The 85,346-nt window shown below is 62.3% G+C and carries 67 protein-coding genes and 1 pseudogene; 29 read left to right on the plus strand and 39 right to left on the minus strand.

Going from position 1 to position 85,346, the window contains the following annotated elements:
- From VE092_RS13480 to VE092_RS13500, 5 genes are all read right to left on the minus strand, one after another.
- Window positions 1-548, minus strand: a 548-nt coding sequence (locus tag VE092_RS13480; protein ID WP_324877626.1) for an amino acid ABC transporter ATP-binding protein, incomplete at its 3' end; no start/stop codon positions are given.
- A gap of 8 nt (window positions 549-556) precedes the next feature.
- The gene (locus VE092_RS13485) at window positions 557-1,309 is read right to left on the minus strand and encodes an amino acid ABC transporter permease (protein WP_006465352.1); all 753 of its coding nucleotides are present in this window, start codon (window positions 1,307-1,309) and stop codon (window positions 557-559) included.
- Window positions 1,310-1,438: 129 nt separating this feature from the next.
- A complete protein-coding gene (locus VE092_RS13490; protein ID WP_102664372.1) occupies window positions 1,439-2,218 on the minus strand; it encodes a basic amino acid ABC transporter substrate-binding protein in 780 nt (259 codons plus the stop codon).
- A gap of 257 nt (window positions 2,219-2,475) precedes the next feature.
- Complete coding sequence (rocF, locus tag VE092_RS13495) at window positions 2,476-3,402, minus strand: arginase (protein ID WP_324877515.1); 927 nt, start codon at window positions 3,400-3,402, stop codon at window positions 2,476-2,478.
- Window positions 3,403-3,592: 190 nt separating this feature from the next.
- Window positions 3,593-5,494, minus strand: a complete 1,902-nt coding sequence (locus tag VE092_RS13500; protein ID WP_324877517.1) for a potassium transporter Kup — start codon at window positions 5,492-5,494, stop codon at window positions 3,593-3,595.
- Window positions 5,495-5,946: 452 nt separating this feature from the next.
- Here VE092_RS13500 and VE092_RS13505 point away from each other — a divergent pair, with 452 nt between their 5' ends.
- From VE092_RS13505 to VE092_RS13520, 4 genes are read left to right on the plus strand one after another with little or no spacing between them, the layout of a single operon-like run.
- Window positions 5,947-6,987 (plus strand): ABC transporter substrate-binding protein, encoded by a 1,041-nt coding sequence (locus VE092_RS13505; RefSeq protein WP_324877519.1) that lies wholly within the window; start codon window positions 5,947-5,949, stop codon window positions 6,985-6,987.
- 1 nt (window position 6,988) lies between these two features.
- The gene (locus VE092_RS13510; protein WP_414653489.1) at window positions 6,989-8,014 is read left to right on the plus strand and encodes an ABC transporter substrate-binding protein; all 1,026 of its coding nucleotides are present in this window, start codon (window positions 6,989-6,991) and stop codon (window positions 8,012-8,014) included.
- Window positions 7,995-8,858, plus strand: coding sequence for an ABC transporter ATP-binding protein (locus tag VE092_RS13515; RefSeq protein WP_324877521.1), 864 nt, complete (start codon window positions 7,995-7,997; stop codon window positions 8,856-8,858). Before VE092_RS13510 ends, VE092_RS13515 begins: the two co-directional genes overlap by 20 nt.
- 8 nt (window positions 8,859-8,866) lie before the next feature.
- Window positions 8,867-9,733: an ABC transporter permease gene (locus tag VE092_RS13520; RefSeq protein ID WP_324877523.1), complete on the plus strand. Its 867-nt coding sequence runs from the start codon at window positions 8,867-8,869 to the stop codon at window positions 9,731-9,733.
- Between the two features lie 32 nt (window positions 9,734-9,765).
- Here the strand turns inward: VE092_RS13520 and VE092_RS13525 are convergent, their stop codons facing one another.
- On the minus strand, window positions 9,766-10,338 hold the full coding sequence (locus tag VE092_RS13525) for a methylated-DNA--[protein]-cysteine S-methyltransferase (protein WP_006465344.1): 573 nt from the start codon (window positions 10,336-10,338) through the stop codon (window positions 9,766-9,768).
- Between the two features lie 127 nt (window positions 10,339-10,465).
- On the minus strand, window positions 10,466-10,816 hold the full coding sequence (locus VE092_RS13530) for a hypothetical protein (RefSeq protein WP_324877525.1): 351 nt from the start codon (window positions 10,814-10,816) through the stop codon (window positions 10,466-10,468).
- Between the two features lie 347 nt (window positions 10,817-11,163).
- Here VE092_RS13530 and VE092_RS13535 point away from each other — a divergent pair, with 347 nt between their 5' ends.
- Window positions 11,164-12,369, plus strand: coding sequence for a threonine ammonia-lyase (locus VE092_RS13535; protein ID WP_324877526.1), 1,206 nt, complete (start codon window positions 11,164-11,166; stop codon window positions 12,367-12,369).
- Window positions 12,370-12,392: 23 nt separating this feature from the next.
- Here the strand turns inward: VE092_RS13535 and VE092_RS13540 are convergent, their stop codons facing one another.
- The 3 genes from VE092_RS13540 to VE092_RS13550 are packed head-to-tail and all read right to left on the minus strand — an operon-like array spanning window position 12,393 to window position 14,748.
- Window positions 12,393-12,677: a DUF6587 family protein gene (locus tag VE092_RS13540; RefSeq protein ID WP_324877527.1), complete on the minus strand. Its 285-nt coding sequence runs from the start codon at window positions 12,675-12,677 to the stop codon at window positions 12,393-12,395.
- Window positions 12,674-14,500: a ferrous iron transporter B gene (gene feoB / locus VE092_RS13545; RefSeq protein WP_324877529.1), complete on the minus strand. Its 1,827-nt coding sequence runs from the start codon at window positions 14,498-14,500 to the stop codon at window positions 12,674-12,676. The genes VE092_RS13540 and feoB overlap by 4 nt, the downstream gene beginning before the upstream one ends.
- Complete coding sequence (locus VE092_RS13550) at window positions 14,497-14,748, minus strand: FeoA family protein (protein WP_324877531.1); 252 nt, start codon at window positions 14,746-14,748, stop codon at window positions 14,497-14,499. The genes feoB and VE092_RS13550 overlap by 4 nt, the downstream gene beginning before the upstream one ends.
- Before the next feature lie 535 nt (window positions 14,749-15,283).
- On the opposite strand from VE092_RS13550, the gene VE092_RS13555 reads away from it, so the two are divergent.
- Window positions 15,284-15,775, plus strand: coding sequence for a hypothetical protein (locus tag VE092_RS13555; protein WP_324877533.1), 492 nt, complete (start codon window positions 15,284-15,286; stop codon window positions 15,773-15,775).
- Between the two features lie 39 nt (window positions 15,776-15,814).
- Here the strand turns inward: VE092_RS13555 and VE092_RS13560 are convergent, their stop codons facing one another.
- Entirely contained in the window at window positions 15,815-16,717 is a 903-nt protein-coding gene (locus VE092_RS13560; RefSeq protein ID WP_324877535.1) for a LysR family transcriptional regulator, read from the minus strand.
- Between the two features lie 138 nt (window positions 16,718-16,855).
- On the opposite strand from VE092_RS13560, the gene VE092_RS13565 reads away from it, so the two are divergent.
- A complete protein-coding gene (locus VE092_RS13565; protein WP_324877536.1) occupies window positions 16,856-18,112 on the plus strand; it encodes an MFS transporter in 1,257 nt (418 codons plus the stop codon).
- Between the two features lie 160 nt (window positions 18,113-18,272).
- On the opposite strand, the gene VE092_RS13570 is transcribed toward VE092_RS13565, so the two are convergent.
- Window positions 18,273-19,022, minus strand: a complete 750-nt coding sequence (locus VE092_RS13570; protein ID WP_324877538.1) for an SDR family NAD(P)-dependent oxidoreductase — start codon at window positions 19,020-19,022, stop codon at window positions 18,273-18,275.
- A 266-nt stretch (window positions 19,023-19,288) separates the two neighbouring features.
- Here VE092_RS13570 and VE092_RS13575 point away from each other — a divergent pair, with 266 nt between their 5' ends.
- Window positions 19,289-20,257 carry a LysR family transcriptional regulator gene (locus VE092_RS13575; protein WP_324877540.1) on the plus strand — a complete coding sequence of 323 codons (969 nt, stop codon included), beginning with the start codon at window positions 19,289-19,291 and terminating at the stop codon, window positions 20,255-20,257.
- Window positions 20,258-20,336: 79 nt separating this feature from the next.
- Here the strand turns inward: VE092_RS13575 and VE092_RS13580 are convergent, their stop codons facing one another.
- Together VE092_RS13580 and VE092_RS13585 are read right to left on the minus strand one after the other, a co-directional pair.
- Window positions 20,337-20,693 (minus strand): hypothetical protein, encoded by a 357-nt coding sequence (locus VE092_RS13580; RefSeq protein ID WP_324877542.1) that lies wholly within the window; start codon window positions 20,691-20,693, stop codon window positions 20,337-20,339.
- 348 nt (window positions 20,694-21,041) lie between these two features.
- Window positions 21,042-21,791: a glutamine amidotransferase gene (locus tag VE092_RS13585; protein ID WP_324877544.1), complete on the minus strand. Its 750-nt coding sequence runs from the start codon at window positions 21,789-21,791 to the stop codon at window positions 21,042-21,044.
- A gap of 458 nt (window positions 21,792-22,249) precedes the next feature.
- Between VE092_RS13585 and VE092_RS13590 the strand changes: the two genes are divergently transcribed.
- Both VE092_RS13590 and VE092_RS13595 read left to right on the plus strand, forming a co-directional pair.
- The gene (locus VE092_RS13590) at window positions 22,250-22,651 is read left to right on the plus strand and encodes a DUF4148 domain-containing protein (RefSeq protein WP_324877546.1); all 402 of its coding nucleotides are present in this window, start codon (window positions 22,250-22,252) and stop codon (window positions 22,649-22,651) included.
- 634 nt (window positions 22,652-23,285) lie between these two features.
- A complete protein-coding gene (locus tag VE092_RS13595; RefSeq protein ID WP_324877548.1) occupies window positions 23,286-23,576 on the plus strand; it encodes a DUF4148 domain-containing protein in 291 nt (96 codons plus the stop codon).
- A 284-nt stretch (window positions 23,577-23,860) separates the two neighbouring features.
- On the opposite strand, the gene VE092_RS13600 is transcribed toward VE092_RS13595, so the two are convergent.
- The 3 genes from VE092_RS13600 to VE092_RS13610 form a co-directional block, all read right to left on the minus strand.
- Window positions 23,861-24,988 (minus strand): mechanosensitive ion channel family protein, encoded by a 1,128-nt coding sequence (locus VE092_RS13600; RefSeq protein WP_324877550.1) that lies wholly within the window; start codon window positions 24,986-24,988, stop codon window positions 23,861-23,863.
- A gap of 86 nt (window positions 24,989-25,074) precedes the next feature.
- Entirely contained in the window at window positions 25,075-27,294 is a 2,220-nt protein-coding gene (locus VE092_RS13605; RefSeq protein ID WP_324877552.1) for an FUSC family protein, read from the minus strand.
- A 209-nt stretch (window positions 27,295-27,503) separates the two neighbouring features.
- A complete protein-coding gene (locus VE092_RS13610; RefSeq protein WP_324877554.1) occupies window positions 27,504-28,400 on the minus strand; it encodes a LysR substrate-binding domain-containing protein in 897 nt (298 codons plus the stop codon).
- Between the two features lie 186 nt (window positions 28,401-28,586).
- Between VE092_RS13610 and VE092_RS13615 the strand changes: the two genes are divergently transcribed.
- Window positions 28,587-30,077, plus strand: a complete 1,491-nt coding sequence (locus tag VE092_RS13615) for an acetyl-CoA hydrolase/transferase family protein (protein WP_324877556.1) — start codon at window positions 28,587-28,589, stop codon at window positions 30,075-30,077.
- Window positions 30,078-30,105: 28 nt separating this feature from the next.
- Here the strand turns inward: VE092_RS13615 and VE092_RS13620 are convergent, their stop codons facing one another.
- Window positions 30,106-31,134 (minus strand): LysR family transcriptional regulator, encoded by a 1,029-nt coding sequence (locus tag VE092_RS13620; RefSeq protein WP_324877559.1) that lies wholly within the window; start codon window positions 31,132-31,134, stop codon window positions 30,106-30,108.
- 132 nt (window positions 31,135-31,266) lie between these two features.
- On the opposite strand from VE092_RS13620, the gene VE092_RS13625 reads away from it, so the two are divergent.
- From VE092_RS13625 to VE092_RS13640, 4 genes are all read left to right on the plus strand, one after another.
- Window positions 31,267-32,508 (plus strand): MFS transporter, encoded by a 1,242-nt coding sequence (locus VE092_RS13625; RefSeq protein WP_324877561.1) that lies wholly within the window; start codon window positions 31,267-31,269, stop codon window positions 32,506-32,508.
- A gap of 273 nt (window positions 32,509-32,781) precedes the next feature.
- Window positions 32,782-33,033, plus strand: a complete 252-nt coding sequence (locus VE092_RS13630) for a hypothetical protein (RefSeq protein WP_006463474.1) — start codon at window positions 32,782-32,784, stop codon at window positions 33,031-33,033.
- 23 nt (window positions 33,034-33,056) lie between these two features.
- Window positions 33,057-33,695 carry an ABC transporter ATP-binding protein gene (locus VE092_RS13635; RefSeq protein ID WP_324877563.1) on the plus strand — a complete coding sequence of 213 codons (639 nt, stop codon included), beginning with the start codon at window positions 33,057-33,059 and terminating at the stop codon, window positions 33,693-33,695.
- A gap of 243 nt (window positions 33,696-33,938) precedes the next feature.
- Complete coding sequence (locus VE092_RS13640) at window positions 33,939-35,543, plus strand: methyl-accepting chemotaxis protein (RefSeq protein ID WP_324877565.1); 1,605 nt, start codon at window positions 33,939-33,941, stop codon at window positions 35,541-35,543.
- An 8-nt stretch (window positions 35,544-35,551) separates the two neighbouring features.
- Here the strand turns inward: VE092_RS13640 and VE092_RS13645 are convergent, their stop codons facing one another.
- From VE092_RS13645 to VE092_RS13665, 5 genes and pseudogenes are all read right to left on the minus strand, one after another.
- Window positions 35,552-35,818, minus strand: coding sequence for a PAAR domain-containing protein (locus tag VE092_RS13645; protein WP_006463471.1), 267 nt, complete (start codon window positions 35,816-35,818; stop codon window positions 35,552-35,554).
- Between the two features lie 36 nt (window positions 35,819-35,854).
- A pseudogene (locus VE092_RS13650) lies at window positions 35,855-36,988 on the minus strand (T6SS immunity protein Tli4 family protein).
- A complete protein-coding gene (locus tag VE092_RS13655) occupies window positions 36,988-38,382 on the minus strand; it encodes a T6SS immunity protein Tli4 family protein (protein ID WP_324877567.1) in 1,395 nt (464 codons plus the stop codon). The pseudogene VE092_RS13650 and the gene VE092_RS13655 overlap by 1 nt, the downstream one beginning before the upstream one ends.
- Window positions 38,379-40,124 (minus strand): alpha/beta hydrolase, encoded by a 1,746-nt coding sequence (locus tag VE092_RS13660; RefSeq protein WP_324877569.1) that lies wholly within the window; start codon window positions 40,122-40,124, stop codon window positions 38,379-38,381. Before VE092_RS13660 ends, VE092_RS13655 begins: the two co-directional genes overlap by 4 nt.
- A 3-nt stretch (window positions 40,125-40,127) precedes the next feature.
- Window positions 40,128-42,905 carry a type VI secretion system Vgr family protein gene (locus VE092_RS13665; protein WP_324877571.1) on the minus strand — a complete coding sequence of 926 codons (2,778 nt, stop codon included), beginning with the start codon at window positions 42,903-42,905 and terminating at the stop codon, window positions 40,128-40,130.
- A 376-nt stretch (window positions 42,906-43,281) separates the two neighbouring features.
- Here VE092_RS13665 and VE092_RS13670 point away from each other — a divergent pair, with 376 nt between their 5' ends.
- A complete protein-coding gene (locus VE092_RS13670; RefSeq protein WP_414653491.1) occupies window positions 43,282-44,901 on the plus strand; it encodes an acyl-CoA synthetase in 1,620 nt (539 codons plus the stop codon).
- Window positions 44,902-44,924: 23 nt separating this feature from the next.
- Here the strand turns inward: VE092_RS13670 and VE092_RS13675 are convergent, their stop codons facing one another.
- On the minus strand, window positions 44,925-46,202 hold the full coding sequence (locus tag VE092_RS13675; protein ID WP_324877575.1) for a DUF445 domain-containing protein: 1,278 nt from the start codon (window positions 46,200-46,202) through the stop codon (window positions 44,925-44,927).
- 262 nt (window positions 46,203-46,464) lie between these two features.
- Between VE092_RS13675 and VE092_RS13680 the strand changes: the two genes are divergently transcribed.
- Window positions 46,465-46,725 carry a helix-turn-helix transcriptional regulator gene (locus VE092_RS13680; protein WP_324877577.1) on the plus strand — a complete coding sequence of 87 codons (261 nt, stop codon included), beginning with the start codon at window positions 46,465-46,467 and terminating at the stop codon, window positions 46,723-46,725.
- Window positions 46,726-46,752: 27 nt separating this feature from the next.
- Here the strand turns inward: VE092_RS13680 and VE092_RS13685 are convergent, their stop codons facing one another.
- Window positions 46,753-48,171, minus strand: a complete 1,419-nt coding sequence (locus VE092_RS13685) for a heavy metal sensor histidine kinase (protein WP_324877579.1) — start codon at window positions 48,169-48,171, stop codon at window positions 46,753-46,755.
- Window positions 48,168-48,839: a heavy metal response regulator transcription factor gene (locus tag VE092_RS13690; RefSeq protein ID WP_006463462.1), complete on the minus strand. Its 672-nt coding sequence runs from the start codon at window positions 48,837-48,839 to the stop codon at window positions 48,168-48,170. Before VE092_RS13690 ends, VE092_RS13685 begins: the two co-directional genes overlap by 4 nt.
- 229 nt (window positions 48,840-49,068) lie before the next feature.
- Between VE092_RS13690 and VE092_RS13695 the strand changes: the two genes are divergently transcribed.
- From VE092_RS13695 to VE092_RS13715, 5 genes are all read left to right on the plus strand, one after another.
- Window positions 49,069-49,359, plus strand: a complete 291-nt coding sequence (locus VE092_RS13695) for a DUF4148 domain-containing protein (RefSeq protein WP_324877582.1) — start codon at window positions 49,069-49,071, stop codon at window positions 49,357-49,359.
- 48 nt (window positions 49,360-49,407) lie between these two features.
- Window positions 49,408-49,833 (plus strand): cobalt transporter, encoded by a 426-nt coding sequence (locus tag VE092_RS13700; RefSeq protein WP_324877583.1) that lies wholly within the window; start codon window positions 49,408-49,410, stop codon window positions 49,831-49,833.
- A gap of 66 nt (window positions 49,834-49,899) precedes the next feature.
- Entirely contained in the window at window positions 49,900-51,171 is a 1,272-nt protein-coding gene (locus tag VE092_RS13705) for a TolC family protein (protein WP_324877585.1), read from the plus strand.
- 8 nt (window positions 51,172-51,179) lie between these two features.
- Entirely contained in the window at window positions 51,180-52,448 is a 1,269-nt protein-coding gene (locus VE092_RS13710; protein WP_324877587.1) for an efflux RND transporter periplasmic adaptor subunit, read from the plus strand.
- Window positions 52,449-52,503: 55 nt separating this feature from the next.
- On the plus strand, window positions 52,504-55,716 hold the full coding sequence (locus tag VE092_RS13715; RefSeq protein WP_324877589.1) for a CusA/CzcA family heavy metal efflux RND transporter: 3,213 nt from the start codon (window positions 52,504-52,506) through the stop codon (window positions 55,714-55,716).
- Window positions 55,717-55,743: 27 nt separating this feature from the next.
- Here VE092_RS13715 and VE092_RS13720 read toward each other — a convergent pair whose 3' ends face one another.
- Window positions 55,744-58,080, minus strand: a complete 2,337-nt coding sequence (locus VE092_RS13720) for a putative bifunctional diguanylate cyclase/phosphodiesterase (protein WP_324877591.1) — start codon at window positions 58,078-58,080, stop codon at window positions 55,744-55,746.
- Window positions 58,081-58,115: 35 nt separating this feature from the next.
- A complete protein-coding gene (locus tag VE092_RS13725) occupies window positions 58,116-58,988 on the minus strand; it encodes a hypothetical protein (protein ID WP_324877593.1) in 873 nt (290 codons plus the stop codon).
- Between the two features lie 357 nt (window positions 58,989-59,345).
- Between VE092_RS13725 and VE092_RS13730 the strand changes: the two genes are divergently transcribed.
- Window positions 59,346-61,193, plus strand: coding sequence for a class I SAM-dependent DNA methyltransferase (locus tag VE092_RS13730; RefSeq protein WP_324877595.1), 1,848 nt, complete (start codon window positions 59,346-59,348; stop codon window positions 61,191-61,193).
- Window positions 61,190-63,898 (plus strand): restriction endonuclease subunit S, encoded by a 2,709-nt coding sequence (locus VE092_RS13735; protein ID WP_324877598.1) that lies wholly within the window; start codon window positions 61,190-61,192, stop codon window positions 63,896-63,898. The genes VE092_RS13730 and VE092_RS13735 overlap by 4 nt, the downstream gene beginning before the upstream one ends.
- Before the next feature lie 157 nt (window positions 63,899-64,055).
- Here the strand turns inward: VE092_RS13735 and VE092_RS13740 are convergent, their stop codons facing one another.
- The 9 genes from VE092_RS13740 to VE092_RS13780 form a co-directional block, all read right to left on the minus strand.
- Complete coding sequence (locus VE092_RS13740) at window positions 64,056-64,871, minus strand: hypothetical protein (protein WP_324877600.1); 816 nt, start codon at window positions 64,869-64,871, stop codon at window positions 64,056-64,058.
- Between the two features lie 55 nt (window positions 64,872-64,926).
- Window positions 64,927-65,874, minus strand: a complete 948-nt coding sequence (locus VE092_RS13745) for an aminoglycoside phosphotransferase family protein (RefSeq protein WP_324877603.1) — start codon at window positions 65,872-65,874, stop codon at window positions 64,927-64,929.
- Between the two features lie 36 nt (window positions 65,875-65,910).
- Window positions 65,911-66,708 (minus strand): hypothetical protein, encoded by a 798-nt coding sequence (locus VE092_RS13750; RefSeq protein ID WP_324877605.1) that lies wholly within the window; start codon window positions 66,706-66,708, stop codon window positions 65,911-65,913.
- Between the two features lie 510 nt (window positions 66,709-67,218).
- Window positions 67,219-69,717, minus strand: a complete 2,499-nt coding sequence (gyrB, locus tag VE092_RS13755) for a DNA topoisomerase (ATP-hydrolyzing) subunit B (RefSeq protein WP_006463449.1) — start codon at window positions 69,715-69,717, stop codon at window positions 67,219-67,221.
- A 135-nt stretch (window positions 69,718-69,852) separates the two neighbouring features.
- Window positions 69,853-70,959: a DNA polymerase III subunit beta gene (dnaN, locus tag VE092_RS13760; protein WP_077236725.1), complete on the minus strand. Its 1,107-nt coding sequence runs from the start codon at window positions 70,957-70,959 to the stop codon at window positions 69,853-69,855.
- Between the two features lie 638 nt (window positions 70,960-71,597).
- Window positions 71,598-72,998 carry a chromosomal replication initiator protein DnaA gene (gene dnaA / locus VE092_RS13765; RefSeq protein ID WP_324877608.1) on the minus strand — a complete coding sequence of 467 codons (1,401 nt, stop codon included), beginning with the start codon at window positions 72,996-72,998 and terminating at the stop codon, window positions 71,598-71,600.
- A 362-nt stretch (window positions 72,999-73,360) separates the two neighbouring features.
- On the minus strand, window positions 73,361-74,128 hold the full coding sequence (locus VE092_RS13770; protein ID WP_324877610.1) for a class II glutamine amidotransferase: 768 nt from the start codon (window positions 74,126-74,128) through the stop codon (window positions 73,361-73,363).
- A 215-nt stretch (window positions 74,129-74,343) separates the two neighbouring features.
- On the minus strand, window positions 74,344-74,661 hold the full coding sequence (locus tag VE092_RS13775) for a hypothetical protein (protein ID WP_324877612.1): 318 nt from the start codon (window positions 74,659-74,661) through the stop codon (window positions 74,344-74,346).
- A gap of 570 nt (window positions 74,662-75,231) precedes the next feature.
- Window positions 75,232-75,465, minus strand: coding sequence for a hypothetical protein (locus tag VE092_RS13780; protein WP_006463444.1), 234 nt, complete (start codon window positions 75,463-75,465; stop codon window positions 75,232-75,234).
- A gap of 177 nt (window positions 75,466-75,642) precedes the next feature.
- Between VE092_RS13780 and VE092_RS13785 the strand changes: the two genes are divergently transcribed.
- Window positions 75,643-76,602, plus strand: a complete 960-nt coding sequence (locus VE092_RS13785; RefSeq protein ID WP_006463443.1) for a LysR family transcriptional regulator — start codon at window positions 75,643-75,645, stop codon at window positions 76,600-76,602.
- A gap of 131 nt (window positions 76,603-76,733) precedes the next feature.
- On the plus strand, window positions 76,734-78,770 hold the full coding sequence (locus tag VE092_RS13790; protein WP_324877615.1) for an AsmA family protein: 2,037 nt from the start codon (window positions 76,734-76,736) through the stop codon (window positions 78,768-78,770).
- Window positions 78,771-79,559: 789 nt separating this feature from the next.
- Here VE092_RS13790 and VE092_RS13795 read toward each other — a convergent pair.
- Together VE092_RS13795 and VE092_RS13800 are read right to left on the minus strand one after the other, a co-directional pair.
- Window positions 79,560-79,865 (minus strand): 2Fe-2S iron-sulfur cluster-binding protein, encoded by a 306-nt coding sequence (locus VE092_RS13795; RefSeq protein ID WP_324877617.1) that lies wholly within the window; start codon window positions 79,863-79,865, stop codon window positions 79,560-79,562.
- A gap of 435 nt (window positions 79,866-80,300) precedes the next feature.
- On the minus strand, window positions 80,301-81,185 hold the full coding sequence (locus VE092_RS13800; RefSeq protein WP_324877619.1) for a LysR family transcriptional regulator: 885 nt from the start codon (window positions 81,183-81,185) through the stop codon (window positions 80,301-80,303).
- A 282-nt stretch (window positions 81,186-81,467) separates the two neighbouring features.
- Between VE092_RS13800 and VE092_RS13805 the strand changes: the two genes are divergently transcribed.
- From VE092_RS13805 to VE092_RS13815, 3 genes are all read left to right on the plus strand, one after another.
- On the plus strand, window positions 81,468-82,979 hold the full coding sequence (locus VE092_RS13805) for a CoA-acylating methylmalonate-semialdehyde dehydrogenase (protein ID WP_324877622.1): 1,512 nt from the start codon (window positions 81,468-81,470) through the stop codon (window positions 82,977-82,979).
- Between the two features lie 156 nt (window positions 82,980-83,135).
- Window positions 83,136-84,755, plus strand: coding sequence for a GMC family oxidoreductase (locus tag VE092_RS13810; protein WP_324877624.1), 1,620 nt, complete (start codon window positions 83,136-83,138; stop codon window positions 84,753-84,755).
- Between the two features lie 213 nt (window positions 84,756-84,968).
- Window positions 84,969-85,346: ATP-binding cassette domain-containing protein (locus VE092_RS13815; protein ID WP_324877628.1), on the plus strand; the 378-nt coding region annotated here is incomplete at its 3' end.

An 85,346-nucleotide genomic window follows, 5' to 3' on the forward strand; every position in this document is an offset into this window, starting at 1 on the left:
GCCAGTTGCTTCATCACGCTCAATACCTCGCCCACCAGTTCCGGGTCCAGCGCCGAGGTCGGCTCGTCGAACAGCATCACCTTGGGTTCCATCGCCAGCGCACGGGCAATCGCCACGCGCTGTTGCTGGCCACCCGAGAGCTGGTTGGGGAAGGCATCGATCTTGTCCAGCAAACCCACCTTCTGCAACAGCTTCTCGGCCACCAGCACCGCCTCGCGGCGCGACAGGCTCTTCACCTGCATGGGCGCCATGATCAGGTTTTCCAGCACCGTCATGTGCGGGAACAGGTTGAAGCGCTGGAACACCATGCCCAGGCGGGCGCGCAATGCATTGAGATCGACCCGGGCATCGTTGAGCTTGATGCCTTCGATGAAGATATCGCCATCGCTGACCTCCTCCAGACCATTGAGGCAGCGCAGGAAGGTACTCTTGCCCGAGCCCGAAGGCCCGATCACGCAGACCACTTCGCCGGCCCTGATCTCGCAGTCGATACCGCGCAGGATATGCGCCTGGCCGAAGCGCTTCTGGAGTTGATCGACCTTGATCATCGTCGTGCTCATCGTGCATCCCCCTTGCCGTAACGGGCTTCCAGGTGGCGCACCAGCGCCGACAGGGCCAGCGTGATGACCCAATAGATCACCGAGATGGTGAGGTAAGGCTCCCAGTAGCGGGCATAGGCACCGGACACCGTGCGCGCCGCATAGGCCAGTTCAGCCAGGCCGATGGCCGAGGCCAGCGAGGAATCCTTGACGATGGCAATCGCATTGTTGCCCAGCGGCGGCAGCATGCGGCGGAAGGCCTGGGGCAGCACGACCTTGCGCAGCGTAGCCATGTAGGTCATGCCCAGCGAACGCGAGGCCTCGCTCTGGCCACGGTCGATGGACTGGATGCCGGCGCGGAAGATCTCCGACACATACGCCCCCGAGTTGAGCGTGATGGCCAGCACCGCCGAAGCGAAGGCGCCGTAGTGCGAACGGATCTCGCGGGCCAGGTCACCGGAGAGGATCAGCCCGCCGCTGGGGTTGATCAGCACCGGCATGAGCGCGAAATGGATCAGCAGGATCTGCACGAACAGCGGCGTGCCGCGCAGGAAGCTGACGTAGAAGCGGATCGGCCACTGTACGCAGTAGCACAGGAAATATTTCCAGAAACCATGGCGAGCCTCGGCCAGGCGGCCGACGCCCAGCACCAGGCCCCAGCAGGTACCGGCGATGACGCAGATGATCGCGGCCTTGAGGGTCATCCAGGTGCCTTCGACGAACAGGGGCAGGTATTCGCCGATGATTTCCCATTGGAAGAAGGAATTCATGATGAGGTCCGTTCAAACGGAGGAGTTGAGAGCAGAGGGAGCGGGCCACCGCTGCATGGGCGCAGGAGGGTGGCCGTGATCTGGCAGGCAGGCGCAGCACCGGCAAGGTCGCCGGCACTGCGGAGGTGCTTACTTCAGCGGCAGGGTCGGTACTTCGCCATCGAACCAGGTCTTGTAGATCTTGGCGTAGGTGCCATCGGCCACGATCTTGGTCAGGCCGGCGTTGATCTTGTCCAGCAGTTCCTTGTTGCCCTTCTTGACGGCGATACCGAAGTATTGGCGCACGAACTTGGTGTCGCCCACCACCTTGAACTTCTTCTCGGGATGGCTCTTGATGTAGAACTTGATGACGCCGACGTCACCCACGGCGGCGTCCACGCCACCGCGATACAGTTCTTCCAGCATCAGCACGGTGTTGTCGAAGCGGTGGATGGCGGTGCTGGACTTGCCCAGTTCCTCGGAGACCACGATGTCACCGGCGGTGGAATTGACCACGGCGACCTGGGTCTTCTTCAGGTCGGCCAGCGAAGCGATCTTGGCATCGGCATTGGTGATGATGACCTGCTCGGCGGGGAAATACGGCAGCGAGAAGTCCACCATCTGGGCGCGCTTGTCGGTGATGGTGATGCCGGAGATGATGATGTCGCGGTCACCCTGGCCGAGGGTGGCGAAGATGCCTTCCCAGGGCGTACTCACCAGCTGGATCTTGAAGTTGGAGGCTTGCGAAATGGCCTTGATCAGGTCGATGTCGAAGCCGACCAGTTCCTTCTTCGGGGTTTCGAATTCGAAGGGGCGATAGGTACCGCCGGCACCGACCACGTAGGTCTGGTCGGCGGCCAGGGTGCTGCCGGCAGCACAGGACAGGGCCAGCGCGCTGGCGGCGACGGTGAAGAATTTCTTGAACGACATGGGGACCTTCTTTCTGACGGAAAAATGCGCCGCGCCACCAACACGCAGAGGCAAGTTGGGTCAGGCGCGGCAGACGGGCGTTTCCTGGCGGGCGGGAATACACGGGCAAAACCCGCACTGGCCCGCCGGAAGCGGAAAAACCCTGAATAATCCGGCATTCGCCGCAATCCTTCAACCTCAAATTGCAAGCCTGTCGCAATCCCTCAGCAAAACCCAAATTCCATCACCGCATGCAACGATGGCCATGTCATCAGGCGTCAGTAGGGCCCTTCAGGCCGACTGATCAGGGTGGACTTGCCGAACAGGCTTTCCACCAGGTCCACCACCAGCTCCGCGGTCTGGTTGCGTACGTCACAGGCCGGGTTCAGTTCCATCACGTCCAGCGAGGCCAGGCGGCCAGTGTCGGCGATCATTTCCATGCACAGCTGCGCTTCCCGGTAGGTGGGACCGCCGGGCACCGCAGTCCCCACCCCGGGCGCCAGCGCGCTATCCAGGAAATCCACATCGAAACTCACGTGCAGATGGGTATCGGGGCCGATGCCGGCGAGCGCCTGCTCCATGGTCACGCGCATGCCGTGCTCGTCGATATGGCGCATGTCGTAGACGCGCACGCCCAGTTCGCGCAGATGGCGCTTTTCTTCGCGATCCACGCTGCGGATGCCGACCTGGCAGATCTGTTGCGGCTGCAAGGCCGGCACCTGGCCGCCGATGCCGGTCAACTCTGCCGGCCCCACGCCCAGCAGGCAGGCCACGGGCATGCCGTGGATATTGCCGGTCGGGGTGGAATGGCTGGTATTGGCATCGGCATGGGCATCCAGCCACAGCACGCGCAGGTCCTTGCCCTGCTCGCGGCAATGGAGCGCCACGGCGGCAATGGAGCCCACCGCCAGCGCATGGTCGCCGCCCATCAGCAGCGGCACTTCACCCGCGCGCAGGCTGTGCTCCACCGCCGCGTAGACGGTCTGGTTCCATTGCACCACCTGGTCCAGGTGACGCAAACCCTGCACCGGCGGCTGCTGCGGATTGGCCGGACCGGCCAGGTCACCGCCATCGACCACCTCCAGCCCATGCTGCTGCAGGCCGCGCTGCAATTCGGCCACGCGCAAGGCCGCCGGCCCCATCGAGGCACCGCGCCGGCTTGCACCCACATCGGTGGGGGCGCCCATCATTCTGATCTTGTTCATGGCTGTACCGCTCCTTACAGTGAAAACAGTGAATGACCGCTGCCTCGGGCGGCAGGGATCCTTGCAATTGTCCTACGACGGCCCTTCGACGTGCACAGGCCGCATGAATTCCGCCAGCCTCCCTGAGCACAAAGAAAAATGCCGTTCAGCGGTCGGCTGAACGGCATCCTTGCAGCAGCATCGCGGACGGTCAGATCTCGACCTTGGTTCCCAGCTCCACCACCCGGTTGGCGGGGATGTGGAAGAAGTCCGAAGGCTTGGCGCCGTTCTGGTACATCCAGGCGAACAGGCGCTCGCGCCAGAGCGACATGCCCAGCAGCTTGCTCGGCACCACCGTGTCGCGCGCCAGGAAGAAGGAGGTATCCATCAGGTCGAAGTGATGACCGAACTGCTGCTCGGTCAGGGTCATGACCTTTTGCACTTCCGGCGCTTCCTTGAAGCCGAAGGCGGCGCGCAGCAGGTAGACGTCGCCGCCCAGATCCTTCATGGTCAGGCGCTCGCTGTCGGCCACATAGGGCACGTCCCAGATGCTGATCTTGAGGAAGAACACACGCTCATGCAGGATGCGGTTGTGCTTCAGGTTGTGCAACAGCGCGACCGGCACGGTGGCGATGTTACCGGTCATGAACACGGCCGTGCCACCGACCCGGTGCGGCGGGTGCGCCAGCAGGCCCTCGATGAAGGGCTCGATGGGAATGCCGTCATCCTTGATGCGCATGCGCAGCAGCATGCGGCCCGAGTACCAGGTCATCAGCAGGAAGAAGGCGGCGCCGCCGATGACCAGCGGGAACCAGCCGCCCTCGGTGAGCTTGAGCAGGTTGGCAGCGAAGAAGGCGATGTCCACCGTCAGCAGGCAGGCAATGGTCAGCACCACCGCCGAATTGCGCCACTTCCAGATATGCCGCATCACCACCCCCAGCAGCATGGTGGTGATGACCATGGTGGTGGTCACGGCCACGCCATAGGCGGCCGCCAGGTTGTCGGATTTCTTGAAGGCCAGCACCACGGCCACCACCACCACCAGCAACATCCAGTTGATCAGGGGGATGTAGATCTGGCCCTGCTCGTCCTCCGAGGTATGCAGGATGCGCATGCGCGGCACGAAGCCCAGCAGGATGGCCTGGCTGGTCAGCGAGAACGCACCCGAGATCACCGCCTGCGAGGCGATCACGGTGGCACAGGTCGCCAGCACCACCATGGGCAGCACCAGCGGATCGGGGATCATCAGGTAGAAGGGATTCTTGATCGCCTCCGGATTGGCGATCAGGTTGGCACCCTGGCCGAAGTAGTTGATCAGCAGCGAGGGCATGACCGTAAACAGCCATGCGTAGCGGATCGGCTTGATACCGAAGTGCCCCATGTCGGCATACAGCGCCTCGGCCCCGGTCAGCACCAGCACCACCGAACCCAGCACGATGAAGGCCTGCAGCGAGTGCTCGGCCATGAAGTGCACGGCATAGTAAGGATTGATGGCCACCAGCACCTGCGGCGCCTTGGTGATGTTGTACAGGCCCAGCACGGCCAGCGACAGGAACCACAGGAACATCACCGGCCCGAAGAACCGGCCCACCACGCTGGTGCCATGACGCTGGATCAGGAACAGGACCACCACGATCACCAGCGTGAGCGGGATCACCACGTGCGCGGTCTGAGGCGCGGCGATTTCCAGCCCCTCCACCGCCGACAGCACCGAAATGGCCGGCGTGATCACCACGTCGCCATAGAACATGCAGGCGCCGAACACGCCCAGCATCATCAGCAGCTTGGCCCGCGGCGAGCCGGAGACGGCCGAGCGCAAGGACAGCGCCATCAATGCCAGCACCCCGCCTTCGCCGTTGTTGTCGGCGCGCAGCACGAACATCACGTACTTGATGGTCACCACGATGGTGATGGCCCAGAACAGCATGGAGATGATGCCCAGCACCGCGCCCGGGGAAAAGGCGATGCCATGGTCGGGGCTGAAACATTCCTTGAGTGCGTACAGCGGGCTGGTACCGATATCGCCGAACACCACGCCCAGCGCTGCCAGGGTAATCAAGTGGAATTTGGACGACCGGAGGGAAAGACTCGGATTGGTGTGAGATGAACTCATCTTGCTCCCTTGCTTCTTCAAATGAGTGCCAGCGGACAGGGTTCTGGCGTAGGCCGGGCTCACCCCGGGGGCAAGCGACCGTCGGTCCGGGCAGGACGCGTACTTTATCGCACTCTAAGCGCGGTCGGCTCAAAATGCCGCCACCGGCGGCGCCGGCGTTGCGCTCCAGCCTCTTGCTGACGCCGTGGAACTTGACAGGCTGGCCATGTCGCGGTTCCTGAATCGGCCGCCGGAAAAATCTGCATTTCCCGCGCAATCCCTTGGTGGGCAAGGGATTGCGACCTATACGGCGGGCGCATATGAATATGCGGTAATCGAGTTTTTCTTTCTCCCCTGCCCTTTATATACTCCGAACGAATAAAGAACCGCGCTTTTCCATCGTGACGGTTCTAAGCCATGACTTGTCAGCTCCTCCCGGATTCTCCGGCCCGCCATCCACGATACAGGACACCATGACCACTACCCTCTCCCCCCGAGGACGCCTGCGGCGTCTCTTGACCTCCACCCTGGCCGGCGGCCTGGCGCTGACCCTGGCGGCCGCGCCCTTGTTGGCCCGCGCCGAAGGCCAGTTGCGCATCGCCGAGCAGTTCGGCATCGTCTATCTGTTGCTCAACGTGGCGCAGGACCAGCAACTGATCGAAAAGCACGGCAAGGCAGCCGGTGTGGATATCAAGGTGGAATGGCTCAAGCTCTCCGGCGGCTCGGCCGTCAACGACGCCCTGCTGTCGGGTTCGGTGGACATCGCCGGCGCCGGCGTGGGACCGCTGCTGACCATCTGGGACCGCACCCATGGCCGCCAGAACGTACGTGGCGTCGCCTCGCTGGGCAACTTCCCCTACTACCTGGTGAGCAACAACCCCAAGGTCAAGACCATTGCCGACTTCGGCGACAAGGATCGCATCGCCGTGCCGGCCGTCGGCGTCTCGGTGCAGTCGCGTGTGCTGCAGCTGGCCTCGGCCAAGCTGTGGGGTGACGCCCAGTACAACCGGCTGGACAAGCTCAGTATCGCCGTACCGCATCCCGATGCCACCGCCGCCATCATCAGCGGCGGCACCGAGATCACCGGCCACTTCGGCAATCCGCCCTTCCAGGAACAGGAACTGGCGGGCAATCCGAATGCCCACATCGTGCTGAAGTCCTACGACGTGCTGGGTGGCCCGTCTTCGGCCACGGTGCTGTACGCCACCGAGAAATTCCGCAAGGACAATCCCAAGACCTATGGCGCCTTCCTCGGCGCGCTGGAGGAGGCCGCCAGGTTCATCGCCGCCAATCCCGAGAAGGCGGCCGATATCTACCTCAAGGTCAACAAGGGCAATACTGATCGCAAGCTGCTGCTGCAGATCATCACCAACCCCGACGTGCAATTCAAGATCGCTCCGCAGAATACCTACGGCCTGGCCGAGTTCATGCACCGCGTGGGCGCCATCAAGAACAAGCCGGCCTCGGTGAAGGATTACTTTTTCGACGACGCCCACATCCAGGGAGGTAGCTGAGATGCGCCGTCCCTCCTTATCCTCCATCTCGCCCAGATGGCTGGCGGTGCTGGCCGCTGGCGTACTGGCCGCTGGGATATCGACCCAGGCCATGGCCGAAGGCAGCATCCGCATCGCCCAGCAATTCGGCATCGGCTACCTGATCCTGGACGTAGTACAGGACCAGAAACTCATCGAGAAATACGGCAAGCAGGCCGGCCTGGACATCAAGGTCGAATGGACCAGCCTGTCCGGCGCCACCGGCATGAACGAGGCGCTGCTGGCCGGCGCCCTGGACGTGGTCTCGGCCGGCGCGCCACCGGCGCTGGTGCTGTGGGACCGCACACGCGGCCGCCAGAACGTCAAGGCCATCGCTTCCCTGGGCTCCATGCCCAACTACCTGCTGTCGAACAATCCCAACGTCAAGAGCATCAAGGACTTCAGCGACAAGGACCGTATCGCCGTGCCGGCCGCCGGGGTCGGCTTCCAGTCGCGTACGCTGCAGATCGAAACCGCCAAGGTCTTCGGAAAAGAAGACTTCAAGCGCTTCGACAACATCAGCGTGAGCCTGTCGCACCCGGATGCCACGGCCGCCCTGATCGCCGGCGGCTCGGAGATCAACGCCCACTTCTCCAGCCCGCCCTTCCAGTACCAGGCGCTGGAGAACAAGAACGTGCACAAGGTGATCAGCTCCTACGACATCATGGGCGGCCCGGCGACCTTCAACGTGCTCTACACCACCCAGAAATTCCACGACGACAATCCCAAGACCTATCGCGCCTTCTACCAGGCACTGGTGGAGGCCGCCGAATTCGTGCGCAACAACAAGGCCAAGGCGGCCGATACCTTCATCCGCGTGCAGAAGTCCAAGCTGGCACCGGAGTTCGTGCGCAAGATCGTTGAAGACCCGGAAATCCGTTTCACCGTCTCACCCGAGCGCACCTTCGTCTATGCCGAAAAGCTGCATGAACTGGGCGTCCTGAAGAACCGCGCCAGCTCCTGGAAAGACTACTTCTTCGAGGAAGCGTATGCACAACCCGGCAGCTGAGACCGCCAGCGTGAGCGCCACGGCAAGCCTGCAACCCCTGCTTCAGGTGGACCGCGTGAGCCTGCAGTATCGCAGCGCCACGGCGGTGGTGCAGGCGACGCACGAAGTCAGCTTCGATGTGCATCCGGCTGACCGCTTCGTGCTGCTGGGGCCGTCTGGCTGCGGCAAGTCCAGCCTGCTGAAATCGGTGGCGGGCTTCCTGCCGCCGGCCGCCGGCGAGATCCGCCTGGAGGGCCGCACCGTGCGCCAGCCTGGGCCGGACCGCATCGTGGTGTTCCAGGAATTCGACCAGCTGCCACCCTGGAAGACGGTGCTGCACAACGTGATGTTTCCGTTGCTGGCCTCGCGCACCCTGGGCAAGCGGGAAGCCGCCGAACGCGCCCGCCACTACCTCGACAAGGTCGGCCTGACACGCTTTGCGGATGCCTATCCGCATACGCTGTCCGGCGGCATGAAGGCGCGCGTGGCCATCGCCCGCGCCCTGGCGATGCAGCCCAAGATGCTGCTGATGGATGAACCCTTCGCCGCCCTCGACGCCCTGACCCGCCGCAAGATGCAGGATGAACTGCTGGCGCTGTGGGACGAAGTGCGTTTCACGCTGCTGTTCGTGACCCACTCCATCGAGGAAGCGCTGGTGGTCGGCAACCGCATCCTGTTGCTCTCGCCACACCCGGGCCGCGTACGCGCCGAGATCAACAGCCACCAGTACGACCTCTCCAGTTTGGGTGGGGTCGGCTTCCAGCAGACTGCGCAACGCATCCACCGCCTGCTGTTCGACGAAGGTGGCGCCGCTGCCGCGCCCGAGCGCAGCATCAACTTCAGCGACGTCCGTTTCTCCTACTGAATAGCACCATGCCCCAGACTCCCCCCATCCGCGACGAATACGAAGTTCCGCTGACGCCCCTGCCCGGCCTGGTACTGGAGCGCCATTTCACGCTGCCGCAACGCATCTGGCGGCAAGGCTGGGTGCGCAAGGGCGCCATCCTGCTGCTGTTGGCGCTGGTCTGGGAAGCCGTTGCCCGCTGGCAGAACAACGACCTGCTGCTGCCGACCTTCCTGCAGACGGCGCAGGCCTTCGCCGAGGGCATCCGCAGCGGTGAGCTGTTCGGCAAGACCTGGCTGTCGCTGCAGGTATTGCTCAAGGCCTATGTGCTGGGCATCGTCGCCGCCTTCGTGCTGACCACGCTGGCCGTGTCCACCCAGTTCGGACGCGATCTGCTGGGCACCCTGACCTCGATGTTCAATCCGCTCCCGGCCATTGCCCTGCTGCCCATTGCCCTGCTGTGGTTCGGCCTGGGCGAAGGTAGCCTGATCTTCGTGCTGGTGCATTCGGTGCTGTGGGCGCTGGCGGTCAATACCTATGCCGGCTTCCTGGGGGTATCGGACACCCTGCGCATGGCCGGCCGCAACTACGGCCTGCGCGGACTGGGCTTCGTGCTGCAGGTACTGGTGCCGGCGGCCCTGCCCTCCATCCTGGCAGGCCTGCGCATCGGCTGGGCCTTCGCCTGGCGCACGCTGATCGCGGCCGAACTGGTGTTCGGCGCCACCAGCGGCAAGGGCGGCCTGGGCTGGTACATCTTCCAGAACCGTAACGAGCTCTACACCGACAAGGTCTTCGCCGGGCTGGCCATGGTGATCCTGATCGGCCTGCTGGTGGAAAACCTGGTCTTCAATACCCTGGAGCGGGCGACCGTGAAGAAATGGGGCATGCAGCGCTGAAGCGCCACATTCCCCGTAATCATTTATATCGTTTACAGCAGGGAAAGCTGGTTGGGGTCTTCGCGACGACGTGACTGCGCCTTGCGACGCGGATCGATCACCTGGCCGGCATCCTGTCCTTCGGTGGCGATGCCTTCGATGGCCAGCAACAGCTTCTTGACATGCAGGCCGCCGGCAAAGCCAGTCAGCGCGCCGCCCACACCGATGACGCGATGGCAGGGCGCGATGATGGAAATGGGATTGCGGCCATTGGCCGCGCCCACGGCGCGCACCGCCTTTTCATTGCCGAGCTGGCGCGCGATGTCCAGGTAGGTGCGGGTCTGGCCGTAGGGGATGTCCAGCAGCGCCGACCAGACCTGGCGCTGGAATTCGGTCCCCTCGAAGTGCAAGGGCAGCTCGAAGCTGTCACGCTCGCCGGCAAAATATTCGCGCAGCTGCTGTTCGGTCTCCAGCAAGACCGGGCGATCCTCGTCCTCCACCATCTCGCCCAGACGCACGCGCAGGGCGTCATCGTCCTCCCACAGGATAGCCGCCAGGTGATCGCCCCTGGCCACCAGCTTGAGCAATCCGGCCGGAGAGGCCATCAGCTTGTAGGCATATTCCATTCGCATCTCTTCTGTTGCATCGAGGGGGTGATTCTACTGTGCGAAGATGTGGATGGGTGATCCGCTTTTGAAAAGAAACAGGGCGCCGCTTCTGGAGTGGCGCCCTGCATATCAGGCTTGCCTATGATTACACCGTCAGCACCGAATACCCGCTTTCATTGAGGGCGTCATAGACCCGGGTGCAGCTCCTGCAGAACAGGTGGCTGCGCTTGACATGCCGGTGCCGCAGCACCAGTTGCAGGGCCACTCCATCGCAGTGCGGGCAGGCCTCGCGCATGGGTCCCACCGGGACCACGTCGGCGGTGACGAAGCCGGCCGGCGTCATCACGCCCTCGATGACCTCGCGCGGGTCCAGTTCGACCAGTTTCAACAATAGTGGGGAGGTGCGCTGTACGTGGCGCGGGCGGTCGGGCAGGGCGGTGCCGAAGGGCGGCAACGAGGGGGGCCGGACATCCGGATGCCGGGTGGCGATGCTCATGGTGTCTCCTTGGTGAGAACGGCTGAGTCTGATCGGACCTGCAGGAGGAGGAAGGCCTGGCGGCGCTTCCGGGTGTCGCTTCCACTGGGGCGAGAGATCCAGGCGGTGGCGCGACGAATCTTCACTCTAGTCGCCCGATCCACCGACTTCAATGGTATCGGCAAAAGAAATTCGAGGTTGACGAAGCGACAATGCATGGCATCCGGGCCAATCGGAAAATCGACATGTGCAGGCCGTGAATTTTGGAATCGCCAAGTTAAGATTTCGCCTGCTTGGATTTATCGTCATCTTCTGTCCGCCAGCGCGCGGGATGCTACAAACCGGCGCATTGGCCCTACAATCGCAGCATGACGACGCTCAACGATATCGAAGCCGCCGCCCGGCGGCTGCACGGCCAGATCCTGGACACTCCCTGCGTGGAATCACGCACGCTGTCCCAGATCGTCGGCGCCCAGGTCTTCCTCAAGTTCGAGAACCTGCAATTCACCGCTTCCTTCAAGGAGCGCGGTGCCTGCAACAAAATGGTCGACGTTGCCGCCAGCCAGGATGGCGCACGCGGCGTGGTGGCCATGTCGGCCGGCAACCATGCGCAGGGCGTGGCCTATCACGCGCAGCGGCTGGGCCTGCCTGCCACCATCGTCATGCCGCGCTTTACGCCCGGCGTGAAGATCGAGCGCACCCGCGGCTTCGGCGCCAACGTGGTACTGCATGGCGACACCCTGGAAGCGGCACGCGCCCATGCCTACGAGCTGGCCGAGAAGGAGGGCCTGACCTTCGTCCACCCCTATGACGACGAAGCCATCATCGCCGGCCAGGGCACGGTAGCGCTGGAAATGCTCAGGGCGGTGCCGGAGCTGGATTGCCTGGTGGTGGCCATCGGCGGCGGCGGTCTGCTGGCCGGCATGGCCGTCGCGGCGCGCGCCATCAAACCCGAGATCGAGATCGTCGGCGTGCAGACACGGCGCTTCCCGACCATGGTCAATGCGGTCAAGGGCACCGAGCATCCGGTGGGTACCAGCACCATCGCCGAAGGCATCGCGGTCGGCACGCCGGGCACGCTGACCCGCGCCATCATCGCGCGCGAAGCCGATGAGCTGCTGCTGGTGGACGAGGGCGATATCGAACAGGCCGTGCTGATGCTGCTGGAAATCGAGAAGACCCTGGTGGAGGGCGCCGGTGCGGCCGGACTGGCGGCGCTGGTGCGCTATCCGGACCGCTTCCGCGGCAAGCGCGTGGGACTGGTGCTGTCGGGCGGCAACATCGATCCGCTGCTGTTGACCGCCATCATCGAGCGCGGCATGGTGCGCGCCGGTCGCCTGGCACGGGTCAAGGTCAGCTCACGTGACGTCCCCGGCACCCTGGCGCGCATCACCGGCATCGTCGCCGAAGCCGGCGCCAACATCGACGAGGTCCACCACCAGCGCGCCTTTACGCTGCTGGCGGCGCAGAACGTGGATATCGAACTGGTGCTGCAGACCCGTGGCCGGCCGCATCTGGCGCAGGTACTGCAGGCGCTGCGCGCGGCCGGCTTCGAGGCCGAAGAATTACACTGACGGCCAGTCCCGGTCGTGGTTGCCTAGCGGCGGCGATGGAAGCTGATCTTCTGTTCCAGCGGCAGTTGCGTGTCGCCGCCGTCGCCACATCCATCACAGGTACCCCCGCCACAGCCCCCGGTACGGGCCGGGGGCAGGATGCGCCGGCCCAGCGCCTGCCAATGCGCGCCACCTCGCCGCAGCAGCCAGCTGCCGAGCCGTGCCTGCCAGCGCCAGCAGAGCGCAGGCGCCAGCTTGCGCGCCATGTAGATCAGGCTGGCAGCCACCAGCAGGCCAATGATCAGGTATTGCCACCACAAGCTGCTCATGCCAGCCACCCCGCGATCCGGTAGGTAAGGAACGACGCCACATACGCCAGCACGAACATATAGCCGAAGGATAGCGCCACCATGCGCCAGGACTGCGTCTCGCGGCGGATGATGGCCAATGTGGACATGCATTGCGGTGCAAAGGCGAACCACACCATCAGCGACAGTGCACTGGCCAGCGAGATATGCGTGGCCAGGGCGCTCTGCAAGGCCGCGCCTTCGTCGCCGCCAACCGCATAGACGGTCGCCAGCGTGGCCACGGCCGTCTCGCGCGCGGCGAAGGCCGGGATCAGCGACAGACTGATCTGCCAGTTGAAGCCCAGCGGTGCGAACAGGTACTGCAGGCTGTGGCCGATATGGCCGGCGATGGAATAATCGATGGCGGCCTCGGTGGCGCCGGCCGGTGGGGCAGGGAAGGTGCAGATGGCCCACATCAATACCGTCAGCGCCAGCATCACCCCGGTCAGGCGCTTGAGGAAGATGGCACCGCGCTCCCACAAACCCAGCGCGATGTCGCGCCAGTGCGGCAGGCGGTAGGAGGGTAGCTCCATGAGCAGCGCCCGTTCCTGGCGCGCGTGGCCGATGCGCTTGGCTACCCAGGCCACCAGCATGGCGGCGGCGATGCCGGCCACGTACAGGCAGAACAGCGCCAGCCCCTGCAGGTTGAAGATGCCCAGCACCGGACGATGCGGAATGAAAGCGCCGATCAGCAGCGCATAGACCGGCAGACGCGCCGAGCAGGTCATCAGCGGAGCCACCAGGATGGTGGCCAGCCGGTCGCGCGGATCGGTGATGCTGCGGGTCCCCATGATGCCGGGAATGGCGCAGGCGAAGCTGGACAGCAGCGGAATGAAGGATCGCCCGGACAGGCCCACCGAGACCATCAGCTTGTCCAGCACGAAGGCCGCGCGCGGCAGATAACCGGACTCCTCCAGCAGCAGGATGAAGAAGAACAGCACCAGGATCTGCGGCAGGAAACCCAGCACCGTACCCAGCCCGGCCACCAGCCCATCGGTCACCAGGCCGCGCAGCGGCCCCTCGGGCAACCATTCGCCGACCACGCCGCCGAGTGTGCCAAAGCCATCGGCGATGGCATCGGTCATCGGCTTGCCGATGGCATACACCGCCTGGAACACCAGGAACATGGTCAGCGCCAGCAACAGCACCCCCAGCACCGGATGCAGGGCGACACGATCGATCGCGTCATCGCGTCGGTCGGTGGGCGCCGGCATGTCCACGGTGTCGGCCAGCAGGGCGCGTACCTCCACGTGCAAGTCGGCCACCGGCGGTGCGGCTGGCGCAGCAATGGGGGCGCTGCCGTCGATGGCCGCCACCAGGGCCTGGGTGCCGCCGCGCCGTACCGCGATGGTCTCGATAACCGGCATGCCCAGCCGCTGCGACAGCGCCGCCACGTCGATGTGCATGCCGCGCCGGGCGGCGGCGTCCATCATGTTCAGGGCCAGCACCATGGGCCGGCCCAGGCGCCGCACCTCCAGCACGAAACGCAGGTGCAGGCGCAAATTGGTGGCATCGGCCACGCACACGATCAGGTCCGGCACCGCTTCCCCGGGATAGCGTCCCTGCAGCACCGCCTGCGTCACCCGTTCGTCGGGACTGACCGACTGCAGGCTGTAGGCGCCCGGCAGGTCCACCACGCGCACCAGGCGACCGGAGGGCGCGGTGAAGCTGCCGGACTTGCGCTCCACCGTCACTCCGGCATAGTTGGCCACCTTCTGGCGCGCACCGGTCATCTGGTTGAACAACGCGGTCTTGCCGCAATTGGGATTGCCGACCAGGGCGATATTGAGGGCGGGCACGCTCATGCCGCCGCTCCCGCTGCCGACTGCAGGGAAACCCGTTGCGCTTCGGCGCGGCGCAAGGCAAAGCGTGTCGAACCGATCTGTACCACGATGGGATCGCCGCCGAAGGGCGCGGTGGCGACCACCCGCACCGGCTCGCCCGGCACGAAGCCGAGGTCGCGCAGCCGCGCAGCGACCGCATCGGCGGCATGCAGGTCGGCAACATGATCGACGATGGCGGCAACGCCCTTGGCAAGTTCTGTGAGACGCATGATGTTGTTGTTCAGTCGCTGGAATCAGGAACGATTCTCATTATATTGATAGATCCTGATGACTGCCTGACAGCTTCTTCCCCGCCGGCCCCCTCCGATGCCGCTGGGCGCATGCTGCCTCCCCCCTTGATCACATCCGCTTTGGCGCCGTTCTGTCGTCATCTCGCCGGTATTTTGGGCGAGGCGGGTCTCTTCATTGCGCGCTGGGCTGCGACGATATGCCGCAGCTACCGATGCAATCCACACGAAAGTGTTGGAATACAGACAATGAAAAAACGCAACTCTGTGATTTTCTTTTATTATCTCGACAATAAAGTCGCGGAAAGTGTGGCTTCTTCGCGGTATTGACAGAATTTTCCATGCGTAAATTTTTGCAGCGCACTATACTTGTTTCCTTGGGGAAATTCACGCCAGGCCGTGCTGGTCCGGCGTACGGGCACCGGCGATACAACCGCGTGGGGGCGGCATTGCCGGCACGATCGATTCAAGCAGCTTGCTCGGCGCTTGCCAGGGCGGGCTGGGCAACAAGAACAACATGAATCCACATCCAGCAGGTCCAGCCGAGTCAGACATGCCGCAGCAGATGCCGCTGCGCTCGCTGCTGGCCGAAATCAGTGCCTTGACGCTGCACGTGCAGCAACTGAGTCGCATGGCGGGGGAGGCCAGCGCACTCATCGAGAACAGCCAGATGCCGGCACCGCTCGATCCCGAACCGCTGCGTCGAGATGCGCGCCGCCAGCAGGATGACGGACGGGCCGCGCTGGAAGAGGCCATCATGGGCATCTTCGAGGACGTCTTCGGCCCGCGCACCGACACCCTGGAACGCCAGATGAGCATGAGCCTGATCGCCGAGATCGGGCCAGCGGCCTTCGTGCAGAAAGTGCTGTGGGGCGAGGAAATCAGTGACATCGCCCTGACCATTGCCCTGGAACGCATGCTGCCGGCGCTGGAACAGCTGGTCGAAGCCCATCCGCAGGCCTTCCTGCAACAGGCCAATGCGGTGCTGGGGCGCTTCAAGGGCAGCTAACCCTGCCGGCCATCGCAGCTCGCGTGCAATGGCACCGGCCTAGTCGCGTTCGCTGCCGACCCGCCTGAGCGAACGCTGCAGGTGCGCGGCAAAACGCGACGCCGCAATCGACTGCCGGTGGTAGGCCAGCGACAATTGCGCGCGCGGCGCCGGTTCGCGGATATCGATGTAACGCACCTGCGCCAGCTGCACCTGTTCGATGGCTTCCGGCACGATGGAAATGCCCAGACCGGCCGCCACCAGATTGATGGCCGAGGTCAATTGCGGCGCCAGCTGGATCACCTGCGGATCGAAGCCGGCCGCCTGGCAGGCGCTGAAGATATTGTCGTAGAGCGCCGATCCCTTGCCGCGTGGCACCATGATGAAATTCTCCCCGGCCAGATCCTGCAGTCGCAGCGACTTGCGTCGCGCCAGCGGATGCGAACGCGGCAGCGCCACCTTCAGCTTCTCGGCGGGCAGTTCGACCACGCCCAGTTCCGCCGACGGGGTGGTGACGATGCGCACGAAGGCGGCATCCAGTTGCGAGGCCGCGATGTCGGCCAGCAGCTGTTCGGTGATGCCTTCGCTGAGCGAGATCTCCAGCTTGCGGTGCCGCTCGCGGAATTGCTGGAGCGCATGCGAGACCAGTGGATGGAACACCGCCGAGGAAGTAAAGCCCATGCGCAGCAGACCCACCTCGCCGCTGGCCGCCTGCCGTGCCGCGCGCAGCGCCTGTTCGGCATAGTCCACCGCCGTCTGCGCATGCGGCAGCAGGACCCGCCCGACTTCCGACAATTCCACGCCGTGCGAGGTGCGCAGGAACAGCGCGCCACCGATCTCGCGTTCCAGATCCTTGATCTGCATCGACAAGGGCGGCTGGCCAATGCCGACCTTGTCGGCGGCGCGGGTGAAGCTGCGCTGTTCGGCCACGGCCAGGAAGTAACGGAGGTGTCGCAGTTCCATATCGGTTACCTGATATCTGTTTGATAGATGGCGGGGGTAGCTTCCATATATTGGACAATATAGCGCATTTGTCCCAGACTGCTCCTCTCCACAACCCAGGCGGCAGCCCATCCGCGGCGCCACCGCCACCCTCTGGCCATGCAGTCGCTTTCCGATTCCTCTTCCTCCCCGGTCCCGCGCCGGGATCCGTCGGCCACCGTCCCGGCCGCGCGCGGCGCCGTACGCGGCTCGGCCGCCTACCGTCACATCGTACTGGCGCTGTTCTGCTCGGGCTTTGCCACCTTTTCCCTGCTGTACTGCGTACAGCCGCTGCTGCCCGCGTTCGCGCGGGAATTCGATATCGGTGCGGCCAGCGCCTCGCTGGCCTTGTCGCTCTCCACCGGTTTCCTGGCGGTGTCCATCCTGCTGGCGGGCATGGTGTCGGAACGCTTCGGCCGCAAGGAACTGATGTTCGCCTCGCTGGCAACGGCCGCATGCTGCAACCTGCTGGCCGGGGTGGCACCGGACTGGCACCTGATCCTGGTGGCGCGTGCCCTCGAGGGCTTCGCCCTGGGCGGCGTTCCGGCGGTGGCGATGGCCTACCTGGCCGAAGAGATCGATGCCGGCGGCCTGGGTTTCGCCATGGGGCTGTATGTGGGCGGCAATGCCTTCGGCGGCATGGTGGGGCGGGTCGCCATGAGTACCCTGGCCGAATCCTTCGGCTGGCGCCATGCGATGCTGGCCATCGGTGCGCTTGATCTGGTGCTGGCGGTGGTGTTCGTGATGATGCTGCCGGCCTCGCGCAATTTCGTACGCAACGGCACGCTGCGTCTGCGCGATCACCTCGGCCTGTGGCGTCGCCACCTGGGCCATGCCCGCCTGCCGCTGACCTTCGGCATCGCGGCGCTGAACATGGGCATCTTCGCCACCTCGTACAACTATGCGGGCTTTCGCCTGATGAGCCCGCCGTTCTCGCTCTCGGCCACCCTCACCGGGCTCATCTTCAGTGCCTACATCTTCGGCATCGTCTCCTCGTCCTGGGCCGGCGCGCTGGCCGACCGCTATGGCCGTGCACCCCTGGTGGCGGCCGGTATCGGCCTTTCCTGCCTGGGCCTGTTCCTGACCTGCACACCCTGGCTGGCGGTGGTGATCGGCGGCATCGTGCTGCTGACCATCGGATTCTTCACCACCCATTCCGCCGCCAGCAGCTGGGTCGGGCGCATGGCCGGCCAGGGCAAGGGCCACGCCGCTTCGCTCTATCTGCTGGCGTATTACCTCGGTGGCAGCGTGCTGGGTTCGGCCGGCGGCTGGTTCTGGGAACATGCCGGCTGGAACGCAGTGGCCGCCTTCATGCTGCTACAGGTTTTGGGGGCAGCCTGGCTGGCGCGCTGCCTGTGGCGGCAGGGCCGTAACTGAACCAGCTGCGCAGGCAGAAACGACCAGGCCGGCGCAATGCCGGCCTGGTCGTTTTCAGCTTTGACGCGAGAGGCCCTTGTCGCGGACCAGGACCGACCGAGGCTGGAAGAACAGCCCGGATGCGGGTCCCGGCCCCGCTGCAGCAACTGGTGCCGCAACATCAAACCTGTGCCATGCCACCATCGACGAACAATTCGATGCCATTGACGAAGCTGGCGGCATCGGAAGCCAGGAAGGCCACGGCCTTGCCGATTTCCTGCGGCTCGCCCAGGCGACCCAGCGGCACTTGTGCGGCCAGGAAGTCGAACAGGCCCTGACGCGCTTCATCGGGAACCAGGCCACCCAGGCCAGGGGTGCGGATCGGACCGGGGCTGACCACGTTGACGCGGATGCCGCGATCCTTCAGATCCAGCGCCCAGGAGCGGGCGAAGTTGCGTACCGCGGCCTTGCTGGCGCTGTAGACGCTGAAGTTGGCAGTGCCCTGAATCGAGACGGTGGAAGCGGTGAGTACCACCGAGGCACCGTCGACCAGCAGCGGCAAGGCCTTTTGCACGGTGAACAGCACACCGCGCACATTGGTGCCGAAGATGCGGTCGAAGTGTTCTTCGGTGATGGCGCCCAGCGGCATCATGTCGCCGCCGCCGGCATTGGCGAACAGGATGTCGAGCTTGCCGGCGCTCTTGGCGATCTGGGCGTAGACCTGGTCCAGGTCGGACAGGACGGCGGCGTCGGCACGGATGCCGGTGGCGGCGGCGCCGATGCTGGCCACGGCAGCGTCCAGTTCGGCCTGACGGCGGCCGGTGATGAAGACGCGGGCGCCCTGGGCAGCCAGTTCCTGGGCGGTGGCCAGGCCGATGCCGGTGCTGCCGCCGGTCACGAGTGCGATCTTGCCGTCGAGTTGCTTGTTCATGCTAATGCTCCTTGGGTCGGATACTGCGATGGAATGAAGGGTGTCTGCAATGCCCGTGGTGCGCCGTCCTGCTGTGTGTTGCGCCCCGTGTCGTTCAGGCATGGCTGCACTTTAGCGGTAGGGGATTGCCAGATAAATGGCGTAAAATCGAAATGACTATCCATACTGGTGGATAATTAGGAACCCTCCCGCCAGGCCGGCGGATCCGGTACGTCCGATACTTCCACTGCAAGTCACGACCTTCACCGAGGAAAAAGGAACAGCACATGGATCAACTGATGGCCATCCGCGGCTTCGCGCGCGTGGTGGAGGCCGGCAGCTTCACGCGCGCGGCCGATTCGCTGGACCTTCCCAACGCCACGCTCAGCAAGCAGGTACAGGAACTGGAGGCGCACCTGGGTGTGCGCCTGCTGCAGCGGACCACGCGGCGGGTGACGGTCACCGCCGAGGGACGCGATTACTATGAAAAGACCATCCGCATCCTGCGCGACCTGGAGGATATCGACACTTCCTTCGATGTTGCGCGCGCCAAGCCCAAGGGCCAGCTGCGGGTGGATGTGGGCGGCTCGACCGCGCGCGACGTGCTGGTGCCGGCGCTGCCCGATTTCATGACACGCTATCCCGACATCCGCATCGACCTTGGGGTCTCGGACCGTTCCGCCGACCTGATCAGCGACAACATTGATTGCGTCATCCGCGGCGGGGCGCTGGACAGTTCGTCGCTGGTCGCCCGCCACATCGGCAATGCGACGCTGATCACCTGCGCCGCGCCGTCCTATCTCAAACAGTTCGGCACACCGGCCTATCCTGAAGAGTTGAAGAACGGCCACCGGCTGGTGAGCTACCTGTCGCCACAGAACGGCCGCGCCTTTCCCTTCCGCTTCGAGCGGCGCGGCGAACGTCAGGAGATCAAGCTTGATCACCGCATCGGCGTCAACGAAAGCAACGCCCACCTGGCCGCCGCCGTGGCCGGGCTGGGCATCGTGCAGACCTTCACCTACGCGGCGCGCAGCGCGCTGGCCCACGGGGAACTGGTGGAGATCCTGCGGCCATGGCGGCCGCAGGCCTATCCCTTCCATGTGGTCTATCCCCAGAACCGCCACGTCAGCCAGCGCCTGCGTGTCTTCATCGACTGGCTGCTGGCGTGCCTGCCGCCACGCATCGCCGCCGCGCCGGCAGAACCGGACTTGCCGCAGGTGCAGGAGGCGGCACCGCGTGGCCGGCGCAGGCGCTGAAGCTGCACAAAAAAATCCCCGGCCGCAGCCGGGGATGGTCATCACGTGATCAGCGTCGCCGATCGGTCGCGCTCCGCACTCAGTGGGTCTTGTCGGACTTGTCGGGGGAAGCGGCCAGGGCTTCGTTGCGCTGGGCGGTGGAAGCCTTCTTTTCCTGCTTCAGCTGCGCCTTGGCGGCCTTCTTGTCGGCCTTGTATTCCTGCTTGGCGGCCTTCTTCTGCGCCTTGTATTCGGCCTTGGCGTCGGCATCTGCCTGGCGCTTCTGGACGAACGGATCATTCGACGGCACGGCCGACGGCGTGGTGCCCGACGACATCGTCGCCGGTGCGGTCGGCGCAGCGCCCATGGCGGTACCGTTGGTCGGTGCGTTCTGCGCGATGGCACCACCGGCCAGCGCCATGAACAGGGAAGAAATCAGGATGTGACGAGTCTTCATGTGTACCTCCTTGCTTTATGTTTATCGAAGAGCACAAGGCTCGGATACTCGGATGTTCAAGAGAACCAGGGAGTCGGAAGCGGGACCGATGATCCACACCATCCGCCGATCCGTTTCATCATCATAGGCAAGCTCGCTGCCGCGCTATGTCGGACAAGGACTGATTCTCGGCTTCCCGGATTACGCAAAATGCAGAGCCTGTACAAGACGCGCATTTCACGCAATACGTGAGGCTCAGAAGCCGTCCGGCAGCCGATGGTTCAGGTTGAAGTGCAAGTGTTGGTGAGCGCTGCAAGCAAAGGTAACAAATGGGAACCCGGCCGCGTCAGACAATTGGCCAGGCTCACCTCAGGCGCGACGCTGCCCTGCCCGCGGGACCACGGTCCGGGTTCGCAGAGAATCCAGCCAGGCCTGCCAGAAGCGGCGCGAGGCCGACTCGAACTGCCGCCGGTGACGTTGCGCATCGGCACGCAGCCGCGCCGGGCAGAGGTTGCGGGTGTGCGCGATCTCATGGGCATGGCCGACCAGCCACTGCTCGACGGTGCGCACATCGACCTCCAGATGAAATTGCAGCGCCAGCCCGTGACGGCCCCAGGCAAATGCCTGCTGCGGATACTGCGTCGACGCCGCGAGGTGACAGGCACCCTGTGGCAGATCGAAGGTATCGCCATGCCAGTGCAACACCGGCGTCTGCTGCTGCACCAGTTCGCGCAGGCAGGGCAGCACGTCCAGCTGCGGGCCGGGCTGCAGGCTGGCCCAGCCGATCTCCTTGCCATCGCTGCCGGGATAGACGCGCGCATGCAGGGCTGCCGCCATGAGCTGCGCGCCCAGGCCGATACCCAGCGTGGGCAGGTCTTCCAGCAGGCGCGCCCGCAACCAGGCGGTTTCCGTGCGCAACCAGGGGTAGGCATCCACATCGTAGGCCGCCACCGGCCCGCCCAGCACGATGACCAGGTCGGCATCCAGTGGGGAAAGATCGATGAAGGCGTCCACGCCGACTTCGAAATAGCGGATGCGGTAGCCGCTGGCGTTCAGCAGGGGCGCCAGCTGGCCAAGGTCTTCACTGGCAAGGTGGCGCAAGGCCAGGGCAGTTTTCATGATCGTGATCCTGGACGGGATGGTTTTCGCTATATCTTATCGTATATATCGAATGACTGAAAAACTCGATCAAATCTATTGAACAAGTTATTGGTATTTTGTATCGGGTCGATAGGTTTATCTTTGCGGCACCGCAAAATAATTTGCGGACAAAATGCGCAAACCCCGCGGCGAAAATAGAATAAATCCTTATTTATCAATGGATTGCAATAATTATTTGCATGTATTGATGCCAACATCGGTTGCCATTTTCATGTGCAGTTGCAGATAAAAAAGGCAAGTACAGGCTCGAAAAAACTGATTGTTCGCGTTTCTGGAATGATGTATTCCGGTTTGTCTTCTTTTTCCGGGCGGCGTGGATCTCTAAACTTGGTTCCACGATGACAGCACACAACGACTGAACCACAAGTGTCGGCCCAGGTTGCAGTGCTCATCTCCTCACTCACAAAGGAACGATCATGAACACCAAGAATATTGCCAAGAATCTGTTTGCCGGCCTGCTGTTGACCACCGCTGTCGGTGCTGCCATGGCTGAAGCCCAATACCCCGCCGAGACCCCGATCGTCTCGACCAAGAGCCGCGCCGAAGTGATCGCCGAACTCAAGCAGGCCCGCGCCAATGGCGAACTGCTGGTGACCGACCAGTATCCGGTCGACAAGCCCTTCGTCTCGACCAAGACCCGCGCTGATGTGCGCGCCGAACTGATCCAGGCCCGCGCCAACGGCGACCTGCTGGTGACCGAGCAATATCCTGTGGAAAAGCCCTTCCACTCGACCCTGACCCGTCAGCAAGTGCAAGAAGAACTGCAACAAGCCCGCAACCAGGGCACTGCTGTCAGCAACAGCAACGCACCGCTGTAATCCGTATGCCCTGATGCCAGGCCGGCGCCACCCGCGCCCCTGGGCGTGCATCACCCGCACCGGCGATCCCGGTGCGCCAGTCTCTCCCTCAGGCGGGCCCACGAAAGCGACGTTCTCTCCCCTCGGTCGCCGGTAGTGTGGTCCGCCTGACCTGTCTGCTCCGCCTCCATTGCCTCTCCCACGTCGCCCTCCCGTCCACCCGGCGGTGGTTTTCACATGCCTTTTCCCGTCATCTTTCTAAGTTTTTCCGACGCTTCCGCGATGTCGGCCTGCGTACGATTTTTTCGCAATTTTCACTCTGGCCGATGTGGTTTTCTACGGTGCGGAACAGCCACTGATTTCATCTATATTTTCTAAGTTTTTGAAAATACGATCTATAAGTTTTCATTGATACGATTTCTAAGTCCCGACACTCCACATCATCCATGATCACTTTCGCACACCGGGACCCATGACGTCCTGTCAACGGCTGTGCTTGTTCTGAAATTCGGAACGATGAATTCCGATTCGGCTACTTTTTCCCGCCGGCGATGATCTCTAAACTTGGTTTCACGATGACAGCACACAACGACTGAACCACCAACGTTGGCCCGGGTTGAAGTGCTCATCCCTTCTCTCACACAAAGGAACCATCATGAACACCAAGAACATTGCCAAGAACCTGTTTGCCGGCCTGCTGCTGACTTCCGCCCTCGGTACCGCCCTGGCCGAGGCACCGTATCCTGCAGAAACCCGCTTCGTCTCGACCAAGAGCCGCGCCGAGGTGATCGCCGAACTGCAACAGGCCCGCGCCAACGGCGAACTGCTGGTCAGCGACCGCGATCACGACAACAAGCCGCTGGCTTCCACCACCACCCGCGAACAAGTCCGCGCCGAGCTGGCCCAGGCACGTGCCAGCGGCAACATGCCCGTCACCGATCAATAAGCCTTGATGCAGCATCTGCCGGCACCACCGGCCTCCCGGTCTCTCCCCTCCAGGCGGGCCCACGACAGCGACTCACTCTCCCCCGGTCGCCAGTTGTGTGGTCCGCCTGACTTCTTTTGTGCGCCCGCCAGAGGCGGGACTTCGCTCCGCATCCAGGTCCTCTTACGGGAACACATTTTCTAAGTTTTCGTCACGGCGATTTCTTAGTTTCGCTCCATCTTCTTTCTAAGTTTTTCCAGTCCCATCATGTTGCAGAAATGAAGCTGTTGGCATCGCTGCGGCGCTCACTTCAAGGGCTCTGCAGGAGCACCGTCGATGACCGTATCGAGCGCATCCGGCTGGTTACGCGAAGACAGTTCGGCCCGCATGCGGGGCAGGGCGTCGGGATATTGGGTCGCGATGAAGTTGATCATGTGCTCGCGAATCTGGCAGCGCAGGTCGAAGGCACTGCCGGAATCCTTGGCCGAAACCAGCAGGCGAACCTGCATGGTGCGTTCGCTGGCGTCGGTGACGTGCATGACGCACACCCGCTTATCCCACAGGGGCAGGGTCTGGCAGATGCGCTCGAATTCGGCCCGGATGGCCTGGGTCGGCACCGAGAAGTCCAGCCACAGGAAGACCGTGCCCAGGATGGTGGAGGAGGTGTGGGTCCAGTTCTCGAAGGGGTTTTCGATGAACCACTGCAGCGGCACGATCATGCGTCGTTCATCCCAGATCCTGACCACGACGAAGGTCCCGGTGATTTCCTCCACGCGCCCCCATTCCCCCTTGACGATGAGTACATCGTCGATGCGGATCGGTTGCGAGAAGGCGATCTGCAGGCCGGCAAAGAAGTTGCCCAGCACCGGCTTGGCGGCAATACCGGCGACGATACCGGCCACCCCGGCCGAGGCCAGCAGGCTGGCGCCGAACTGGCGCGCTCCGGGCAGGGTCAGCAGCACGAAGGCCAGGCCCAGCAGGGCGATGATGAAATAGGCGCTGCGCGAAAGCACCCGGGTCTGGGTCAGGATGCGACGGGCCTTGAGGTTGTCGACCACATCATAGGGATTGAGGCTGATGACGGTCAGGCTCACCGATTTCACGCAGCGCATCAGGAACCAGGTCAGCGCCAGGATGAAAGCGATCGAGGTGAGATAGGAAATGCGGGTCAGGCCGGGAGTGTTGTCAGGCGCACCAGCCAGCACCACCCGCAGCATGAACAGGATCACGCAGGTGCGGCTGGCATTGAAGGTGACCTGCGTGGCAGTGGTGGTGAACGGGCGACCACGTGCCAGGCGCCTGACCAGCGCCACACCCAGCCGATGCAGAAATATTGCCACCAGCACCGCCACCAGGGCCACGCCCAGCACGATCAGGCCCGAGCGCAGCGGGCCTTCGTTCATGTTGTACAGAAAATCGAGATCCAGGCTCATCCGTTCCCTTCCATGTGTTGTGTTGTCGAATCGGTACGCCAGGGGCGTTTTTCCGGTTCGAACAGGGAAGGGGGATTTTGTTTCCGCTAATTTGCCTCGGCCTCCAGTGTGCCCACCAGCAGGCAGGCGGTCTCGACCGCCGCCGCCTGGGCCAGTTGCACCGGGGCCGGGCGCTGGCGGGTCAGGGTCTGCAGGGCGGCCGCATCGCGCGCGTGCAGGGCCTGAGCCAGTGCATGCAGCCACGCCAGCAGTTCCGGCGCGGCGGGCTGGGGATGCGCCCAGAGGTGGCTGGCGGCAGCCGCCAGGCGACGCGACAGGGCCACTGCCGTGCGGCCGCGCCCATGGTCGCGCTCGCGCCAGCCGCGCTCGCGCGCCACCCGTTGCAGCAGCAGCCCGGCCTCCACATTGGCCACGCACGCATGGCGTCGATAGGCGTGCAACTGCGCCATGGCGGCCTTGTCGTGACCACCGGCCGGATCGGCCATCGCCGCCGCCAGGTAGTCGAGGTTGAGCTGGGCCATGCGGCGCAGCTGCGCCTGCGGATCCTCCTGCTGGCGACGCGGCCAGAACAGGTAGCTCGCCAGGACCGCTACCACGGCGCCGATGACGTTGTTGCCGGCACGCAGCGCAGCGTTGGTCAGCTCATGGGCCGGGTCACCGCCGACATCGGCCACCAGTACGAACACCGGCGTGAGGAAGGTGGCGTACAGGCCATAGCTGACCGGGCGCAGCGCCATGGTCAGCACGGTCAGCGGGAACACCAGCAGCGCCAGTCCCAGCGGTGAATGCACCAGCAGGCAGACCACCACCGCGAGGACACCGCCGACCACACTGCCGACGGCGCGCTCCATGCTGCGCGACCAGCTGTCGGAGATGCTGGGTTGCATCACCAGCATGGTGGCCATGGTGGCCCAGTAGCCGAAGGGCAGTTCCAGCAGATGCACGATCAGGTAGGTGGCCCCGGCGGCGGCGGCACAGCGCCAGGCGTGATGCCATTCGGCCGAACCGGCGCGCACGTGCAGGGCGGCCTTGCGGGCGGCCGCGCTCAGCAGATGAAACCAGGCCGATACCCCCACCCGCTGTGCGCGCTCGGCACGGGCGGCCTGCTTCAGACGGGCCGGATCGTCACCGCCATTGGCCAGCGGCGTATCGACCCGCTGCAACAGCCGGCCGGTGCCGCTTGGCAGTCGTGCCACCAGTTGCCGCAGGCGCAACATGATGCGGGCATCGTCATCGGCGGCAATGGCATCACCGCGCTGCATGTCGCGCTGCATGGCCTGCAACTGGCGGGCGATGGCGGCCAGCACGCGGCCGGTGCGATGGCGCGCGCGAGGCGCCTGATAATGCGTCAGCTGCAGGTCAGCCAGCACGGTGATGCCATCGAGCAGCACCTCGGCACGGGCCAGGCGGACCAGCAGGTTTTCATACAGACGGCGGGATTCGGTACGCTCCACGGCCACCGCCTCCAGGGCGCGGTGCGCACTGGCCAGGTCGAAGCGGGCGTGCCGGCGGGTGTGGGCGGCCAGTTCGGCGGCATGCACCGTATAGGCCGGGTCGTCCAGGTCATTGGCAGCGGCAATCGCGGCCAGTTCGGCCAGGGTGCCATAGGCGCGCGCGACCGCCTGGCGTGCCGGAGCGAAGGGATGGATGCGCCAGACCGTCAGGCCCAGCAGCAGCGCCCACAGGCAGCCGGAAAAGTAGATCAGGACATGGCTTTGCGAGAGCGGCCACAATACCACCGGCGCATCGGCCATGATGGCAGAGACCCCGGCCGCCAGCATCAGCACCAGCCCGGCGGCGGCGCCATAGATGCGCGAGAAGCCGGCCGCGCCGGCGCAGGCCATGATGGTGAGCAGACCCGCTTCCACGCTCAGGCCGGCGGCGGTCGCGGCGACCATGCCGCCGATGGTCGAGGCCAGGGCGAAACCACCCATCGAGGCCAGCCGTGCCCGGTTCGAGCCGGCGCTGTCGGCCAGCGAGGTGAGAAAGGCGCCGATGGCGGCCCAGGAAAACAGCGGATTGCCCAGCCATTCGCCCAGCAACAGCATGGCCGCCGCACCGCAGGCGGCACGCAGGCCCTCGGAAAGATTGGCGTGTCGCAGCGGGAACTGCATGCGCCAGCGTTCGATGCGGGTGCGGCAACGACGGCAATGACCCAGCCACAGCAGGCGGTACAGTGACAAGCGGGACAGCAGCGAAAGAAACGACGACGAGAGCGACGGCAGGAGCGGCGGCATGATCACGTAGGACCTAGAGAGGGCAGGTGCGCGGGACGGCCGTGGAGTGGCCAGGAGGATTGCCGACACCTGCGCACTCACGTCCGCAACGACGTCATTCCGGTTCCGCCGCCGCGGGTGAGGAGGGGCGGCAGGTATCGGCAGTCATCAGTATAGGAAGCCGTCACCATGCATGGCATGACTTAAATTCCCGATTTGCATTCCATTTCAGAATGCATCGGACGCTGCCATGCCGCGCCCTGACAGTTGCTGCCACATTGTCCTGCACGCCCCATATGCTACTTACGGGCCTTGCCTCCGGCGAACAGTTCGCCGCTCAGGTCCATCCATGCCCTGGCCGCATGCGAGAGATAGCCGCCCCGGGTGACGTAGGCGACCTGCCACTGCACCTCCGGCTCGACCAGGCGCACCGCCTGCAACTGATCAGTGGCCAGGCGGTGGATGAAAGGTTCCGGCAGCAGCGCGGCACCCATGCCGGCCAGGGCCATGGCCACCAGCCAGTCCCATTGAGCGCTCTGGGCCACGATCTCGGGCGCGATGCCCTGTTCGCGGAACACACCGCGCAGGCTGCGGGTAAGTCCAAATTCATTGTTCAGCAAGACCAGCGGCATGCCATCGAGCTGGGCGCAGCGCAGGGTAGAGCGGTTCTTCTGGAAGCTGCCGGCCTGGGCCACCGCCCACATCGGATAGCGCGCCACCGGCATGGTCTGCAACTCCAGCGCCGGGTCGGCCGGCAAGACCGTCATGCCGATCTCCAGCTCACCGCTGGCGACGCGCTGCTCGATCTGCGGGCCGGTATCTTCCTGGAGCACGATGGCGATCTCGGGATGGCGCTCGCGGAAGGCCTTCAGGACCGGGGTGCAGAGGATGTTGATCATGGGCGGTATGCCGATCTCCAGCCGGCCGCTGCGCAAGGCCTTGGTATCGCGTACCTCGGCATCCAGACGCTGCATCGAGGCCAGGATCTGCTGCCCCTGCTCATAGACCACGCGGCCGGTGTCGGTCAGCTGCAGGCGGCGGCCATCGCGAATGAGCAGGGGGGCTTCCATCTCGTCCTCCAGCTGCCGCACCATCTTGCTGACGGTGGACTGGGTCACGTGCAAGGCGTCGGCGGCACGGCTGAAGCTGTTCAGACGCACCGTTTCGGTGAAGTAGCGCAGGGCGCGGATGTCCATGGCGAGGGCTTTCGGCTGGCGTAGAGGGAAGCGGGCAGAAGTATGCGGTTTATGACTGGAATGCCGGAATTTTAATCATACAGGGCATACTGTCGCGCTCCTATACTTGGGCAAACAAGAATGCAAGAAGTCCGTCAAGGATGCACTGCACACCCCCTAAAGAACCCGAGCAGGAGCACACCATCCATGGATAGCCAGCGCATCCGCCAGCCCGCATTGGCCGGCAAAGTAATGTCGGCCGCAGAGGCGGCGACATTTTTCCACAACGGCATGACCATCGGCCTGAGCGGGTTCACCCGTGCCGGCGACGCCAAGGCCATGCCCCGTGCGCTGGCCGACCGGGCCGCGCATGAAGAACTGCATTTCACCGTCATCACCGGCGCCTCGCTGGGCAATGGCAGTGACGGCCTCATGGCCGAAGCGGGCCTGCTGGCGCGGCGCCTGCCGTTCCAGGTCGATCCCACGCTGCGCAAGAAGATCAATGCCGGCGAGGTGATGTTCATCGACCAGCACCTCTCTGAAACGGCCGAGCAGCTGCGCAGCGGTACGCCTTCGCGCATCGACATCGCGGTCATCGAAGCGGCAGCCATCACCGAGGAGGGCATCGTACCGACCATGTCGGTAGGCAATTCGGCCAGCTTCGTGGAGCAGGCCGCGCAGATCGTCATCGAACTCAATACCAGCATGCCGCTGGCACTGGAAGGCCTGCACGACATCTATCTGCCGGCCGCGCGACCGGAACGCAAGCCGATCCCGCTGACTGCCGCCGGCGACCGCATCGGCCACCCCACGATTCCCTTCGATCCGGCCAAGGTGGTGGCCATCGTGCTCACCGAGACGCCCGACAGTCCGTCTTCGGTGCTGCCGCCGGATGACGAGACCCGGGCCATCGCCGGCCATGTGATCCACTTCCTGGAATGCGAAGTCGAGGCCGGTCGCCTGCCGCATACGCTGGCGCCGTTGCAGGCCGGCATCGGCACCATTGCCAATGCGGTGCTGCACGGACTGGTCGATTCGCCATTCCGCGATCTGGTGATGTATTCGGAGGTCTTGCAGGACAGCGCCATCGACCTGCTCGATTCGGGCCAGCTGGCCTTTGCCTCGGCTTCCTCTATCACGCTGTCGCAGGCCAAGTATGCGCACTTCCTGGCCAATATCGAGCGTTACCGCGACAAGCTGGTACTGCGCCCGCAGGAGATCAGCAATCATCCGGAGCTGGTCCGCCGCTTGGGCATCATCGGGCTGAACACGGCGCTGGAATTCGACCTCTACGGTAACGTCAATTCCACCCACGTAGGCGGCACGCACATGATGAACGGCATCGGCGGCTCGGGCGACTTTGCGCGCAACGGGCAGATTTCGATCTTCGTCTCCAAATCGGTGGCCAAGGACGGTGCAATTTCCAGCGTGGTGCCGATGGTCTCGCATGTGGACCACAGCGAGCATGACGTCGATGTGCTGGTCACCGAATGGGGCCTGGCCGACCTGCGTGGCCTGGCGCCGCGCGAACGCGCCGTGAAGGTGATCGAGCAGTGCTGCCATCCGGATTACCGCCCGCAACTGCGCGACTATTTCGAGCGCGCCTGCCGCGCCGGTGGGCATACACCGCATCTGCTAGGCGAGGCGTTCTCTTGGCACCAGCACTTTGCCACGCACCAGACCATGCGTCTGGACTGACATCGGCGGACCGCCGGGCAACTACCGGTCAAGTCCGTCCGACGGCCTTGTGGACCACACCGGGCATGGCTTCCTTCATGGTATCGATGAAGTGGCGCAGGCGCGCCGGGTAGAAGCGGGCGTAGGGGTACAACAGCGAGACCGGCAGGGGTGCCGGCTCCCATTCCGGCAGCAATTGCACCAGCCGACCGGCGGCCACATCCTCGGACAGTACCCAGGATGAACCTACGGCCGCACCCATGCCGGCGATGGCCGCATTGCGCAGGGCGTAGAGGCTATCGGTGACCAGCTGCGGCCGGAACGCCACCTGGCTGCGCTCGCCACTGTGGGCGTGGGTCAGCGTCACCTCGCGACGATAGAAGGCGGGAATGGCGATCCATGGCAGGTCCGCCAGCTCGGCCGGTGACTGCGGCAATGCGCGGCCCTGCAGAAGGGCGGGGGCAACCACCGTCATGCGCGGCACCTCGGCCAGATGGATCGCCACCACCGAGGGATCGGCCACCTCACCCACCTGGATCGCGCAATCTATCCCCTGGCTGATGAAATCGGCGGCGCGGTCATGCAGCAGCCATTCCACCGTGATGCGCGGATGGTTGCGCATGAACTGCGCCAGCGGACCGATCAGCTGCTCCTGGCCGAAGGCGTGCGGCACGGCCACCCGCAGGGTCCCCTCGGCGTGCTGGCGGGCCCCGCGCAACTCGTTCTCGAACTCATCCCAGCCGGCCAGCAATTCCTTGGCCCGTTCATAACAGCGCTCGCCATCCTCGGTCATCTTCATCGCATGGGTGGATCGCTGCAGCAGGCGTACGCCCAGCGAGCGCTCCAGGGTCTGCAGGCGGCGGCTGATGGTGGGCTGGGTAGTGGCCAGCTGGGCCGCCGCCGCCGACAGGCTGCCGGCATCGACGATGCGTACGAAGGTCTGGATCAGCTCGATGCGGTCGGTCAGCCCGGCCGCGGAAAAGCTGGCCGCTGCCACCGTGCTGGCCTTAAGGGGCTGATCGGGCTGATCGGGCTGATCGCGCGCGCCAGGGGAGGAGGGGAGGATAGGCTTGCTCATACGGCTAACGTATAACAATTCTGCCGCGTGCGCTACTACCGGATGCGAGCCAGGAGGCGGAGAATCCGTTCCAACGCTGGCAAAGAGGGGTTTCCCGGGCCGGCCGCAAGACAAACCCTACGGAGTTCCATCATGAACAGCATTCAAAAGACGCATACCGCTGCCCCGGTTTCCGGCCAGCCAGCCGCGCATGCCAATGGCCTGTCGCCGGCCCTGATTGGCCTGCTGGCTACCGGCGCCGGCCTGGCCGTGGCTTCCCTCTACTATTCGCAGCCCATGCTGGGCGTGCTGGCCGATGACATCGGCGCCTCCGAGCGCGCGGTGGGCATGGTGCCGATGTCGACCCAGCTCGGCTATGCCCTGGGCATCCTGCTGCTGGCCCCGCTGGGCGACCGCTACGACCGCCGCCGCATCATCCTGATCAAGGCCGCCATCCTGACGGTGGCGCTGCTGCTGGCCGGCGCCGCCTCGGGCGTAGCCACGCTGCTGGCGGCCAGTCTGGCCATCGGCCTGACCGCCACCCTGGCCCAGGACATCGTCCCGGCTGCCGCCACCCTGGCACCGGAACAGCATCGCGGCCGCATCGTCGGCACCGTCATGACCGGCTTGCTGCTGGGCATCCTGCTCTCGCGGGTGGTCAGCGGCTTCGTGGCTGAACATTTCGGCTGGCGCGCCATGTTCGTGGGCGCCTCGGCCAGCATCGCCCTGATCGGCCTGGCCGCATGGCGTGGTTTGCCGCGCTTCCACCCGACTTCGCGTCTGTCGTATGGCGCGCTGCTGGGCTCGCTGGGTACGCTGGTCAGCAAGCATGGCGCCCTGCGTCGTGCCGCCCTGGCCCAGGGCCTGCTGTCGGTCGGTTTCTCGGCCTTCTGGTCGACCCTGGCGGTGATGCTGCATGGCGCACCCTTCCACCTGGGTAGCGCCGCTGCCGGTGCCTTCGGCCTGGCCGGTGCGGCCGGTGCGCTGGCCGCACCCCTGGCTGGCCGCATTTCCGACAAGAAAGGTCCGGAACTGGTGACCCGTCTGGGCGTGACACTGGCGGCCCTGGCCTTTGCCTCGATGGCGCTGGCACCGTGGTTCTCGACCCAGGGTCAACTGGTCTTGCTGGCGCTGGCCGCCATCGGCTTCGACCTCGGCGTGCAGGCTACCCTGGTGGCCCACCAGACCATCGTCTACAGCATCGAACCGGGTGCCCGCAGCCGTCTCAATGCCGTGCTGTTCGTAGGCATGTTCATCGGTATGGCCGCGGGTGCCGCCCTGGGCAGCCTGGCGCTGGCACAGTGGGGCTGGATCGCGGTGGTGGCCCTGGCAACCCTGGCGGCCCTGCTGGCCCTGGTGGTGCGGATGTGGCCGGGGGCGGCCAAGGCACACTGAGCCGGGAGCGCCCAGCGCGTCCGGATTGCAGGACGGTCCCGGCTTTGCCGGGGCCGTTTTTTTTCGTCCGCAGTGAGGCGGGAAGGGCAACTGCGCCCTCGGCGCCCCGATTTGCACGGCAGGAACATCGCCGGCTCTATCCCCCGCCTCGGCCACATCTTCTATAATCCAGCCCAGGAGACAACCCATCGCCAGCATGATCCCGGCCAGTGATAGCGCCCATCCGGCGCGGCGTGGCCGCCACGCGGCGAACAACATGGCACGGTGAACGGCATGGCCCTGTATTTCAAGAACAAGCGACAGAAGACCTTCCTTGGTGCGCCCGTGGGCTGGCCACTGATGTTGCTGATGGCCGTCGACCTCTGCATTGCGGCGCTGATGTTTCTGTCCGATCACGACTGGAGCGGTCTGATCCTCCTGTATCCGCCACTGGCGCTGGCACTGGCGATGCTGGCCGATGCCCGCAAGGAGAAACGCGCCGCCCAGGAAGCAGAACGACAAGCCGCCCGTCGCCAACGCCGTTGAAACGGCCTCACCCAATCCATCCGATGACCCAAGCTGCTGATCGTGCTGCCCTGCTGCTGGCTTCCCGCCTCAATTTTTCCTATCCCGGTCTGGATCTGTTCCAGGATTTCTCGGCTCGCATCACCTCCGGCGTGACGTTGGTGCGCGGCGGCGATGGGCGCGGCAAGACCACGCTGCTGAACCTGCTGGGCGGCTTCATGCCGGCCCGCGATGGGGTGCTGGAACTGGACGGCATGCGCCTGGACAGCGACGGCGAAGCCTATCGACGTCAGGTCTTCTTCATCGACCCGCGTACCGAGGCCTACGACCAGATGTTGCCGGCGGAGGTATTCGCGGCGATGGCCGAGCGGTTTCCGCACTTCGACCACAGCCTGCTGCCGGCCCTGACCGAGGGCCTGTCGCTGACGCCCCATCTGGAAAAGAAGCTCTTCATGCTCTCCACCGGCAGCAAGCGCAAGGTCTACCTGGCGGCCGCCTTTGCCGCCCATGCCACGCTCACGCTGCTGGACGACCCCTACGCCAGCCTCGACCGGGCCTCGATCAACTTCGTCGCCGCCACGCTCGATGCGCATGCCGATGATGCCCAGCAGGCCTGGGTGGTGGCGATGTACGAAACCCCGACGGCCATCCGCCTGGCCGGGACCATCGACCTGGGGGACTGAGCGATCTCTCGCCCGGTCCCCCGTTCCATCTTCACATTCTCTCCCCGCTGACTTAGATCTGGAGGCCTGAGTCTTCGGCCTGTCGGCGCTCGCCCGCAACAAGGCCGTGCTTGGTTTCAACTGCATCGTCTTCTATGCTGGAAGAGGCAGGGCAGAACCGGACTGCTGACTGTGCCTTGCTTTCCGGTTACGTCGCCCGGCCTGCTTGCCTACCGACAATGAAACGATAACAGGGGGAATTCCATGCAACTTTCCAACGTCACCATCCGTGTGCGTCTGTGGTTGGGCTTCGGCCTGCTGATGGTACTGATGCTGGCCATGGCTGCCAGCGGCATCGCGCGCCTGGCGCAGCTGAATGGCCAGATGAAGGATGTGATCCACGACAAGTATCCCAAGACCGTGGTGGCCGGCGACATTGTCGACCAGCTCAATTTGGTGGCACGCTCGGTGCGCAACATCGTACTGCTCAAGAAGGAAGCGCAGATCAAGAGCGAGTACGAGCGCATCAGCGGGGCCGACAAGGCCGTGCGCGAGGACCTGGCGCAACTCGACCGCCTGCTGACCGACCCCGACAGCCGCGCCGCCCTGGGCAAGCTGCTCAGCGCCCAGAACGCCTACATGGAAAAACGCGACAAGGTCCTGACCATGGTGCAGCAGGGTGGCAAGGAGGGCGCCATCGATGTGCTCATCGACGAAGTGCGTCCGGTACAGAGCGCCACCATGAACGCCGCCGACGCCCTCATCAAGCTGCAGCAAGACATGATGAAAAGCGCGGGCGAGGAGGTCGAGGAAAACTACCAGCAAGCGCGCGCGCTGCTGCTGGCGCTGGCCGTCGTCGGTCTGGCGGCCGCCATCGCCATCGCCTGGATGATCACGCGCAGCATCACCCGGCCCCTGGACCGCGCTGTGCGCGTGGCCGAGACGGTGGCGGCTGGCGACCTGACCTCGGCCATCGATGCCCATGGGCGCGATGAGACCAGCATGCTCCTGCGTGCCTTGAAGAAGATGAATGACCGGCTGCTGGAGATCGTGAGCCAGGTGCGCGTCTCCACCGACACCATCGCCACGGCCAGCAGCGAGATTGCGCGTGGCAACCTGGACTTGTCTTCCCGCACCGAGGAGCAGGCAGCTTCGCTGGAGGAGACCGCCTCCTCGATGGAGCAGCTCACCGCCACCGTCCGGCAAAACGCCAGCCACGCCGGCCAGGCCGACCAGCTTGCGGGCTCGGCATCGGACATCGCGCGCCAGGGAGGGGAAGTGGTCAGCCAGGTGGTAAAGACCATGGGTGCCATCGACGATTCTTCCAGAAAGATCGTGGACATCATCGGTGTCATCGACGGCATCGCCTTCCAGACCAACATCCTCGCCCTGAACGCAGCGGTGGAAGCGGCCCGCGCCGGCGAGCAGGGCCGCGGCTTTGCAGTGGTGGCCTCCGAGGTGCGTGCACTGGCGCAACGCTCGGCCACGGCGGCCCACGAGATCAAGGGCCTCATCGCCGACTCGGTACAACGGGTGAGCGATGGCAGCAGGCTGGTGGAGCATGCCGGACTGACCATGCAGGAGGTGGTGCAAAGCGTGCAACGGGTGGGTGCCGTGGTCAATGAGATCAGCGCTGCCGGCCAGGAGCAGAGCGCCGGCATCGAACAGGTGAACCTGGCTATCGTACAAATGGACCAGGTGACCCAGCAGAATGCGGCGCTGGTGGAGCAAGCCGCCGCCGCAGCGCAGTCGCTGCAGGATCAGGCCGCGCAACTGGCGCGGCTGGTGTCGGTGTTCAGGCTGGAAGGAGGGACGCCGGGATTGGCGGTGCTGGAGTTGCCGACGAGGGGTCGGCTGGCCTATGCGTAGGTCGACCGCTATTGAGCGCTGAAGTTGTTGGCACTGGCAATCAGGGTCGCGCCGCAACTGGTCTTGTGGCCCTCGTAGGCGACGGCGACGCCATTGATCTTGTGATGGGCATGGCCTTCGACGATGGTGCAATTCTCGTGGCCCTTCTGCGGGCAACTGCAGGGGTCGCCTACACGGGCCACGGCAATGCCATTGACCTTGAAGTGTGAGGCACTGACGCTGGTGACCTTGCCGCCGTGGGAGGTGGCATCACCGAGACGAATGATCTTGGGCATGGGGATTTCCTTTCGGGCAGGGATTGGAGAGAGTGATCAGGAGGCGGATTCAGCCGGGTGAGCAACGCCGGATTCCGGAGTCTCGGCAGGCTGGGGCATCCCCGCAGGGGGATCGCGGTGAAGCAGCTTTTCGGGGCTTGCGGTGGGGCGCATGCGGAAGCTGTTGAGGACTTCGTCCCAGAGCTTCATGGCTTGCTCATCCGTTAGTTTTGTCTTTTACGGATTGCGGTCTTTGTCGCGGTGACCGGTGGTGAGTTCGATCTTGAGTGCTGGCGTATCCAAGGTACCTTCGCCTTCGGTCTCCCAGATGAAGCTATGGCCGCGCATGCCACCACTGTTCGGCGCCGTTGCCAGATGTTCCTGACCACGGTAGGGGCCGACTTGTCGATTGCCGCTGCGCAAAACCCGTACTGACGTGGCCAGGCGACCCAGAAATTGCAGCACCCCGCCCATGCGTTCCAGCAATGGACGATCGTGCTTACTCATGTGTAGAGGGTAAAACCAGACGGAGACAAACGCGTCAGGATGACCGGCGATGTCGATATCGATGCCAGCCTCTTCCAGCTCCCACTCCGGGCTGGAAATAAAGCCGCCCTCAAAGCAGTAGCCGGGCTCTGCAGGAATTTCCGTATCGAGACGCGGACGAAGATGTGAAAGAGCCTTTTCCATCTTGCTGAGAACAAGTTCTTCCCGACTCATGGTGCCCTCGACCGGCGGGCTGGTTCCTGCTCGCGCTTTCAACACATACTGCGTGCCATCGATCCAACGGTACCCTTCGACTTCGATGAGACCAGCCGACATATCGAATTTCCAGAAGCTTAAAAGACGAGAGTCTGCTGTCGGCGTCCTTGATATGCGCAAGAGGCTTGGGTCCTTCTCGTGCTTTTCCTCTCTGAGCATCTTTTCCTTCTGACTGAGTTCGCGCTGAAAGTCTTCAAACGACTTCCGAGTGGAACGCTGAATTCTGAGATAGTCATACTTGTAGTTTCCTCCACTAAGCTTAGATCCCAAGGGAACGTCGATAAGAAATCGCCCTACGCAGAAAGTGGACACAGAAGGAGCTGGACGGTCGTTCATCAGTTCTGATCGCTGGTCACCACTATCAGCAGCGCAGGTGGTCGCGACCAACACCGCTAGTGAGAAGATCGACCAAGAGAGCGCGCGGCGCATCACGACTTGCTCCTGCCTTGCGTATCTGCATTTTCACCAGCGGAGCCGCTTTCAGAACTGGTGACGTCGGCCCCTTCTTCATAATCGACCAGAGTCCATACGGTCTTGGTCTCATATGTCGGTGGTTTCTTGCGCAAGACCTGCCACAGGTTCGGCGAACCCAGCAGGACAACGGAGGGCATCGTCTCGCCAGCCTTGAAGAAGCTCCGACGACCGCCCGCAACATTGCCCGTGTCAACGCAACGCCACCAGCCGGTCTGCGGACAGATGCTGCCGGTCCCGGCGAGCTCGCCGAGAGGACGCAAGGGGGAGGATGGAGGATTGTTCTGGCTGGTTTTCTGCGGGTCCGTGGTGGGACGCACGCGGAAGCTGTTGAGGACTTCGTCCCAGAGCTTCATGGCTTGCTCATCCGTCAATTTTGTCTTTTGCGGGTTGCCATCTTTGTCTCGATGACCGGTAGTGAGTTCGATCTTGAGTGCTGGCGTATCAAGCGTCCCTTCGCCTTCGGTTTCCCAGATAAAGCTGTGACCGCGCATGCCGCCGCTGTTGGGTGCCGTTGCCAGATGTTCCTGGCCACGGTAGGGGCCGACTTGGCGATCGCCACTGCGCAGGACCCGTACCGACGTGGCCAAGCGACCCAGAAATTGCAGCACACCGCCCATGCGTTCCAACAGTGGACGGTCGTGCTTGCGCATGGGCAGAGGGTAGAACCAGACGGAGACAAACGCGTCGGGATGACCCGCTATGTCGATATCGATACCTGCCTCTTCACTCTCCCACTCGGGACTAGCAATGAAGCCACCCTCAAAACAGTAGCCAGGTTCTGTCGGGATTTCGCTATCGAGGCGCGGCCGAAGATGCATTAGCGCCTTTTCCATCTTGCCGAGAACAAGTTCTTCCCGGCTCATGGTTCCCTCTACCGGTGGGCTGGTTCCGGCTTGTGCCTTCAAAAAATACTGCGTGCCATCGATCCATCGGTATCCTTCGACTTCGATGAGACCTCTAGCTCTTCCAAATTTCCAGAATGAAAGCACACGCGATGCTGCATCCGGTGTCCGAGATGTTCGCAACAAGCTCGGATCCTGATCATGCTTTTGAGCTAAAAGTTTCTTTTCCTTCTGACTGAGTTCGCGCTGAAAGTCCTCGAACGACATCTGCACCAGGCGCTCAATCTGGAGGTAATCGTACTTGTAATCTGCTCCGCTAAGCTTAGATCCCTCCGGCACATCAATGAGAAATCGACCAACACAGAAGGTAGATATGGAAGGAGCTGGGGAGTTATTGGGTTGCGTGTTCATAAGTTTTGTTCGCTGGTCGCCGCTGTCAGCAGCACAATTCGCCGCGACAAACAACACGAAAGAAAATATCAGACGGAAAAGAGCTGACCGTTTCATGTCTTCTCCAATAGACTCTTCACAGAAGGAGAGTTGGCCACCATGCTGATGATGGAATACAAAGTGACCGCTTGTGAGATCGCGGCGTTATAAGAGAACTGATGCTCGTAGCTATCGTGCATTTTCGATTTCCCCTCGTGCTTGAATATCTGTATCGAATGTGTCTTAGGCGCCGCGCCCGATTCGGCAGGAACCGTACCATCACCAGGGCCAGTGCCATCCTGGATACTGAAGCTCACCCGGTATTTGTGGGCGAAGGAAAGCTCCACCGTTCCATTCAGGTCATCTAGCTCCAACACCGCCGATTCCGGCTTACTTGGCGTAGACTGGGTGCTTTTCCATAGCACTTCGTTCCATGAAGGCTTTTCTGGATCGGCGGCGTAATAGGCATACGTCGTAGGGTGGTACTTATTCAGGATCATTTGATGCAATTCCATCGCTATCAGCATGTTATCGACGTATTTATCGAAGTCGCCTTTGTCAGGAACAGACGAAGGCGCCAGCTTGCCCTCTTTCATCGCTTTCTCTCGATCCTCCCTCCCCGCCGGATCAATCAAATCCTCCCTCACCAACTTCCACCAGTCCGCCGTATTGTTGAGATAGATGTTCGCGTAGGGATCCCCCTCGCCCAGAAAGCTCTGCATCTCCTCCTGCACCCCGCGTAGCCCCATCCCCACGTAACTGACGCGCAGCCAATGCCGCTCACCACTGTTGGTCCAGGTCCGGTATTGATCTGTGGGCAGCAATTCCAGCGGACCTGCTGCGTTGGCCATTACTGCGGTGCACTCGGCGCCGTTACGCCCCAGAATCACCTGCGCTACCCCCTCAAACCCTGCGCGTATGCGCTTGTATGTGGCTGGTGCCCCCAGGGCGGGCATGACACCGTGCAGCACCCCCAGGATGCGCTGGTCCATTCCCGGCAATTGCGCACAGGCACGGGCCACCAGGCCGCCCATGCTGTGCGTGATCAGGATCACCTGCTCGCATGCTTTTCCCTTGCTGCGGTAATAGGCGGTGATGCGTTCGATCTCGGCGGCCAGTCGCTCGGCGGAGATCTTGTTGCTCTGCAACCAGTTGTACCCGACCGCATGTACCGGGTAGAGCAGTTCGGCAGCGTCGCGCAACTGTTGCTCCTGCAGGGGAACGAAGGGCTTTTGCGCACCTAGCTTGGTGGCGTCCTGGCGGTTCATCACCAGTTCCTGCCAATGTGGAGTGAGTGTCTGCCCCTGGCTGGTCGGATCGAAGATCGTCGCCATGCTCTTCTCAAGAAACGCCAGGATCTTTTCGTAGCTGTCGCCGTGTAGTTGGCCCCAGCCACGCCATCGCGCGCGCTCGGCATCGGTCTTGCCGGGCGCAATCGCCAGCAAACTTTTGCAGACGTCGTCGGGATAGGCCGGCCCCTCGTCATCGACCTCTGTTTTATCGGGATTGAGCAGGCGCTGCCTGTCCGCTGCAGTTCGAACGAGCGACCTGAGCAGAAGAAGGACAGCATCCCATTTACCTTCAGGCGGAAACCACGCCGCCCCTTTATCACGGCCCTTGACCTTGAGCCGCGTCCCCATGATCCCCGGCACGAAGACGATGGGCAGCACCGCATCCGGCGAGGTGAGGCACAGGGCGCGTACCTTCATGCTCTTGCCGGTCAGGACCGACTGCGCCACATCATTGCCCTGATCGTCCCAGCTGGTGCCGACCAGGCGGGTGGGTTCCGGGCTGTTTGCTTGCTTCACTGTCTGATTCATTGCCTACTCCTTCAGTAGATGCAGCCGGGCGATGCGCAAGGCCATGTCCTGGCTCAGCTCGGTGCGGCCCTGCTCGTCGGTGATGCCTTCCATGGCGCTGCCATCGTCAAGTTCGATGCGGTAGCGTTGGTGCGCATGGGGTCGCCCGCTGCCGCGCCGGGCCAATATGAAGCGCTCGTCAGTCGGCACATTGCTGACCGGCAGGGTGATCTCTGGAACGTGCGCGTCTGCACCGCCCAGGTGATGGAAATCGGCCGAGCGGATGACGTGGTCACCGCTGCTCTGCTGGGTGATCGCGCCGCCGCCGAGATCAATCTGCGCGCCCTGTGCAACGAAGCGCAGGCGCGGTGCCTGCAGCACGATTTCTTCTGCGGCGGTGAGAACGATGCGTTTGGCAGAGGTGGCTTCGATGTTGTCGGCATCTGTCTGCAGTTCCAGCTTGCCGCTGGCGGCGACCAGCTTGATCCCCAATCGATGGGCGAACAGGCTGATGCTTTCGGCCACGCGAGCCAGCAGCTTCTTGCCCACTGAAAGCTGGGTGTTGCCCACGCTGATCATGTCGATCTGGGTCTGTGCGCCGATGGCGATACTGTCATCGCTGCTGATGGCAACACCGGCCGGAGCGGTCACGGCGACCAGGGGGCGGTGGCCATCATTGCCCTGTGCATCGGTATTGCTGCCCGCCTCCCAGCGCTCGAGATGCTCCTGCAGCTGCGCCAGGGCACGGCCCTCGGTGGCGCCGGCGCGATGGATTTGCGCCAGTGCGGCCAGTTGCTGTTGTACATCCTGCAGTACCCCCATCAGCCCCAGCAGCTCGTGCCGGTCCAGCTGACTTCCGCCGGCAGCGGGCCGCGCTGCCGCGCTGATCAGCACACCCTGCCCGCCGCGCAGGGCCAGCGCCTGATCGCTGCGCAGTTCCGCGCCTTCGCCCCGGGCATCGCCAGCGCCGCGCTCGCGGGGATGCGTGAGCCAGCCCAGATTCAGTTCGCTGTAGCCATGCTGGGAGGAGAGCTGCGCGCTGATCTGGCCCGGGGTGTCATCCAGCCGCAGCTGGTTGTAACGTTGACCGCTGATCTCCTTGCTCTTGATGCCGGCCAGGAAGCGATTGCCTGGCAGTGCTCCGATGTGACTGAAACTGGGGGGCAGGGCAGTTGCGCCATACACGCGGCCAATGATGATGGGCTTGTCGGGATCGCCGCCAAGGAAGGCGACGATCACTTCATCGCCCACCCGTGGCAAACTGATCGCTCCCCACTGACTGCCGGCCCAGGTGCTGGCCACGCGGACCCAGGCCGAATCGCGTTCGCTGTCGCTGGCGCCGGCGCCACGGGCCCGTTCGTGATCCTCGATCCGGGTGCCGGGAAAGCGCAGCTTGACCCGGCCCAGTGCGTCGCAATACACCTCCTCGCCGCGCGGGCCGACCACATGTGCATTCTGCAGGCGCGGCGTGGGTATATCGCGCCGCGGATCGAAGGCTGGTACCACTGGCGTACCACGCCGTACACAGGAAAAGCGGTTGAGATAACGACCACCTGCCCGGTCACTGTCGCAACGCCATGTCTGGGCGTCGAAGTGATCCGGTGTCTTCCACCGGTTCCGTACCGCCAGGGCCTGTGCATGAGGTGCCAGGCTGTGCGGCAGATTGTTCTCGGCATCAATGTCCAGACTGGTGAGGATGAACTCGCGCTCGTGGGCCGGATGGCGTTCCAGGTGTGGATGGTCTTGCAGGGTGATCCACTCGCCCACGCGCAGCGCACGGATGTCAGAACGGGCATGGAAGCACTTGGACTCGTACGCATGGCGCTGCATGCGCAATTGACCCAGTTGACGATAGTCCTCGAGGTCGTCGCCGGTGTGCGGAGCGTCGATCAGGTAGTCATCCACACAGTCGGCGAAGCGATTGCCGAGCACACCCTGGTCCGCGCGCGTCGTCGCATGGCTGCGCATGGCGCCACCCTGAACATGGTCCCAGCACTGGCGGCTGACACTGCCGGGCCGCAAGGTCCGCACGGCGCTCCAGTGGCTTACACTGTCCTGCTCGCCAGGCGCATGGTGGCGGTGGTAGCGAACGGCGCCGGCCGCGTTGGGTGGCAACTGGAAGGCGTCGTTGAACAGGACCAGCGTATGCGTGGGCCGGCTGCCATGACTGGACAGCGCTGGCTGGCCCGGCCGGATGAACCAGCCGATACCGCGGCGCTTCCACAACCGCCGCAGGAAATCGGCGTCGGACTCGTTGTGCTGCATGGTGAATTCACGCGCCGGACAGCCCTCGGCCAGCAAGGACCAGTCCACATCGAAGCACGATGCCAGCACCGGATTGATGCTGCGCCACTCCGAGAGCAGCATCTCGGTGACATCCAGCTCGCTGGCATGCAGGAATACCCGGGTATTGGTGCGCTGGCCCATCAGTGCCAATGCATCGCGCAGGACCAGACGATAGCTGGCATAACCATCCACGACTTCTCCTGCGCTGGCTTCGGCGATGAGCCCGCATACCCGGCGCACCTCGCTGCGGTCGGTCACGAAGCCGATCTCGGCCGGCAGGGCCATGAAGTCCTTCAATGGCAGATCGACACAGGGCGAGATACACAGCAGGCGATATTCCAGCGCGCCACAGATCTCCTCATGGCCTGAGACGTGCGTGACCAGCAGGACATCTTCCAGGTGCGGCAGACCGGCCGGCTCGTCATCACTCCGCGGTGGTTGCAGCAACTTCAGTCGGATGCCGCGATTGGCATCGCTGAAGCCAGGAAACAGATCCGTCAGACGATGGGAAAGCATGCCAGGCTCCTCATTGCAGATCCGTGCGGAGTTGCGCTGCCTCCGGACGGTGAAGCGGATAGGGAATTGAGAGCGCTGTCGAAGGTGATCGACGATGAGGCGGCTATGCTAGCGGCGCGGAAGCAGCCTTCGGCTGCGAAGAGGCCTGTTACAGCGTATTTTCGTTAGAATTCGACAGGTCTCATGGCCGCGCGGGCAGACGACCATGGAACGTCCGCACATCGCGCGATGTTTTTGTGAGAACGCTATGATAGGCAATCGCATGTGGCCTTGCCCCATGCCACAGAGGCGGCGCCCACGCAGACGCTGCCCACCGGACCACCCGACATCCCGAAGGAGACCCGACGTGCCCCCCTATATCCCGCCACGCACTGCGATCACCGCCGCGCATTATCGCCAGGACGCCCCCCAGCACGACCCTTGGCAGATTCCGGAATGGTTCAACATCGGTATCGCCGCCTGCGACCGCTGGGCCGATGGCAGCGGCCGCCCCGCCATCATCAGCGAGGAGGCCGACGGCAGCGTCAGCACCTGGACCTTCGATCAACTCAAGACCCTCAGCGACCAGTTCGCACAGGCCCTGACCGAGGCCGGCATCGGGCGCGGGGATCGGATCGGCATCTATCTCTCGCAACGTATCGAGACGGTGATCACCCACATCGCGGCCTACAAGCTGGGGGCGATCACGGTGCCGCTGTTCTATCTGTTCGGGCCGGAGGCGATTGCCTATCGGCTCAACGACAGCGAGGCTGCCGCACTGGTGACCGACGGCGGCGGCATGGACAAGGTCCACCTGGCCGGTGAGCTGCCGGCGCTGAAGGTGGTGTTCTGCGTGGAGCAGTCCGATATCGTGCTGCCGCAGACCACCGATTTCTGGGACCGCCTGCACGCGGCGGCGCCGCTGCCGCAGGCGGTGGCCACACGGGCCGACGATCCGGCCATGATCATCTATACCTCCGGCACCACCGGCAAGGCCAAGGGCGCGCTGCACGCGCACCGTGTGCTGCTGGGGCACCTGCCGGGCGTGGAGGTCTCGCACGACAGCTTCCCGCAGCCGGGCGACCGCTTCTGGACGCCGGCCGACTGGGCCTGGATCGGCGGGCTGCTGGACGTGCTGCTGCCGTCGCTGTATCACGGCGTGGCCGTGGTGGCGCGGCGCCTGGAGAAGTTCGATGCCCAGGCCGTGTTCGGACTGCTGGCGCGGCATGACGTCCGCAATGTGTTCTTCCCGCCGACGGCGCTGAAGATGCTGCGCGGTACACCCGCCCCCCGCGAACAGTGGCATTTCACGCTGCGCAGCGTGGCCAGCGGTGGCGAGACACTGGGCGATGACCTGATCGCCTGGGGACGCGAGGCACTGGGCGTGACCATCAACGAGTTCTATGGTCAGACCGAGTGCAATCTGGTGGTGTCGTCTTCATCCCGGCTCTATCCCAGCGCGTCGGGCAGCATGGGCCGTGCCGTGCCGGGACATGATGTGCAAGTCGTCGATGAAGAAGGTCGCATCGTGCCGCGCGGAAGTGTCGGCAATATCGCCATCCGCGCGCCGGACCCGGTGATGTTCCTGGGCTACTGGCGCAACGAGGAAGCCACCCGCGATAAATTCGCCGGAGCCTTCCTGCTCACCGGCGACCTCGGCAATATGGATGAGCAGGGCTATATCCGCTACCTGGGACGCAACGACGATGTCATCACCAGCGCCGGCTATCGCATCGGGCCGGCACCGATCGAGGAATGCCTGATGCGCCATCCGGCGGTACGCATCGCGGCCGTGGTGGGCGTCAAGGATGAGGTGCGGACCGAGGTGGTGAAGGCCTTCGTGGTGCTCAGGGAAGGGCATGCGCCGGGCCAGGCGCTGGTGGCGGAACTGCAGCAGCACGTCCGCGCGCAACTGGCGGCGCATGAATATCCGCGCCTGATCGCCTTCGTCGATGCCTTGCCGACCACCGCCACCGGCAAGATCATGCGCAAGACGCTCAAGGAGATGGACCCGTAGTCTGCTTCAATGCGGCATGATCCTCATGCTCCATGTGCCAGCCACTGCATCAGCCATGACAGGCCGAACAGCAGCGCGCCGATCAGACCGCCCACCACGGTGCCGTTGATGCGGATGTATTGCAGGTCGCGTCCGATATTGAGTTCGATCTGGCGCGACAGCTCGGCGCTGTCCCATTGCTTGATGGTGTCGCTGATGTGGCGCGTGAGCAGTTGCGCCAGCTCCGGGCTGAGGCTGGTCATGGCCAGTTCCAGATGTTCATTGAGCGAGGCGCGCAGGGCTGCATCCTCCTGCAGGGCGCGACCTATCCACTGCGTGGCGGCGGCTGCCTGCGCGTGCAGGGCGGAATCGGGGCGTGACAGGTCTTGCCGCAGCCAGGTCCGCAAGCTGTCCCACAGGCTGCCGACATAGGCGTTGACGGCTTCCCCCTGCAGAATCTCCTGCTTGATCTGCTCGGCGCGTGCGCGCAGGGCAGCGTCCTGCTTGAGGCGGACGATGAAGCTCTCCAGTTGCCGATCGAAAGCCTGACGCAGCGAATGCTGCGGGTCGTCGGCAATGCCGCTCAAGAGCTTGTCGAGGATATCGGCCACCGTCGCCGCCGATTTTTCGCCGATCCAGTTCGACGGCAGCAGCTTTTCGATCTTCGGATATTCACGCTGCAACCACTCCACCATGCGCTCGGCAATGAAGGCGCGGGTCTGTTCGCGATTGAGCAGCTCGGCCAGCGTCACGATGGCACGGTCCAGCAACTGCTGGTGGCGACCGTCGAGGGTCAAGGTATCGAGAATGCTGGCCAGCGAGCGCGAGAGATCCAGCTTGCCCAGCGCCGCATGCAGGGCATCGCGCACGAAGGCCTGGATACGGCGGTCATCGGTGAGGGTCAGCAGCGCCGCCACTGCCTGCGCCATGTAGCCGCCCAGGCGCGCTGCATTGGCGGGAGCGGCCATCCAGGCCGACAGGCGCTGCGCCGGATCATGCCGGCGTACCAGCGCGGCCAGCGATTGCGGACTCAGGAACTTCTCTTCCACGAATACCGCCAGATTGTCGGCGATGCGCTCCTTGTTGCGCGGGATGATGGCCGTATGACGCGCCAGGAAGGGCAGCGGCACATGCCGGAACAGGGCGCTGACCGCGAACCAGTCTGCCAGTGCGCCGACCATGGCGGCTTCGGCCATGGCACGCAGCAGGCCACTCCATGTCGAGGGCGGTGCCAGGGAGGCGCCGACGAACAGCAACACAGCGGCCAGCAGACAGCTCAGGGCCAGTCGTTTGGAGCGACGCAAGGCTTGATGTTTGTCCATGGCAGTGAAAGTGGGCGGTATGAGCGTCCTTTTGCTCGCGGGATGAGACGAAGAGCCGTAATCAACATAGAAAGTTCTGAAATTTTCGAAGAAAAACTAGAGCTTTTTCGACGAAAAGCCCATCCAAACTACGATGTGAATCTCGTTATTTTTCGATTATTTCACGACAGATTCGAGGGTATAAGTGTTTGTCACGGATAGTTTGTGCGTTTGTAATTGTAGCTAATCGACCGTCACCCCTAGCCGCCTGATCCTTGCGCACATGAAAAATACAGAGACTCCACCAAGCGCCCGCATCATCTTCGGACAAAATGTTCGCAGGGTTCGCCGGCTGAAAGAGATGTCACAAGAAGAACTGGCATTCCGCGCTGACATCAGTCGCACCTACCTGAGCGAGGTCGAACGCGGGGATCGCAATATCTCCGTGGACAATATGGAAGCCCTCGCCATTGCCCTGGAGATGGAATTGCCCGACCTGATGCGGCTGACCTTGCTGACGCTGCCCAGCGAAGATTCCCGTTGACACCAGAGCCGGCCCTGGCCTCCAGCGTCAGGTCCGGCCCGAGGATTTCACTTGCGTCCCGGGAAAACGCAGAGTGAATATCGTAAGCCGGCCCGGCGCGCTGCGTACGCCCGCCTCGCCACCATGCAATGCCATGATGGACCGGACGATCGCCAGGCCCAGCCCGCTGGAACCGCTGGCGCTGCTGCGCGAGGGATCGGCGCGATAGAAGCGGTCAAAGATGCGCTCCAGCAGGTCCGGCGCGATCCCCGGCCCGGGGTTGCTCACGCTGATGACTGCCCCCTCATCCCCGGCGACAGCCTCCAGCTCGATGGCGCCCTCTGCCGGGGTGTAGCGGATGGCATTGGCCACCAGATTGCCGACGGCGCGGCGCAACAGCATCATGTCGGCCTGGATGCGACCGCTGCCGCTGACCACGATGCGCACCTGCGCTTCCTCGGCGATACCCTCGAAATATTCGGCGATGCGGTTCAGCTCCTGCGCCAGGTCCAGATCCTGGATCTGCAGCACCACGTGCGCGTTCTCGGCGCGCGCCAGGAACAGCATGCTCTCCATCATGCGCGACAGGCGCTCGTACTCCTCGATGTTGGAACTGAGCAGGGCCTGGTATTCATCGATGCCACGCGGCTTGCCCAGCGCCACCTGGGTCTGCACCATCAGGTTGTTGAGGGGGGTGCGCACATCATGCGCGAGGTCGGCGGAGAACTGGCTCAGTTGCTGAAAGCTGCGATGCAGCCGGTCCAGCATCTCGTTGAAGGATTGCACGATCTCGTGCAGTTCGCGCGGCGCGGCCTGCAGGTCGAGACGGGTATCGAGACGATTGGCGGAAATGGCCCGGGTCTGCACGGCCATCGTACGCAGTGGGCGCAGGCCGCTGCGTACCAGGAAATAGCTCAGCAGCGTAGCCAGCACCGTGCCGATGCTGGCCGCCCACCACACATCGGAACGATAATCGGCCAGCAGCAGCATGCGATCCGAAGCCGTACGCACCACCAGCACCAGCGCCTGCTCGCCCGACCGCGTGACCGGCTTGCTGGCGATATAGCGCGCGCGCAGGTCGCCCAGGCGCAGCGACTGGATGCTGTCCCACTCGCGGATGGCGATATGCGCCAGGTCCAGCTCCGGCGCGCCGCCGGCGGGATCGTGGCTTTCCATGAGCGTACTGCCGTCGGCGCGGGCGATGCGCACCAGCAGCTGATCGTGACCGGAGAGGGTATCGAGTACCAGATGACGGCGCGCCAGGATGTCGTCCAGCGAAGCCGCATGTTCGACCAGATGATTGATGGAGCGGCACTTGCCGGCCAGTTCCTCGTCGTCGCGCCGCTCCAGCTGCACATGCAGCGAATGCGAGAGATAGCTGCCCACCGCCGTGAAAATGAGCAAGGCCAGCAGCCCGAACAGCACCACCAGCCGCAGGCTCATCGAGGCCGGTGCGCGCTGGCTCACTGGCGCGCCTCGAAGACGTAGCCCATGCCCCAGACGGTGTGCAGCAGCTTCTTGTCGAAACCGTCATCGAGCTTGGCACGCAGGCGGCGCACGGCGACGTCAACCACATTGGTATCGCTGTCGAAATTCATGTCCCACACCTGGGAGGCGATCTGCGGGCGCGACAACACTTCGCCCGGCCGCCGGATCAGCATGTGCAGCAGCGCAAATTCCTTGGCGGTGAGGTCGATGCGCTGGCCGGCCCGCGTCACCTTGCGCCTGACCACATCGACCACGACATCGTCGTAATCAATGACATCGGCCTCGCGGCTGGGGCCACGGCGCAGCAGGGTGCGTACCCGCGCCAGCAGTTCGGTGAAGGCAAAGGGCTTGACCAGATAATCGTCGGCGCCCAGCTCCAGGCCCTTGACGCGGTCTTCCACCTCGTCGCGCGCGGTCAGGAACAGGACCGGTGTATCGTGGCTGCGCCGCAGTTCGCGCAGGATGTCCCAGCCGTTCATGCCGGGCAGCATCACATCCAGGATGATCAGCTTGTAGTCCAGCGTGCGCGCATGGTGCAGGCCATCCACGCCGGTCTGCACCCAGTCCACGACAAAGCCGGACTCGGTCAGCCCGCGCTGCAGATAGTCACCGGATTTGGGCTCGTCTTCCACCAACAAGATATGCATGATCGGATTCCTGACGGATAAGCCGGTATTGTGAACCAGCCCCGTCGGGCATTCATTACAAATCTGTAATGACTGGGCAATCTTTCTGAGCGGACCGGCTCCTTAGAATCCATTCCAACGATACGCCAGACACCACTGGTCATCGCGTCGGCCCTGGCCGATGCACGCCACCCATCCGGGCCGGCATCGAACAGGGCCTTGTGGAACCACTTCTCAAAGGAGCTTCATCATGAAAATCTCGCATCTCGTCATCGGCACCCTGGTCAGCGCTTTCTCCCTGTCGGCCTTCGCCCAGTCCACCGTCCCCACCGAAGCAGCCCGCGACCAGGCCAACCTGTCGGCCCGCAACAACTATCCGGTGGTGCAATACCAAGGCACCAAGACCCGCGCCGACGTGGTTGCCGAACTGAAGGCGGCCGAACTCGGCCAGCCGATGCAGACCGCCGGCGCCAAGCCCTCCCTGCAGGACAGCAGCACTCAGAACCAGGCCCTGGACTCGTCCCTCTACAACGGGGCATAATCGGCGCCGGTCGTTGCCGTAGTGACACGACGACTGCGGAAGCACATCGTGGCTACCCGCCTGTTCCGGGCCGGTAGCCAAACCCACGTCTCCTTCATGCGTGCATTGATTCTTTTCCTGGCCTTGTTGTTGCCGTTGCAGCTCTCGTGGGCAGCGGTGGCCAGCTATTGCCAGCCAGAAAAGGAAAGCCACGGTGCCGCGCCCACCGGCCATCCCGGCCACCACGAACATGCCGTTGCACCAGCAGGCGACGAAGCCTCCCCCGACGGCCGCGGCAACGCGGGGCAGGGGGGCGACGCCGATGCGGCCTGCGCGGTCTGCCAGCTGTCCTGCATGAAATCGATGCAGTGGCAGGGCGCGCCGATGGCTGAACAGACCGGCAGCACGCTTGAGGTTTTCAGCACCATCGCCCCCCATCCCAACTCCCACATCGCCGACGGGCCGGACAAGCCCAACTGGCCGCTCGCCGCCTAGCCCGGCGAGCACGCTTCCCTTCATTCTGCACTCGCCGGATTCCCCTTTTCACCACTGGAGAATTCGATGTACCGGCATATCCCCATGCTGGCGCTTGCCCTGCTCGCGCCGGCCCTGGCCGTGGCCCAAGCCACGCCGCCAGTTGCTGTCCCGTTTTCGGCACCATCCACCGACGCGGCGCCCGTCCTCACCCTGGCCGCCGCACTGGACCTGGCGACCTCCCACAACAAGGCCTTGTCGGCCGCCCGCCTGGAAATCGAAGCCGTCGAAGGCAGCCTGATGCAAGCCGGCGCGCGCCCCAATCCGGAGTTTTCCGCGCTGATGGAAGACACCCGCAAGGCCAGCCGCACCACCACCTACCAGATCAACCAGCCCATCGAACTGGGTGGCAAGCGCAGCGCCCGCATCGAAGCGGCACAGCGCCAGCTGGACATGGCCAGACTGGAGTACGCCAGCCTGCGCCAGCAGATGCGCAGCCGCGTCACCAGCGCCTATCACGATGCCCTGCTGGCCGGTGAGCGCCAGCGCCTGGCGGCCGAACTGGTGCAGCTGGCGCAGACCGCTGCCGACATGACGGCGCGGCGCGTGCAGGCCGGCAAGGTCTCGCCGGTAGAGCAGACCAAGGCACAACTGGCGCTCTCCACGGCCCAACTGGAACGCCAGCAGGCAGAGAGTGACGCCACCCTCGCCCGCGGCCAGCTGGCCAGCCTGTGGAACGCCCGGCAGACCGACTTCGTGCTGGCCGATACCGCGCTTGAGACCCTGCCGCCACTGCCGGCCATCGCCGACCTCACCGCACGCGTGGGCAACGGGCCGGCGGTGCAGCTGGCGCGGCTGGAGGTGGAACGGCGCGCCGCGCTGGCGCGCATCGAAAGCAGCAAGCGGGTTCCCGACCTGACGCTCTCATTAGGCAACAAGCGCGACGAAGAGGCCGCACGCAACATGTGGGTAGTCGGCTTCTCGCTGCCCATCCCGGTATTGGACAGCAATCGCGGCAATGAACTGGAAGCCATCAAGCGCACCGACAAGGCGCGTGACGAACTGGCCCTGGTCGAACTGCAGATGCAGAACGACGCCGCGCAATCCTACGAGCGCCTGCGCAATGCACGGGCCGAAGCACTGGCATTGCGCCAGGACATCGTCCCCGGCGCACAGAGCGCCTATCTGGCCGCGCGCACCGGCTTCACGCTGGGCAAGTTCGGCTTCCTCGATGTGCTGGATGCGCAGCGCACCTACTTCCAGGCCAGGGCGCAGTACTGGAAAGCCCTGTCGACCGCCTTCCAGGCCGCCGCCGAACTCGATCGCCTGGCCGGCGACGCCACCCTCAACCTGCAATGAGAACCACCATGACCAGCAAACAGAAACTCGCCATCGCCGCGATCATCGCCATTACCGCGCTGCTGTGCGGATGGACCCTGATGAAGGGCCAGGGCGGCACCGAAGCCACCTCTACGCATCAGGAAGAGGGCGCCCACAAGGAGGACGAGCATCAGGAAAAAACCGGGGCCGACGGCAAGCCAGCCCATGACAACCACGGAGCCCATCAAGACCACGACGAGGACAAGGAAGGACATGGTGAGGAAGAAGGCAAGATCGCCCTCAGCCAGGAACAGATCAATGCCGCCGGCGTCGCCCTGAAGCAGGTCGGCGCAGCGCGCATCGAAAGCGGCCTGCAACTGCCGGGCGAGATTCGCTTCAACGAAGACCGTACCGCGCATGTGGTGCCGCAGGTCGCCGGCGTGGTCGAATCGGTCTCGGCCACGCTGGGCCAGAAGGTGCGCAAGGGCCAGGTACTGGCCGTCATCAGCAGCAGCGCCGTCTCCGAGCAGCGTTCCGAACTGCTCAACGCCGAACAGCGCCTGAGCCTGGCACGCAGCACCTGGCAACGCGAGAAACAGTTGTGGGAGCAGAAGATCTCGGCCGAACAGGATTACCAGCAGGCGCAACTGTCGCTGCAGGAAGCCGAGGTCGCCGTGCGCAATGCACGCCAGAAGCTGCGCGCCATCGGTGTCACCGGAACCGGTAGCGGCGCCCTCAGCCGGCACGAAATCCGCGCTCCCTTCGACGGCACCGTGGTCGAGAAGCACCTCGGCCTGGGCGAGGCCGTGCGCGAAGATGCCAACGCCTTCATCATCGCCGACCTCTCCAGCGTATGGGCCGAGATCATCGTCTCGCCCAGGGACTTGCAGCAGGTCCGCGTGGGCAGCTCCGCCGTGGTGCGCGCCACCGCCTTCGAGGCGAACGCTACCGGCCGCATCTCCTTTGTCGGGGCGCTGATCGGGGAGCAGACCCGTACCGCCAAGGCCCATGTGGTCTTGCCCAATCCGCAGGAGAGCTGGCGCCCGGGTCTGTTCGTCACCGTCGACGTGATGACCGAGGCCAGCGAGGTAGCACTGGCCGTGGATGCAGAAGCGATACAGACGGTGGACAACAAGAGCGTGGTCTTCGTGCGGGTGGACGATGGCTTCAAGGTGCAGGAAGTACGCACCGGGCGCAGCGACGGCAAGTCGGTGGAAATCCTCTCCGGCCTGCAAGCCGGGCAGCAGTACGCCGCCAGCGGCAGCTTTGCCATCAAGGCCGAGCTGGGCAAGGGCGTGGCCGAGCATAGCCATTGACGTGGATCGCGACCATCGCACCACGCCATTCCCACCATTCTGAAAGACGACGATCATGTTTGAACGCATCATTCGCTTCGCCATCGAGCATCGATGGCTGGTCCTGCTGGCGGTGCTGGGCATGGCGGCCCATGGGGTCTACAACTACCAGAAGCTGCCCATCGACGCCGTGCCCGACATTACCAACGTGCAGGTGCAGATCAACACCGCCGCCCCCGGCTATTCTCCTCTGGAAACCGAGCAGCGCATCAGCTACCCCATCGAGACCGCCATGTCGGGCCTGCCGCAACTGGAACAGGTGCGCTCGCTGTCGCGCTACGGGCTGTCACAGGTCACGGTCATCTTCAAGGATGGCACCGACATCTACTTTGCGCGGCAACTGGTCAACGAGCGCATCCAGCAGGCCAGGAGCCAACTGCCCGCCGGCATCGATCCGGCCATGGGGCCGATCTCCACCGGCCTCGGTGAAATCTACCTGTGGACCGTGGAAGCCCGCGAGGACGCCCGCAAACCCGATGGCACGCCCTATGGCGCAGCCGACCTGCGCGAGATCCAGGACTGGGTCATCAAGCCGCAGCTACGGCTGGTGCCGGGCGTGACCGAGATCAACACCATCGGCGGCTACGCCCGCGAATACCATGTCGCCCCCTCGACCGAACGCCTGGCCTCCTATGGCATGACCATGGATAGCATCATCAAGGCCCTGGAAAAGAACAACAGCAATGTCGGCGCCGGCTACATCGAACGGCGCGGCGAGCAATACCTGATCCGTGCACCGGGCCAGGTGGCCTCGCTGGAAGACATCGGCAATATCATCCTGGCCAATGTACGCGGCGTGCCCATTCGCATCCGTGATGTGGCCGAGGTCGGCATGGGACGTGAGTTGCGCACCGGTGCGGCCACCGAAAACGGGCGCGAAGTGGTGCTGGGCACGGTCTTCATGCTGATCGGCGAGAACAGCCGCACGGTCTCGCAGGCGGTGGACAAGAAACTGCGCGAGATCAACCGCAACCTGCCGGCCGGGGTCGAGGCCATCACCGTCTATGACCGCACCGTGCTGGTGGACAAGGCCATCGCCACCGTCAAGAAGAACCTCATCGAAGGCGCGCTGCTGGTGATTGCGGTGCTGTTCGTCTTCCTCGGCAACATCCGCGCGGCCATCATCACGGCCATGGTGATTCCGCTGGCCATGCTCTTCACCTTCACCGGCATGGTCTCCAACAAGGTCAGCGCCAACCTGCTGAGCCTGGGTGCGCTGGACTTCGGCATCATCATCGATGGCGCGGTGGTGATCGTGGAAAACTGCGTGCGCCGCCTGGCCCATGCGCAGCAACACCACGGCCGCCCGCTCACGCGCAGCGAGCGCTTCCATGAGGTCTTCGCCGCTGCCCGCGAGGCGCGCCGGCCGCTGCTGTTCGGGCAACTGATCATCATGATCGTGTACCTGCCCATGTTTGCGCTGACCGGGGTGGAAGGCAAGATGTTCACGCCCATGGCCTTCACCGTGGTGGCGGCACTGCTGGGCGCGATGATCCTGTCGGTGACCTTCATCCCGGCCGCCATTGCCCTGTTCATCGGCGAACGCGTCTCGGAGAAGGAGAACATCCTGATGCAATGGGCCAAGCGGCTTTATGCGCCGCTGCTGGTACGCGTCATGGACAACAAGCCGGTGGTGCTCAGTTTTGCCGCTGCGCTGATCGTGGTGTGCGCGGTGCTGGCCACGCGCCTGGGCACTGAATTCGTCCCCAGCCTGAACGAGGGTGACATGGCGATCCAGGCCTTGCGCATCCCCGGCACCAGTCTGACGCAATCGCTGGAGATGCAGCAGCAGATCGAGAAGACGCTGATGCGGCAATTCCCCGAGATCGAACGCGTCTTCGCCCGCACCGGCACCGCCGAGGTGGCCTCGGACCCAATGCCGCCCAATATCTCCGACGGCTACATCATGTTGAAGCCCGAGTCGCAATGGCCGCAGCCGCGCAAGACGCATGAGCAATTGCGCGAGGCAATCCAGCAGGCAGTAGCCCGCATCCCCGGCAACAGCTACGAGTTCTCGCAGCCCATCCAGCTGCGCTTCAACGAACTGATCTCGGGCGTACGCAGCGATGTCGCGGTCAAGATCTTCGGTGACGACATGGGCGTGCTCAACGACACCGCCGCCAAGGTCGCCGCCGTATTGCAGAAGACCCGCGGCGCCACCGAAGTGAAGGTGGAACAGACCACCGGCCTGCCGATGCTGAGCGTGGACATCGACCGCCAGAAACTGGCGCGCTATGGCCTGAACGTGTCCGACCTGCAGGACACGATCGCCACCGCCATCGGTGGCACCCAGGCCGGTACGCTATTCCAGGGCGACCGTCGCTTCGCCATCGTGGTGCGTCTGCCCGAAGCCGCCCGCGCCGATCTGGACGCCCTGCGCCGCCTGCCCATCGCGCTGCCGCCGCAGGAGGGCGCCAGCCGCATCAGCTATGTCCCGCTGGCCGAGGTGGCGACGCTCAACATCGCCCCCGGTCCCAACCAGGTCAGCCGCGAAGACGGCAAGCGCCGCATCGTAGTCAGCGCCAACGTGCGGGGCCGCGATCTGGGCTCTTTCGTGGCCGAGGCGGAACAGGCCCTGCAGGCGCAGGTACGCATCCCCACCGGTTACTGGACCACTTGGGGCGGCCAGTTCGAGAACCTGCAATCGGCCACGCAACGTCTGCAGATCGTCATCCCGGTGGCGCTGCTGATGGTGTTCGTGCTGCTGTTTGCGATGTTCAACAACGTCAAGGATGGCTTGCTGGTCTTCACCGGCATTCCCTTCGCGCTGACCGGCGGCATCCTGGCGCTGGCCGCACGCGGCATCCCAATGTCGATCTCGGCAGCGGTAGGCTTCATCGCGCTGTCAGGGGTGGCGGTGCTCAACGGGCTGGTGATGATTTCCTTCATCCGCAGCCTGCGCGAGGAAGGTCGCAGCCTGGACGTGGCCATCCACGAGGGCGCCATGACACGCCTGCGCCCGGTGCTGATGACGGCGCTGGTGGCGTCACTGGGCTTCGTGCCGATGGCACTGGCCACCGGCACCGGCGCCGAGGTACAGCGTCCGCTGGCCACGGTGGTGATCGGCGGCATCCTGTCCTCCACCGCATTGACGCTGCTGGTGCTGCCGCTGCTGTATCGGATGGCGCATAGGAGGGACGAGGAGGGCGAAGCTGAGCGCCCGGGCGCAACGACGCGCCGCCCGCGCTGGATGAGGTGGTTGCCTGGCTATCGGACTGCCCGGCGCTGATGTCCAGCGGCAGCCCGGCCAGGCGGATCAGCGGAAGCGATCCGGCGTCGTCAGCAGTTCGACAAATTGCTCGCCCGGCATGGGCTTGCCGTACCAGTAGCCCTGGTACAGCGAACAGCCTTGCGCATGCAGCAGGTCGCGCTGCTGCTGCGTCTCCACCCCTTCGGCGATGATGGACAGGTTCAGGCTCTGACCCAGCATGATGATGCTGCGCACGATGCTGGCCATGGCCGCATCCTTCTCCATTTCACGCACGAAGCTCTGATCGATCTTGATCTGGTCGATGGGGAAGCGCCCGAGGTACGCCAACGACGAGTAACCGGTTCCGAAATCATCCAGCGAGATCGAGATGTCGCTGGACCTCAGCATCTGCATCTTGGCGATCACGTCTTCGACGTGGTCCACCATCATGCTTTCGGTCAGCTCCACCTTCAGTGCATGGCTATGGAGGCGATACTTGCCGATGATCTCGCGGAAGCGGCCCACGAAATTGTCCACCTTGAATTCCTGCGCCGACACATTCACCGCCACCACCAGCTCATGCGCCAGCCCCTGGCGCTGCCAGGCCTGCAGATCAGCACAGATGGCGTGCAATGCCTGCTGACCGATCTGCTCCATCAGGCCCATGTCTTCGGCCACCGAGATGAAGCCACCCGGCGCGACGATGCCCTTTTCCGGATGCTTCCAGCGCAGCAAGGCCTCGGCCCCGACCACTTCACCCTCATAGGTCACCTGCGGCTGGTAATACACGATGAACTGGCGCTGCGCGACCGCCTGGCGCAGTTCGGCTTCCAGCAGGCTGCGCTGGTTGGCCAGCGCCTGCATCGCAGGGTCGAAGAAGCGGAAGGTATTGCGGCCGGCCAGGCGCGACTGCACCATCGCCAGCTCGGCCTGCATCAGCAGTTCGGCCGCGCCGTGGTGATCGTCATGGACGATATTGATACCCAGGTTGACCGCGCAAGGGAAGCGCGCAGCGGCGAGGGCATGGGGATCGGTGAAGGTGGCGATGATGCGATGGGCCAGCGCCTCGCAGAAGCGGAGACATTCGGCCAGGTCATGGGTCCGGATTTCGCTGCCCAGCGCGAACTTCGCGCCCTCCAGGCGTGCCACGGTCTGCTCGGGCGTGATGCAGCTGGAGAAACGCCGCGCACACTCCACCAGCAACTGCTCGACTTCGTCGGAACTGGCCCCGCCATAGGAGAGATCGGCCCGACTGATCTCCATCACAAAGACCGCCCCGGCCGTACCATTGCTGCGACGCCGCGCCAGACCGCGTCGCAGGCGGTCCATGAAGAGCGTCTTGTTGGGCAGCTGGGTGACCGGGTCATAGAAGGCCAGGCGGTCGATACGGTTCTCCGCATCCAGCCGTGCACTGACATCGATGACCACCCAGATCTGGTCCGCCGGCCGCGCCGGATCGATCAGCGAGGTATGCAATTCCGCCGGGAAGCTGCCGCCATCGCCCCGGCGCAACAGCACGATCTCGCCGGCCGCGCCGCTGGAACGGGCCACCGCCTGCGCCACGTAGGCCGCCTGCTGGGCTGGTTCGACAAATACCTCTTCGGCGGGCTGGCCGACGAGATTCCTGTCCGCACTGCCGAGCAGCGCCTGCGCGGCCTCGTTGACGAAGACGATGCTGCCGTCGCGCACGAACAGCACCCCCGCCGGAATGTTGCCGAGAATGGCCGCCTGTTCATCGAAGAGCGCCTTCAGGCTGCTTTGCATCGATTCCATATGGCGCGCCAGCTGACCGATTTCATCCTGCTGCGGGATGGCGATGCGTTCATCGAAGCTGCCGCGCTCGATGCGCTCGGTCGCTGCGGTCAACATGCCGATGGGCCGGAGGATGCGACGATAGACCAGCAGCCCGATGATGATCAGCGAAGCCACCGCCTGCGCCAGCAGCACCAGGGTGTGGAAGCTCTTGTCAGCGGCCAGCTTGCGTTGCAGCTGGTGGTCCGACACGATCAGGTGCAGGCTGCCCAGGCTCACGTCTTGCTGGTTCTGCTGCATCACCAGCGGCACGCTGCGCGAGATGATGTTGCCCAGGCGCCGCTGCCCGTCTTCCACGCGGGCGATGATCTTTTCATCGGGATCGGCGATCTCGGCCGACACCACCTGCGGATCGAGCATGGCCCCTTGCAGCACGGCGTTGATGTCGGACTTGTCCAGGCTCCACACCGGCAGCACCAGGCTGTGCTGCATGGTCTGCGCCTTTTCGTTGACCAGTGCCTGCATCTCGATACCGATCTGCTTTTCGCGCACGCCGTTGAGCACGGTCAGTGCCAGCACCACCGGCAGGCATAGCGCCACCAGCATGGCAATGGCGATATAGACGCCGAGGCTATTGAGTTTCTTATTCATGGTCTTGCAGAGAACGTGACGAGGGCGAAGCCCGCTTATTTGAACCAGTCCAGGCGGTAGGTCTCGATGGCCTTGCGCTCCAGGGGCGTGAGACGATCATTGTTGAGGACGATGACGCGTGGATGGGTCGACTTCAGCAATTGCCGCGCCTGGCGCGTGGAGCGATGCTGGCGGATCAGCTCGGCCAGCTCGCCGCTGCGATGGATCTTGCGCAGGCCTTCCAGCAGGGCGTCGCGGATATCGTCGCGCCCCGGCGTGGTGTAGAAGAACAGGTCCACCGGGTAGTACAGCACCAGGTCCGGCACGATGGCCAGCTGATGGTCGCGGTCGTAGGTCTCCAGCTCGCCGCTTGCTTCGAAGACCGAGCGGTTATAGAAGTCGAAGCGCCTGGCCTTGAGCATCTCGAAGAGATTGAGATAGTTGGCCTGCACGACATCCAGGCCGTTGGCCTGCATGATGTGGGTGTCGGTCCAGCCGATGCCGGAGCCGATACGGAACCTGCGCAGGTCGTCGAGGGTACGGATATCCCGCGCGCGCTGCAGGCTGGCGGTATTGGCCATCAGCACGCGGTAGCCACCGCCGCCGAGATAGATCGGAAAGGGAATGCCTTCCAGCCCGCGGGTCATGGAACTGCCGGCGGAGGTGGTCATCAGGTTGCAGTACTGGCCGGCCTGGATCAGCTGGACGTAACGCTGGTCGGAGGTGGCCACATCGGCCACCTGGCAACCCTTGATGGAGAAGCGCTTGCCGGTCGCCCGCATCGCCAGTTCGAGGACCGCCTTGCGGTAATCGATGAGGGGGTTGTCATCGTTGAGATCGGCCAGCTTGATCTCGATGACGTGATGGGCGAGGTCGGGGCTGGCGGGGGATTGGGCGCGGGCAATATTGGCGCAGAACGGACCCATCATCAGGACGAGCAAGACTGCGGCAACTGTTCGGGCGCTCGTCTTGATGTTACTCATACAGGGCGGTGTGATCGAATTGAGATTCGATGGTATGCAAGCATCAGAGGATGTGCAAGATTTTGTGGGGCGGGGAGGGGTGGGGTGTGGCGGGATGGCACAGCTTCGCGCAATTAGTGAGAAATCGGCGATGTAATTCGCGGTTTGCGTGAGGATGTGAGATTTTGTGTAAAGAGCAGGCATGCTATGGCTTCATGCGTCCCTGCACCTCGATCCGGATCGCGCTTCTGAACAGCCTTCATCGGGCTGGAGGGAGCGATGTTACGATAACCAACCTTAGAAAAAAAGAATCCTTTCCCTGCCATGAATCACCAAGCTCTCTCGTCCTTCATCTGGTCGGTTGCCGACCTCCTGCGCGGCGACTACAAACAGTCAGAATATGGCCGCGTCATTCTTCCCTTCACCGTGCTGCGCCGTCTGGACTGTGTACTGGAGGCAAGCAAGCCCGATGTGCTGAAGGAATTCGATGCCAAAACCAAGGCGGGCCTCAACCCGGAGCCATTCCTGAGACGCAAGGCGGGCACGAGCTTCTACAACACCTCGCCGCTGGACCTGGTCAAGCTCTTGGGTGATCAAGACCATATTCGGCAGAACCTGTATGCCTACGTGCAGGCGTTCTCGCCTGAGGCGCGTGACATCTTCGAGCGCTTCGACTTCCACACCCAGGTCGAGCGCCTGGCCAAGGCCAACCTGCTGTATCTCGTCACCGAGAAATTTGCCAGCATCGACCTGCATCCCGACGTGGTGGACAACGCCAGCATGGGCCTGGTGTTCGAAGAACTGATCCGCAAGTTTGCTGAAATCTCCAATGAAACCGCCGGTGAGCACTTCACCCCGCGTGAAGTGATCCGCCTGATGGTGAACCTGCTGTTCATCGAGGATGACGATGTCCTCGCCGCCGGGCGCGACGTGGTGCGTACGATCTACGACCCCACTGCCGGTACCGGCGGCATGCTGTCGATTGCGGACGAGTTCCTGCGCGAGCACAACCCGCGCGCGCGGCTGACCATGTTCGGCCAGGAGCTCAACGACGAGTCCTACGCCATCTGCAAGGCAGACATGCTCATCAAGGGCCAGCCGGTGGAGAACATCGTCGCCGGCAATACCTTGTCCGAGGATGGTCACGCCGGCCGCAAGTTCGACTACATGCTCTCCAACCCGCCCTTCGGCGTGGAGTGGAAGAAGGTGGAAAAGACCGTGCGCCTGGAGCATGAGCAGAAAGGCTTTGATGGTCGCTTCGGCCCCGGCCTGCCACGCGTCTCCGACGGCTCCATGCTGTTCCTGATGCATCTGTTGTCGAAGATGGCGCCGGTGGTCAATGGCGAGGGGGGCAGCCGCTTTGGCATCGTGTTGAATGGCTCGCCGCTCTTCACCGGCGGCGCCGGCAGCGGAGAAAGCGAAATCCGCCGCTATGTGCTGGAGAACGACCTGGTGGAAGCCATCATCGGGCTGCCCACCGACATGTTCTACAACACCGGCATCGCCACCTATGTCTGGATACTGTCCAACAAGAAACCGGCGGCACGCAAAGGACGCCTGCAACTCATCGACGCCAGCAGCTATTGGCAGAAGATGCGCAAGAGCCTGGGCAGCAAGCGCAAGGAGATGAGCACAGACCATATCGATACCGTGACGCGCCTGTTTGGCGGCTTCGTCGAGGCCGAACTGGTCACGGTATGGGACGCGGCAGGAACGGTGCAGGCTGAGCCGCAACTCATCAAGAATGGCGACAAGCTGCCCAGTGTGCCGGAGGGCGGCAAGATCAAGCGCCAGCCCATCTCACGCATCTTCAAGAATGCAGACTTCGGTTACACCACCATCACCGTTGAACGCCCCTTGCGTGACGAGGCAGGCGATGCGGTGCTGGGCGTGAAGGGGAAGCAGAAGGGGAAGCTTCAACCGGACAGCAACTTGCGTGATACCGAGAACGTCCCGTTGAACGAAGACATCCAGGCCTACTTCGAGCGTGAGGTGTTGCCCCATGCGCCTGATGCATGGATTGATACGGAGAAGAGCAAGGTTGGATACGAGATTCCGTTCAATCGACACTTCTATGTGTTTGAACCGCCGCGTAGCTTGCATGCGATTGACGAGGAGCTGAAAGCGGTGTCGGCTAACATCATGAGGATGCTTGGGGAGTTGGCGGAATGAAATTGCCAAGATATACAGAGTATAGGAGCACTGGATTTGGCTGGTTTCCCAATATTCCCTCACATTGGCAGACTTGCTCCTTAAAGAGAATCGCTAGGTTGAAGAGCGGAGAAACCATCACATCAGAAGAGATTTCCGAGACAGGTAAATACCCGGTATATGGCGGCAATGGCCTTCGCGGTTTCACTTCTAACTTCACACATGATGGTAAGTTTGCGCTTGTAGGTCGGCAAGGAGCACTTTGCGGCAACGTGAACTATTCACATGGAAAGTTTTGGGCATCTGAACACGCGGTCGTCGCAACCCCAATTAAACCTGCGGCAACCAGGTGGCTAGGAGAATTACTACGTGCGATGGACCTCAATCAATACTCAGTGTCAGCGGCGCAACCTGGTTTATCTGTAGAACTCATCTCGAACATTACGGTACCTTATCCATCGTATAGCGAGCAAATCGAGATCGCTAACTTCCTCGATCGCGAAACTGCCAAAATCGACGCGCTGATTGCCGAGCAGGAAAAGCTCAGCGCCCTGCTGGCTGAGAAGCGTCAGGCCACTATCTCCGATGCAGTCACCAAAGGTCTCAACCCCGACGTCCCGATGAAGGACTCTAGCGTGGCTTGGCTTGGAGAGGTGCCGGCGCATTGGGATATTTGTTTTCTTAAAACAAGATTTGCTTCCGTTGAGTATGGAATTTCAGATTCGCTATCTGCTGAAGGCTCCGTGGCTGTGCTCCGAATGGGGAATATTGTAGATGGGCAGGTATGTCTTAATGATCTGAAGTACGTTGACGAAGTTGACCCAGCTCTGCTGCTTGTACAAGGTGATTTGCTGTTTAATAGAACGAATAGCCTAGCGCTAGTAGGAAAAGTTGGCCTAGAGACCACGCAACCGGACAACTGGCAACGCCTCTCCAAGACCCACGGCGCGGCCCTGCCGCAGGTGTTGGCTGATCGTATCCGCAAGAACATGAATGAGCGCGGCACGCTCGATGTACTGCGTCGGGGCGTGGAAATGCTGGGCCTGACAGCACCGCTGGAGCTGGCGCAATTCAAGCCGGCATTGGCGCTGAACCCGGCCATCCAGGCCCGCTACGCCGCCAATCGCCTGCGCGTGGTGCGCCAGGTTTGCCACTCGCCCAACAATCCCAAGGCCGAGCTGGATCTGGTGTTGTTCCTCAATGGCATCGCCGTGGCCACAGCGGAATTGAAAAGCAATTTCACGCAGAGCGTGCATGACGCGGTGGACCAGTATCGGGAAGACCGCCATCCCCAGCCCAAGGGTGGTGTGGTGGAGCCGTTGCTGGGTTTCCCGGGCGGGGCGCTGGTCCACTTTGCGGTGAGCCAGTCCGAGGTGATGATGAGCACGCGCCTGGCGGGTACCGCAACCCATTTCCTGCCCTTTAACCAGGGCAATGAAGGTGGCGCCGGTAACGCCCCCAATCCTGACGGTTACGCGACGTCCTATCTGTGGGAAGAGGTCTGGGCCGTCGATAGCTGGCTGGACATCCTGCACCGCTACCTCATCAGCAAACGCAACGACAAGAAGCAGCCGCAGGCGGTGATCTTCCCGCGCTATCACCAGCTGGATGCGACCCGCAAGCTGGTGGCCGATGTACTGGAGAAGGGGGCAGGGGAGCGCTACCTGATCCAGCATTCGGCCGGTTCCGGCAAGACCAATTCGATTGCGTGGACCGCACACTTCCTGGCGGACCTGCACGACGCCCAGAGCAAGAAGGTGTTCGACAGCATCCTGGTGGTCAGTGACCGCACGGTGCTGGATGCGCAGTTGCAGGAAGCCATCTTCGATTTCGAGCGTACCACCGGCGTGGTGGCCACCATTACCAACGAACACGGCAGCAAGAGTACCCAACTGGGGCAGGCACTCAAGGCAGGAAAGAAGATCATCGTCTGCACCATCCAGACCTTTCCCTTTGCATTGCAAGCGGTGCAAGAACTGGCTGCGACCGAAGGCAAGCGTTTTGCGGTCATTGCTGACGAAGCGCACAGCTCACAAAGCGGCGAGGCAGCAGCCAAGCTCAAGCAACTGCTGTCGGCGCAGGAGTGGGCCGAACTGCAGGACGGCGGAGAAGTGGACACCGAAGCGCTGCTGACCGCGCAGATGGAAGCGCGTCCGGGTGTAAAGGGGCTAACCTACGTCGCCTTTACCGCCACACCCAAGGCCAAGACACTGGAGCTGTTCGGTCGCAAACGGGACACGGTGGACCTGAGCAAGGTCGTCCTGACACATCACACGCTCAAGAATCGCGGCAAGCAGACCCTGGGTCTGCGCGGGGAAGGGGAATACAAGCTGCAGCCCATGGATGCCGTGGGAAGTGGCAGCGTGCAGGAGAAGCAGGAAGCCTACCTCACGGAAATCATCGAATTGGTGAATGGCTTGTTCGAGGGGGATCTCTCCAATGGAGACCAACTGGTGTACGTCAATGGCGTGCTCAAGGGGAAGCTGCTGGAGAACGAGACCTTGCTGCGTCAGGCGGCAAGCAACAGCAAGGAGCACTTTGCCAATTCACCTGATCTCAAGGAGGCGATGCTGAACGCCATCATGGACGCCCTGGATGCGCACCAGAGCATGAGTACCCAGGCACTAGGTTCAGAGCGTGTGCGCGATGGTCTGCGCGATATCCTGCTTGGGCCTGGGCAGCTTTACGAGGCCTTACGGAGCAAGGCGGAACATCGCGCCAGATGAGATGAGTTCAGGCAAAGACACAACGGGAAAACATAAAAGGCTCGTATGGATGTGGCTTGCGACGCTCTGACAAAGGAACCTTTTTACATTAAACCGAAGTCCGGTATCAGACTGGACTCCGATTCCTTAACTTGCTAACGATAAACTGGGGCAGGCACTAGGTACCCGTGCCTTTCCCGACCTTAGTGTCGCTTCCTTCGGCAACACCAAACAGAGCTTTGGAGATTTGCCGCAAACGACCAGTGATGTCCTGCGTGCCAAACCCCGCTACAAATGCGATTCCTATCCACCAATGAATTCCTCGAGAATGCAGACTTGCCAGCTGCAACAGTCCCTCCTGAACAAGCACAATCAACATCGCGCCAATTAGGAAACCCATGAACGGACGCAACACATACCACGGCCACCAACGAGACAAGTCAAGATCACCTTTATAGCAAGCGTTCCCAATAAAATCGGACATAGTGCGCAACTGCACGCCCAAGACGGCCGTAAGACTCATCAGAAAGAGCAGAGAGGCCGTAAAATCTGTCTTAGACTTGTTTGATCGATAGGCTAGGTCATCCAAAGCCGCGTCAAATGCCGGTTTCGTGGTTTCTTGATCTTTTTCCGAGACGCTATACAGCAATTTTGTGAGCAACTCTTTCGTGCCGTCATCAATACTCCCGACGTAGATCAGCTCCTTTGTTTGACTATCGTACTTGAAGGTAGATGGGCCAGGTTTCAGCATTGACTTTTCCCGCAAATCAAATGTCGTTCTATACTCGACATTTGCTTTCGCGCTTACCAACTGATATTGGGAGTACCACCGACATGCGCACCATATCGTAATGCTGACTATCAAGATTGCCACGACTAACTCAACCCAGATATTACGATTGCTTCGCACAGAAGGCGTGCGATTATCAGACGCGCCGCTCTGAGCAGTGTTATTAACCTCCGCCGCGACCTGATCATTAGCATTGCCCGACATCTGATTCCCCTAGAGATATTCGTTATCAAAATTTTCTAGACCACTGACCTTACAGTCAGTCTTTCTGCATTCTTGCTTTGCTCAGCCAGAAAAGACTTTCTCCTGCCCCTGGTAGCAACTTTTCAATAGGTATGCGTGCAATACCCGTTGGTAATGGCAAACTTGCGTAGCGAAGAATTCGTACCGCGCGCAGAACGCTGTACAAATGAAATCGTGGGGCATTGTCGTTCCAGAAGATATGCGAACGAAGCGCGGCATACAGCCGCGTCTTCCCGTGACGAGCAAAAAAGAACCCAGCTGTGGTTAGCGCATCACAGGCGATCATACTTTCGAGATCAATGATTCCGGCGACACGATTGTTCCGGTCTACGATGACGTTTTGTGGAGAGAGATCACCCCAAGCCAAGGATGGAGAAAGAGGTAGATCTATTGTTCGGAGATTAGCTCGCAACTCAATGAGTCTCTCGCACCATTCACTCGGGAGAATACCGCTGGCTTGCAATGATGAAAAGTCGATACCGAAGGCGCTGTTAATGAATTGGCGGCACGTATTTGACGCTCCGAGCTCGGCATTGATCAAGTCACCGAATCCTTGGACTTCCAGTCGGGAGATTCTTTTAAGAATATCGGCGATATCAGAGGCTATCTGAGCTAGCGCCGCATCATCCATTAGTGACATCCGGCTGTCCAAAGTCACCCCGGGAATAGGGCGATAGACAACATAAGATAAGTTGCTCGAAGGCCCTGAGCGAGAGTCTGCTATTACTTCCGGACAAACGATTCCAACCGTGTGTAGGCGCGTGAATAAATCCGGCTCGTAATTGACGACATGCGATCGCTCGGTAGGATAAAAGCGAACGATAAATTCGCCAAACATCGGATGTTGAACGAGCACTTTATGCGTCATGACACCGCTGTCTACCGCTTGCGCCGCTACACCGTTGACGCCCATCAGTTGTGCGACAATTTTTTTTGCTGCGTCGGTTTGATTGGCCGGGATCATATATCCGTGCTATTAAACTCTGATGGTGAGACCACGTTAGCGGAACGCAGAAACGCCGGAGAGATTGGGTGTAAAAAAATATCGTGCGAACAGGCTGGCTTGAGATTCATAAGATGAATGTGCAGCAAGCCATCTTTTCGTAACCGGTTCGATAGTTAGCTCTAGCTCGGCAGCGTAATGAAGGATTCTGAACCAGAGTACGCATAGGCGCGTGAGTGGGCATTGCGGGCTGATCACCTCGTCTGGAAAGTCAAATCGCACGGCACGCATAACCCTGGCCGATAGATCTCTCAATGAGTTTTGGGGATCACAAATATCCCAAGTTCGCAGATGCAGAGAAATTGCGTTTCCAGTGAAATCAAATTGGTTTAATACGTCCTTGATGTCAAAACACTGCCAGAGACCATTGTGAAAACTTCTGATCGGTATAACGTCGGCGTAAGTCGAAGTGTCTTCAGGTGCATACCACCTAGGCGATCCAAACGGGCCATCCTCTACTCGGCCTTTTGTTTGAAGAAACCCAACTATTGCTTCTTTCTCGATTCCAGCAAAGAAAAGGTCAACATCTTGTACTGGACGACGATTGTTCAAGAGGACATCTCGTAACGCTCCACCAGCTAGATATAGCTCAAGGCTTGGAAATTCAGCGAGCATATCGGCGAGAACGTCGTAATAAGTCCACGACGCCAGAACACGCCTAGCTTCTTTCTGTATGAAGCCGTCAGATGAAGCGGTGGCTTTATAGAATGTCGTCATAAGACCTCTTTGAAGCATTTTTGCATCAGAAATAAAAATGACTAATGGACTTCCATCCACCACTTCTACGAATGCCATGTCGACAGAAGTACGATGAAACGCCATAGGTGAAAAACCAGTTTTGAATTTTAAGCTTTGTGAATCCGGGACGTGCGTTACACAGAGCCGCGCCTAGCAAAAATGTAGCTTTTATTTCAAATGAACTTTCCAGAAGCGGAATTAACAAGGGGAAATGTCGCGGCTAGCTAGGGGATACCAATTTTGCTCAAGCAGAGTGCCACTGGCCGCCTCTTAATCGCCTAAATCAATCTATCTCTAGCCACTGAATCAAAGCATCGGACAAAGGTGTCCGATGTTGGAATAAGGACAGCCCCCGATCAAATCAATGAGTTGTTTCACAGGCCCAAGTGTATCTGGTTGCCGAGAAGGAAATATTCACAAGTCCGCTACGAAGGAACCGTACCGCCCAGTTCGATCATAAAAAAAGAGAGTCCTTAGTGAACTAAGGACTCTCTTTTTACTTACAGGAACGCTATCTATTTTGAAGGAAGTGGCGCTTTGTTCTTGCCAGCTTCACTGGGCTAAGAATCAAACATCAATATTCCCCGCCTGCAACGCATTGGACTCAATAAACGCCCGACGCGGCTCCACGTCATCGCCCATGAGCGTCATGAAGATCTGGTCAGCCGCAATCGCATCCTCGATCTGCACCTTCAACAAACGGCGCACGGTCGGGTCCATCGTGGTCTCCCACAGCTGCTCGGGGTTCATCTCGCCCAGGCCTTTGTAGCGCTGCTTGTTGACGCCGCGTTCGGCTTCGTCGCGCAGCCAGCCCATGGCCTGGCGGAAGTCGGTGATGGCGGATTCCTTGCGCTTTTCGCCCTGGCCACGGGCCACCGTGGCGCCCTTGCGGATGAGGCCCTTGAAGGTCTCGGCGGCGGTGGAGAGCACCTGGTAATCAGGGCCGCTGACGAAGTCGGCATCGATCACGGTGGCCTTGATGTTGCCATGCTGGCGACGGTGGATGTGCAGGGCGACCTTTTCGCTGAGCTCGTCCACGCGGGCTTGCACGTCGATGTTGCTGTCGTTGATGGCCTTCTTCAGTTCGGCCGCGGTGGCGGTGGCTTGTTCGATGTTTTCCATCTTCAGCACCACGCCGCCGGTCATGATGGCGCTCAAGGCGGCGTCATCGATGGCGCGCGAAAGGCGCATGATGATGGCGTTGGCGGTGTTGTACTGGCGGGCCAGTTCGATCAGTGCATCGCCGCTGATGGCGGGGGCGTCTTCGGCGGGCTTGATCTCGGCGTCGTTCAGGGCGATCTGCATCATGTATTGCGCTTCCTCGATATCGTCCTTGAGGTAGCGCTCGTCCTTGCCGGCCTTGACCTTGTACAGCGGCGGCTGGGCGATGTAGATGTGGCCGCGTTCGACCAGGGCCGGCATCTGGCGATAGAACAGGGTCAGCAGCAGGGTGCGGATGTGGGCGCCGTCGACGTCGGCGTCGGTCATGATGATGATGCGGTGGTAGCGCAGCTTGTCCGGGTTGAACTCGTCAGCGCCGATGCTGGTGCCCAGGGTGGCAATGAGGGTGGTGATCTGTTCGGAGGAGAGCATCTTCTCGAAGCGTGCCTTCTCCACGTTCAGCACCTTGCCGCGCAGCGGCAGGATGGCCTGGAACTTGCGGTCGCGGCCTTGCTTGGCCGAGCCGCCTGCGGAGTCACCCTCGACGATGTAGAGCTCGCACAGGGCCGGGTCGCGTTCCTGGCAGTCGGCCAGTTTGGACGACAAACCCAGGCCGTCCATGACGCCCTTGCGGCGGGTCAGTTCGCGGGCCTTGCGGGCGGCTTCGCGGGCGCGGGCGGCTTCGACGATCTTGCCGCAGATGATCTTGGCGTCGTTGGGCTTCTCGGCGAGGAAGTCGGTCAGGGTCTTGGCGACGATTTCTTCCACGGGGCCGCGCACTTCGCTGGAGACCAGCTTGTCCTTGGTCTGGGAGCTGAACTTGGGTTCGGGTACCTTCACCGAGAGCACGCAGGTCAGGCCTTCGCGCATGTCGTCGCCGGAGATTTCGACCTTGGCCTTCTTGGCGAGATCGTTTTCTTCGATGTACTTGTTGATGACGCGGGTCATGGCGGCGCGCAGGCCGGTCAGGTGGGTGCCGCCGTCACGCTGGGGGATGTTGTTGGTGAAGCAGAGCACCTGTTCGTTGAAGGCGTCGTTCCATTGCATGGAGACGTCCACCGAGACCAGCGTGCCCTGGTCGGATTGCTTCTCGCCGGTGGCCTGGAAGATGGTCGGGTTGAGGATGCTCTTGTTCTTGTTGATGTATTCGACGAAGCCGCGGGTGCCGCCTTCGAAGGCGAAGTCTTCTTCCTTGCCGGTGCGCTGGTCGGTCAGCTTGATGTGCACGCCGTTGTTGAGGAAGGACAGTTCGCGGATGCGTTTGGCCAGGATCTCGTAGTGGAATTCGACGTGGGTGAAGATTTCTTCGTCGGCCCAGAAGTGGACTTCGGTGCCGCGCTTGTCGGATTCGCCCACGACCTTGATGGGCGAGACCTGCACGCCGTCGATCATTTCGAGTTCGCGGTTCTGGACGATGCCCTTGGCGAATTCCATGGCGTAGTGCTTGCCGTCGCGACGGATGGTCAGCTTCAGTTTCTTCGACAGTGCATTCACGCAGGACACGCCCACGCCGTGCAAGCCGCCGGAGACCTTGTAGGAGTTCTGGTCGAACTTGCCGCCGGCGTGCAGCTCGGTCATCACGATCTCGGCGGCGGAGCGCTTGGGTTCGTGCTTGTCGTCCATCTTCAGGCCGGTGGGAATGCCGCGGCCGTTGTCGGTGATGGAGATGGAGTTGTCGGCGTGGATGGTGACGTGGATCTCGCTGCAGTAGCCTGCCAGGGCTTCGTCGATGGAGTTGTCCAGCACTTCGAACACCAGGTGGTGCAGGCCGGTGCCGTCAGAGGTGTCGCCAATGTACATGCCGGGACGCTTGCGCACCGCCTCCAGGCCTTCCAGGATCTGGATGGAAGAAGCGCCATAGCTTTGTTGCGCGGAATTGGTGTTGTCTGCGGGGCTGGAGGACATGGTTACCTTCTGAAATTGCTAGCCAAACGACTAGGGGACTGCAAAAAACGGAATTCGTCGGAGGATTCTTGGAATTCTTAAAAGCAACCGAGGGGCCGTCTGGGACGGCCCCTCGGGCGCGTGGAGCGGTGTTGCTCAGATCCGCATCGGCATGACGACGTACTTGAAGTCGGCGTTCTCGGGGATGGTGATCAGGGCCGAGGAATTGGCATCGCCCAGGGCGATGTTGACGTAGTCGTTCTTCAGGTTGTTGAGCACGTCGAGCAGGTAGCTGACGTTGAAACCGATGTCGACGGTGTCGCCGCCGTAGTCGATTTCCAGTTCTTCGACCGCTTCTTCCTGGTCGGCGTTGGTGGAGCTGATCTTCAGGCTGCCGGGGGCGATCACCCAGCGCACGCCCTTGAACTTGTCGCTGGTCATGATGGCGGCGCGTTGCAGCGAGCGCAGCAGCTGGTCGCGACTGATGGTGAAGCTGTTCTTGTAGCCCTTGGGCACCACGCGGGTGTAGTCGGGGAACTTGCCTTCGACCAGCTTGGAGATCAGCTCGATGTCGGCGAAGGTCAGCTTGACCTGGTTGTTGGCGATCTGCAGCTGGACTTCATCGTCGCTGTCGTCGAGCAGACGTTGCAGTTCGATGATGGTCTTGCGCGGGATGATCACTTCCTGGCGCGGGAAGTCCTGTTCGGTCTCGACCTGGCAGAAGGCCAGGCGGTGGCCGTCGGTGGCGACCGCGATCACGTTCTTGCCTTCGACCACCAGCAGCAGGCCGTTGAGGTAGTAGCGGATATCCTGCTGGGCCATGGCGAAGTGGACCATGTTGAACAGGTGCTTCAGGGTCTTCTGCGGCAGGTTCACCTGGGCGTTGTAGTGCTCGGCCTGGGCGACCGTCGGGAATTCCTCGGCGGCCAGCGTCTGCAGGGCGAAGCGGGACTTGCCCGATTGCACGGTCAGGCGCTTGTTGGACAGGGAAATGGCGACTTCGCCGGAGTCGGGCAGGGCGCGCAGGATGTCGAGCAGCTTGCGGGCGGCCACGGTGGTGGCGGTCGTTTCATTGCCGGAGCCGACGTCGGCGTGCGTGGTGATCTGCACTTCGATGTCGGTGGACAGGAAAGAGACCTTCTCGCCGTCCTTGCGGATGAGGATATTGGCCAGAATCGGCAATGTGTGCCGACGCTCGACAATACCACTCACGATCTGCAGAGGACGCAGGAGCGTGTCTCGTTGGGTTTTAACCAATTGCATAGTCAGTTTGTCCTTGCTAGTAATGGTTTAAAGGATGCCGTCGGCCGGCTTTGCGTCATGCCCATCTTGCGCGTGTTCCTCCTCTGGTGAAAAACGCTGTCTGCACTGCAACCTGCCTGAATATGCAACGCTCCTGCATGTGGCATGACCGGTAAGCGACCGGTCCGGAATCCGTTCCCGCAAAGCTGGTGATACAGCGACCCGCGATTGTCCAGGTAGGTAAGACAATGGTGGGCAGCCAGAAACACTTGGCTATACGTTTGGAACATTTGAATACTTTTGCCGGGTTTTTCCGGGTATTTATTCGAAGTTTCCGTGCTATTCCGCGGATTTCCTGCTCCGTGGCCGGCCCTTGCGTCCGCCTGCGAAATAACGCCTTCCATTGTACCAATCATCCCCTCTTCGGAGTAGCCCGCCAGGGGGGAGGGTGGGCGCCTGAGGAGCAAAAATCCGGTGGTCGGGAAGGGAAAATTCCCCCTCCCCGGGCAGAGGAAGCGCCGCAGGCGGACCGGTTATTTTATCCACAGGCTTGCGCGCCGGGGAGCCTGGAAGTTTCGTTGTGGAAAAGAAAATGCCGCCGGCGCGGACGCGGGCGGCATGGTCATCTTATCCACAGGCGCTGCCGGTGGCAGCCTGGATCAACCCTTGAGGGTTTGCTCCAGCACGTGCAGCTCGTGGTTGCATTCCGGGCTCTTGGCGCGGTCGGCGGCGATCTTGCGGACCGCATGCAACACCGTGGTGTGGTCGCGGCCGCCGAAGAGGTCGCCGATTTCCGGCAGGCTCTTCTGGGTCAGCTCCTTGGCCAGGTACATGGCGATCTGGCGCGGGCGGGCGATGTTGGCCGGACGCTTCTTGGAATACATGTCGGCGACCTTGATGTTGAAGAAGTCGGCCACCGTCTTCTGGATGTTCTCCACCGAGATCTGGCGATTCTGCACCGACAGCAGGTCCTTCAGGGCTTCCTTGACGACATCGATGGTGATGTCCTTGCCGTGGAAGCGCGAGTAGGCCAGGATCTTGCGCAGCGCGCCTTCCAGCTCGCGCACGTTGGAGCGCAGATGCTTGGCGACGAAGAAGGCGACGTCATCGGACAGCACCACATCCTCGGCGGCGGCCTTCTTCATCAGGATGGCCACGCGCATCTCCAGCTCGGGCGGCTCGATGGCCACCGTCAGGCCGGAGTCGAAGCGGGAGATCAGGCGGTCATCCATGCCGCTGATTTCCTTGGGATAGGTATCACTGGTGATGATGATCTGTTTCTTGGCCGCGATCAGGGCTTCGAAGGCGTAGAAGAATTCTTCCTGGGTGCGGCTCTTGCCGCCGAAGAACTGGATATCGTCGATCAGCAGCAGGTCCAGCGAATGGTAATAGCGCTTGAAGTCGTCGAAACCCTTGCGCTGGTAGGCCGTGACCACGTCACGCACGTACTGTTCGGCGTGGATGTAGCGGATCTTGGCGCCCGGGTTATCCACAAGCACCTGGTTGCCGATGGCGTGGATGATGTGGGTCTTACCCAGACCCACGCCGCCATACAGGAACAGCGGGTTGTACGAGGTACCGGGGTTGTTGGCGACCTGGGTGGCGGCCGCGCGGGCCAGCTGGTTGGCCTTACCGGTAACCAGGTTGTCGAAGGTCAGGACCGGGTTGATGCGCGACTGCTCCTGGCGCGGTGCCACCGCCCGCACGGGCTGAGCCGGTTCGGGGTCCAGGTGCAGCTGTTCGTGGTTGGGCAGGCCCAGACCGCTGGCACCGCCGCCGCCCGCTTGCGGGCTGGCGGCCGGACGCCGGCCCTGGTTGCCGCGGGGGTCCAGCACGAACTGGACTTCGGTCGGTGCGTCCCAGTATTCGCAGGCCAGTGCGGTGATGCGGTTGGCGAACTGGGTCTTGACCCAGTCCAGCTTGAAGCGATTGGGCGCGGCGATGCGCAAGAGCCCATCCTCGAAGTCGAGCGGCACCAGCGGCTTGATCCAGGCGCTGTATTGCTGAGGGGTCAGCTCCTGCTCGAGTTTATGGGAGCAAGCCTGCCAGAAGTTTTCCATGAAGCTTTCTTATCGGATAAGTGCGGCGCCCGCCTGCCGCGTCCGGAGGACGGGCCTGGATGGACGAAGTCGTCCGGGCGCGAAACGAGGGACGCATTTTACTCCGGTAAACTTAAGTTATCCACAGGGCGACCGGCAAAAATCCCTGAAAAATCTGAACTATCCACAGGCTGCGCAGCAGCGCAGCGTCATCCTGACACCGGAAGGCCCGTGAGCGGGCGGTGTTGGGGGGACAGAGTCATCAGCTGTGGATAAGACTAGGCGACCAATCCGTCCGCCTTTTTTGTAACAGCCTGTGCAAAAGTGGATTTTTGCGGCGGATTTGGCTGTGGACAGGTGACTGTGCTTGGCAGCCGGGTTGCTCAGTCGACCACGTTACCGTCGACAAAGATCTTCATTTCACCTGCCTGGAAAGCGGTCCAGACTTCATTGTTGGTCAAAGGCTGCGTCACGATGACGGCGACCCGGTCATTGGTGGTGGTGACTTCGGCAAAGTCGACCGAGAGGTCGTCGTCAGACAACTTGGCGGTGGTGAAAGGGTGCTGGCGGACGATGTAATAGAGATGCGTGGAACAGTGGGTATAGAGCGCCGAGCCGTCCGAGAGCAGCATGTTGAAGGTGCCGTGGCTGGCGATGCCATCGACGATCTCGCGCAGCGCAGCGCGCAGGTCGGCCAGCAGGGGCAGGGTGTCGCCGAAGCGCTTGCGCATTTCCTGCAGGATGTAGCAGAAGGCCAGTTCGCTGTCGGTGGTGCCGACCGGGCGATAGGGGCCATCTAGCTCGGGCGTGAAGTTCTTCAGGTCGCCGTTGTGGGCAAATACCCAGTAGCGCCCCCACAGTTCGCGCACGAAGGGATGGCAGTTGGCCAGTGTGACACGGCCCTGGGTGGCCTTGCGGATGTGGGCAATCACGTGCTGCGACTTGATCGGGTAGCGCTTGATCAGTTCGGCCACGGGGGAATCGACGGCCGCCTGGTGGTCGACGAAGGTGCGCACGCCCGAGCCCTCGAAGAAGGCAATGCCCCAGCCATCACGGTGGTGGTCGGTCAGGCCGCCCCGGGTGGCAAAGCCGGTGAAGCTGAAGACGATATCGGTGGGGGTGTTGCAGTTCATCCCGAGGAGCTGGCACATGATGTGTTGCGGAAATGCTGTGAAGGTTGGCGGGTGAACAAGTTATCACGTTGCCGCCGGCCCGGGTCCGGGCTGTGGATAAAAAAAGCCCCGCGAGCTTGCGCTGGCGGGGCTAATCCTTCCTAAAGAGGGAGGAGGAGACACAGTACGTACTACAAAACTACAAAACGACCAGAAGACGGATCAGAGGTCGCACTACATGGCGGGACCGGACTTCAGTCGCGCGCGGCCATGTTGCGCAGCTCGGCTGCAAAATTCGGTTGGGTCATGCTGTATTCGTTGGCCATGCGGTTGAGCATGCGCTTGCCGCTGAACTTGTGCGCCAGGATACGTTGCTCCAGCGACTTGCGCGGCTTGACCAGCAGCACGGCGGCTTGCGCCAGACCCAGGATCAGCGGCTTGAACACCATCATCAGCGTTACCAGTGCCCCCAGACCCAGTGCCGGACGGACATAGGCGGCCAGCATTCCCATCAGGGATTGTGCGAAAGGCAGGGCTGCTTCTGCAGGAAAGGCCAGGTTCAGGAAGGACATGATATTTCTACCTCTGATAATCAGACCGCGACACGACTGCGCGGTGTTCAATTTCACTGTTGTTGCGTCGCAGTATGCTTGGCGGGCGGCTGTATGACTACTTTAGAGTTCTCATATCAGATATAGGGTTTGTGAATATGCCCCAGCCAGGATGGCGGAGGCACTCCGGACCCGCCGCAAACCCGCTCCTGTAATGGGCCGTGCATCCCTGTGCGGACTTGGGCCGGTTGGCCATGGGGCGGTAGCCAGAGGTCATTGCGGCGATTTTGCAACGTCGTTTGACTGCAACAGCGTCGGCGGTGAATATCTAGGTCGCAACGACGGTTCGCGATGGCGAAAAAAAACCCCGCAGGCATGGCCTACGGGGTTAATCCTTCCTAAAGAGGGAGGAGGAGACAACGGATCGGTGTCCTGACGCGTTGATCGAATCAGCGTCAACATAAGCGCCGTACGCGCCGGAACTACCGAAATCCTTGATACCGGCACCGATCTCCAGGACCTGGTGCCAGCGTCACGCAAGTGTCATGCGCGACGGGTAAAACCTGAATCTGGTGAAGCAGAAACCTTCGATTAACCGCGCGAAGCGATGAAGCGCAGTTCAGCAGCCAGGTTCGGCTGGGTAGCTTCGAACTTGTCGGCCATGCGGTTCAGCTGGCGGGTGCCCGATGCGCGATCCTGTTCGGCGGCGACCAGAGCAACGGCTTGCAGCTCGTGGGCCTTGACGAAGTGGATGAAGATGTTGCGCATGACGGCGGCGAACTTGCTCTTGAAGGTGCTGTTGGTGCTTTGTGCGATGGTTGCCATGATTCGATCCTTGACGTTGTGTGTTATGTTGCATTGCAGTGTAGAGAACTCACATTTGTTTGACCACTTTCCGTTTCGGATATCAGTTATATTATCTGTGAATAATATTTCGACCGGCCATCACCGCCGCTCCAGCCTTCTCTCCCTGACTCCTTTCCTGCCGCAAAGGCACGCCCTATGAGCTTTCTGACCCTGGACCTGAACCTGTTGCGCGTTTTCGACGCCGTCATGACCGAGCAGAACCTGACACGCGCGGCCAATCTGCTGGCCATGACCCAGCCGGCTGTCTCCAATGCGCTACGGCGCCTGCGCGACACTCTCAATGACGATCTGGTCATCCGTACCGCGCACGGGGTGAAGCCCACGCCGCGAGCCGAGGAGCTGTGGCCGACGGTGCGCAGGGCCTTGTCCGAGCTGGAAGCGGTGATCGCACCGGAAAGCTTCGATATCTCGCGTGCCCAGAACACCTTCCGAATGGCCATGGTGGATGCCACGGCGGCGTTGTGGCTGCCTTCGCTGGTGCGCACCATCATGCGCGACGCCCCCCGCATCAAGATCCGCATGATGCCGCTGACCACGCGTGACCCGCGTGCCATGCTGTTGCGTGGCGACATCGACCTGGCCGTAGGCTTTTTCCCCGGCGTGACCGCCCAGCTGGCCGATGGCCAGGGCATGGCCAAGAGCCAGATCAGCCATGCCCGGCTCTACACCGGTCAATATGTCTGCGTGATGCACAAGAACCACCCGCTGGCGGGCCAGCCGCTGACGCTGGACAGCTACTGCAGCGCCGATCACTTGCTGGTGAGCCTGTCGGGCAAGCCGCATGCGGTGATTGATGACGTGCTGGCTGGCATGAACCGGGAACGCAAGATCCTGCTGACGGTGAACCAGTTCTTCACGGCCGGCCGCATCGTGGCCAGTTCGGAACTCATCACCGTGCTGCCGCGTCACCTGGTGGCCGCCACCGGGATGGCCGAGGTGCTGGTGGTGAAGGAACTGCCCTTCCAGACCCCGGAAGAGCATGTGGACATGCTGTGGCACGAACGCGACGCCCGTAATCCGGCCCACAAGTGGCTGCGTGCTCACTTGTCTGCAACAACACATGACGAATTCGGTCGTATCAACATGAAGCGCTGATGCGATGCAGGCAGCACACGGCTTTCCCGGTCTGATTTATCCACAGGCGCCATAGAGACTGGCGCTCGGGAAAGCCGCTGTCGGCGGGCATTGGCGCATGTTGATAACCCTACAGAGGGGACGCCGAAGCGATGTCGCGCCTGACCAAAATCCTGCTCTGGCTGCTTGCCAGCCTGCTCATCCTGATCGCCGCCGCGGTCATCTTCATCCTCACTTTCGACTGGAACCGGGCCAAGCCCTGGATCAACGAACGCGTTTCGACGGCCATCGGTCGCGAGTTCGCCATCGACGGCGATCTTTCGCTGCACTGGCAGCGCCCCGATGCGGGGGCGGCCGAGAGCGGCTTCTGGGCGCGCTGGGTGCCCTGGCCGCGCCTGCAGGCCCGCGACCTCCGGGTCGGCAATCCGCCGGTGTTTTCAGGCGCCGGGCAGATGGCCACCGTGCGGCTGCTCAGCTTCACGCTCAACCCGTTGCCTCTGCTTGTGCACAACATTTCTCTGCCTGCGCTGGATGTGGAGGGCGCCTCGATAAGCCTGCTGCGCAACCGGGCGGCTGTGAACAACTGGACCTTCGCCAACGGTGGCGACGGCCCGTCGACCTGGCGCGTCACGCCCGGGCGCATCAGCCTGCGCCAGGGCAAGCTGGCGCTGGACGATGCCGTGCAAAAGATCGATATCAAGGCCGACATCGACACGCTCGATCCGGAGAAGGAAAAGGTCTATGGCCTGGGATGGAAGCTGGGCGGGACCTTCAACGGCGCCCCGGTCAGCGGGGCGGGCAAGGCCGGGGGCGTGCTGTCGCTGCAGGATCAGCAACAACCGTATCCGCTGGAGGCACAGGTCAAGGTGGGCAAGACCGCCATCGGTGTGCGCGGCACCCTCACCAAGCCGGCCGAACTGGCAGCGCTGGATCTGCGGCTTTCGATTTCCGGCGCCAGCATGGGCAACCTGTATCCATTGACCGGCATCCTGCTGCCGGAGACACCGCCCTTCGCCACCGAAGGCCACCTGAGCGGCAAGATTGGCGCCAGCGGCAGTCAGTGGCATTACCAGGATTTCAGCGGCAAGGTCGGGGATAGCGACATCAACGGCAGCCTGGATTACGTGACCGGCGGGGCGCGCCCGCAACTGACCGGTGCGCTGACATCCAATGTGCTGCGCTTCGATGACCTGGCGCCGCTGATCGGGGCCGACTCCAATGCCGAGAAGGCCCAGCGCGGCGCAGAGGAGCGCCAGCCCGCCGACAAGGTGCTGCCGGTGAAGACCTTCAGCACACAGGCGTGGGGGGCGCTGGACGCCGATGTCCGCTTCACCGGCAAGCGCATCATCCGTCAGAAGGATCTGCCGATCAGCGATCTGCAGGCCCATCTCATCCTCAAGGACAAGGTGCTGAGCCTGGAGCCGCTCAACTTCGGTATGGCCGGCGGCAATCTTCGCTCGACCATCCGGCTCGATGGCCAGGGGGCACAGATGAAATCCGAAATGAAGCTGTCCGCGCGCAAGCTGAAGATCCAGAAGCTGTATCCGCAGCTCGACGCGTCACGCACCAGCTTCGGCGAAATCAACGGGGATGCCAGGCTCAGCGCCACCGGTAACTCGGTGGCGGCGATGCTGGGCTCGGCCAATGGCGAAGTGAAGACCCTGGTCAACCAGGGCGCCATCAGCAAGTTTCTGCTGGAGGCGGCCGGCCTGAACGTGGGCAATGTCGTCCTCAGCAAGCTGTTCGGTGACAAGGAGGTGAAGCTGAACTGCCTGGCCGGCGACCTGCCGGTCCAGGATGGCGTCATGCAGGTGAAGACGCTGCTGCTCGACACCGAAGATGCGCTGATCGTCGTCGATGGCAGCATCGACATGAAGCGCGAACAGCTGGACCTGAACGTGCACCCTCGCAGCAAGGGCTTGCGCATCATTTCCCTGCGCTCCCCGCTCTACGTCAAGGGCAGCTTCAAGAATCCCGACGTGGGGGTCGACAAGGGCGTGCTGGCCTTGCGCGCCGGCGGTGCGGTGGCCCTCGGTCTGCTGGCACCGGTGACCGCGATTCTGCCCCTGATCAATGTGGATGGGGACCAGAAGGCCGACTGCGACCATCTGCTGGAAGAAGTGAAGAAGGCCCCGCAAGCGCCGCCCCCTCGCAAACAGGCTGCACGCAAAGGTTCGCCTAAAAAATAGGCAGTCCAAAAACAGAGCATTTTTGCTGCGGGGGCAGGGGATAACTTTCCTGTCCCCGCATCAATTTGAGCCCATTTTCCGCAACAGTGGGCGGCCCTTTGACGCAGGGAGTCTCCCTCCTTGCCCCGAAAACCCCTCCAATCCCCCCTCTGGCGCAGTCGGAATGCTGTAAATCGGTGACCAACTGGCCGAATTCAACGACTTCCCTGGCTTTAGGTGGGCAAACCCGTGATTTCTCGCAAATTCAGCCGCCCTGTGGATAAAGTTCTGAATAACTTTTTCATCGATTGGGGAAAAGTCAAAAAGTTATCCAAAGGCCGATTTTTATCCAAGATCGGTTATGGGCTCATACAGAGCTTGCCCCAGTGCTTATCCTGACCGCAAACAATTGATTTTTTTGCCGTAAACCAGGTTATCCACAGAGAGGGGCGGTCGTTAACCATCACTACTAATTTTATAAACAGCTTAGATTGAAAACCGAGGGGATGCGCACGCCTGCTGCAACAGCGCCAACAAGGCAAGACGACACAAACCCACGAAGCCACGAGATCAGGAGGGACGGGAGGACGGTTCAGGGGACTGGGGAAAAGACAGGCTTTTCCCGGATGACACCGGAAGCCTTGAGAGGACTGCCAGGCGCGTTGGGGATAAAACAGGTAGGGGCATCGGCAGAGCAGACTGCGAGACTGACTCAGGGGCAGCAACGACCCTTGACGGCGGTTTTCTTATCCACAGCAGCTCGCCGCAGCCATTATGTCGTCCCTGCCGTCGAAAAGCGCAGTGGATAAATCATTTCTCTCGCAATCGCAGGGCGTCGGGAACCTCCAGTTGCAGGTCGCTCCGCGCCTCCGCCACGCAGGGCAGTAGCCAGCCTTCGGCTTTTTCTTCGCGTGTGAGGCCTGGCCATTCGATCTGGTACGCGATTTCCCCTGTGGACAGTTTGCACAGGCAGGTCCGACAGGTGCCGTTCCGACACGAATTCGGCATGCGGATGCCCGCCAGCAGGGCAGATTGCAACAGGGAAAGTGCGCTTACTTGTTCAAATTGCAAACCTGATGGCTGCAGTGTCACCAGGAAACGTTTTTCGTTTGTCATCTCATCGCCCCGCCGGGTTTGCATGCTGCTGTGGATAAGTCTTTGCATATCTGCTGGGCGCTTTGGGTATATCTGGCTGATTTATCCAAGGCAGAAATTTTGTCCAGAATCTGTGCCTGCGCAATGCAGAAGCTTACCAAGCGTTTATCAGAAAGCTAAATCCTTGATTTTTTTCGCGAAAACCAAGTTATCCACAGTTTTCGGCGACGTTAACAATCACTACTACTTATATATATCCACATCTAAATTAAAAGACCGGAAGAGCGTACGCGGTGGACATCTTTCCAAAAAACCCGTTTACCAGCTCCAGGACTACGTGCAAAAGCCTTGGCAAACACCAGCTTCGCATCAATAGCCCTTCGGTTCGGCAAGAAAACGGTGAAGTCGGCAGATTAAGCGGGTGATTGATCCGAAAAGTTGCATTAAAAGAAACATCTAGGCCTGCCAGACCTGCTGCAGCAAGTGGAACACCGCCTTGATGGCATCTTCATGTTGTCTTTTTTCTAATGAAATAAAGCTCAGCTCGGTGGAAAGCTCGACCGCATCGGCGATTACCAGACCATGGGCCTGAGCCTGGTTCAGCGCGATGGATTCTCGCGCCAGCGACAGACCCACGCCCGACTTGACCAGGTCCAGCATCGAGGATTCCTGGTCGACCAAGGCCACAGTATGGGGTTTTACCTGATGTTGGGCGAAGATACGGCTTAATAGGCGATGATGGGCCGATTCCGCGGGTGTCCAGATCCACGGCAGCCGCGACAGTTCCTTCCAGCCTTTGCCACTGACCCGGTTCTTCCAGCCCGCCGGTGCGATGACGTTGTAGGTGAAGGAGGTCAGCGTCATGGCGTGAAAGCCCTTGCCCGGATCGCCGAGGAAATAACCGACGTCCAGGTGCCCGGCCCGTACTTCGTTGAGTACCGAGCCCGACATGTGGTGCGACAGCTGGGTCGACAGACGCGGATGATGTTCGACCAGCAACTTCAGGAAAGCACCGAGACGGATGAATTCGGGATCGAGGATGGTGCCGATGGCCAGTGTTCCGGTCAGGACATCGTCACTGGAGCGCAGTCCGCTGGCATGGCGCCGCAATTCCTGCACATCGGCCAGGATACGCTCGGCCAGCGGCAGCAAGGTGTTGCCTTCCACCGTCAAGACCATGCCGGATGCACTGCGATTGAACAATTGCAGGCCCAGGCTTTCCTGCAGCCCCTTGATCTGCAGACTGACGGCGGGTTGGGTCAGATGCAGCTTTTCAGCGGCCCGGGTCAGGTTGCCTTCATGGGCAACCGAGATAAATGCGCGTAATTGCGTCAAATCCATCATCATCTCCAGCGATCACCGTTTTATCTTGGCTGTCCCGCTTGTGGATAAGGCCGTGGATATCCTGGTGAATAGCTTGTGGGAATCGTGTGGGTAGTATGTGAACAATAAAGACGGATTATAAGCATCCTTTATATTGCTCTTGATAATTCCTCATTGGATGCGGGCTCGGGCGCGGACTATTCTTGCTGTTCCATGCCGACCCCGACCTGGTCGACGCATCGCAGGAAGGCGCAGGAGACGGCACCTTCACCCGACATCGACAACACCAAAGGAAAACTTATGAGCCTCCCGCACATCGACCACTTCATCAACGGCCAGCTCTCGCGTTCGGAAAGCGGTCGCAGCCAGGATGTCTTCAATCCCGCTACCGGCGCGGCCGCAGCCAAGGTGTCGCTGGCATCGGTGGCCGAAGTCAACGCTGCAGTGGCCGCTGCCAGTGCCGCCGCACCGGCCTGGGCTGAGACCGCGCCCCTGAAGCGCGCCCGTGTGCTGTTCAAGTTCAAGGAGTTGATCGAGCAGAACCACGATGCCCTGGCCCGTGCCATCACGCTGGAACATGGCAAGGTGTTCTCGGATGCGAAAGGGGAGGTGACGCGTGGCCTGGAAATCGTCGAATTCGCCACCGGTATCCCGCAATTGCTCAAGACCCAGTTCACCGACAACATCGGCGGCGGTATCGACAACTGGAACCTGCGTCAGCCGCTGGGCGTGACGGCCGGCATCACGCCATTCAACTTCCCGGTGATGGTGCCGCTGTGGATGGCGCCGATAGCGATCGCCACCGGCAACAGCTTCGTGCTCAAGCCCTCCGAGCGTGATCCTTCACCTTCGTTGATGCTGGCCGAACTGTTCAAGCGCGCCGGCCTGCCTGATGGCGTCTTCAACGTGGTGCAGGGCGACAAGGTGGCGGTGGATGCGCTGCTGGAGCATCCTGAGGTGCAGGCGGTCTCCTTCGTCGGTTCCACCCCGATTGCCGAATACATCTATCGCAAGGCCACCGAACGCGCCGGCACCTTCCCGCTGCGCGCGCAGGCCCTGGGCGGCGCCAAGAACCACCTGGTGGTCATGCCTGACGCCAACCTGGAGCAGGCTGTGGATGCGCTCATCGGCGCGGCCTATGGCTCGGCTGGCGAGCGCTGCATGGCGATCTCGGTGGCGGTGGCCGTGGGCAGCGTGGCCGACCAGCTGGTGGAAGCCCTGATCCCGCGCGTGAAGGCCTTGAAGGTCAAGAACGGCATGGAAGACGATGCCGAGATGGGCCCGCTGGTGACCGCGGCCCACAAGGCCAAGGTGGAAGGCTACATCCAGAGCGGTGTGGATGCTGGCGCCAAGCTGCTGGTCGATGGCCGCGGCCTGAAGGTGCCGGGCCATGAAGAAGGTTTCTTCATCGGCGGTACGCTCTTCGACAACGTCAGCACCGACATGAAGATCTACCAGGAAGAAATCTTCGGTCCAGTGCTGTGCGTGGTGCGGGTGCCGGATTTCGCCTCGGCCGTGCAGCTGATCAACGCCCACGAATATGGCAACGGTGTGTCGCTGTTCACCGCCGATGGCAATACGGCGCATGAGTTCTCGCGCCGCATCCAGGTCGGCATGGTGGGCATCAACGTACCTATCCCGGTGCCGATGGCCTGGCATTCCTTCGGCGGCTGGAAGCGTTCGCTCTTCGGCGATACCCATGCCTATGGCGAGGAGGGCATCCGCTTCTATACGCGCTACAAGTCCATCATGCAGCGCTGGTCGGCGACCATCGGCAAGGGGGCGGAGTTCACCATGCCGGTGGCCAAATAAGCCGACGAGACAATACCGACCGTTCGGACTGAGTAGCGCCGCAGGCGCGTATCGAAGATTCACCGTAGACGCACCTTCGATACGTCGCTACGCGACTACTCAGGCCGAACGGCCGAAGCAACTCAACGGCAATAACAAGAACATAGCGGAGACAACATGCAATCGGCAGGGCAATACGACTACATCATCATCGGCGCCGGGACGGCCGGCTGTGTCATGGCCAACCGGCTGTCCAGGAAGACCGGCAAGAAGGTGCTGCTGATCGAAGCGGGCGCCAAGGACGATTACATCTGGATCCATATTCCGGTGGGCTATCTCTACTGCATCAACAATCCGCGCACCGACTGGATGTTCCGTACCGAGGCCGATCCCGGCCTGAACGGGCGCAGCCTGATCTACCCGCGCGGCAAGGTGCTGGGCGGCTGTTCTTCCATCAACGGCATGATCTACATGCGCGGTCAGGCGCGTGACTACGAGCACTGGGCGGATGTCACCGGCGACGACAGCTGGCGCTGGAACCAGGTGCTGCCCTTGTTCCGCAAGAGCGAGGACTACCACCTGGGCGAGAGCGAATTCCACGGCGCCGGGGGAGAGTGGCGGGTGGAGAAGCAGCGCCTGCGCTGGGACATCCTGGATGCCTTCCGCGAGGCCGCCGCCGAGAACGGTATCCCCAAGCTCGATGACTTCAACCGGGGCGACAACGAGGGCTGTGGCTACTTCGACGTCAACCAGAAGCGCGGCGTGCGCTGGAACGCTTCCAAGGCCTTCCTGCGGCCTGCCATGAAGGATGGCAGCCTGACCATCATGACCGGCTCGCACGTCAGGAAGCTGCGCATGGAGCAGGGCACCAACGGACCGGTCTGCACCGGCGTCGAATTCACCGGTGGTGGCAGCGAGTGGCTGGCCGAGGCCAAGGAGACCATCCTGTGCGCCGGCGCCATCGGCTCGCCGCATATCCTGCAGATGTCGGGCATCGGTGCGCCTGCGCTGTTGCAGCAGCATCAGATCCCGGTGGTCCAGGCCCTGGCCGGCGTGGGCGAGAATTTGCAGGATCACCTGCAGATGCGCATGGTGTTCAAGGTCAACGGCACCAGGACCCTCAATGCCATGGCCTCGACTCTCTTCGGAAAGATGAAGATCGGACTGGAATACCTGTTGATGCAGAGCGGTCCGATGTCGATGGCGCCTTCGCAGCTGGGTGCCTTTGCCAGGTCCGACGCGCAGCAGGCCAGCGCCAATCTGCAGTACCACGTGCAGCCGCTGTCGCTGGAAAAATTTGGCGATCCGCTGCATGCCTTCCCGGCCTTCACTGCCAGCGTGTGCAATCTGCGTCCGACCTCGCGCGGTCACGTGCGCCTGGCCTCCACCGATCACGCGCTGGCGCCACGCATCACCACCAACTATCTGTCCACCGAAGAAGACCTGAAGGTCGCCGCCGACGCCCTGCGCCTGACCCGGCGCATCGCCGCCTCTCCCGCCCTGGCGCGCTATCGGCCCGAGGAGTACAAGCCCGGCGTGCAGTACCAGAGCGAAGAGGATCTGCGCCGCGCCGCCGGTGACGTGGGCACCACCATCTTCCATCCGGTCGGCACCTGCCGCATGGGGCGCAGCGACGATGCCGCGGCCGTCGTGGACGCGCATTGCCGCGTGCGCGGGGTGTCGGGACTGAGCGTGGCCGATGCCTCCGTGATGCCCTCCATCACCTCCGGCAATACCAATTCGCCGACTGTCATGATTGCCGAGAAAGTCGCTTCCAGCCTGCTTTCCCGGGCGTAACCGGGGTATTCTCAGCCGCTGGCGGATACGGTACTTATACGTATTGTATGAATGGTACGAACCGGCTACTATGCGCCAAATATTAAAACGAGCTTCTCGATTCGCCAGGTAGAAAACGGCGGCGCCTGCATCCACAAGATGCCGGCCAACCGCAGCAGGCAGGCCTTGACGACCGGATCAACCGGCGCGGGCATCAAAGGGAAAGAAGAGACCATGACAGACGTCATTCTGGAGACACGAAACCTGACGAAGGAATTCAAGGGTTTCACGGCAGTGAGCGCGGTCAACCTGCAAATTGAGCGCGGCCATATTCATGCATTGATCGGCCCCAATGGCGCCGGCAAAACCACCTGTTTCAACCTGCTGACCAAGTTCCTGGTACCGACCTCGGGCCAGATCCTGTTCAATGGTCGTGACATCACCATGGATGCACCGGCGCAGATCGCGCGTCAGGGCATCATCCGTTCCTTCCAGATTTCCGCCGTCTTCCCGCACATGAGCGTGCTGGAGAACGTGCGCATCGGCCTGCAGCGCAAGCTCGGGACCTCCTTCCATTTCTGGAAGAACGGCGAGAGCCTGAAGCAGCTCGAC

Origin of the sequence: Herbaspirillum sp., from assembly GCF_035644555.1 — a bacterium.
Taxonomy (GTDB): domain Bacteria; phylum Pseudomonadota; class Gammaproteobacteria; order Burkholderiales; family Burkholderiaceae_D; genus Herbaspirillum.

What these genes read in the sequence shown, in the direction of transcription:
- VE092_RS13485 (WP_006465352.1), bottom strand. Translation starts at nt 1,309, where the DNA reads ATGAATTCCTTCTTCCAATGGGAAATCATCGGCGAATACCTGCCCCTG.
- VE092_RS13490 (WP_102664372.1), bottom strand. Translation starts at nt 2,218, where the DNA reads ATGTCGTTCAAGAAATTCTTCACCGTCGCCGCCAGCGCGCTGGCCCTG.
- rocF (WP_324877515.1), bottom strand. Translation starts at nt 3,402, where the DNA reads ATGAACAAGATCAGAATGATGGGCGCCCCCACCGATGTGGGTGCAAGC.
- VE092_RS13500 (WP_324877517.1), bottom strand. Translation starts at nt 5,494, where the DNA reads ATGAGTTCATCTCACACCAATCCGAGTCTTTCCCTCCGGTCGTCCAAA.
- VE092_RS13505 (WP_324877519.1), top strand. Translation starts at nt 5,947, where the DNA reads ATGACCACTACCCTCTCCCCCCGAGGACGCCTGCGGCGTCTCTTGACC.
- VE092_RS13510 (WP_414653489.1), top strand. Translation starts at nt 6,989, where the DNA reads ATGCGCCGTCCCTCCTTATCCTCCATCTCGCCCAGATGGCTGGCGGTG.
- VE092_RS13515 (WP_324877521.1), top strand. Translation starts at nt 7,995, where the DNA reads ATGCACAACCCGGCAGCTGAGACCGCCAGCGTGAGCGCCACGGCAAGC.
- VE092_RS13520 (WP_324877523.1), top strand. Translation starts at nt 8,867, where the DNA reads ATGCCCCAGACTCCCCCCATCCGCGACGAATACGAAGTTCCGCTGACG.
- VE092_RS13525 (WP_006465344.1), bottom strand. Translation starts at nt 10,338, where the DNA reads ATGGAATATGCCTACAAGCTGATGGCCTCTCCGGCCGGATTGCTCAAG.
- VE092_RS13530 (WP_324877525.1), bottom strand. Translation starts at nt 10,816, where the DNA reads ATGAGCATCGCCACCCGGCATCCGGATGTCCGGCCCCCCTCGTTGCCG.
- VE092_RS13535 (WP_324877526.1), top strand. Translation starts at nt 11,164, where the DNA reads ATGACGACGCTCAACGATATCGAAGCCGCCGCCCGGCGGCTGCACGGC.
- VE092_RS13540 (WP_324877527.1), bottom strand. Translation starts at nt 12,677, where the DNA reads ATGAGCAGCTTGTGGTGGCAATACCTGATCATTGGCCTGCTGGTGGCT.
- feoB (WP_324877529.1), bottom strand. Translation starts at nt 14,500, where the DNA reads ATGAGCGTGCCCGCCCTCAATATCGCCCTGGTCGGCAATCCCAATTGC.
- VE092_RS13550 (WP_324877531.1), bottom strand. Translation starts at nt 14,748, where the DNA reads ATGCGTCTCACAGAACTTGCCAAGGGCGTTGCCGCCATCGTCGATCAT.
- VE092_RS13555 (WP_324877533.1), top strand. Translation starts at nt 15,284, where the DNA reads ATGAATCCACATCCAGCAGGTCCAGCCGAGTCAGACATGCCGCAGCAG.
- VE092_RS13560 (WP_324877535.1), bottom strand. Translation starts at nt 16,717, where the DNA reads ATGGAACTGCGACACCTCCGTTACTTCCTGGCCGTGGCCGAACAGCGC.
- VE092_RS13565 (WP_324877536.1), top strand. Translation starts at nt 16,856, where the DNA reads ATGCAGTCGCTTTCCGATTCCTCTTCCTCCCCGGTCCCGCGCCGGGAT.
- VE092_RS13570 (WP_324877538.1), bottom strand. Translation starts at nt 19,022, where the DNA reads ATGAACAAGCAACTCGACGGCAAGATCGCACTCGTGACCGGCGGCAGC.
- VE092_RS13575 (WP_324877540.1), top strand. Translation starts at nt 19,289, where the DNA reads ATGGATCAACTGATGGCCATCCGCGGCTTCGCGCGCGTGGTGGAGGCC.
- VE092_RS13580 (WP_324877542.1), bottom strand. Translation starts at nt 20,693, where the DNA reads ATGAAGACTCGTCACATCCTGATTTCTTCCCTGTTCATGGCGCTGGCC.
- VE092_RS13585 (WP_324877544.1), bottom strand. Translation starts at nt 21,791, where the DNA reads ATGAAAACTGCCCTGGCCTTGCGCCACCTTGCCAGTGAAGACCTTGGC.
- VE092_RS13590 (WP_324877546.1), top strand. Translation starts at nt 22,250, where the DNA reads ATGAACACCAAGAATATTGCCAAGAATCTGTTTGCCGGCCTGCTGTTG.
- VE092_RS13595 (WP_324877548.1), top strand. Translation starts at nt 23,286, where the DNA reads ATGAACACCAAGAACATTGCCAAGAACCTGTTTGCCGGCCTGCTGCTG.
- VE092_RS13600 (WP_324877550.1), bottom strand. Translation starts at nt 24,988, where the DNA reads ATGAGCCTGGATCTCGATTTTCTGTACAACATGAACGAAGGCCCGCTG.
- VE092_RS13610 (WP_324877554.1), bottom strand. Translation starts at nt 28,400, where the DNA reads ATGGACATCCGCGCCCTGCGCTACTTCACCGAAACGGTGCGTCTGAAC.
- VE092_RS13615 (WP_324877556.1), top strand. Translation starts at nt 28,587, where the DNA reads ATGGATAGCCAGCGCATCCGCCAGCCCGCATTGGCCGGCAAAGTAATG.
- VE092_RS13620 (WP_324877559.1), bottom strand. Translation starts at nt 31,134, where the DNA reads ATGAGCAAGCCTATCCTCCCCTCCTCCCCTGGCGCGCGCGATCAGCCC.
- VE092_RS13625 (WP_324877561.1), top strand. Translation starts at nt 31,267, where the DNA reads ATGAACAGCATTCAAAAGACGCATACCGCTGCCCCGGTTTCCGGCCAG.
- VE092_RS13630 (WP_006463474.1), top strand. Translation starts at nt 32,782, where the DNA reads ATGGCCCTGTATTTCAAGAACAAGCGACAGAAGACCTTCCTTGGTGCG.
- VE092_RS13635 (WP_324877563.1), top strand. Translation starts at nt 33,057, where the DNA reads ATGACCCAAGCTGCTGATCGTGCTGCCCTGCTGCTGGCTTCCCGCCTC.
- VE092_RS13640 (WP_324877565.1), top strand. Translation starts at nt 33,939, where the DNA reads ATGCAACTTTCCAACGTCACCATCCGTGTGCGTCTGTGGTTGGGCTTC.
- VE092_RS13645 (WP_006463471.1), bottom strand. Translation starts at nt 35,818, where the DNA reads ATGCCCAAGATCATTCGTCTCGGTGATGCCACCTCCCACGGCGGCAAG.
- VE092_RS13655 (WP_324877567.1), bottom strand. Translation starts at nt 38,382, where the DNA reads ATGAAACGGTCAGCTCTTTTCCGTCTGATATTTTCTTTCGTGTTGTTT.
- VE092_RS13660 (WP_324877569.1), bottom strand. Translation starts at nt 40,124, where the DNA reads ATGAATCAGACAGTGAAGCAAGCAAACAGCCCGGAACCCACCCGCCTG.
- VE092_RS13665 (WP_324877571.1), bottom strand. Translation starts at nt 42,905, where the DNA reads ATGCTTTCCCATCGTCTGACGGATCTGTTTCCTGGCTTCAGCGATGCC.
- VE092_RS13675 (WP_324877575.1), bottom strand. Translation starts at nt 46,202, where the DNA reads ATGGACAAACATCAAGCCTTGCGTCGCTCCAAACGACTGGCCCTGAGC.
- VE092_RS13680 (WP_324877577.1), top strand. Translation starts at nt 46,465, where the DNA reads ATGAAAAATACAGAGACTCCACCAAGCGCCCGCATCATCTTCGGACAA.
- VE092_RS13690 (WP_006463462.1), bottom strand. Translation starts at nt 48,839, where the DNA reads ATGCATATCTTGTTGGTGGAAGACGAGCCCAAATCCGGTGACTATCTG.
- VE092_RS13695 (WP_324877582.1), top strand. Translation starts at nt 49,069, where the DNA reads ATGAAAATCTCGCATCTCGTCATCGGCACCCTGGTCAGCGCTTTCTCC.
- VE092_RS13705 (WP_324877585.1), top strand. Translation starts at nt 49,900, where the DNA reads ATGTACCGGCATATCCCCATGCTGGCGCTTGCCCTGCTCGCGCCGGCC.
- VE092_RS13710 (WP_324877587.1), top strand. Translation starts at nt 51,180, where the DNA reads ATGACCAGCAAACAGAAACTCGCCATCGCCGCGATCATCGCCATTACC.
- VE092_RS13715 (WP_324877589.1), top strand. Translation starts at nt 52,504, where the DNA reads ATGTTTGAACGCATCATTCGCTTCGCCATCGAGCATCGATGGCTGGTC.
- VE092_RS13720 (WP_324877591.1), bottom strand. Translation starts at nt 58,080, where the DNA reads ATGAATAAGAAACTCAATAGCCTCGGCGTCTATATCGCCATTGCCATG.
- VE092_RS13725 (WP_324877593.1), bottom strand. Translation starts at nt 58,988, where the DNA reads ATGATGGGTCCGTTCTGCGCCAATATTGCCCGCGCCCAATCCCCCGCC.
- VE092_RS13730 (WP_324877595.1), top strand. Translation starts at nt 59,346, where the DNA reads ATGAATCACCAAGCTCTCTCGTCCTTCATCTGGTCGGTTGCCGACCTC.
- VE092_RS13735 (WP_324877598.1), top strand. Translation starts at nt 61,190, where the DNA reads ATGAAATTGCCAAGATATACAGAGTATAGGAGCACTGGATTTGGCTGG.
- VE092_RS13740 (WP_324877600.1), bottom strand. Translation starts at nt 64,871, where the DNA reads ATGTCGGGCAATGCTAATGATCAGGTCGCGGCGGAGGTTAATAACACT.
- VE092_RS13745 (WP_324877603.1), bottom strand. Translation starts at nt 65,874, where the DNA reads ATGATCCCGGCCAATCAAACCGACGCAGCAAAAAAAATTGTCGCACAA.
- VE092_RS13750 (WP_324877605.1), bottom strand. Translation starts at nt 66,708, where the DNA reads ATGGCATTCGTAGAAGTGGTGGATGGAAGTCCATTAGTCATTTTTATT.
- gyrB (WP_006463449.1), bottom strand. Translation starts at nt 69,717, where the DNA reads ATGTCCTCCAGCCCCGCAGACAACACCAATTCCGCGCAACAAAGCTAT.
- dnaN (WP_077236725.1), bottom strand. Translation starts at nt 70,959, where the DNA reads ATGCAATTGGTTAAAACCCAACGAGACACGCTCCTGCGTCCTCTGCAG.
- dnaA (WP_324877608.1), bottom strand. Translation starts at nt 72,998, where the DNA reads ATGGAAAACTTCTGGCAGGCTTGCTCCCATAAACTCGAGCAGGAGCTG.
- VE092_RS13770 (WP_324877610.1), bottom strand. Translation starts at nt 74,128, where the DNA reads ATGTGCCAGCTCCTCGGGATGAACTGCAACACCCCCACCGATATCGTC.
- VE092_RS13775 (WP_324877612.1), bottom strand. Translation starts at nt 74,661, where the DNA reads ATGTCCTTCCTGAACCTGGCCTTTCCTGCAGAAGCAGCCCTGCCTTTC.
- VE092_RS13780 (WP_006463444.1), bottom strand. Translation starts at nt 75,465, where the DNA reads ATGGCAACCATCGCACAAAGCACCAACAGCACCTTCAAGAGCAAGTTC.
- VE092_RS13785 (WP_006463443.1), top strand. Translation starts at nt 75,643, where the DNA reads ATGAGCTTTCTGACCCTGGACCTGAACCTGTTGCGCGTTTTCGACGCC.
- VE092_RS13790 (WP_324877615.1), top strand. Translation starts at nt 76,734, where the DNA reads ATGTCGCGCCTGACCAAAATCCTGCTCTGGCTGCTTGCCAGCCTGCTC.
- VE092_RS13795 (WP_324877617.1), bottom strand. Translation starts at nt 79,865, where the DNA reads ATGACAAACGAAAAACGTTTCCTGGTGACACTGCAGCCATCAGGTTTG.
- VE092_RS13800 (WP_324877619.1), bottom strand. Translation starts at nt 81,185, where the DNA reads ATGGATTTGACGCAATTACGCGCATTTATCTCGGTTGCCCATGAAGGC.
- VE092_RS13805 (WP_324877622.1), top strand. Translation starts at nt 81,468, where the DNA reads ATGAGCCTCCCGCACATCGACCACTTCATCAACGGCCAGCTCTCGCGT.
- VE092_RS13810 (WP_324877624.1), top strand. Translation starts at nt 83,136, where the DNA reads ATGCAATCGGCAGGGCAATACGACTACATCATCATCGGCGCCGGGACG.